Source organism: Lewinella sp. 4G2 (assembly GCF_001625015.1).
GTDB lineage: Bacteria > Bacteroidota > Bacteroidia > Chitinophagales > Saprospiraceae > Neolewinella.
Window position 1 is genome coordinate 1,845,488 of the sequence record NZ_LVWJ02000014.1, and the last position, 115,343, is coordinate 1,960,830.

The following is a 115,343-nucleotide window of genomic DNA, read 5'->3' on the forward strand; positions in this document are numbered from 1 at the left end:
ATTCGGCGGACATGGAAGTCTTGGCGGCAAAGATGAAAATGTGGCCGGCGTCGCTTACCTGAGACTGATCGTAAGCGGCGGCCCGCAAATCCTTTTTGATGGCGGGGTTGGAAACGACGAGGATGCGGTAAGGCTGCAGTCCGAAACTGGAGGCCGATAGCTGGACGGCCTGTTTAAGTTCGCTGATCTGCGCATCCGTAGCGGCACGGTTGGCGTCAAATTTCTTGGTAGCGTAACGGTACTGAAGGGCTTCGATAATGGTAGGCATAATTAGATTATTTGCTGGTACCGCCCTTCCCTTTGGCGGGAAGGGCGGTAAGTGGTGATTAATGTTTTACGTTGGTTGCCATCATGGATTAGTTGAGCTGCATGGGGATTTCCATTAATAGCAGTTTAGCGTCGGAAGCAGCCTTGATACTGAACTCATCGGTCTCCCATACGCCCAGGCCATCCCGGCGGTTCAGTTCCTTCCCGGCAATGGTAGCCTTCCCTTCGAGGAGGAAGGCGTAGACGCCGTTACCGTCCTTTTTGACGTCATAGGTGATGGTTTGTCCATCCTTGAGATTGCCAAGGTGGAACCAGGCATCCTGATTAACGGTCACGCCGGCATCGGTACCAACGGGCGCCACGATCTCCTTGAGCTGGCCATCCAGATCTTTACTGTCCAGTGTGATCTGGCTGTACTTCGGCTCGATGTTGCGGGTTTTGGGGTATACCCAGATTTGGAGGAAGTCCACGGCCTTATCCGCATTAGCGTTCATTTCGCTGTGGGCGACGCCAGTCCCGGCGCTCATCGCCTGGATGTCCCCTTCCTTGATGATGGTCTCGTTGCCCATACTGTCCTCGTGGCGGAGGTCGCCGGAGAGTGGGATGGAGATGATCTCCATGTTATCGTGAGGGTGTTTGCCAAAGCCGCGCCCGGCCGCTACGTGGTCGTCGTTCAGGACGCGGAGGGTACCGAAGCCCATGCGTTCGGGGTTGTAGTAATTCGCAAAGCTGAAGGTGTGGTGGGAAGTCAACCAACCGTGCTCGGCGGCTCCTCTTGAATTGGCGGGGTGAAATACTGTTTGCATAGTGTCGTAAATTTAGATGTACCTACATTAAATACTTTAGCTAGTCCTAAAGTTCAATGGCTAGTTCGTTTTTTGGGAGTGGTGCCTTAGGCTACGGGCAGGTCCTTTTTTTTCCATTTCACCGCAACCCGCGGCAGCGCCCAAACGCACGGTAAACAGGATATGGTGAAGAGCTGCGGTGCGTAGCCCTTTTGGCGGTATCTTTCCCGTGCTGTTTTGACTGATTAATTGCCCGACCATGCCCACGCTTGCGTACGCCACCACCACGCTCACCCGCCGTGAAGCTCTTGCCCTCGCCCGCGGGGAAATGCAGGGGGAGCTGACGACCGCCGCCCGCGCAAGAATTGCCCACGCCCGTTCAATTGTGGACGAAATGGCGGCCGGCGACCGGGCGGTGTACGGTATAAATACGGGATTCGGGCCGCTGTGTGACGTACAGATCAGCCCCGACGAAACGAATCTGCTGCAGCGGAATCTCCTGATTTCACACGCCGTCGGGGTAGGAGCCCACATCGCGCCGGAACTGGCCAAACTGATGATGATTTGTAAACTACAATCGCTCTGCCAGGGCCACAGCGGCGTGCGCCAGGAATTGATTGATCGCATTCGCTATTTTGTAGATCATAACCTGACGCCGGCCGTACCGGAGCAGGGGTCCGTGGGTGCCTCCGGCGATTTGGCCCCGCTTTCCCACCTGTTCTTGCCCCTGCTCGGGGAGGGAGATTTTTGGGACGGTGAAACGCTAAGTCCGGCTGGCGAGGTTTTGCGGCTGCACGGTCTGGAACCACTACAACTTCGCGCAAAAGAAGGCCTGGGTCTGATCAATGGCACCCAGTTCATCCTGGCCCACGCGCTGGCCGGATTGGATAAGATGGCTTATTTGCTCGACTTAGCGGATATGGCCGGCGCGATGAGTTTGGAAGGGTACCAAGGGAGCGCCGCTCCCTTTCGTCCGGAATTACACGCCGTGCGCCCCTTCGCCGGTTGCGTAAGGGTGGCCGAGCGCATCCGCTATTTTTTGAGCGGTTCGGAAAATATGCAGTCGCACGCCGCCTGTAGCCGGGTTCAGGATCCGTATTCCCTGCGTTGTATGCCCCAGGTGCACGGCGCGAGCCGTAACGCGTTTGCCCACCTCGAGCAACTGGCGGAAATTGAATTAAATTCGGTAACGGATAATCCCATCATCATCGGCCCCGGTGATGCCGTATCGGGCGGTAATTTCCACGGCCAACCGCTGGCCATGGCGCTGGATTACTGTACGCTCGCAGCGGCGGAATTAGGGAATATTGCTGATAGACGGTGTTACCTTTTATTGGAGGGCAAATTCGGGCTGCCACGCCTACTCACGGCGAGTGGTGGGTTGAATTCCGGGTATATGATTCCCCAGTATACAACCGCCGCCCTGGTATCCGAAAATAAATCTTTATGCTTCCCCGCCTCCGCTGATAGCATTCCGACTTCACTCGGGCAGGAGGACCACGTTTCCATGGGCAGTATTTCCGGGCGTAAGTTTAATCAGGTATTAAATAACCTCGAAAAAATACTGGCGATTGAATTGATGTACGCCGCTCAGGCAATGGAATTCCGGCGTCCCCTACGGTTTTCACCCATTGTGGAAGCAAATTTTGCCCTCGTCCGCCAACACGTGGCCCGACTCGAAGAGGACCGCCCGTTGAAACAGGATATTGATCGGATGGTGGAACTCGTACGTGATAGAAAATTTGAAGTGGCCGCGAAATAAAGGAATTAATATGATCAAGACCATGGTTGACTTTAAAACGCAAATTCAGGCGGGGATTCCCGACGAATTGCCCGCCAAGCGCGAACTGCCCAGCAGTAATCGCGCCCCCAAGCGCAAGCAAATTTTATCTTTAGCGGAGAAAGCCCTGGCGATTAAAAATGCACTGCGTTACTTCCCCGCCAAATGGCACGAGGAACTTGCGCGGGAGTTTGCCGAGGAATTAAATGAATATGGCCGAATTTATATGTACCGCTTTAAACCGGCGTACGCTATCCATGCTCGGCCCCTCGCGGAATATCCCGGGAATTCGCTTCAGGCGCGGTCCATCATGCTAATGATTCAAAATAATCTGGACCCGGCGGTAGCTCAGCACCCGGAGGAATTAATTACCTACGGTGGTAATGGCGCAGTCTTTCAAAATTGGGCGCAGTATTTAATTACCATGCAGTACCTCTCCGAAATGACGGACGAGCAAACCTTGCATCTATACTCTGGCCACCCCATGGGTTTATTCCCTTCTTCGCCGGATGCCCCCCGGGTGGTGGTGACCAACGGAATGATGATCCCCAATTATTCCAAGCCGGACGACTGGGAACGATTTAATGCTCTCGGCGTCACTCAGTACGGCCAAATGACGGCGGGTTCCTTCATGTATATTGGCCCGCAGGGGATTGTCCACGGCACCACGATTACCGTGATGAATGCCTTTCGAAAAATGCTTCCTGAGGGCGCAACGCCGGCGGGCAAGATCTTCCTCACGGCGGGCCTCGGCGGTATGTCGGGCGCTCAACCCAAGGCGGGTAACATCGTCGGTTGCGTCACCATCTGCGCGGAGGTCAATCCCGCCGCCGCCCGCAAGCGCCACGAGCAGGGCTGGGTAGATCACCTCACCGATAGCATTGACGAACTGGTGGCGCTGACGCAGGATGCCATGCAAAGGGGTAAGCCGATCTCCTTCGCCTACGTAGGCAACGTGATCGACGTGTGGGAACGGTTCGACGAAGAAGGCATCTTCATCCACGTAGGGTCGGACCAAACCTCCCTCCATAACCCCTGGGCCGGCGGTTACTACCCGGCCGGCCTCACCTACGAAGAGAGCAACAACCTGCTGGCGGAGGACCCGGACCGGTTCCGGGAGTTGGTCCAGGAAAGCCTACGCCGTCACGCTGCGGCTGTGAACCGCCACACCGAGAAGGGGACCTACTTCTTCGACTACGGCAACGCCTTCCTGCTGGAGGCCAGCCGTGCCGGAGCCGCCGTGATGGGAGACGGGGAAGCCCAATTCCGTTACCCCAGCTACGTGCAAGATATTCTCGGGCCAATGTGTTTCGATTACGGATTTGGCCCCTTCCGCTGGGTTTGCGCCTCCGGCAAAGCCGAAGACCTCCGCAAAACGGATGAAATTGCCCATCAAATCCTGGTCGAAATTCTAAAAACTGCACCCCCGGAAATCAGAGGCCAACTGCAGGATAACATCGACTGGATCGCCAACGCCGAACGCCAACAACTGGTAGTGGGTAGCCAGGCTCGTATCCTCTATGCGGATGCAGAAGGGCGTATCAAAATTGCTCAGGCCTTTAACCAAGCGGTAGCAAATGGTGAACTCGGCCCCATCATCCTCGGCCGCGACCACCACGACGTGAGTGGGACGGACAGCCCCTACCGCGAGACCTCCAATATCTACGACGGCAGCCGCTTTACGGCGGATATGGCCATCCATAACGTCATCGGCGATTCCTTCCGCGGAGCTACCTGGGTGAGCATCCACAACGGTGGCGGCGTCGGCTGGGGCGAAGTCATCAACGGCGGCTTCGGACTCCTGTTGGACGGCAGCAAAGCAGCCACTCGAAAACTGAAAAACATGCTCTTCTACGACGTCAACAACGGCATCGCTCGACGGAGCTGGGCTCGGAATGCAGAGGCGCGATTTGCCATCGAACGGGAAATGGAAAGAACACCGGGCTTGCGGGTGACGGTGGCGGAATTGGTGGAGGAGGATTTGTTGGAAGGGTTGATTTGATTAGCTCCGAGCAAGTTTCTTTGATTAATAGGACAGCACTTTTTCATCTCGGTGCTTTGATTTCGCAGGAGTAGGTGAGGTTGGGGAGGCCTGCGGCGCTGCGTAACTGCCCGTCCCGAAGGGCCGGCTTGCGTAGCGATGGCACACCGATAGGTGGCCCATTCTACAAATTTGGCCCATATTACTATCCGATGGTTGCTATAATTTCGCAGGAGTAGGGGAGGTTGGGGAGGCCTGCGGCGCTGCGTGACTGCCCGTCCCGAAGGGCCGGCCTGCGTAGCGATGGCACACCGTCAGGTGGCCCATTCTACAAATATGGCCTACTCGCTACTGTTAGATCGCTACTTTAATTTCGCAGGAGTAGGGGAGGTTGGGGAGGCCTGCGGCGCTGCGTGACTTCCCGTCCCGAAGGGCCGGCTTGCGTAGCGATGGCACACCGTCAGGTGGTCCATTCTACAAATTTGGCCATTCAGTCTTGTCAGCCCAATTCTAAATCAACCAGTACTTTATATCCCACCCATCCCAAACCATTCAACCAAACTCAACAAATGCAAACCCTCTTCACCAACATCCGCCAACTCCTACAAATCCGGCCACCGGGAACCACGCGGGTCGCCGGCGCGGACATGGCGGAGCTGCCCTTGCTGGAAAATGCCTGGGTACTCATCGAAGATGACCTCATTGCGGGCTTTGGGGAGATGGCCACCTGCCCCACCGGAGTCAGGTTTGAACTTGATTGTACCGGCCAACTGATGCTTCCTTCCTGGTGCGATTCCCATACCCACCTGGTGTACGCCGGGAACCGGGAGGGGGAGTGGTTGGACCGGCTCCAGGGGCTCAGCTACGCCGAGATCGCGGCCAAAGGTGGCGGGATCGTAAATTCCGCAGCCCTACTGGGTCAACTTTCGGAAGAGGACTTGTACGAGCAGAGCCGGGAAAGATTAATGACCGTCATCCGGCAGGGAACGGGGGCCATTGAAATAAAATCGGGCTACGGGCTGGATCTGGAGGGAGAATTGAAAATGCTGCGCGTCATCCGGCGGCTGCGGGAGGAATTCCAGTTTCCCGTGAGAGCCACCTTCCTGGGCGCCCACGCGCTGCCACCCCAATACAAAGAGGATAAAGCGGAATACGTACGGCAGGTCTGCGAAGAAATGCTCCCCCAAATTGCCAAAGAGGGACTGGCAGACTACGTCGACATCTTCTGCGAGAAGGGTTACTTCGACGTGGCCGATACCGAACGCCTCCTGACCGCCGGTGCAAAGTTTGGTTTGCGGGGGAAGATCCACGTCAATCAGTTCAACGCCATCGGTGGGGTAGGGGCCGGCGTCAAGCACGGTGCCCTGTCCGTTGACCACCTGGAAGAACTCGAGGAAGAGGATGTTACCGCCCTTAAAGGTTCCGACACGATGCCGGTGGCCTTGCCCGGTTGTTCCTTCTTCCTCGGCATTCCCTACACGCCCGGCCGCGAACTGATTGAGGCGGGTCTGCCACTGGCGGTGGCTTCGGACTTCAACCCCGGGTCCTGCCCGTCGGGGAATATGAACTTCGTCGTCGCCCTGGCCTGCAGTAAGATGAAGTTGACGCCAGCGGAGGCCATCAACGCCGCCACGATCAACGGAGCCTATGCGATGGGGCTGGCCGAAGAGGTAGGTTCCATCACCGTCGGCAAACGGGCCAATTTGATACTGACGAATCTTCTCGACTCCTACGTATCACTCGGTTACTACTTTGGCGGAGGGCTCATTGACCGGGTTTACGTGAACGGACAATACATTTAACCCCAATCACTCTTTATCATGAGCAATTACTACCAGCCGGCGGATGCTTCCTTATGGACGGGCCGGTCCGTCGATCCGCGGCTGGGGCCGCAGTACTGGTACCAATCCAGTAGCTTTTTGGATCTATCCGCAGCGGTGGAAGCACAGCCTGATCTGAAGGGGCAGACGGTTATCCTCGGTTACGCGGTAGAGGAAGGGGTACGGCGAAATCAGGGAAGAATCGGCGCTGCGGCGGGGCCGGATACCGCTCGCCCCTACCTGGGTCGATTGGCGGAGGGAACTTCCCCCAAACGCCGTTGGGATGCGGGTAACATCATCTGCCCCGACGGGAACCTGGAAGCCGCGCAAGAGGAACTGGCTCTCCGGGTAAGCCAGATCTGCCAGGCCGGGGGGAAGCCCATCGTTATCGGCGGTGGACACGACATTGCATACGGGCACTTTAGGGGATTGTACGACGCCCACAACGATCCCGGTAGAACCTTTGGCATCATCAATTTCGATGCCCACTTCGATCTCCGGTCGCCCACCAACGGAGCGACTTCGGGTACACCCTTTCGGCAGATACTGACGGAGATGGGGGGAAACGTCCGTTACCTGGCTGCCGGCATCCAGGCGGCCGCCAATACGCCGGAGCTGTTCCGGGTGGCCGAAAAGTATGCGGTTAACGTTTTGTCGGACGAAACCCTGTACGCTAACCCCGAACGGTCACTGCGGCAATTAGCCTTTTTTGCTGCCTCCGTCGACCACCTTTACCTTACGATTGATCTCGATACCTTCCCCGCCGGCGTGGCCCCGGGCGTGAGCGCGCCGAACCCTACGGGAGTTGATCCCCACTTTGTCCTGGGTGCCCTCGCTGAACTATTATCCATCGGTAATACGGTGGGTATGGATATTGCGGAGTTCAACCCCAGATACGATCGGGACGGGGTGACGGCCCGATTGGTCAGCCGGCTGGTGCACCGGGCGGATGAGTATTTGTGGTTGTAGGGAAGTCTTTAGCAATTAAGCCCTTCCCTCCGTTCCAGGTCATCCCTTTGTTCACCCCAATTGCTTGGCACCCGCGGCAGCGCCCGCATCCAAAAACGAAGCTGAATCGTTTACTCTAAAAGTCACTTTATGTCCCGCATCCTGGCCATCGATTACGGCTCCAAAAAGACTGGTATTGCCGTTTCGGACCCCCTGCGCCTGACCGCAAACGGGTTGGAAACCGTCCCGACCTGGCAGCTGCTTGACTGGCTGGATAAGTACCTGGCCGAGGAAGAAGTCGGGGACCTTGTAGTCGGCGAAAGCCTGCACAAAGACGGGACGCCGAACAAGATCAACGACGAGGTGATCGGGTTCGAGCGCAAATTCAGTAAGAAGTATCCCGATATCAAACTGCACCGGCAGGATGAATTTCGGACCTCCAAACGCGCCCTCGAAGCGATGATCGAAATGGGGGTGCCGAAGATGAAACGCCGCGAAAAACACCGCGTCGATAAACTGGCCGCCACCATCATTCTGCAGGATTTCATGGAGACCCTCGCCTAAGCTACATTTGCCCCACCTTAACCATTCCCCCAATGATTCTTCCGATTTACGCTTACGGCCAACCCGTGCTCAAAAAAGTAGCCAAACCCATCACGAAAGACTACCCCGGGCTCGAAAAACTGATCGCGGACATGTGGGAGACCATGGAAAATGCCAACGGCGTCGGCCTCGCCGCCCCCCAAATCGGGAAGAGCATCCGGCTATTTTTGATTGATGCCGGGCCGATGCACGACGAGGGCGAAGAACACCTCGGCAAACGCGGCGTATTCATCAACGCGGAAATCCTCGAAGAAGCCGGCGACGATTGCAGCTACGCCGAAGGCTGCCTCAGCATCCCCGACATCACCGGTGAAGTGGAGCGCGCCGAAGAGATCACCATTCGCTACTACGACGAAAATTTCGTGGAGCACACCGAGACTTTCGATGGCATGAACGCCCGCGTCATCCAACACGAATACGACCACATCGAGGGTATCTTATTCACCGAGTACCTCAAACCCCTCAAACGCCGGATGATCAACCGGAAGCTGGAGAAGATCAAGAAGGGGGAGGCGGATGCGAAGTACCGGATGAAGTTTATACGGACTTAATTACCCGACTACGCTACTAACTCACTTTCTCCCAAAATCCGCCGGAATCTCCCCCCACGCCTTCGTATTCCACTTGTAGATCGGGTTGGTGATGCTATTTTCCTTCAGCCAGGCTTCTCCCTTTTCGATGTATTCGTAGAGGCTTTCGGTCTTTTTTGATTTCTTCAACGTCGTCTTGCACTTCCCTTTTTTGACCCAGCCGATGGCAATTTGGGAGTCACTGTAGATGGGCAGGTCGCCTTTGTCCTGGGCTTTGAGAAACGCGAGGGCGTGGACTAGCGCGAGGAATTCGCCGATGTTATTCGTCCCGAGCGGGAAAGCGCGGTGGAAGAGTTGTTTTTTGCTGGCGGTCGTGACGCCCTGGTACTCCATTTTACCGGGGTTGCCGGAGCAGGCGGCGTCCACGGAAATGCTGTTAGCGAGGATGCCCGGGGTGGTGGGGGCGTTACTTTTGCGTTTGGAAGTTGGGCGCTGCCGCAGGTGCGATGTTTTGTTGTTGGCCGCCACGGCCGCCGTCATGTACCGGTGGAAGCCGCCGTCGTAAGCGGCCTCGGCCTGGGCGCGGGAGGGAAAACTTTTATACTTTGCACCTTTGTAGCCGTCCACTTGCCGTTTGGCTTCCGGCCAGGTCAGGTAGACGCCCGGAACGTGGCCGAGCCAGACGACGTAGAATTTCTTTTGCTTCGTTTTGGGCATGGGGTAAAGGTAGCCCCACCCACCAAATTGAGTGTTCATTACATCCTATCCCCAACCCATGTTGATCGATACCCATACCCACCTCTACAGCGACAAATTTGCGGGCGACCGCGCCGCGATGATGGAGCGCATTCCCGCCGTGGGGGTGGAGCTGTCCATTATGCCGGCCGTGGACTCCAGCAGCCACGCCGCCATGCTGCAATTGGAGGCTGACTACCCCGACCGTACCCTCGCCATGATGGGCCTCCACCCCGTCAGCGTAAAGGCGGATTACGAACAAGAGCTGGCCATAGTCCGGGAATATCTCGACCAGGACCGCAAGTGGGTAGCAATAGGCGAGATTGGGATGGATCTGCACTGGGACGTCACCTTCCGGGAGCAACAAGAAAAAGCTTTCCTCATTCAGTGCGAATGGGCCATTGAGATGGATCTTCCAATTTGTATCCACGCCAGGAAATCCATTGACGAACTACTGGCCCTGATCGAAAGGGTAGGGGATGACCGCCTCCGCGGCGTCTTCCACTGTTTTACCGGAGATTTCCGTCAGGCGGAGCGTGCCATCGAACTGGGGTTCTACCTGGGGATTGGTGGGGTTGCCACTTTTAAGAATGGTGGGCTAGGCCCGGTAATCGAACAAGTGGCACACGATCGGCTTTTGCTGGAGACGGATGCCCCTTACCTGGCGCCGGTACCTTACCGCGGAAAACGCAACGAAACTGCTTATTTGCCAAACGTGGCAGAAAAAGTGGCCAGCCTCTGGAAAACTTCCGTCGCTGAAGTGAGCCGACAAACGACCGAAAATGCGTGGCAACTCTTTGAACTTGACCGCTTTGCGCAGCCTGGCCTACCTTGGGTAGCAGGGATGGCGGCCAAAACCTAAATCTTAATCCGGGCGATCACCGATATAAATTTTGTTTTGTTGATCGTTTTTACAATTTTTGCGATTAGTTAACGGATAATAACGTTCGGCTAACTAATTCGATCGACCAACGCCAACGGGCAACCGCCGATCGATTGACATGACTGGACAGCTTGCAGAATGGTAGCTCATTCTCTCGTACGCAAGCTGCTACCTATTACAATAGGAGAGGTGCTCGAGTGGCTGAAGAGGTACGCCTGGAAAGCGTATAGGCGGGTAACCGTCTCGAGGGTTCGAATCCCTCTCTCTCCGCTCTGGAAAGGAAGGAATTGCCTGTTGTCGTCTCGTTGGTTCGAACTCTGAGCCTTAGCGATCACGACGAAGGAGTCATCCCTCTCTCTCCGCTCTGCGAGTATTCGTCCGAAAAGACTAGCTATTTTCCTAACGGATATTCCCTACATTACAAACCCATCTCCCCCTTCACGGGGAGGTCGATCAAGACTTCTTTACTTCACACAAATCTTTCGTCAACCAATTAAGGCTATGCGACACATTAACAAGATACTGGCCACCCTCGCGCTGGCGGTTATCTCCGCTGGAAACCTAGCGGCCCAGGATGAGGCAACTGCATCCGGATACCAAATCCTCAAGAAATATTTCATCGACGGTGACTGGCGCTTCATGGCCATCGTACTCGTCTGTTTGATCCTCGGCCTGGCCTTCTGTATCGAGCGTATCATCACGCTGAACCTGGCCTCCACCAACACCGACAAACTCCTCAGCCGCATCGGTGAGCGTTTGGAAGCCGGTGACGTTGCTGGCGCGCAGGAAGTAGCGAAGTCTACGGCCGGCCCCACGGCCAGCGTCCTTTACGAAGGGCTCCGCCACACGAAAGAAGGACCCGACGCAGTGGAGAAAGCCATTGTTTCCTACGGTTCCGTACAAATGGGCCTCCTCGAGCGTGGCCTCGTTTGGATCTCGCTCTTCATCGCCATTGCACCCATGCTTGGGTTCATGGGTACGGTAATCGGTATGATCCAGGCCTTTAACAAAATTGAAACAGTTGGTGACCTTTCCCCAGCGGTTGTTGCCGGTGGTATTAAGGTAGCCCTGCTGACGACCGTATTCGGTTTGGTAGTGGCCATTATCCTCCAGATCCTTTACAACTACATCGTCAACAAGATCGACGGTATCGTAAACCGGATGGAGGATGCGTCAATCGCTTTGGTTGATACCATGGCTACGACGAACAGCTTCCGCGCTTAATTCAGCTCTCCTTTTAATGGAGCCGGCTGCGGTAAAGAATATTTGACCGAGCCACCCACCCTAATTCTGATTGCCTGCATCTTTTGTCGGCAGCTTACCCCGAATGGGATTGTAAGTAAGGAATTTTCCGGTGGGTGGCCCCGTTCAACATCTCGCCGCTTCGGTTCATAATCCAATCTAGCATGTACGCATTTTTAAATAAATACGGTCAGGCGCTGGCTTTCGGGATTGGAGTGCTGGTCGTCCTCATCTTCATGGTGAACATCTTCACCACCGACGCTGCGGTTCTGACGTCCCTTACCGACGATTCGCTTACCGGAGACGCCAAACTGGCGCGCTACAACACGAGCGCATTTGATTTCGGTTTGTACGCCTCCATGGCGCTTACCGGCCTGGCGTTCATCGCCGCCATCATTTTCGGTGTCGGTCAGGTAGCTTCCAACCCTAAAGGATCTTTGAAGGGCATCATCGGTGCCGTTCTCCTCATCGTGATCTGCTTTGTTTGTTACTCCGTAGCCAACAACGATCTAACGGAAGAGTCCGCAGCCATCCAGAACTCCATCAATAAGTTCAACACCGACCAGGGTGCGGACTTTGACGGTGGCACCCTGAAATTCGTCAGTGGTTCCATCATCGCGGCGGTAGTCCTCGTTGGCCTCTCCATCCTTTCCCTGATTGTCTTTGGCATCCGGGGCATTTTCAAGTAATCCTCTAAATATCCCCCATCATGGCTAAGACCAAGACGAGAGACCGGATGAACAATGAGATCAATGCAGGATCCATGGCAGACATTGCCTTCCTGCTGCTCATCTTCTTCCTGGTGACTACCACCATCGCTGAGGATAAGGGTATCCTCGTAAAGTTGCCGCCATGGTCTGACGAAGAGCCGGACATTCAGCAACTGAAGGAGCGCAACGTATTTTCTGTGCTCGTGAACGCCCAGAATGACCTGCTCGTCCGGGATGAGCCCATGAAGCTCGGTCTCCTCCGGGAAGCCGCCAAAGAGTTCATCCGCAACCCGAGTAAGCTGGCCAACATGTCGGAGAGCCCCGACCGTGCCATCATCTCGCTGAAGAACGACCGGGGAACTGAGTACACGACCTACCTGGCCGTCTACAACGAGCTCAAGGGCGCTTACGATGAGCTGTGGGACGAAGAATCCCAGAAACGCTATGGTAAGCCTTACTCCGATGACATGCCTTTCGCCGAGCGCAAGGCCATTAAAACGGAGATCCCCATGGTACTCTCCGAAGCGGAGCCTACCAACTTCGGTGAGGAGCAATAGTGAAGAAAGAAACTAAGGGGGAGCACTAACGCCCCGCGTTTTTGCTCCCCTTTTTCTTCCCCTCTTCCCACCACTGCCGGCCCGATCGGCATCTTTGAACTACCCGATTAGTTCACCACAAAAAATACAAAGCCTCATGGCAAAGTTTTCCAAAAAACGCGGTAAGTCCAGCCCCGCGATCTCCACCGCCTCGCTGCCGGATATCATCTTCATGTTGCTCTTCTTCTTCATGATGGTAACCGTACTGCGTGACTCCAGCCTAAAGGTAAAGGTCAATACGCCCGACGCTACCCAGCTGACGAAGCTCGACGAGAAGTCCCTGGTAAACTACATCTACATTGGTCGCCCTACACCGCAGTACGCTGAGGTCTACGGTACCTCCCCCCGCATCCAGTTGGGCGACAAGATATCCACGGTGGATGATATCCCCCTGTTCTTGGAGCAACACAAAGTGAAACTGCCCGAGGCTAAGCGCCCGGCCATCACCTCTTCCCTCCGCGTGGACGGCGAAGTGACGATGGGTATCGTGCAGGACGTAAAAACGAAGCTGCGTAAGTCGAACCAGCTAAAGATTAACTACTCCGCTTCTAAGCGGGACGGTGCGATTAAGGAGTAATATCCACCGGACATATCCGGCCTTTGGCCGGGGTTGAATGCCACCATGACCTTTTGGGTTATGGTGGCGTTTTTCGTTTGGGGGGTTGATCACCCTTTCACATCCACTCCCAGGGTCGTCGGCCTTCGGCCTTGGGACCCTGGGTTATGGGGGACCCTTTCAGGGTCTTACGTCCTATTTCACCGGGTGCCCGGCGAGATGTTACCTTCGGGGCTATGACGGGGAAACACACCGGGCGGATCTTATTTTACCTCGAGACTAAGGGATACGGCTATCTGCGGCTGGAAGGGACGCTGGAGGAGTTTCACTTTCGGCGGAAGAACCTGCGCTTTACGGAGCCGCAAGCGGGAGAACTGGTTACGTTCTCCATCAAAGCCCTTAAAAGTGGTGTGTGCGCGGATGAGATCGAACGGGCGGGGTTGGCCTAACGGTTTCGAGCCAACCCCGCTTATTCGTTATCCTAGATCCTAGTGCTTCACCACGAACTTCCCCATAGCGTAAACCCGTCCCGCTCCCGCCAGCGTGGCGATGTAGAATCCGTCGGGTAGGTTGGCTGCGGACAATTCCGTAGTTGTACCCTGAAAGGGTCGGCGAGCTACTTCTGCCCCTACGGCATTCTGAATGATCACCTCGAGCCCGGAGGCAGTCGGCGCTTCGGTCAGCGTAATGCGCAGGCGATCCGCAGTGGGGTTCGGGTAGATTTCCAGGGCTGTCACTTCAGTTGCGAGATGGGCATCGGCGGAGACCATCAGGTCCAAAGGTGCCAGCCGCGTACGGGCGTACTCCGTGATGATGGGCTCGTTGAAGTCAAAAAAGATGCCCGCCCGGTTCTGGAAGCGGTCACCCCGTTGCAGCGACGTATCGTGATCAATGGTGAAAGAAACGACGCCCATACTGCCGGGTACGTTGGTGAAACTGTCCACCAGATTGATGTCGTCAAAGCGGAAGGTGAGGGCACGGCCGTTGTCCACCATGACGGTGTAATCGTGGCTGGCGGGACCAAACTCGATTGTTTCCAGGTCCAATTCCAGGGGGAGGGTGTCGCGAATGACGACCGTAAAGGCCGTGTCCGTACCGGTGTTCTGAAAGTGAAGCTCGTAGGTCAACCGGGTACCGGGCTGGACGTCATTATCCTCGCCGAGGCCGGTGGGGAAGACCAACTTCTCGTTAGGGTCGAAGCTACCCTGGTTGGTCCGGCAGTACGTGGCCCGCCCGAGTAGCTCGTTGTCGGAACTGATTTTGGTGGCGTTGCCCGTCATTACACCGCCGCAGGATTCAATGATGGCGGAAGGGAAGATGGCCCCCGTAGCACCAGCCGCCGCGCTCTGGCGGGCGATCACCTGCACGGTTTCTCCCGTCGCTGGGAAGGACAAGCGTAAGCTTTCCCCACCAGCTAGGCCGGGAACGATTTGTGAGTAGTCCTGAGAGAGCTGGCCGCTAACGTACACGTAATACTCCAGGTCCTCCGTCATGGCCTCCGTCCCTACGTTGAGGATGTCGAAGAATAGGGAATCGGTCTCACAGCCGGCGCCACGGACGTCGATCAGGGCGATGCCATCACCCGGGTTGCAGGCATTATCTGCGGTGATTTGTGCTTCAATGCAGTGGAGCTGGCCAAAATCTGATTCGCAGCTGACGATGAAGTCGATTCGAATCTGACCGTTGCCGAAGGCATTTATGTCGCTCAAATTGAAGGTCAGGGTGTCGCCTTCGCGAGTGAAGTCAGCCGTTGCGGTTACTTCTTCGAATAGCGGGTCGACGGTGACTTTTAGCTCGGTGTTTTGGGCGGACCTGCTACCTCGATTCGCGTAGTTTACGTAGGCACTATTTTCGAAACAACGGCGGAAACGGCTGCTGACAATCTCTACGTTTAAAGAAGCACAGTTCTGTACTTCTATCATAGGGGAAATAAGCATCGGAGGATCACCATCATCATCCGTACCGATCGCCCGAGTGCCACAGCCTACTAATGAGCTGTCCAATGGAGCGAATGTCGTTACGGCGTAATCGCCAGCAAGCACAAGGCCCTCCCACTTTCCAGCGGAGTCAGTTACGAAATAATACTCCCGCGGCCCGTTGCTGAGACGGACGTTTATTCCCGGGATACCCACCCCGCTTAGATTCGGTGAAGCGTTACAGGTGCCGTCGTCATTGAGGCGAACGAAGCCGCTGACGTTCGGAGCAAAGTCGCAGGTATCGGGAATGGTAACGTCCAGGAACATGGTTGTATCTCCACAGGTGGTGCTCACCTCCACGGAGTAAGTGCCCACGTTGGCCTCTAAAAGCTCTGCAAATGAACGTTCGTTAGCATTAACCCTAATTTCAGCTGGTCCGAAGAAGTTGAAGGTGATGTCCGGAGACGTCAGGGAGCTCTCAGGGTTGAAGACGAATACGGTGGCCTCTTCCAGTAAGCAGTCGTCGGGTCTGCGCTGCTCAAATACGAGATTGTCAAGGCGGCCATCCTCGATTATTCCAAAACCTTCCACCCAGCAAGCCTCTTCTTCTACGGGTTCCACGAAGTAAGTAGTTGTAGTGTCGAACACAAACTCCGTTATGGTCACAGGATCATTAAGGCCTTCCAGTAATTGGAAACGAATGCCAGGGACAAATTCAACGGGTAAGCGAAAGGTGTCGGTCAGGATGGTGCAGTCCAACAGGCGAACGGTATCGGGGAAGACGACCTCAGTAGGTAGAACCTGGTAAGATGCTGAGGCTACGCAGCCGTTAGCAAAGGATACCGTTACGCTATACTCCTGCTGGTATTCCACCCCAACTAAAAAGGGTAGGGTGCTACCATCACTCCAGAGGTAACCCAACACCGGCGAAGCGTCGTCGTGGACAGCCTGGAGGGTTACTGCGCCGGGGTCAGTACAAAAAGATCCTATCTGTTCAATGCCCAGGAAAGGGTCCGGGGCGCTTACGTTGAAGGTAATGAAGGTCTGGCACCCATCGGCAAAAACGGCGGTAAGGTCGTTAAAACCGGGCTCCACGTTATTGATGAGGAAGGTGTCATTAATGGTTTCCCCGATCACTACCCCGTTTAGTGTTAGCGTTGCCTGACCAAGGCCGCGGGTTATGATCTCCAGATCGGCACTTGGGTTGTCACACGAAGGGGAACGGGTTTCTTGAAATGTCAGGTCACATCCAATTCCCGTGACCCAGCCGATATCCGCCGCCGACGTTACGTCTTCCCCTTCGCCGAGCTGGATTTCTACAGCTACCGAACCGGGTAGTGGGTCGCTGTCAACCGTCGGGTCATCGCCCTGTTGGCTGAGCGTGAGCGATAGATTCTGATCTTGAGGTCCGAATTCAACGAGGTAATTGCCCGCCGCCAAATTAGGGTAGGTGTAGTTGCCGTCTTGGGTGAAGATGACGTACAGATTGCCTGTATTTATTTCCAATAGCCGCACATCGGTAGCTACCCCAGGCTCACCGACGTCGCGGATGCCATTTTCATTCTCGTCCAACCAGCTGATGCCGGAGATGGAGCCGCAACCTTCAGTACAGTTTTGGGCGGATAGGCTGGCGCTAAAAAGCGCGAGGAGTAATAGGGTAAAACGCACGTTTCTAGGGTTTAATTCCCAATAAAGGTACGCCGCCGTCGTCGGACGATTCACCAGGGAACAAGCGCAGCTTGTTTGCTGGCATCGTCCGACGACTTGATAGTTTACTGAAGGAAATTTCCCTTACCACGCACAGATGAAGTCGTCGGACGAAGCTGCTGATTTTCCCTTCGTAAAATCACCAGTGAATCGTCCGACGACTTAATAATTTACTGAAGGAAATTTCCCTTGCCACGCACAGATGAAGTCGTCGGACGAAGCTGCTGATTTTTCCTTCGTAAAATCACCAGTGAATCGTCCGACGACTTACTAGTTTACTGAAGGAAATTTCACTTGCCACGCACAGATAAAGTCGTCGGACGAAACTGCTGATTTTCCTTCGTAAAATCACCAGTGAATCGTCCGACGACTTACTAATTTACTGAAGGAAATTTCCCTTGCCACGCACAGATGAAGTCGTCGGACGAAACTGCTAATTTTCCTTCGTAAAATCACCAGTGAATCGTCCGACGACTTAATAGTCTACTGAAGGAAATTTCCCTTGCCACGCACAGATAAAGTCGTTGGACGAAACTGCTACTTTTCCTTCGTGAAATCACCAGTGAATCGTCCGACGACTTAGTAGTTTACTGAAGGAAATTTCCCTTGCTACGCACAGATAAAGTCGTCGGACGAACCTGCTAATTTTCCTTCGTAAAATCACCGGTGAATCGTCCGACGACTTAATAGTCTACTGAAGGAAATTTCCCTTGCCACGCACAGATAAAGTCGTCGGACGAAACTGCTACTTTTCCTTCGTGAAATCACCAGTGAATCGTCCGACGACTTAATAATTTACTGAAGGAATTTTCCCTTGCCACGCACAGATAAAGTCGTCGGACGAAACTGCTGATTTTCCTTCGTAAAATCACCAGTGAATCGTTCGACGACTTACTAGTTTACTGAAAGAAATTTCCCTTGCCACGCACAGATGAAGTCGTCGGACGAACCTGCTAATTTTCCTTCGTAAAATCACCAGTGAATCGTTCGACGACAAAGAGGAGCTTGGCGCTGCCGCAGGTGCCAGGGAATGGGCGAGTAAAAATTATGACTGCCAAGCAACAGAATATCGTAAAAACGAATGGGTGGCCAACATTTTGTGCTAAAACCTAAGTAGATTTGTAGCCGTTCCAACAAGCGCAGTGATGTCCTAATAATTGGCGTTGCCCTTCCACCGAATAGTTCGTTCCCTCCCCCTTATGGCTAAGTCCTCCGCCCCTACCACCTTTTCCTCTGCACCCGCGACAGCGCCCAAACCGGCGAAGCGGAAAAAGGCCAAGAAAAATGAGTTGCCGCACTCGGAGCGTTTCCTCACCGTGATCGGAGCGAAGGAGCATAATCTGAAGGACATCAACGTGGAATTGCCCCGCAACGAATTGGTCGTGATCACCGGCCTCTCCGGATCGGGAAAATCGAGCCTGGCCTTTGACACCATTTACGCGGAAGGGCAGCGGCGCTACATGGAGACGTTTTCGAGCTACGCCCGGCAATTCATGGGCACGATGGAGCGGCCCGACGTGGAGCAAATTACCGGCCTCAGTCCCGTGATCTCCATCGAGCAGAAGACGACCAACCGCAGCCCCCGCTCCACGGTGGGTACGGTGACCGAGATCTACGATTTCCTGCGCCTCCTCTACGCCCGGGCGGGAACGGCCTACTCCTACGTAACCGGCCTCCCGATGCTCCGGTACACCGAGGAGCAAATGAAGGACCAGATTGCGGAGACTTACGCCGGCAAAAAGATGATTGTGCTCGCCCCCCTCATCCGCGGGCGGAAGGGCCACTACCGCGAACTGTTCGAACAGGTGCGCAAACAGGGATACACCAAAGTACGGGTGGACGGTGAACTGCAGGACCTCAAAGAAGGGATGCAGGTGAGCCGCTACAAAGTGCACGACATCGAACTGGTGGTGGACCGCATTAAAATGAGCCCCGAACGGGCCGACCGCCTCAGCCAAAGCCTTCAGACCGCCCTCAAAATGGGGGACGGACTCGTCTTCATCCAGGACGTCGACAGCGGCGAAGTATCGACTTTCTCCAAGAATCTGATGGACCCGGAGAACAACATCAGTTACGAAGAGCCGAGCCCAAACACCTTCAGTTTCAACAGCCCCTACGGTTACTGTAAAACTTGCCGTGGACTGGGGAACCTGAACAGCCCGGACATCGACAAGATCATCCCGGATCGCAAGAAAAGCATCAATAAGGGCGGGCTGGTACCGCTGGGCGAGAACCGCGATAACACCACCTTCAAGCAGGTAAAAGCCATCGCCAAAAAGTACAAATTCAAGCTCTCGGAGCCGATCGAAAAGATCAATCCCGAAGGCCTGAACGTCCTGCTCTACGGCGCTAAGAAAAAGGCCGGCCGCCAGAAGAAAAGCCGCTACGACAAGATCGCGAACGACATGGTCTGGGACGTAGAAAAGAACGGCCTCATCGCCATGATTGCCCGTTGGTACGAAGAAACGACGAGCGAACGCATCCGCACCTGGGCCGAGGACTTCATGACCATCGATACCTGCCCCACCTGCGAAGGCGACCGACTTCGGCTGGAAGCCCGCAACTACAAGATCAAGGGCATGACCATCAGCGACCTCGCCCGCATGGACCTGGGCGAACTCGGTGTCTGGATGGAAACCGCCGAGGAAGGCATGGACGAGCGGACGCGGCTGATTGCGACGGACATCCTCAAGGAAATTCGCTTCCGCCTCCGCTTCCTGCTGCACGTGGGCCTAGGCTACCTCAGCCTGGACCGCCCCGGCCGGACGCTCTCCGGCGGCGAAGCCCAACGGATCCGCCTCGCCACCCAGATCGGTAGCCAGCTGACGGGTATCACCTACATTCTGGACGAGCCGAGTATCGGCCTCCACCAACGGGATAACCAACGCCTGATCCAGGCCCTGCGGGATTTGACGGACATCGGCAACACCGTCCTGGTCGTAGAACACGATAAGGATATCATGATGGCCAGTGACTACCTACTTGACCTCGGCCCCGGCGCCGGCGTGAAGGGCGGCAAAGTGGTGACGGCCGGCAAGCCGAAGGAGTTCCTCCTCAAGAAAAACGCGGGGAGCATCACGAGTGACTATCTCTCGGGCCGACGGGAGATCGCCATCCCGGAAAAGCGGCGCAAGGGCCACGCCAAGCAGTACCTGGAACTGAAGGGAGCAATGGGTAATAACCTGAAGAACGTCAGTATCAAGATCCCCCTCGGCACCTTCACCTGCGTGACGGGCGTGAGTGGCTCCGGGAAGTCGACGCTGATCAACGAGACGCTGTACCCCATTTTGCGACAGCATTTCTACAACTCCGTTAAACGGCCCATGCCCTACAAATCGGTAAAGGGTTTGGAGCATTTGGACAAGGTGATCGACATCGACCAATCGCCGATCGGGCGGACGCCACGGTCCAACCCGGCTACCTACACGGGGGTGTTTACGGATATCCGCGCCCTGTTTACCAAGCTCCCCGAATCGATGATCCGCGGCTACAAACCGGGTCGCTTCAGTTTTAATGTAAAGGGCGGCCGCTGCGAAACCTGCAAGGGCAGCGGGATGCGGACGATCGAGATGAACTTTCTTCCGGACGTCGAGGTAGAATGCGAAACCTGCCAGGGCAAGCGCTTCAACCGGGAGACGCTGGAGATCCTCTACAAAGGCAAGAGCATCAATGACGTGCTGAATATGTCCGTCGCCGAAGCCGCGGAGTTCTTCGAGGCCATCCCCAAGATCTACCGGCGGATGAAAACGCTGAAGGATGTAGGCCTCGGCTACATCACCCTCGGCCAGCGGGCGACGACGCTTTCCGGAGGGGAAGCCCAGCGGGTAAAGTTGGCGGAGGAACTCTCCAAACGCGCCACCGGCCAGACAGTCTACATCCTCGATGAGCCAACGACCGGTCTTCACTTTGAGGATATCCAGTACTTACTACGCGTCCTGCAGGGCCTGGTAGAAAAGGGTAATACCGTCATCGTCATCGAGCACTCGATGGACGTCATCAAAGTCGCCGACTACCTCATTGATATGGGGCCGGAAGGTGGCCGGGGTGGTGGCACCCTCGTTGCGAAGGGCACGCCGGAGCAGGTGGCGAAGGTGGCGGAGAGCCATACTGGGCGGTTTTTGGTGGAGGAGTTGGGGTGATCCTTATCAGTTATTAGATGCCCGCTATTGCGATCGGTCGTTCACGAAACACTAATACCGGATCGGGTGCTTGATCCACTGTTTGGTAGTTATATCCCCCGTGAACGCTCGTGGATAATGGTAATGCGTGCCCTAACAACAACCCCCACCCCAAACCCATCTAAATTTTTAACTTTGTCACCCCTCGTTCGTCGAGAATCCATCCCAACCGGTCGGTGGGGGAGTGGATTGGTCGAGGTGGGGCCCTTGGGCCGGGCGGCGCCTTTACCCCGGGCGTACCTTAGGGTCATCAACAAGGGTCGATAACTTACTGGTTAAGCGCGCGATCCGCGAAACGCTTTAAACACTATACAACATGAGACTTACCACGCTTTCTAAATTACTGATCACCTTTCTCGTCGTCGGTATCGTCGGGTTCCTGATCTGGAAATTCTCCCCGGAGGTCGCCATCGAAGAATCCCAACAACTTGACGGGATCAACGTGGATGACAGTGACGTAAACAACATTACGGACGCCGCCAAGCTGCCCCTCGCCGGGGAATCCCGCTCCAGCAAAGTAGGTAACCTGCCCCTCACCCGAATGGCCGCTTACGCCTGGAACGCTCAGTCCGGTATCATCGGCGCCAATGGTGGCCCCTTCACTACCCAGGGCTCCATGATGGAAGCCAACAATGTGAACCTGGAGATCATCCGCCAGGACTGGCTTTCGGAACTCCGGAACCTGCAGATGAAGTTCGTCCAGGAGTTTGACGCCGGTGAGGCTCACCCCGACCAGGGCGTTTTCGCCATCATGATGATGGGTGACGGCGCTCCCTACTACATCTCCTCCGTCCAGCAAGCCCTTAACGATAAGTACGGGCAGGACAAGTACCACGTACAGGTAGTCGGTGCCGTCGGCCTCAGCTACGGCGAGGACAAACTCATCGGCCCTCCCAAATGGAAGATGAACCCCAAAAGCATGAAGGGCGCCCTGATCTCCACCGTAATCGGTGACGGTGACTGGGTAACGACCGTTAACTACGCCTTCGCTAACGGCATCCCCGTCAACCCGGACCCCACCACCTACGACCCTGAAGCCGTCAACTTCTACGCTTCGGCGAACGACGACTACATCGAATCCGCCAAGGAACTCATCAAGTCAGTTAAGGAAGGCTGGACGATCCCCCTCAAGGAGATCAAGGATGGCCGTCTAACCGGCCGCACCGTCAACAAAACCATCGACGGATGTGCCACCTGGACGCCCGGTGACAAGATGGTCTTCGACGCCATCGACGGCTACACCGACATCGTTTCCACCAAGGAATTCAACAACCAGATGGCCACCACCGTCATCGCGGTCAAAGAATGGTGTGAGCGCAACCCCGAAACCGTGAGCAACATCCTCAAGGCTTCCTACACCAGCTCCAACCAGATGAAGCTCTTCAACGAGTGGCGCCGCCGCGCGGCCGAAGCCGTCACGTCCACCTACGAAATGGAGGATGCTGACTACTGGTACGGCATGTTCAAGGGCCAGCAGGGAGAGAAAAATGGCATCAGCTACAACATGGGTGGCTCGCGGGTCTTCAACCTCGCTGACGCCCGACAGTACTACGGTCTGGAGGACGGCGTAAATCGCTACAAGGCCGTGTACGACCAGGTATCCTACTACCTCAAGGAACTGAACCCCGCCGGCTTCAACCAGAACGTTAAGCGGATCATCCCCTACAACGAGGCGGTGAACCTGGACTACCTGAAGGCCGTCAAGGACATCGATGCGGGTGAGGCTTACGCTTCGGACTACTCCGAGACCACCAACAAGCCCCGGTCCGTACTCGCCGAGGGTGAGTTCAACATCAACTTCGCCTCCGGCCGCGCTACGCTGGCTCCCGGTGCCAAGGACCTGCTGGACAACATCTACAACATCCTCATCCAGGCGGAGGACGCCAAGCTCGAACTCGTCGGCCACACCGACCGGGACGGTGATGCGGACAGCAACTTCATCCTCAGCCAAGCGCGTGCCCAGGCGGTGAAGACCTACATGATCCAGCGGGGCATCCCCAGTAGCCGTTTCCGCAAGGTCATTGGTAAGGGAGAATCCGAGCCAATCGGTAACAACAAGGCCGAAAATCGCCGGGTAGTCATCACCCTGCTGAACTAAGGAGCCATCTCCCACGCCCACCGGTTACTGGATCACTCCGGTAGCCGGTGCGGTTTTTTGTCTACCCTCAGCGTCCTGCTAATTACTGCCACTCAAAGAGGGAGCGGTAATTAAGCGCCACCGTAGGAATGTGGTTGTCCGGGATACAATGCGCTTGCCCTATCCATTCGGACGAATCAACGCTGAACCTTAACAATAATCGAGATGCCCTCCCTCAATCCCAAATCCTGGTTCAAGCCCTTTGAACGGATCTCCAAGCAGCACACGGCCTTTATTTCGGCTGCGTGGGTGGTCCTGATCCTGGCAATTTGGTTCATCGGCACTTCTGGTTCCACCAAACTGTTCCCACCTCCTTCGTTGGTTTGGGCCGGTTTTGTGGACCTTTTCAACGAAGGGCTGGTCAGCCACATCGCTTCCAGCCTTTGGTTGTGCGCGCAGGCTACGGTGATCTCCGTAGTGCTCAGTCTCATTGTCGCTTATCTATCGCCGATCCCGGCCATCCGGCCGCTGGCGGTCATGCTTTCACGGATGCGGTACCTGCCCCTGACAGGTATCACGTTTTACCTGGCCATGGCTGTTAATGGTCCGCGGGAAATGCAGATTTTGGTCCTCGTAGTCTTCATGAGCCTGTACTTCATCACTTCGCTGCTGGGCGTCATCGCGGCCATTCCGCAGGAGGAACTGGACCACGCCCGTTCCCTCCAGTGTTCGCGCTGGGAGGTGCTCTGGGAGGTCGTCATCAAGGGACGGCTGGATTACGTCATCGAAGTTCTCCGCCAGAACCTGGCCATCACCTGGATGATGCTCGTTACGGTGGAGTCCATCCTCATTGCTACCGGTGGGTTGGGCGTCCTCATCAAGAATTCGGATCGTTTCGGGAATCACGGCCGGATAGTCGCGCTGCAGATCGTCATCCTCCTCGTCGGTCTGGGCATCGATGTTTTCCTGAACTTCCTCCGCAGGATGCTTTTCCGTTACTCTAAGATCTAGTGCTTTGGTGTTTTGGTCCTTTGGGCCAAAGCACCAAAGTACCAAAGCACTATCTATGCGCTACCAACACGCCGAAGCCATCCTCCAAGTCGACAACGTCGGCGTAGCCTACGGAGACAAGCAGATCATCCAGAACATCACGTTCAAGGAAATGGACGTCCTGCGGCCGGACAAGGTCCAGGGCCAGACGATCGCTTTCGTGGGCCGCTCGGGCCGGGGTAAGTCCACCCTCTTCCGTTCGCTGGCCGGGCTCGAAAGGCCGACTGAAGGCACCATCCTGATCTCCGACCTCGATGCGCAGGAAGGCGACACTCACCCGCCCCTCCGTGGCGTACGGGAGGGGGACGTCGGCTTCGTCAGCCAGAATTACGTGCTGTTCCGCCACAAGACCATTCAGCAGGCGATGGAGTTCGCCATGCGTAAGCGGGAGGACGTTACTGACGCTGAAAAGCAAACCATCATCGACCAGCACCTGAAGGATTGGGGGCTGGAGCAGGTCCGGGACCAGTATCCCAACGAACTGTCTGGTGGCCAGCGGCAACGGACGGCTATTCTGGAGCAAGTCTTGAGCTCCACGAATTACATCATTATGGATGAGCCCTTTTCGGGGCTGGACGTCGGAAATATTCAGAACGTCATCAACGCCTTCAAGCTCATCAACCTGAGCCACGAGTTGGCGACCATCATTTTCTGTACCCACGATATTGAGTTGGCCGTCGAGCTGGCGGATAGCCTTTACGTCATCGGTTACCCCACCAAGCCGGATGGGACGCTGGATAACGTCGGCACCCTCGTCAAACACTTCGATATGAAGGCCCGGGGCGTTGCCTGGTCGGATCACTTCAGCCGCGAGCACCAGTTGCTTGTCGAGGAAGTGAAGCAGGCCATTATGGAATCCTAACCGTACTCGAACATAGCTTACCCGAAGTGCCGTTATACCGTCACCGCAACCAACCCCACCTTTGTTAAAGATCGCGCAAATCACGGACCTCCACCTACTACCTCCGGGCGAGTGCCTCATGGGTTTGGACGTGGTCGCCCGATTTGAGCGAGTGATGGCCCACGCGGCTAAGTTTCAGCCGGACGTCTATTTTTTTACCGGTGATTTCTGTGCCGCCATGCCGGAAGAACGGGAGATTTTCTGGCTCGGTAATCGCCTCTTCGAGCTGGAGGTGCCCTACTTCGTCGTTCCGGGAAATCACGACGATCGTACGATGCTTCGCAATGCCTTTGAGTTGCCGGGAGACGGAGACGAACCAATTCTTCAGCGGGTTACCATCAAGGATCGGACCTTTTTGTTACTCGACACCCGCTACGCTAAGGTTGGAGACGCTCAGATCAACTGGCTACGCGAGCAGTTGAAAGATCTTGGCTCGGCAAACATCATCATGCACCACCCGCCGCTCAAAGTGGGCAAGCCGTTCATGGACGATAATTATTCCCTGGACGAGGCCCAGAAGGTCTTACAGGTGCTTCAAGAACACGATGCCCCGGTAGTGGTATACTGCGGCCACTACCATTCTTCGCGCACGATCATTGACGGTAACGTAACCGTCCATATCTGCCCGCCCACCAGCTTTTTTATTAAGCCGGATGCGGCCGTTTTCGAACAGGATGAACTGCCGCCCGCCTACCAGCAAATCGTGTACGTCGGGACCGGCAAACGCACCGTAACCCCTTTCTACCTATCCGAAAGCCCGTCGGTACCACCCCAATAGTCGATCGTTTTTGGCTCCCAATCGGTAAGCGAGGTAAAGCCCCACGAAGACCAATTGCGTATAAACTACCCCGTGTTTTCGGTACTTCCTGGCCGAAGTCGTCACCGTTGCGCCCAGCAAGTGAAAGCCGCCGCAATGCTGTTTCAAGCGACGGATCAGATCGTTGTCTTCCAATAACTCCATCCCTTCGTCGAACCCTCCAACGGACTTGAAATCAGCGCTGGCTACCAAAAGCGACTGGTCGCCAAAGCGAAAAGCTTGCAGGTCAAAACGGCTTAAGTACCCATATAACCGGAGGGGAGAATACCGTTTTTGATAATCAAACCGCAGCCGAAATGCCGCCGGTAGACCCAGATCTATCGCATCCCTCAGCTCGCTTTCCCAGTTTGGAGGAACGATGGTATCGGCGTGCAGGAACCAAAGAAAAGGTCCTTTTGCAATCATAGCTCCCGCATTCATTTGTCGGGCGCGGCCGCGGGTGCCAAGCAAAGTGGAGCAACCGTAGGACCGAGCGACGGCTAGGGTACTATCCTCACTTCCTCCGTCGACAACGATCACCTCCAGACCTCCCTCACCTTGAACGTCGCCCAAAGCTTCGAGGGTCGCTGGCAGGGTAGCCGCCTCGTTCAACGTAGGAATGATGACGGAACACCAGGGAGAAGAAGATTGGAATGAAGGAATAGCTTCCAATTTAATGGGTATTCCAGTTAGCTGAACCGGTAAACCGTCTTGGTTTCGTACATCAAATTTTTACCGAGATATGGGGTGCGGAAGTTGGCTTGATTGGGGGAGTTGGGGAAGTGCTGGGTTTCCAAACAGATGGCGCCATTCGTAGGAAAGGCCTGGCCGTCGCGCCCCGTAAACTGGCCCGCAGCGAAATTGGCCGTGAAGACCTGTAGCCCCGGCTCGGTAGTGAAACAGCTAAGCTGCCGGCCGGTCTCCGGGTCACGCAGATGAGCTACCTTCCGAAGGGTGCCATCATAATCATCAACTACAAAGTTGTGGTCGTACCCGTTTGTTCGTTGTACCTGCGGGTGCTCACCGTGGAGGTCCTTGTCGATGGGTTTTGCCACCCTAAAATCAAAAGGAGTACCGTCAACTGGCTGAATTTCTCCCGTAGGAATGCCTTCATCATCGATGGGCGTGTATTGGCTCGCCCAGAGCTGCATCTCCTGGCCCCGAACGGTAGGCGCCGCTCCGATATTGAAATAGGCGTGGTTCGTGAGATTAAGAATCGTGTCCTGGTCCGAGGTGGCGGAGTAATCAATCGTCAGTGCGTTATCGTCATCCCAGGTATAGGAACAGAGTACGGTGAGTCGACCGGGGAACCCCATGTGCCCATCCTCACTCACGTGCTTGAGCACCAAGGTAGTGCCGGCCATATCGGTGGTGCCCTCCACCATCCAGACTTGTTTGTCGAAGCCTTCCGGCCCGCCGTGCAATTGGTGAATTCCTTCGTTGGGGACGAGTTCGTAGGTATGCCCGTTCAGTGAAAACTGAGCTTTGGCGATCCGGTTACCGTACCTGCCGATGCAGGCTCCAAAGTAGGGGTGGTCACCGAGGTAACCTTCCAAGTTATCGTACCCGATTACCATTTCGGCACCGTCGATAACGATTGATGTGATCGTAGCTCCGTAGGTGCTGATCTTTACGGTGTTACCGTGGCGGTTGATCAGCGTGAAAAGGTCTGCGTTGCCCTGACCGGGGACGACGCCAAAGTCGTCTTTTTTAATTGAACTCATTAGCTGGGATAGAAAGCGAAAGGTGGTCCCATAACTTAAGCGAGTTCGCTAAAGTTCAACCGCCGTGGCAAAGCCTCCCTGCTCCACCAAAGATTGATATTCCGACCAAACGGCTTCCGTTAGTGCTGAGGTGACGGTCGCTAACTGAGTTTCAACTGCTTGTAGGTCGGCGTCGCTCCCTTGGCTGCGGTGTACGTCGATGGCGTAATTTCTTGCCCTTACGGTTGGGGTATCATCAACTTGCTCCAGCGGGGTAAGGAAGGCAACGTCCGCACCGCCCAGGGCCATGGACCGCGCTTGCTGCAAAAGCAGTTCCTGATTCTCTTCCCAGTCACCCGTCATGGTGGTGATGTCCGTATGCGCCCCGATCTGGGTAGCTACGGTGTCGGATACGCCGAACTCGGCCAGTACCTTTGGCCACAGCGCGCGCAGCGTTCGCAACTTGGCTACATCTCCGTGAAAGGAAGTGCCAACGGTTACCGCAAATTTCAGGTGTTGAGCCGCAATAGTCGGTGAGTAACCGTGATCCTGAATAGCCTTTAGGTAGGCGGCCCCTTTGGATAGCGCAAGGGCGATTTCGGCGTCCGCCACGTCCGTACCGTTATTGAAACCGGCGGCGTTCACCTGGAGGACGGCAAAGCCAGGCATCCACCGGTTCACGAAACTAAGGAGGCGCACGAGTGGCGGAAAAGGAGCGTCGGACCAATCCAGTAAAGGATCAAAGTCGATAGAACCTCTCACTTTGCTCAGGTCTATTCCTTCCGCCCGGAGGTAGGTGATGAGGTCCCGGAATAACTCCGCGGGGTCCTGACCGGGGTAGCGCAGACTACAGTGAAGTTCCGTAACCGTCGGGTCGATATTTTTCAAGATCCGCCGAATTGCGGCCGTATCCGGTTGCCGGTAAAGCCGGAAAAGTAAAGCTTCCGCTCCTCGCTCGATCTCCGCCTGGGCGTAGCGGTTCATTTCCCCGTAGGAACCTTCGTCGATGTAAGCACCAACGCGGTAGGGTAATTGCTGTGTGCCGGGGAGTGCCGAAAGGTCATCATCCAAATCGTAGATAGACTTCCCGGATAATTGATCCGACAAAGTCGTCGTCCAGGAATCAAAGTTTAAATCGGATAAGGACATACGCTGGGGCAGTTAAGTCAGTTCGGCCGTGGCGGGGGGAGGAGGGCCTTCCCAAAAGAAAGCATAAAAGATTCTTCCAGCCACGTTGCTGGCTGGGAGCCAGCCGTTGATGTTGGAAAGTTACGGTACCGCTACTCAATTTTCCGGATATCGATTCGCAAATGCGTGGGTAACAATTGTTAGGGATGCGATTTTTTGCCAAGGCACTTTTTAAGCTACGTCAAGAATGTGTTGATCACTTCATTTGAGTTGATAATGTCGGCGTAAAGCAGGAAGAAGCTCAGTAATATTTGTTTCCTTAACTTGAGGGTACGAAGCCTTTGCTTCTGGTTCTTTTGGGTCAGGACCCATGTTTATAGTGTCAGCGATTTCATGCAATACAGATTTCAATTAATTTTCCTCCTAATCGTGGGGTGGTGGGCGTTTGCACACGCTCAGCAACCAACGCTCACCTTCGTTAACTACAATACGGAGGATGGGCTGCGGAACAACTCCATCAACAGCCTGGCCAAAGACCAAACGGGTTATCTCTGGCTAGCCACCAGCCGGGGACTCTACCGTTTCGATGGTTACCGTTTCAAAGAGTTCCTGCACTCCAGTACCGACTCCACCTCATTGCCAGACAACTCCGTATCGGTTGTATTTGCCGACGATCAGGATCGGGTATGGGTCGGTACCCAGGAGGGCGGCGTAGCGCTCTACGACCGGTCACTAGACCAATTCACCAGCTTCAACAACGCCGACCGGCCCCGGAAACGGATCAGCCATAATCAGATCACCGGCATCGACCAATTGAGTGACGGCACCATCATCGTCACTACCGCGGCGGGGTACAATTTATTCGACGAGGGCACCCGTACGTTTCGGATGCGAGTGGAAGCCGGAGGGGTGGGTTTATTAGAGTTGTCCGGCCCCGCGTTGGCGGATACCCTGCGGTCAATCGTTGCCCGTTCCCATTTGCCCGCACCTGCGCGAGCGCCCAACTCGTCCCGTATTATATCGGGAGCAGCGCCCAAATCCGAGGAATCGACCTACGCCAGACTCGTCCGGTGGAGTGGTTACGTCTATTACGATAGCCGGCAGGCCTACGCCAGTTTTGAAAAGCATTTTACGCAGGAAGAAACCCGGCACCTCTGGCCCCTCATTCAACCGCATTTGGAACCGGAGGTAAAGAAGAATACGGGGCTGAACGGTTACGCGGACATCTCTGCCCTCCACGTTGACGACGAGGATAATATCTTTTTGGGTTACAAATGTGGTGGGATTGGCATCATCAAACCGGGGGCGAGTGAGCCGGAGATTCTCCGCCATAACATGCGGAGTACCACCCTGGAGTGCGAACAGGTGAACGGTCTGTACCGGGATGGGGATACCCTTTACGCCGGTTTATTACGCAATGGGTTGATTACGCTGGACCTCCCGACCGGCCGGGAAAGTAAACCCGCAATGAGTAGTGCGGCCGCGACATTCTACGGTGTGGCCGGCAGGGGAGAGGACCTCTACTTCGCAACGACCTCCGGGCTGATCATCTACCACAAAAAGACGGGATCGTACGAGCAACTACAACGAGCACACAACCACGACTGGACCATCATTGCCAGCGAATGCGCTGCCGTACTACCAGATGAAGAAGGCGTAATTTGGGTTGGGCACTACGCTTTTGGCCTGAGTAAAGCGACGCCCGCACAGGCGATCCGAAGTAATCCAGAACCAGGTGGAGAACCCCTTCCGGAAGGTATGCGCTCCGCCAGTACCTTCCTGCAGGATGCTCACGGTAACCTCTGGGTAGGTTACTTTGAAGGCGGCCTACGAAAGCTGGACGCCACCACTCTCGAAGAACGAGGGCTCTACCTGATCGACAACGCCAATGGTATCCGACGTTCTTCCATCTTCACCCTCCACGAAGGGCGGGATGGTACCCTGTGGGCGGGTGGGTACGATAGCGGCTTACTGCGGTACGATGTTGCGGAGGACACCTGGTCGGTCTATCCCAACAGCCGCGCCATCTTTGGGGGGAATGACATTCGGAGTATCGTAGAAGACGAGCGTGGAAGACTTTACGTCGCCGTCCACGGGGTAGGCGTGACGGAACTGAACCCACAAACGGGAGAGCACCGCAGCTTCCCAGCGGATCTCGGTGCCCGGTACACCCCGTACATTTTTGACCTGATGATTGACCGCCAGGATCGACTCTGGATGGCGGGCGTTGGCGGAGTATTTCGGCTGGACGCGGAGCGGGAATCCATCGTAGCTCTGATTAGGCCCAGTGAAACGGGCAGCCAATCTTTCTTCCACCGAGCGAACACCATTGCGCAGTCAGCGGATGGTAACATTTGGGTAGGCACTCAGGAAGGCCTTTTGAGTCTGAATGAAGCCGGTGAGCACCGAGCGGACCTATCCATCCCAGAACAGCTCCAGGCACACGCCGTTCTCAACCTCCAGTTTGAAGGGGCCGGGGGAACGGGCCGGCTCTGGATGGATCAGGAAGAACAGCTTTGCGCCTTCGACCCGACGACGGGCGCCTTCAGTTTGTACGAGCCACCGGCTCACTACCAGGCGACGCTCTATCGCAAAGGCGCCAGCGCACGCTTAGGCGACGGTGATCTGCTGTTTGGGTACAATAATGGACTGTTGCGATTCACCCCCACTAAATTGGCCGAACCGGGCATCCCCGCTACTCCGAGCATCACCAGTGCCGAATTATTCCAAACCGGGCAGCAGAAAGAATTCATTGCTTTAGCACCGGGAGAGACCCTGAGCTTACCCAACGATAATCAAGGTTTTTCCCTCAACCTGAGTACTTTTTATTACCCACAACCTTCGGCGGTAGAGTACGAAGTGCGGCTGCAGCCCCTTGGCGGAGAGTGGCAAAATCTGACGGGCGACGCGCCGGAATATTCCCTTTATCACCTTCCACCGGGGGAACATACGGTGGAATTCCGCGCCTCACTGGCCAGTAGAAAAGCCTACTCCGACGTTGCTACGCTGAACATCGAGGTGGCGGCGCCCTGGTACGCTAGTAACTGGGCTTACGCACTGTACGGCTTCGCTATTTTGCTGGCGCTGTATGGCTACCAACGCTTCATCAAAACGCGGGAGGCCCTGCGGCAATCCGTCACCATTGCCCGGCTGAAAACGGAGAACACTCAGGAAATGGCCACGTCGAAGGCGCGGTTTTTCGTGAACGTCAGCCACGAACTACGGACGCCACTGACGCTCATCAACGGCCCACTTACGGAACTGATGAAACCCACCGAACCAACGAGTGGGCAGCGGCAAAAACTCTACCGGCTGATGCACCGGAATACCCAACGCCTACAACGTTTGGTGGACCGGTTGCTTGACATCCAGAAGATCGAAAATGAATCGCCGGACCTCCGCTTTGAAGAGGGGGATATTGTGGCTTACCTCCGGTTGTTGGTGGAGTCCTTTCACCCACGCGCTCAATCCGCCGGGGTGGAACTTAGAGAAAGTCTGCCGGAGATGATCACCCGCGTTAACTACAGCCCGGAAGTAGTGGATCGCATTTGCACCAATCTGCTCTCCAATGCCATCAAGTTCACGCCTGAAGGGGGGACCGTACAATTTCGCGCATTGATCCTGGAGGGAGAAAGTGGCCGCGAACTCCTCATCAACGTGATCGACGATGGCCCCGGCATCCCGAAGGACGAGCAGCAGTACCTGTTTGAACGCTTCTACCGAGGAACTAACGGGCAAAAAATCGCCGGATCCGGTGTCGGCCTCTCCATCGTGAAGCAATACACGGAACAGATTGGTGGTGAAGTTTCCTGCCTGAGTGACGTGGGGCAGGGAGCCACCTTCAAGGTCCGGTTACCGCTTCACCCCGCCGTTGTCAAAGCCAACCCCACTATCGACGAGGAAACTTTAGGCCAGGTGACTATCGATAAAGTTGACGATCAACGACCCCACGTTTTGATCATTGACGACGACGCGGACGTACGCGAACTGCTCCGCTTCGGTTGCGAGACCACCTACCAGGTAAGTGAAGCAGCCGACGGCCTGGAAGCGCTGGAACGCGCCGAAGCCCTTCAACCCGATTTGATCTTGACCGACCTGATGATGCCCGGCCTAGACGGTATTGGGGTATGCAAAGCCATCAAAGAAAACCCGCGGACGAGCCACTTACCGGTGATCCTCCTCACGGCGCGGCACAGCGATTCCGCCCGGACCCTGGCTTTGGAGGCGGGGGCTAACGATTTTCTCACGAAACCCTTTGAGCTTGACCACGTCCTCAACAAGATTGAGAACACACTCCAGACCCTGGCCGCCGCCCGGCGAAAGTGGGTCGCCGAACCCGAAACGCTCCAACCGGAAGACTTCCCCGTCGTGGATACTGACGTTGTTTTCCTGCGGCAGTTGCGGGAATACGTAGAGGAGAATATGGACGCTCCCGAAATGAGTACTGATGCGCTCTTCCGCCACCTGGCCGTGAGCCGATCCGTTTGCTACACGAAGGTGAAGGCACTGACGGGGCTGCCCCTGCAGGCTTACATCAAGGAACTACGCATCGGCCGGGCCCGGCAGTTGCTGGAGATGACGGACATCCCCGTGGGGGAGGTTGCCTTCCGAACTGGATTTAAAACAACACAGCACTTTAGCCGGAGCTTTAAGGAAGTGGCGGGGAGTAGCCCCACTAAGTTTCGGGCCATGCACCGGCCGGAGTGATTTGAGGTGCTGTCCCTTTTCCAGTCTTCCTAAGCTAAGAACCTTGCGCCTTCAGTAAGCTGGACCCCGACATAGCGGCTGGTTGCTCTACGCGCATCAGTTCGAGGAGGGTGGGGGCAACGTCTCCCAATTTGCCGTTCTGGGCCAACTTAGCGTCCGCCCGGGGGCCTACGTAGATGACGGGTACAGGGTTGGTCGTATGTGCAGTCTGTACGGAGCCATCGGGGTTGCGCATCTCGTCGGAGTTGCCGTGGTCGGCGATGACGAGGACGTGGTAGCCCAGTTCTTCCGTGACGCGGAGGATGTCGCCCAGGCATTCATCCACCACTTCGGCGGATTTGACGGCGGCGGCGAAGTTGCCCGTGTGACCCACCATATCAGTGTTGGCGAAGTTGAGGCAGATGAAGTCTGGTTGATTTTCCCGGAGGTCCTGAACAATCGCGTCGCGGATGCCGTAGGCGCCCATTTCCGGCTTTTCGTCGTAGGTCTGGACGTCGCGGGGGGAATCGATGAGGATGCGGCGTTCGCCGGGGAACTCATCTTCCTGGCCGCCGCTGAAGAAGAAGGTGACGTGGGCGTACTTTTCTGTTTCCGCGATCCGAACCTGGGTTTTGCCCGCTTTACTGACGACTTCACCGATGGTTTCGTTGAGGTCGTCCGGCGTGAAGAGGACGTCCACGCCGGTGAATTTTTCGTCGTACTGCGTCAGGCAGACGTACCGGAGATTGGGGATGGGTACCATCGCTTGGTCCGGAAATGGCTCCTGCGTCAGCGCCCTCGTGATTTGGCGGGGGCGATCGGTGCGGAAGTTAAAGTTGATGACGACGTCGCCGGGTTCGATGGTCGCGACGGGGCTGCCGTCAGCGTTCGTCATGACGATCGGGTCCGCAAACTCATCCGTGTTGCCGGCGTCGTACCAGGCTTGCAGACTGTTGACAGCATCGCGCGAAGGCGTGCCGATACCTTGGACCATGAGATCGTAGGCCTTGCGGATGCGTTCCCAGCGAGTGTCGCGGTCCATGGCGTAGAAGCGGCCGATAACCGAGGCCAGTTGGGTGGGTTTACCAGCGAGGTGCTGATTCATCTGTTGCAAGTAACCCGTGCCGGAGGTCGGGGAAACGTCGCGGCCGTCCATGAAGGCATGAATGAAGATCTTTTCGTTGCCGGCTTCGGTCGCAATGTCAGTGAGCCGTAAGAGGTGCTTGATGTGGGAGTGGACACCACCGTCGCTCAGCAGGCCGATGAAGTGAACGTTCTTATCGTTGACGCGGGCGTAGGTCAGGGCGTCCTGTAGGACTTTGAGGTGCTGTAATTCCCCGTCGCGAATACTCTTATTGATGCGCGCGAAGCTCTGGTAGACGACCCGGCCGGCCCCGATGTTGAGGTGACCTACTTCGGAATTTCCCATCTGGCCTTCGGGCAGGCCGACTTCTTCCCCGTAGGTGATGAGCGTCGCGTGGGGGCAATCGCGGTAGATGCGGTCGTAAACGGGCGTGCTGGCCTGGGCGATGGCGTCGTCTTCCGGGCGGGCTCCGATGCCCCAACCGTCGAGGATGATGAGAAATGCTTTGTCGTTCGTCATGCGGGAATGCTTTGTGGCGCGAAGATAGTTGCGAGTGTCGAGTTGCAAGTGTCAAGTAGCGAGTGTCGAGTGCGCTACTCGCCACTTGCAACTCGCCACTTGCAACTCACCATTATCTTAGCGCCCCTCCTCTTACCCAACACCTCCAGCTATGCGCATCATTTCCGGAAAATACAAAGGCCGCCGCTTCAGCCCCCCCGCCGATAAATGGCCCACGCGGCCCACGACGGACTACGCCAAGGAAGGCCTGTTCAACGTGCTGAACAACTGGTTTTACTTTGAGGACCAGCGCTTTCTCGATCTGTTTGGCGGGACGGGTTCCCACGATTACGAGTTCCTCAGCCGTGGGTGCACGGACGTGACTTACGTAGATAAGCACGGCCCGGCCGTCAAATTTGTCGAGCGCACGATCGCAGCCCTGGGCGAGGAGGAGCACATCAAGATCTTCCGGATGGACGTATTTCAGTTCATCAAGCGGCCGGTGCGGCAGCCTTATACCTACATTTTTGCGGGGCCGCCGTACCCGTTGCCCAACATCCCGGAGATCCCCGATCTCGTTTTTGCGGCGGGCTTACTGGCGCCGGGCGGGCTCTTCGTCCTCGAAACCAACCCCCACCATGATTTTGCGGATGACCCGCGCTGCGTGGAGAAACGGAATTATGGGAAGACGATCTTTTGGTTTTTTGAGCACCCGAAGGGGGAGGAGGAGTAGGGCGCTGCTCCCGATATAATGCGGGACGAGTTGGGCGCTCGCGCGGGTGCGGGGTGATTGGGAGATGCTAGGTAAAAAGGACGCGAAAATCCATAATAGAAAGCCTCATCATGGAATATCACCTCGAAGGTTTATTTCGAAAACTCAATGTGGTAATAACACGAAAGCCCAGGGTCGTCGGTCCTGCGGACCTTGGGACCCTGGGCTTATGGGGACCCTTTCAGGGTCTGGCGTGTTAATTCGGGATTACTCGCGGAGCATGCGGCGGAGGATCTTGCCGACGTTGGATTTGGGGAGGTCTTCGCGGAATTCGATGGCCTTGGGCACCTTGTAGCCGGTGAGGTTCTCGCGGGCGTATTCGGTGACCTCCTTTTCCGTGAGGGACTTGTCCTTTTTGACGACGAAGAGCTTGACGACCTCGCCCGATTTTTCGCTGGGGATACCGACGGCGGCACACTCGAGGATCTTGGGGTGGCCGGCCATGACGTCTTCCACCTCGTTGGGGAAGACGTTGAAGCCGGAGACGAGGATCATGTCCTTTTTACGATCGACGATGCGGAAGAAGCCGTCTTCGCTCATCATGCCGATGTCGCCGGTCTTGAGCCAACCGTCCTGCATGACCTTGGCGGTTTCGTCCGGGCGGTTGTAGTAGCCCTTCATGACCTGGGGGCCTTTGACCTGGATCTCGCCCCGTTCCTCGGAGGTGGCGACGCGGTTTTCGTCCTCATTCCAGATGCGCATGTCGGTGCTGGACATGGGGAGGCCGATGGTGCCAATCCGTTGGTTTTCGTTGAGGGGGTTCATGTTGGTGCAGGGGCTGGCCTCCGTCAGGCCGTACCCTTCGCTGAGGGGGACGCCCGTCAGTTTCTGCCAGGCTTCGGCGACGGGGCGCTGCACAGCCATCCCGCCCCCAACGGCGAGTTGGAGGTGGCGGAAGTCCAGTTTCTGGAAGCCCGGGTTATTGAGCATACCGTTGAAAAGGGTATTAACCCCGGTGAGGCCGGCAATCTTGTTATCCTTGAAGGCCTTGACGAGTGAGGACATATCCCGCGGGTTGGTGATCAACACGTTGGCAATCCCGTGGGTGAAGAGCCCGAAACAATTGACGGAGAGCGCGAAGATGTGGTAGAGGGGCAGGGGGCAGAGCAGCCGGCCGTCCGTTGCCTCTTCCATTTTGGAGGCGAGCCAGGTTTTGGCCTGGAGGGCATTGGCAACGAGGTTCTTATTGGTGAGCATGGCGCCCTTAGAGACGCCGGTGGTGCCACCAGTGTACTGAAGGGCAACCGTATCGTCGGGATTGGCCTCAAATTGTGGAAGTTCGTGCTTCGTCCCTTCGTCGAGGGCAGTAGAGAACGTGACGGCGCCGGGTAGGTCGTACTTGGGCACCATGTTCTTCACGTTGCGTACGACGAAGTTGGTAATGCCACCTTTCAGGAAGCCGAGGAGCTCACCGATGCTCGTAGTGATGACGGTATTGATCTCCGTATCCTTAATGATCTGTTGCAGGTTAGCCGCAAAGTTTTCGGCAATGAGAATGCCCTTCACGCCGGCGTCGGTGAACTGGTGTTTCATCTCCCGGGGCGTGTAGAGTGGGTTCGTATTCACGATCACCAGGCCAGCTTTGAGGATGCCGTGTAGCGCGATGGGGTACTGCAACAGGTTGGGCATCATCAGCGCCACTTTATCCCCCGGCTGAAGGCCCCGGTAGTGGAGGTAGGCCCCGAAGGCGGTTGATTTCTTGTCCAGTTCCTTATAGGTCAGGTCCTTTCCCATGCAGTGGAAGGCTACCCGGTTGGCGTACTTTTTGGTAGAGGCCGCCAGAAGGTCTTTGAGGGCGGGGTAAGGGGAGGTGTCAATATTGGCGGGGATCCCGGCGGGGTACTGCGCTAACCAGGGGCGTTGATCGGACATGCATCGAAATTTAAGTTCGCGTAAATATATACCTGAACCAAAGTGCTTAGGCAGTTTGGCTTAGTTCTTTTCTCACCCTATCCCGTAGCAAAATGGGTGACGGAATGACCGCCGGGCAGGGTGACGTGGATGTTTTGACGTCTTTTATCGGTCTCCCACTTCAACTATCCGGAGTGCCGGGGTGTTTATTTTTAGTTAGCATACTGTTGCCAAATCCTTCTCGAGGAGGCTGTAGTATCTTTCCCCCGCGAACTTCACTTTCACCCGGCGCGACTTTGCAGACCGCCCGCTTATTTGACTCAAGCAACAAACCACCCAAGACACATGGAAAACGGAATTCTCACCGAAGGACAACAGAAAGACGCCGACCTGATCGAGAAGCTACTCGAGAAGATCGTCAAGAAAAAAGGTTTCGAAAACATTTGTGCCAACGCCGAAGGTTACGAAACCCCCGCCAAGATCCGCCGCGGTAAGGATACCGAAGAGTTTTTTATTCCGGACGTAACCGGTGAGGTGAACGGCCGCAAGTCCTACTTCGAGTTAGGCATGAAAACGGGCGACGAACGCCAATTGGTCACCAAATGGCGTCTCCTTTCCACCATCGCTCAACTCAAGCACGGCAAGCTTTACCTCGCCGTCCCGCGTGGCCACATGGCCTTCACCAACCGCATCCTGAATGACTACCCGATCAACGCGGAAGTGGTTAAGATCTGAGTCTAACCCGACTTACTTAAAAGCCCCAATCACAGTTAAGTGGTTGGGGCTTTTGTGCGTAAGGTTTTAGGTGTTTAACGGCGAAGTACTGCTATTGCGGGCAACGGTAGCCACTAGCCCTACTGCTTTAGTTTGATCAGGATGGCTCTGTCGTGGTCGGTGCCAAAACCGAGCGCCTTGACTTTGTCCTTGCCCTTGATGACGTCGATGCTCTCAATCTCGTCGGGCTGGATCTTCTTCCCTTCCGCGGCGTCAATCATTTTGCCGTCTACTACCCAGAGGATACCCTGCATTGATGGCTCTTCCGAACTGTTGGGCGTGGTTTTGATTGTGATGGCTGACCCATCACTTGGAGTGAACGTGGCACTTCCCGAACCGGCACCCTCTTCCTCCGGAAACATGAAGACATTCGTAGCGGAATTCTCCGTTGGAGCCGACAACTCCAACGTTTCGTAGCCCACGTAAGAGATGACCAGTTTCTGGTCGCCATCTGGGATGCGGATGGAGAAATTACCGTCAAAGTCTGTGATGCTCCCCACCTCAGTGTCTTTTACTACGATGACAGCCCCAATGAGCGGCTTCTTGGTGGTACCGTCGACTATCGTACCGGTGAGGACCCGTTCCGCCATTGGCGAGGCACCCGTAGTCGGGAGGGCCGTCAGTAACTCTTGCTTGGGCCCGGTAGAACCATAAGCAAGGGTAAGGCAAAGCGGGACGATGGCCAGCGCCGCGAGTAGGAAGGAGCGGCGGCGGGTGAAGCCGGTGAAGGGTGCGGCAGCGCTCTTCGGCGAGAATAAGCGCTGAATGCGCTGGGTAAAGGTTTGTTGGTCGGTTGCGGCCATGGTAAAGGGTTGTTTAGGAGATAAAGAAAATTGTGCTACGCGCAAGAGCGCCCGGGCGTAAACGGCCTTCCCCGTGTGGGGTGTGACGGCGTCGTCACAAGCGTACTCGCGTTCAAGATCGATTTGGCTGGATAACCAGTGGACCAGCGGATGGTAGAAGAATAACCTGACGGTCAGTTCCTGGACGGCATTCCAGACCGGGTCGTTCCGGCGAATGTGCATCAGCTCGTGCCGGAGGACGGCCAGTACTTCCTCTTCCGTGAGGTTATTCAGCAGGCCAACCGGGAAGAGGATCACGGGGCGAAAGATGCCAACCGTCAACACTTCCAGTACCCGGTTGCTAAGTTGCCAGCGGATTTCCGGGCTGACGCCCATTTTTGCTTTCAAATCCGTAAAGGCAAGCCGGGACGCTGGCAGGGGCAGTAAGCCTCCGCGCCTGGCCAGAATGGTCTGCCAGTAACGGTAAGCCCCGTGGCTCAGGTAGATCAATAAACCTGCCAGGTAAATGATCGATAAATATTCTTGCCAACCAGCCCGCAAATTCAGGCCGAGCTTTTCCAGATTGCTCGTCAAGGTTAGGGTGGCTTCCCTGCCTACGCTTTCCGTCAACAGGGCTGCTTCCGACCAGGCTTCCGCTGCGGACCACCACGCCGAAAGGAATACTACGCCGAAAACGAGGGGGAGACTCACGAGCGTAGCCACGTAAACCGAGTGGCGTCCCGCTGCCGTCTTGGACAGCCCTGAGAGCAGGTAGCCACTTCCAATCAAGAGGGTGAAGATCCAGATTGAGTGGAGCAGGCTGGTGGCCAGCCCCTCCAGGAGGGGGGAGGTGAGGAGTGCATTCATGGCTGATCTTTTTGCGAGGCGATCCAACGCTCCAGTTCGTTGAGCTCTTCCGCCGTTGGCTTGTCATTACCTAAGGCCCGGATGGCCAGCCGAATGGGAGAGCCTGCAAAGGCCGTGCGGGAAAGCTTCTCCACGAGCGCCGCTTCGGTAGTTGCCCGGTCGGTTACGGCGGAGTAACGATGTTGCTTTCCGTCCCGCTTACGCGAAACGAGACCCTTGCGGTGCATCCGTTGCAATTGGGTGAGGACGGTGGTGTAGCCTACTTCGCGTCCGGTACGCTTGCCCCAATCGTGGACTTCCTGTACGGTCGATTCAGGCCCCTCCCACAGGGCTTGGAGGAGGGCTAACTCGGCGTCGGAGGGTAAATAGTTATCAGCCATGTACAAAACTACGACTCGTGTAGTAGTTGTGCAAGTATTTTACGACACTTGTCGTAAATATTATGGGGCATACCTGATTTGGGGATAGTTGGGTAGCCTCCGTAATTTGCAGTGCCTAACTTTTATACCTAACCCTACACTGATGAAACAAGGCTATTGGCTTTTTCTTCTCCTCCTAATAAGCTATACTTCCTCTCTCACCGCCCAGGAAGTAGACCGCGAGCTCCTGATCAGCTTCGACCGGACCAAGCTCAATCTGGTACAAGTCCCTCACCGTATTACGGAGATCATTAGTTTGGGAGACGACTTTGCGCCGCTTGGCGTTGGGTACCGGGGGCTCGACTATACGCCTTACCTACTGTTTTTGCGAGAGGGGAGGAACTGGTCCTTCAACGACCTACTGAGCCGGACGATCCAGAACCAGCAAGCGCCGGAAGCCGTCTTGCGTATTACCGGTCTGACGGCCAATCAGCAGATCGGTTTTTCAGCCGTACGAATCAAAGTAGAGTTGGAAGCCGAGCTGCTTATCCCGCAGCCTGATGGTGATTACCTGGCGTACGGGCCGGTACGTCACGTACAAATGCAAACCGGTGGTGGAGTCATCCGTAAGGGTGCCCCCCGGGAAATTGCGGAACTATTGAAAGTAGTGGTGACGGAACTTTCCGCTATCGCTACGGCTGAAGAAGGGGGAACCCATCTGGCCAAAAGTGAACTTACCTCCGTACGGTCCACGTACCCCATTTCGGAAATACGAGCAAGTGACTTACCCAACGGTATCTTCCACACCTACATGGATTTCCGGGCCGGCGCGGTGGATACGACGCACGACATTCAAATGCGCCACCAAAAGACCATCTATACGGACGATCAGGAGCAGGGTTTTGGCAAACTCGATTTCGATCGTCCGGAAACCCTGGATAAATCCGAATTTCGGGGAATCTGGGGCGTGCAATACGAAGGCCAGACTGCGATCAATCTCATCGACGGGAACTTTTACAACCTTCGGCAAATGGAGGACGGTCGCTTTTACACGATGATCCCACCCAACTTCCTCACCTCGCGCTACGAGGGAAGCGGTAGCGTGGCTGCCATGAGCGGAGCGTTCGGGCTACTCGGTGGGCTAACGGCAGCCGCCTTCAATCAAATACGAGAAAAGAGTGAGATCACCTGGTTCGATTACGACCTGGCTTCTGGCCAACTCATTTCCGAGAATAGTGCAAGGGAGGCCGCCGGCGGAAAGTCCAGCCTTTACGTGGCCAGCTCTCACTTCAGTAAGACGAAGTTGAAATTGAACGTGGAAAGGGAGAACGGCGAAATGGTACCCATCAGCCCGGATGGCATGATTGAAGTAGGCGATTTACAATCTTTCCGCTTCCAGATTGGAGATGGGAAAATCATCACCGAAGCCGTACCGCCCGCCGAGGTAAATGAAACCGTCAGGTTTGCACGGATTCTCGTAAAAGGCAATGGTAGTTACCGCATCGATTGGTTAGGGGGCGAATCCGCCGAAGCGGAAGTGGATAAACTTCGGTAGCCCTCATTTTCTACCTCCCATCACTCCGCACCCGCGCCAGCGCCCAAATGAACTTCCGCTAAACCTACTGGATCAATCGCTCCATCTTCGCCCGGTTAAGCTGAGATGGGCGCTTAACGTCCCGCTCCGAAGTGCCGTCGGGCTTTACGATAGCGTAGAAGGGGTAGAAATTGCTGCGGAACGACTGCATGATCTTGCTGTGCGTGAGGCGATCCACGAAGACGTGGGTGCCGGGGATCTCCTTGCTCTTGACGATGGATTCCCACCGTGCCTGGGTGCCCTTCGACGAGGTGCAGAGGTAGACGAATTCGACGGGCAGGCCGGCCGTCTCCGCGTGGAGGGCCTTGCTGGCGGGGAATTCGCCGATGCAGGGCATGCACCAAACGGCCCAGAGGTCGAGGTAGAGCGCCTTGCCCGGGTGGGCGTCGCGGATGCTGGATAGGATTTGCTCGGCCGTTACGTCCGCCGAGGGCGCGTACATGGCCGCGCCGAAATCGTTCGGGATGGCACTACCGAGGCCGGCAACCGGCGTGGCCACGACGTGGTCATCCCCCGGGCTGGGAGGGTGCACAGTAGTGACGGGGCCTTCTTCGGCGGGGACGTCAGCAGCTTTAGGTGTACAGGCCGCGGTGGTGAGAAGAGCTAAAAGAAGGAAGGGGAGGAAGTACTGGTGACGCATGGGAATAAGTTGGTCGGTAAAGATAACGCGGGGCTAAAGAAGATGTGCGGCTACTTATTTGGTGAGCGCCTCCCGCAGTTTCTCCCGTGTCAGGCCGGAGGGGCGGCCAACGTTGAGGTTCATTTCCCCATCGGGTGAGATCAGTACGTAAGTGGGGTAACCCGTGCTGTTAAACAGACTCAGCAACTCGTCGTGGAGCTCCCGGTCCACCAGTAAATGGGTGCCGGCGAGTTTATACTTATCCGTGAGTTCCTTCCACTTACCCTCAGTCGTTTTGCCGTACTGGGCGCAGAGGTAGATGAACTCGACGGGTAGATCCGTCGCTGCTTCGTGCAAGTCGTGGCTGGAGGGGAATTCCCCGACGCAGGGCCCGCACCAGGTCGCCCACAGATCGAGGTAGAGGTACTTGCCGGGGAAGGCCGCGCGGAGGTTGGCAACGAGGGTGGCGGCGGACTGGTTGTTGTCCTGAAAGTAGCGTTTGGCGTTGTAATCGGTGGAGTCGATTAGGCGGGCGAAATCACCGAGGGTTTGGCTGGTGGCCTGAATATCCTTTGCGGATTCAAGTAGAGTGATTTTGGCCGCTAGCCGATCCCGCTCCGCAGCCATTTCTGCCGCTACCCACGGTGTCGTGACGGTCGGGAGGGTAGCGTCGATGTAGGCCTTGTGCTCGTACGGGTCGTTGCTGGAAGGGAAGATCTTAAAGAGGTCGGTATTTTTTACACCAAAGTCTTGCGCCACGGCAGCACGGGTTCTTGCGTTGGCCTCCAGCATAGTTTCCTCAGGCAGTGGCTTGCCATCCGGATCCTCCGGTCGTTTTGCGTGTCGGTAGTAAAGGCCTCTGTAAAAGGCCGTCCCTTCGTGGTTAATTACTTGCGGCACGAACGCCAGAACGCGCTTTTGCAGGTCCGCCGGGAGGGGTTCCTCCGAACTACGGTAGGCGGAAACGATGAAGTAGAGATGGGCCCCTTTGAAGGAATTCCGCCAGTATTCCGCCGCGAGCGGGTGCGCCTTTTTTAGGGCGGGTTCTTCGGTGTCGTACCGGTCCTGGTACAACGAATCAATTTTGCGGAGCTTTTCTTCCAGTGGTAAATCCTCATCGAACGCGGTAGTAATACCGTTACTGTTATAGTACTGGTATGGCCTCAATTCGATGCTATCATAAATGGCCAGGTAGCCGGCGCTCAGGTCGGCGCTTTCGCCGGAGAGTTTGGTAACCGTGAGCTTAGCGTCGTCCTCCTCCGTAGCGGCGATGTACGCCATCTCAACGTGCAAATCGCCGGAGAGCACGTAGCCTTCGAAGAACAACTCACCTATTTGCAGGTACAGATCGGCCAGTGGGTAACTGACCGGCAGCGGGTAGCTAAAGGTGCCATCCTCCGCTAAAGCAACCTCTTCGGAAATCTGGGTGCCGTTTGAGAAGGAGCTCGTGTACACGTCCAATTTGAGGTTCCCCAAGAGGCTATCCGGTAAGCCACTTATCCGTCCCGATAAAACGTGCGGAATATCGAGGGTCACTTCCTGGTAGGCGGGGAGGTACGGGGCGGGGTAGGTGGTTTGGGCGCTGCCGCAGGTGCCAAGCAATAGGACGAATAAGCCAAGTAAGGCGATACGCATAACGAAAGGTGTTCAGATTCAGTAATAGGGTAGCCTAAAGTTACAAAACCGGTGGGGCTACCGTTGAGTCTTAAGGCGGGAAGAATAGCCCGGTCACCCCCTTTCCCCCGCTCCTCCCCCAAAACCTCGCACCCGCGGGAGCGCCCAAATTCCTAACATCTCACAAGTGACAATGTGAACAATCAACCCGTCTAAAGCCCGCAACGTTAAGCTATCTTTGCACCCTAGATGAGCGAGCCTGGAGACCGACTACGGACTACAGACTACAGACTACAGACTACTACATGAGCGACGTAATCCACCACGAATGCGGCCTGGCCATGGTCCGGCTCCGCAAACCGTTAAGTTATTACCAGGAAAAATACGGGACGCCGATCCACGGCCTCAAGTGCCTCCAACTGCTCATGCGCAAGATGCGGAACCGCGGGCAGGACGGCGCCGGCATCGCCACCATCAAGCTCGACCACCCGCCCGGCAAGAAGTTCATTAGCCGCAAACGGAGTAACGACAAGAACTACCTCGACCACCTCTGGAAGGGCGTCTACCGCCGCTTCGACGAGCTGACGCCCGAGCAACTGCAGGACGGCGACTACCTCAAAAAGAACCTCCCCTACACCGGGGAACTGATGATGGGCCACCTCCGCTACGGGACGCACGGCAGCAACGACATTGAAACCTGCCACCCCTTCCTCCGCCAGAGTAACTGGAAGACCCGCTGCCTCATCGTCGCGGGCAACTTCAACCTGACGAACGTGGACGAACTCTTCCAGGAACTCGTCGAACTCGGCCAGTTCCCCAAGGAAAAATCCGATACCGTAACGGTACTCGAAAAGATCGGCCACTTCCTCGACGACGAGGTGCAGCGCATCCACCAGTGGCACAAGCCGGATGGCTACACCAACATCCAGATCAACGACATCATCGCCAAGGAACTCGACGTGCAACGCCTCCTTAAACGGGCCAGCAAGAAGTTCGATGGCGGTTACGTCATGGGCGGTATGATCGGCCACGGCGACGGCTTCGTGATGCGAGACCCCGCCGGCATCCGCCCCGCCTTTTACTTCGAAAACGAGGAATTCGTAGCGGTGGCCTCCGAACGGCCCGCCTTGCAGACGACCTTCAACGTGCCCTTCGAATCCATCAAGGAAGTCACTCCCGGCCACGCCCTCATCATTAAGAAGGACGGTAAGGTCACGATGGAGCGCTTCATCAAGCCCATCCCCCGCGCCGCCTGCTCCTTTGAGCGGATCTACTTCAGCCGCGGCACTGACCGCGACATTTACCTGGAGCGGAAAGACCTCGGCCGCCTCCTCGCCCGCCAAGTCGCCGAAGCGATTGATTACGACTTCAACAACACCGTCTTCAGCTACATCCCCAACACCGCCGAGACGGCCTACATGGGCATGATCGAAGGCCTCGAGCAGGAGCTCACCGACTGGAAAGAGAAGGAGATCGCCAAACGCCAGAAGAAGGGCAAGAACGGGTTCAACAAGATCCTAAATACGAAAGTCCGCAACGAAAAGATCGTCGTCAAGGACGGCAAGGCCCGCACTTTCATCGCCGATACCCAGAGCCGGGGCGATATGGTGAGCCACGTTTACGACGTCACCTACGGCATCGTAAAGGATAACGTCGATACCCTCGTGCTACTCGACGATTCCATCGTCCGCGGCACCACGATGCGGGATTCCATCATCAAGATCGTAAGCCGCCTCAAGCCGAAGCGCATCATCATTGTTTCTTCCGCGCCCCAGATCCGCTTCCCGGATTGTTACGGCATCGATATGTCCCGCATGGGCGAGTTCGTGGCCTTCCGCGCCATGGAGAACCTCCTCAAGGCGAAGGGCAAGAAGAAGTTGATGGACAAGGTCTACCGCAAGGCCCTCAAGGAATTGGAGAAGCCCAAGGAAAAGATGGTTAACGTCGTCAAAGAGCTCTACGACCAGTTCGACTACGCCGACGTCAGCGCCGAGATCGCCCGCATCATGACGCCCAAAGGCACCATCCCGCAGGTGGACGTGATCTACCAAACCATCCCCGACCTCCACAAAGCCTGCCCCAACAACAATGGTGACTGGTATTTCTCCGGCAACTACCCCACGCCGGGTGGCTTCAAGGTGGTGAACCGCGCGTTCGTGAATTATATGGAGGGGAGTGATGCGCGGGCTTACTGAGTAACGATTAACGATTAGTGAATAGTGATTAACGATTTGGCTGCCGCTGTTTCGTGCTGCCGCCGTTTCGTGCTGCCGCTGTTTCACGCTGCCGCTGTTTCGTGCTGCCGCTGTTTCGTGCTGGAGAGTGTTCAGTGAACTGTGTCTGGTGATCAATTAAAATGCTTGGTGTACCGTTCCCCGAACGTTTCGCATAGTTCGCGGTGGATACTCGACCAACCTAGCACGGACTTATTCCAGCTATCGCGTTTGCGATCCAAGGAGTGATAGAGTTGGATGAGCAGGGATCGGTCGTTCGGCCAGGCGCCCTTCGTTTTGACAACTCGCCGGATTTCACGGTTAAGGTTCTCGATCGCATTGGTCGTGTAGGTTAACTTCTTCAACGCCGGACTCAGCTTCATACACGTCATCAGCTCGTCCCAGTCCTTGCGCCAAAGTGCAACCACTAGATCATACTTACCCTGCCAGTAGTTACCGAAGTCCTCCAACCGGCGGCTTGCCTCGGCTTCGTTAACGGCATTGTAAACCTCTTTTAGTTGACGCAGGACCTGTTTAGAGTCCTTGTCATCCAGTAAACGGAAGGTATTGCGGATCTTATGGACGACACAGCGCTGGATTTGCGTCTGTGGCCATGTCTGTGCAATCACACTTTTGAGTCCCGCCAGGCCGTCGCTGCAAGTAATCAGTACGTCCTCCAGCCCGCGCTGTTTGAACGACTCTAGACAGCGCGCCCACTCAACGGCGCCCTCGGTGCCCTGACCAGGGATAAGACCGATTACCTCACGCTTGCCTTCCAAAGTAATCCCATATGCGACGTAAAGGGCCACTTTAGCTACCCCGTGTTCACGACGCACATCGATATGAATGGCATCGATAAATAGTACGACTAGGCAGGCTGGCAAGCGCCGCCTGTGCCAGTCTTCGACCGTCTGCCAGGTCGCATTGATGACGCTCGAGATACGAGCCGTGCTCATCTCAGCACCATAGAGCTTGCTCAGCGTTCGGGTAATATCTTCCAAAGAAGAACCGGAAGCGTAGAGTTCAATGATCTGCTCTTCGAAACCCAGGGCGAGTTGCCGACTACGTTTGCGCACCGTAACGGGCTCAAAGCGTCCGGCACGGTCGCGCGAGTAGTCGATGTCAACCGCACCGAGCGTGGTCTGCACCTCTTTAGTCAACTGTCCGTTGCGCTTGTTCGTCAAGCCTCGCTGTGCTTCGTCAGCCAGGTGGTCGTCCATCTCAGCGGCCAAGGCGGCTTCGATAAACTGAGCGATGAGGGGCTTAAGTAGCCCATCTTGCCCCGTAAGGGCTTGGCCTTTGATAAGTCCCTGGACAACTTGAGTGCGGTAGGCCTCGAAGTCAAACTCGGAGGCTTTGGTTTTTGATTTAGCTTGTGCCATAATCTGATATAACAAGTTTTGTCAGACACAGTTCCTAGAACACTCTCCGTGCTGCCGCCATTTCACGCTATCGTAACGAGCCATTCGTTACTCGTCAATCACTAATCGTTAATCGTTACTTAAAACAGTCGTTAATCGATTATTCCCCCACGCTCGCCGATCAAATTGCGGGCGCTGCCGCGGGTGCCATGATATTGGGAACATAAAAGATCAAGCTTATGTCTCCCCAGGAAATCAACCACCTCAGTAACGGCTTCTACCCCGAGTACCGACCCTTCGCACTAACGCTTACGCGGGACGAGGACAAGGCGATGGACCTCTTACAGGAAGCCATCTACCTCGTACTAAAGAACCACGAACGCTTTGTATCGGGCACCAATATTCAGGCCTGGATCAAAACGATTATCCGCAACGTCTTCATCACCGGCTACCGGAAGGGTAAGCGTCGGCAGGAGATCGTGACGGAAGAAGTACCCGTTTCCAACTGGAGCAACCGCACCATCGAGGACAACCCCGCACTGGCCGAACTCAGCGCCGAGGACATCATGAACCGGGTCGAAGCCCTGTCTCCCATCTACCGCCGCGCCTTCAAGCTCTACAACAACGGCCTGAAATACCAGGAGATCGCCAACATCACCGGCGTCCCGATCGGCACGGCCAAATCCCGCGTTTGGACCGCCCGCCAACAGTTGCGGGATGGCGTTCGGTAGAGAGCTAAAACGTACGACTAAAGATCCCGGAGGACCACGCAGTAGACGCGCAGCGCATCACCATGATAGGCCGGGATCATATTTGGCCGAAGGCCAAATCGATTCCGGACTTCTAGGTCGTGCAACCCCACCCGCATCCCCTCGTCCCTACCCGTACACTCACTTCAACAATGCCACACCTAGCTACACTTCTACCAACCTCCCTCTGCTTTGCCCTCTTCCTTTTCTCCCCCATACTCTCCGCCCAGGAGGGAAGTGGTTCCATTGAGGGAAAGGTCACCGACGCCGGCCAGGCGGTGGAGTTCACGAACATCCTCCTGCTGGCCGCCGCCGATAGTGCCGTCGTCAAACTGGAACTGACCGACGAAATGGGCACCTTCCGTTTCACCGACGTACCCGCGGCGGATTACCTCATCAAAACCAGCGGCATCGGCTACGGAGAAAAGATGCACCCGGTCTTCACCCTTGCGGACGGGCAGGAACTGCAATTGGCCGATTACGACCTGAAGGGTAGTGGAACTACCTTAGAAACAGTGGAGGTCACCGCCCGCAAACCCTTCCTCGAGCAAAAAGCAGGCATGCTCGTCGTGAATGTCGACCAGAGCATTACCGGACAGGGCGGCTCAGTGATTGATTTGCTGCGTAAGGTCCCGGGCGTTGTCGTGGCGGGTAATCGTATCCAAATGGCGGGCAAGTCCGGCCTAACGATCCTCATCGACGGGCGGCCGACGCGCTACATGGACATCCAGAGTTTGCTGCGGGATATGCCGGCGGACAACATCAAATCCATCGAGGTAATCAGCCAACCCGGCGCGCAGTACGATGCGGAGGGGAATGGTGGCGTCATCAACATCGTCCTCAAGAAAAATAGCCTGCTTGGTACGAACGGGCAGGTGTACGTCGGTGGCGGCTACGGCGAATTACCCAAGGCCAGAGCGGGCGCCTCCCTCAGCCACCGCGTCGGGAAGTGGAACCTCACCGGTGGGGCCACCTACAACCATAACACCTGGGTGGAAGGGCTGGACCTCATCCGCCGCTTCGACGCCCAAACATTTGACCAGACCAGCCGCACGGAGGCGACGCCCCACAGCTACTCCCTCCGCTCCGGGGTGGATTACGACATTACCGACCGGCAGCGCATCGGCGTCAACGCCCGCTACGCCTGGGGAGAAAGCGACCGCTTCGGCCGCAACCTCACCCGGGTACTGGACCCCTCCGACGGGAACGTCCTGCAAGAGTTCACGACCAATCGCGACGTCGAGCGTCCCTGGATGAGCCTCAATACGGACGTGTTTTACAAGTACCAATTGGACACCTCCGGCCAGGAAATCAACCTCGACCTCAGCTACAACCGCTTTACCCGCGACGGATTGGAAGAACTAAAAACGGTCGGCGACGGCGGCTTCCCCGATCGCATCAACCAAGAGCCAAGCGAAGCCGATATTCTCAGCGCACAGATCGACTACAAAAAGCCGCTGAATAAAGAATTCGTCCTGCGGGCCGGCGCCAAGGCCAGCCGTGCGGAATTGGACAACGAACTGCGTGCCCTCGTCGAAAGCGGAGAAGAAATGATCATCGACGCCGGATTGAGTAATCGATTCCTGTACGATGAAGACATCCGTGCCGTCTACTCAAGCATCACCTGGGAGAAGGGCGATTTTGGGGCCAACCTCGGTCTCCGTTACGAAGCGACCAGTATGGATGGGTTCAACGTGACGACGGACAGTTTCAACCGTAGGGATTTTAGCCAACTGTTCCCCAGCCTCAGTTTCAATGCACCCCTCACTGGGCCGCTCGGGGTTTCCCTGGCTTACAGCTACCGGATTGAACGACCAAGCTACTATGACCTGAACCCCTTCATTTCTTTCCTGGATCCACTGACCTTCCAGAAGGGAAACCCCTTCCTACAACCTGAATTGGTCCACTCCGGGCAATTCAGCCTGACCTACGAGAAGCAACCTTTTTTCAACCTGAGTTACGATTACACCAGCGACGTCATCGCCGACGTGACCGAACAGCTCACCATGGCCGAGGGGCAGTTTGAGGCGGGGACGGCCTTCCAGAATACCATCAACCTGGACCGGTACATTCGCTACGGGGGCAGCCTTTTCGCACCGCTTGACTTTATCGGCAAGGGGATTTCCGGCTACGCGGGGTTCATGTTGTACTACAACGACTACTCCTCTCAGTTCCTGGGTGACCAATTAGATCAGGACCAGTGGAGCCTAACGGGCTTCTTTCAGATCAACGCCAAACTTCCGTACGAATGGAAGGGCGAAGTCTCCGGCTGGTACCAGGGTAAGGGGATTGAAGGCATTATTCGTTCCAACCCGCTCTATGGTGTTTCCGCCGGCGTGGAACGCGACTTCTTTGATGACCGGATGAACCTCGTCCTCTCGGCCGACGGCATTGTCCAGGAGTTTTTCTCCGGCACCATCCGTTTCCAAGAGCAAAATCTGGACATTCTTTCGACTTGGGAAGCCCCCGTTTTCTCCGCCAAGTTGACCTATAAATTCGGCAACCGCTTCCTCAAAAAGGGAGAGCGTCGGAAGAGTGCTGCGCAGGAAGAGCGGGGTCGGTTGAATTAGGCTTCCGCCTTTTCGCTCCTGGTAAGTGGATATTCTTGCACCAAAGTCGCTACGGGGATTTGAAGAAATTTGTGTAGCTCTCGTACCATGGCAAGCGTAAGTTTTTTCTTGCCATTTAAGACTTCAGATACTCGACTTTTAGTTCCAATTATTCCTACTAAATCCTGCTGCTTCAGATTCTTGTCCGCCAATCGAATCTTAATCGCATCAATCGGGTGGGGTAACTCAATTTGATGGTGATCGTTTTCGTAAGCTTCAATCAGTAGCCCGAGAATTTGTGCTTCATCTCGTTCGGGCGTGCCAGCTTTTGCTTGGAAAATATTTCGTAAGCGACTAAGAGCTGCCTCGTAATCGGTTTTGTTATTAATCGGTCTTACTAATACTTTATCAGAGATCATCGATTATTATTTTGTCGTATTCTTTGTGCGTGCCGATAAACAGAACGAAGACGCTCGAGTATTCATAGTTGACTTCAACAATCAAACGAAATTGATTTCCTTTTATGTTGAATACAATACGTCTTCCGCCAGTAATGCTAGCAGTCGCGTAGGTTTCTTTTACATCAAAGGGGGATTCCCAGTCGGCATGTTTTACGGTATCGTGCCATACCTTCAATACGCTCTCAGTTTCTGGATACTGTTCCCAAAACGTTCTTAAAGTACTCTTAGAAAAAATTCGCATTTGCGTCAGTTGATTCACCTTCCCAGGTGGTCTCTGTAAAGGTAAGGGAAGTTCTCTAAACGAGAACTCTACTCACTAATCACCCCCCTAACACTCCCCACCTCCAACAAGCGCCGTTTCGCCTCCGCGTAGTCGATCCCAAGGGCATCGACGATCATTTTGGCGCCGCGATCCACGAGTTTGGCGTTGCTGAGTTGCATATCGACCATGCGGTTGTCTTTGACGCGGCCGAGGCGGATCATTGTGGCGGTCGTGATCATATTGAGGATCAGTTTTTGGGCGGTGCCGGACTTCATCCGGGTAGAGCCCGTTACAAACTCCGGGCCGACGACGGCTACGATGGGATGGTCCGCGTGTTCCGTGACCGGGGCGCCCGGGTTACAGGTGACACAAGCCGTAAGGATGTTTCGACGGCGAGCTTCGCGGAGGCCGCCAATTACGTAGGGAGTCGTTCCCGACGCGGCGATGCCAATCAGTACGTCCTTATCGTCAATGCTGTGCGCTTCGAGGTCGCGCCAGCCCTGACCTTCGGCGTCTTCGGCCGATTCTACGGGGTGGCGCAGGGCGTGGTCGCCGCCGGCAATCAAACCTACCACCATGCCCGGGGGGACGCCGAAAGTGGGTGGGCATTCACTGGCGTCCAGCACACCCAGGCGGCCACTGGTGCCGGCACCGATGTAGAAGATACGCCCGCCGGCTCGGAGGCGGGGGACGATCCCTTCCACTAATTCCGTAATGACGGGAATGCACAGCTCCACGGCCAAGGCAACCTTTTGGTCTTCCTGATTGATGCGGGTGAGGAGGTCTTCCGTCGTCCGGTTTTCCAGGTCCCGGTGGAGGCCCGGTTGTTCGGTAATCTTTTCCATTCCGCAAGGTAAACCGCGGCGGGACAAGTCAAGCTGGCTTTACTGGCGGACGATCCTCCGTGTAGCCGTTCCGTCCGGACCGGAAAGGCGGACGAAATAGACGCCGGGGGCAGCTCCCTCCCCATTCCACCGCACCTGCGGCAGCGCCCTGATCCCGCTGCGCTGGTAGATCCGTTTACCCGAAACATCGAAGATTTCCAGATCGCTTACGGAACCCGTCGGCCAGCCGGAAATGACGACCGGGCCTTTGCTGGGGTTTGGGCTGACGTTGAAATCAAAAGCCTGGAGATCAGGTGCGCGGGCGGAGACCAGCCCTTCGGAAGTCAGATTACTGACGAAGAATTCGAGACCGCCGCGTTCGTTACCTACAACGGCTTCCAGCAGGCCGTCGCCGTCGAAATCCCCTAAAGTTGGGTCACTGAAGCTGCCAAACTGTAAGTCACTGATGGCCTTCGTCAGGAGCGTAAATTCTTCATCCAGGGGAGTGCCGGGGGCGAACTCGTAGGCTTCCAGGGTGCCGGAACGATTGCCGGTGATAAGTAGCGTCTTATTGGGACTTTGAATGACGTGCGGGGTCGGGTGGCCGGAGCTTACGCCGGGCGCGTTCGTATTGATCTTGCCAAGTTGGAGGATGTTGGGCGCCTCCCGATCGCTGGCCACGAAGGCGGGCTCGGTGGCCGTGCCGGTATTTTTGAAAAAGCGAATGCGGCCATCGGCACCGCCGGCGATGATGTCGTTCAGACCATCCCGGTCCAGGTCCACTATGAAGGGTTTGGAGCGCTGGTTAGCATCCATTCCGAACCACTCAAACACGGGGCGGGCGAAAACGGCGGTAGCTCCGGGGCCGGCCGTATTCTCTAGGAACATGAACTTGCCGTTACGGACGCCGATCACAGCATCCTGATCGCCGTCTCCATCCAAATCGCCGAAACTGGGCGCAAAAGCCCAGGTACCATTGAAAAACTCACTTAGGCCGAGGTAGTCTTCATCAATCAGTTCGAATCGCAGGTCCTCATCTACCGTCACGTTACGAAAGAGGCGCAACCGGCTGTCAAAAAAGTTGGTGCCAGTGTATTCATCGTTGTTGCCTACCACCAGGTCTAGCCGCCCGTCACCATCGTAGTCGAAGGTGGTCACGTTTGCCATCGTACCCACGTCGATCGCCTGATCGATCAGGAATTGCGAGGTCTTAAACTCAAAATTAGGGCTGGCGTCGGAGCCGGTATTTTCGTACCACCAGGCGACTTCCACGTCTCCGGCATTGAGCGCATTGGTGGGTGCGCCGAGGATGTCATTGTCGCCATCGTCATCCACGTCCAGATGAAAAGCGGCGGGGAAGGAGGGGATTTGGGCCACTACGCCCCCGGTTTGCCATTCGGCGTCCTGGCTACCGATCCAGGCCTGGTCCTGGCTGCCTTCGTTAATGCCCAGCGTCAGTTGGGAGTAGGAAATATCGCCGAGCATGACATCCATCAAGCCGTCACCATTATAATCCAAATTGAGGACCGTAGAGCCGGAATGGCGGCTTACGCCCCCTCCCCGAAGGCCTTCCTGAAAGCATTCGCCGGGGCCGGAGGATAGATCGAGGCTGGTGGAAAGTCCGTTCTCAAAAAAGCCACCCCAGCAGCGGTCCTGGAGTTCGTACACCAGGGTATCGGCGCCGAGGCCGCGCTCCACGCCCACGTTTTTAAAGAAGTCGAGGTAGCCGCCAAGGACGTTGAAGGTGAGAATATCCAGGTCGCCGTCCGCGTCGGCGTCGACGATGGAGGGGTAGTCGATGGCGGAGACGAAGATGCTCAGGCGCTGGTTTTCGAATTCAAAATAGAGGGCGGGATCGGGGTCACCGAAATCTACCAGATCGAAGGCCAGCAGCCCGTCCGGTTGTCGGCGGCCGCGCAATACCTGAATGCCGGTGACGTCGGGAGCGAAGGTGAATAGGTCGGGGACACCGTCGAGGTTGTAGTCCCGCACGGCCATCCAGTCGCTGACCGTCGGGAAGTGCTCGAGTAGCTCGGGGGCGGGTTCGAATTTATTACCGGCTAGCCGGCGGACGGCGACGAACACTTGCCCGGCGCGGTCGTAAAGCAGCAGGTCTTCGAGCCCGTCATCATCCAGATCGGCAGCTTGAAACTGGGCGGCGTTAAGGCCACCGAGCCAGGCGAGGTCCATTACTTCTCCATTCTGCTCAACGATGGGGAAGACGCGCTCCAATTCAATGGCCTGGGCGCTGGCGCGGGTGCCAAGATCGAAGGGCAAGAAAACCGGACCGATCCAGGCGACGGACAACACCAGAAACAGGAGGAATGGAAACGAGCGGAGGATTAGCATTGGCAAAGCGGTGAACCCTTGATTGATGGCGGAGCGGTGTATCTTACCGCGGACCAAGATTACGCTATGCCCACCCCAAAGTTTACGCTCCCCGCCCTATTAGTTGGTCTGTTACTCGCCATTTGCCCCCTTTCCGCCCAGGACACCGACGCCAGCGAATGGCTCCACGAACTGTCGTTTGGTACGGAAGGCCTCTACTTCCCCGCCAATGCGGAGGGCGTAACCATCAACGGAGACGCCATCGAGCTACGGAGTTTGGCGGATGGTAAAAAGGTCACCATCATCAAGCCGGGTTTGCAATTGGTTCGCTCCGGGGAAGGCCTTGCGCTGTACCACCTGAGTGATGAGCTGGGGACGGACCCAAATCGTTTGCGGCGGATTCCCCTTTGGCTATCCATCCTGCCGCCGTTGGTGGCCATTGGGTTGGCGCTGATCTTTAAGGAGGTGATCATCAGCCTCTTCGCCGGGGTCTGGGTGGGGGCCTTCATCGCGGGCGGACTCAGGTTTGAGGGATTCCTCGGTATCATCAAGTCCTTACTCGAAGCCGTGGAAACCTACGTGATCCGAGCCCTGAACGACGGTGGGCACCTTTCCATCATCGTTTTCTCCTTGCTGATTGGTGGCATGGTCGCCATCATCTCCCGCAACGGGGGGATGGCCGGCGTAGTGAAGCGGCTGACGAAGTATGCGACGACGCCCAAAAGCGCGCAGTTCATCACCTGGGTACTGGGTGTGGGGATCTTTTTTGACGACTACGCCAATACCCTCATCGTGGGCAATACGATGCGGTCGGTGACGGATAAGTTCCGTATCAGCCGGGAGAAGTTGGCCTACGTGGTCGATTCTACGGCGGCGCCGGTAGCCTCGATTGCCTTCATTACCACTTGGATCGGAGCCGAACTCGGCTACATTGGGGATGGCATCAAGAATGTGGAGGCGCTGGCGGACCAGACGCCTTACGCCATCTTCATCGAGAGCCTTAAGTACAGTTTCTACCCGGTGCTGACGTTGGCCTTCATTTTGATGCTCATCCTCAACAAAAAGGACTACGGCCCCATGCTGAAGGCCGAACGCCGCGCCCGGGATACTGGCGCCGTAAAGGCAACTAATGCCGACAAGGCCGTCGTCGAAGAGCAAGAGGACCTGAGCCCGTTGGAGGGTGCACCGCTAAGAGCGCGCAACGCCATTATCCCCGTCGTGACGGTAATCATCATGACCATCCTCGGTCTGCTGACGACCGGTTTCGCCTCGGCCTACGGTGACCTGGCTACCCCTCCGGCTTCGGACGGTTGGGGAGCCATCTGGAACGCCATGGAAGGCGGCTTCTTCACCAAACTGGGAGAGATCGTCGGGGCGGCGGATTCCTACGTAGCGCTGTTGTGGGCTAGTATCTCTGGCGTTGTGGTCGCCATTATCCTGAGCGTTGGCCAACGGATCATGAACGTGGGGCAATCGATGGGGACGATGACCTCCGGCTTCAAAGCCATGTTCTCCGCGGTGATGATTCTGACCCTGGCGTGGGCCCTGGCCATCACGACGGAAGAGTTGCATACGGCTGATTTCCTGGTGGAACTGCTAGGGTCAAGCGTCAACCCTTACCTGTTGCCTCCGATCATTTTTGTCCTGGCCGCTCTGGTAAGTTTTTCTACCGGCTCAAGTTGGTCGACAATGGCTATTCTGTACCCCATTGCTATTCCCTTGACCTGGGCGGTGGCCAGCCAGTCGGGTTGGGACCTCGCTTCCTCCAATGGGTTGATTTACAACGTCATCTCCATCGTCCTGGCGGCGAGCGTGCTGGGCGACCACTGTTCACCGATCTCCGATACAACGATCCTCTCCAGCCTCGCTTCGGACTGTAACCACATCGACCACGTTCGTACCCAGATGCCCTACGCCCTGACGGTGGGGGCGGTCGCCATCACCTGCGGAACTTTGTCCTCAGCGCTGGGCGGCGGCTGGCTCGTCTGCGGCCTGTTGATGCTGGCGGGGTTGGGTGTGCTTTACGGGGTGGTGATGGGGTTGGGGGAGGTGGTGGAATGATTCTCGAATCTCGATACTCGATTAGCGAGGACTGATTGGCTGCCGCTAAAATCTGCTCACTGCGTTCGTGGGATATGTGATATTTGATAGGTGATATTTGAGGACTGATTTTGCTGCCGCATGGCTATGCTCACTTCGTTCGTAACGAATCCCCATTAAAATTTAGTCGGATTTATGGGGCTAGATATAAGTAGGATTTTAAATTTCGCAACTCGCAACTCGCAACTCGCAACTCGCAACTCGCAACTCGCAACTCGCAACTCGCAACTCGCAACTCGCAACTCGCAACTCGCAACTCGCAACTCGCAACTCGCAACTCGCAACTCGCAACTCGCAACTCGCAACTCGCAACTCGCAACTCAACCCCGGCACCCGCGGCAGCGCCCTCCGTCCACGTAAAGCGTAGATTGATCTAAAGCACCTTGGGGGGCGAGGCGGCCCGGCGTACATTTGTACACAACGAAAAATTGATATGTCTAAACTCGCAAACGCATTTGATACGATGGCACAGGATGACGAACGCTTCGCTAATGTCTTGATGAAAGCCCTGGAGGATAAGAACCTCGAAGGATTTGATTATTTGGAATTCAAGCAATCCGTCGCCAAGTTGCAGGAGATCGGGATGGATCACGATACGGCCCTCCGTTCCGCGTTCGCGACCGGGAGCACCGTTGGGCTGACGCTGGAAAAACTGGTCAAGACCGCCCGCTACTACACGGATGTGTTGCAGGATGAGAAGTCCAAGTTCATGAACTCAATGGAGAAACACCTGATGAGTAACGTGGAGGGTAAAGCCAAGCAGACTGGTGAACTGAAAAAGAAGATCGCCAACTACGAAGCGAAGATTGAGCAGCTGCGTGCGGAGGTAGAAAAGGCCAAAGCGAAGATTGCAGAATCCACCAATCTGATCAACACCGCCAAAGAAAAGGCCGCCACCAACCAGAAAGGATTTGACGATGCGCTGGAAGTCATCACCTCCGTCATCAAGCAGGACGTTGCGGATATCACGCGCGTTTTGGGGTAAAGGCAATTGTGTCCGCCAGCTTCAGCAACCGGCTGGTAGTTGGTGTCGTTCTCAAGTGGAAGGGCTACTATGGTAGTCTCTTTCACAATTAGTATTGTAAAAGTCTACCGCCTCCCTGATGGCAGAATTTCCCAACGAAGCGCTGAGTAAAAAATCTTTCTGGAAACGCCCGGAAGGTATCACCGGTCTGCTGTTCCTTATCGCCGTGCTGGCGGGAGGGGCATTTCTGGTGAGCAGTTTCTGGGGCCTGATCCTGCCCTTTATCACGACGACGATCGGCCTCGTGGTTTCCCTGGCCGTGCTGGCCAGCATCCTTTTTGCGGTGATTGACCCACGGACGCGCGCCCTCATTTCCTACATGTACAAGAGCGCCATGCGCTCCGTAACGGGCGTCTTCGTGAATATCGACCCCATTGGTATTCTGAAATCCTACGTGGAGGAACTGGAGGGCAACCTTCAGGAAATGCGCAAGCAGATCGGTAAGCTCCGTGGCCAGGTCCGCCACCTCTCCACCTTGATGGATACCAATAACTCGGAGATCCAGAAGCAATTGAAGCTGGCCCAATTGGCGCAAAAGACCAACAAGAAACAGCAGATGATCCTCTCCAGCCGGCGGGCGGCGCGGCTCAAGGAATCCAACGAAAAGTACCAGGTCCTCCTCACGAAAATGGAGGTCCTCAATCGCGTCCTCAACCGGATGCACGATAACTCCGAGATCCTGCTGGAAGACACCCGTGACCAGGTGGACCTCAAGATTCAGGAGCGCAAAGCCATCCGGGCTAGCCACGGGGCCATGTCCTCCGCCATGTCCGTCATTAATGGCAATCCCGACCAACGTGCCATGTTCGACGCCGCCCTGGAGCACATTGCCGATGATGTGGCCAACAAGGTGGGGGAGATGGAAAGAATGATGGAGCTCAGTTCCGACTTCATGTCCTCCGTAGACCTCCAAAATGGCGTCTTCGCCGATGAGGGCCTCCGCATGCTCGAAGAATGGGAGAAAAAGAGCGACCTCATGCTCGCCGGTGGCCACCTCGACGTGGAAACGCCGGCTGCCCTAAAACCGGGCACCACCCAAACCTCGGGCTCCTTGGACCTCGACTCCATCCCGCGGCGGGAGAAGGATGCGCAGCCGCGGTCGGGGAAGGCTGGGGGATATGATCAATTTTTTGAGTAGGAGGAGTATTGGAGCTGCGACCTCTGGTCGCGGTTATCTCTTTTATGAATAACTCGGTATTTTGTTTCGCAGGAGTCGGGGAGTAAGGGGAGGCCTGCGGCGCACGGGCTTCGGAGCCGTGACCTCTGGTCGCGGTATTTCAAGGGTTAATTAGGATTGTCATAAACCCGACCAGAGGTCGGGTCTCCATTGAAGCCGTAGGCTACAACCCCCCCAAAACCTTCAACCCCCGATTCCGAAATCCCGGGCTAGCCGTCCCCTCCTCCAATTCCACCTGGATCAACCCGCGGAGTTCGTCCTTCAATTCCGGGTAGAGCGCCGCAAAGGCCGCCAATGTCGACATGGAGAAAACGCGGATGGCGACGGGGACATCCCCATCCGCCAAAAACCGGAAGGATAGATCCAGGAGCACCCCCTGGTTTACTTCCGACACCTGCTCCACTGGCAATTCCGAAAAGTAACGGGTAACGGCCCGGGGCAGGGCGGGGTGGGTAGCCGTAGCCGCCAACTCCAATAGGTTAGCGTGGTAGGGGAGGAGCCAATTTGGGTGTTTGCGGCCGAGGTCCCCCAGCACCATGCAGGCGCGCTGCCTCACCTTTGCCATTTTGGGATCGGGGTCATTAATGACGTCCATTAGCAAGGGAGTACGAGTCTCGTCCGCTTCCAACCATTCCAGGATCACATCGGCGTTGGCCCGTGAGTGAATGATGGCAAGTTGTTGGCGCAAATCCATTGCTAAATGTAAGACGTGGCCCAAAAAAAGCCAAGCCTCCAAAAGTGGGAGCTTGGCTGAATCGTTTTGAGTGAGTTGGCCGGTGGCCGATATACTAGTGAGAGTCGAAACTCATATTATTCTGCTGGGAAGCTTCCACCAGCGCGGCGTATTCCTTCGTGCTCAGCCCGTCGTAACAATACTGGATGGGGTCCACCCGAACGCCGTTCTTACGTACTTCGTAGTGGAGGTGGTCGCCGGTAGAGGAACCCGTACTACCAACCGTTCCGATCTGGGCACCGCGGGCGATCTCCTGTCCGCGCTTCACCTCGATCTTATCCATGTGCCCGTAGAGGCTTTCGAAACCGAAGCCGTGGTCGATGATGACCGTGTTGCCAAAGTCACCCTTGCGGCCGGCCCAGACAACTTTGCCCTTACCAGTTGACTGGATGGGCGTGCCTTTTTTACAGTTGAAGTCGATCCCGTAGTGCATCTTCTGCACCTTGTGGATGGGGTGGAGGCGGTACCCAAAACCAGAGAGGTTTTCAATCTTCCGGCTGTAAAGGTCGCGGCGGATGGGCTTGATGCTGGGGATGGCGGCCAGCATCTCTTCCTTCTGTTGAGCCATCACCATGATGCTATCGAGACTGCGGGATTGCAGGTCAAGCTGGTGCTTAAAGCGGTCCATTTTCTCGCGCATACCGGCGATCTGCTCGCCGCTCATGGGGAGGGAGCGCAGGTCTTCGTAGGAATCGTGACCACCACGGCCACCCTGCCATACGTCTTCGTCAATCGGCTCCATGCCAAAAACCACCCGGTGGGCGGAAGCATCGCGCTGTTGGATGTTTTCCAGGACGGACGTGTACAGGTCCAATTCCCCTTCCAGCTCCGCCAATTGGCTGCGGAGGATCTCATTCTCCTGCCGGGCCATCTTTTCCGATGGGCTGGGGTAGAAGTGGTGGATCAATACGGTAAAACCTGCGGCGACGAGCAGCGCCCCACAAAGCATGGTTCCGTAACGAAGGAGGGTGTAACGCAGCGGTTCAACCATCCGGTCATACTGCAACGTCTGTTTATTAAAGACGAACTTTTCGCGTCTCATAAAGTGTCAATTAGATGAAAAAGAACGACTCGGCTAAGTGATGATGAAAGCGAAAGTGAAAGACTGGAAAACGCATTGAGTGGCCGAACCGCCGCAACTAAAGTGGCCCAATCGCCTGAGCCTTAGTAACGTGGCGTAAAAGTACGCAGGGAAAAAACGCTCCAGGTGAATTTGAGTTGAAAACTTATCCACATTGAGCCTTATTTGGTGATTAAGTGCAATTAGATGGCGGTAATCACTAATTTGATGGCGCTATTTTGTGGCAATAAATTGTGTTTATTTGGAAAATTTACATATGATTTGTTGCGCAATGGTGTTTGATTTGTTGCCTCATACATCAGAAACAAGAAATGACTGTCAAGTCTTCCTTACAGCCATCTTAAGACCTGTTTGAGACATTTTCATTACTGAAACATCCGAAAGCACTCACTGTAGCGCCGCTTAAAGCGTTCCCGCTGCAGCTTTTTCGAATCCCCAAAATCAACCGCCAGGCTGAGTTCAAAGGTGGGCCCCAGGCCACCCGTCACGTTCCGCAGGTCGGAGACGACCGCATCGTAACTGAAACCTACCCGCAGCACATCCTTACGGGCCGATATTGATAGGATCAGCGCATCCGCATTCTCAAAGGCGTGGCGGTACCATCCACCAATGGCTACCGGTCCGTAACCGAAATAGCTACCAATGTTGAGCTGCTGGAACCGGGCCTGGCTGGAGTACAAAAAATTGGGCGTGATGTACGCGGGCCGCTTAACGTTGCGCCCCTTGATCAGGTCGATCTGCGCACCACCGGTAAGGGTTAACCGCATTGGGCGGCCAGCGTAGAGTTGTTCGTTGAGTTGGAGTAGGTTTTCGTCGGGCCGGTTGAGGTGGTCAAAGCTAAAGCCTCCGTAAAAAGGACCGCCGTAGAGGATAACGCCGGCGCCAAAATCCGCAGCAATCCGCGATACGGCTTCCAATCGTTCCCGGCTTACCTCGTTCCCGGCGCCAGTGAGCGGATCAATGACGTCGCCAAAAACTAGTCGATTAAAATCCAGCGAGGTATTCAAGATGCCCGCCGAGAGCCCTAGCCGGGCCTGGAAATTATTCGAAAATTTGACGTTGTAGCTGTACACCAACGCTGCTTCGGTGTTCCGGTAGGCCCCTTCCAGTTGGCGGTCGCTCATTACCCGGAAGGCGAAGTTGGACGGCGTTTTATGGACGGGCTGCTCGTAGCTCATCGCCATCGTCGTGAAGGCACTGGGGAAGGCGGCGTGCTGCGCCCGGTAGTTGAGGGTGATGCGTGGCGCCGTACTAACGCCCGCCAGCGCGGGGTTCAACCGCACGGGGGAAGCGTAGAACTGGGAGAAAACCGGGTCCTGCGCGGAGAGGTCACCCACAGCAAAACTCAGAATCAACAGGAAGGTGGCCAGTAGCCGCATCGCGCTCAAGTTTTAGGAGAGGACGGCCAACTTACGAAACTCCCGGCCACGCAAACGTTAATTCCGCCAGCGTGCCGCCGCTTACCGTCACCGGTACGACAAGCCAGGCCCAAAGGTGTTCAACCAGCGTGGCCGCGAACAACGTTTTCCCTACTCCCCCGTATCGTATTTTTGTCCTTCACCCCCTCCCTATGCGCCACCTTTTTGCCCTGCTGCTCATCCTTGGTTTTACGACTTTGTCCGCTCAGCAGCGGTTGCAGCGTACGTTGCAGTGGGCGCCCGAGCCTCAGGTCGTCACCTGGGGCGGCGAACGCCAGGTCCAGTACGGCTTTCAGGCGGTGGAGACGGTGTCATCTGCGGTCCTGTTGAATACGGGCGCTGCCGCGGGTGCTATGGAATGGTCGCCCGTACCCACCTTCTTGGAAAGTTTCGTCGCCGAACCGGGAAGGGCCTACGCAGTGGAGGTGATCAACCTTGCGACGGAGAATGTGAAGGGGTCCGTCCCCGACGCTACCGTGTTCCCCACCGAATTTGCGTTCAGCGTCAGCGTATCCCGCCAACCCGAGGGCTATCTTGGCAAAATAGCCGTACCGGCCATCATCCGGACGGTCACCGGGCTCCAGCGCCTCACTTCTTTGGACGTCCGAATCATCGCATCCGGCGGCAGCGCCCAGAAAAGAATGGGTTTCGCAACGGCCTCTGCCCTCCGCGAAGGGCAGTGGTTTCGGATCGCCGTAGAAGAGGAAGGCGTCCATAAACTCAGCCGTTCCTTCCTCACCGAAACGCTCGGGGCTAACCTCGACGGCGTGGACCCCCGCAACATCGCTATCTACGGCCAACCCGTTTCCGGCAAACTACCCGAAACGACTAATATCGCCCCACCGGACGACCTCACCGAGATGGCCATTTCCATCGAAGGAGAAAGCGACGGAAGTTTCGACGGTGGTGACTTCATCCTCTTCCACGCCCTCGGGCCGGACGCGCGGACCTACGATACCGTATTAGATCGCTTCAGCTACGAGAAGAACATTTACAGTACCCGGAACTACTACTACCTCCGAGTCGGTGGTAGCCGCGGCAGGCGCGTCGGTAACCTGGCCAGCGCCAGCAACGGGACGCCGGCATCGAGCTACGACGCCCTGTACCACTTTGAGGAGGACGAAAACAATATTCTCCACGAACTGCCCGGCAACGCCCACGGCTCCGGCCAGACTTGGTACGGAGAATTTTTCAAAGTAGCCCGGGAAAAGAACTATAACAACCTCTTCTCCGTACCCGGCCTCGAACCAGGTTCCACGGCCCGGCTGACGGTGGAAATGGGATTACGGACGGAAGTCAACAGCCGCTTCTCCGCCGTTGTGGAGGGGCAACGGCTTCAGAGTTCCAGCGCTTCCCGCGTATTCATTGGGGAACAGGAGCAAAGCCCGGCGATCCGCCCGGCGCGTATTTCCTCCACGCTGACGCTGAACGATGAAAACGTTTCCGTCCTTATCGATTACCCCATCCCGGCCGGGGCGGGAACGAGTGAGGCCTACCTGGACTATATCTCCCTGCGCGCCCGCCGCCGCCTGGCCTTCGCGGGGTTGGACCAATTTGGATTTCGTAGTACCGAGACCCGGAATGCCGCCGCCACCCAGTTCAACCTGAATGACCTCCCGTCCGACGCCCGCGTCTGGCGCGTGGACGGAGCCGACGTGCGCGCGGCCACTCTCAATGGTAACTCCTTCACCGCCAGCAACGACAACCGGCTGAACGAATACGTGGCCTTCCGCGCCAATGCCGGATTACTGCAACCCGTCGGCGGCGAGGCGGTAGAAAACCAGGACCTGCACGGTGTGACCGGAGCGGATATGGTCATCATCACCCACCCCGAATTCCTGAGTCAGGCCGAAGAACTGGCGGATCACCGCCGCAGCTTCAACGGCCACCGGGTGGTTGTGGCCACTACGGCTCAGGTCTACAATGAATTCAGCAGTGGCCGGGACGATGCCGGAGCGCTCCGCAACTTCGCCCGCATGATTCACGAGCGGGATCCAAATTTCCGATACCTCCTCCTGTTTGGCGACGGAAGCTTTGACCACCGAAATATTTTGGGCTTGGGCACCAACTTCGTCCCCGCCTACGAGCACGATGGACTGCCAACGGAAGTGGCCAGCTTCCCCGCTGATGATTTCTACGGCATCTTCGGCCCGGCCACCAACGGCCAGCCCCTGGAGCCCGACCTGAACATCGCCGTTGGCCGCCTTCCCGTCAAGACGGGCGACGAAGCGCGGGAAATTGTGGCCAAGCTCATCCGCTACGACTCCGACCCCAGCATCTTCGGTGATTGGAGAACCCGGATGGCTTTTGTCGGTGACGATGAAGATGGTGGTCAGCACACCCGCGACGTCAACCGGGTAGCTACGGCCGTACAGGACCTCAAGCCCGACCTCAACTTCGACAAACTTTACTTCGATCTCTTTCCCCAGCAAAGCCTTTCCGCCGGGGATCGCTATCCGGACATTTCGGAGGGGCTCGACCGGGCCATCTTCCGCGGCGCCCTGGCGGTGACCTACCTCGGCCACGGTGGGCCCCGCGGCTGGGGTCAGGAGCGGGTACTGACGATTGAGCAAATCCGCAACTGGAACCGCCCGGCGGCGGCGGAGGACCCCATCCAACCGCCGGTTTTCGTGACGGCGACCTGCACGTTTTCTAATTACGACGATGCGTCCTTCGTCTCGGCCGGTGAGGAAGCCCTGCTTACGCCGAACGGCGGGGTATCCGCCCTGCTGACGACGACGCGGCCGGTTTTCGCTACCCGCAACTTTACCCTGACCAACAACACCATGCAGGCCATGCTGGAACGTGAGAACGGCAAGTGGCGGACGGTGGGGGACGTGATCCGGATTGCCAAGAACCAAATCTCCCGCCCGGTGAATTCCTCCGTGCTGGACCGCGATACGGAGAACGCCCGCAAGTTTACCCTGCTGGGTGACCCGGCGATGCGCATCGCCTTCCCCGAACACGCCGTCCGCACCACCTCAGTAGACGGACAGGCGGTGGACGGGGTACGCGTCGACACTGCCCGCGCCCTCCAACAAATGAAGATCAGCGGTGAGGTAACCGACTTGAATGGTAACCTCCTGGAAAACTTCAACGGGCAGGTCTTCCCCACCATTTACGATAAGCCCGTAGAGGTGCAGACACTCGGCCAGGGTTCCCCCGTCCTCGACATTGAAGTACAACGGAACATCGTTTTCCGCGGCCGGGCTACCGTAACGAACGGGAAGTTCAGTTTTGAATTTGTGGTGCCTCGCGACATCAACTACGCCTTTGGGGCGGGTAAGATCAGCTACTATGCTTCTGACCGGTCCCAATTCACGGATGCCGCCGGCTTCTACGATAAACTAATCATTGGTGGCACCGCCGAAGGCATTACCGGCAACGACGAAGGCCCCACGGTGGAGGTATTCCTGGAAGATGAAGACTTCGTCTCCGGCGGAACGGTGGATGAGGATCCCATCCTGCTCGTCAATCTGACGGATGATTTGGGGATCAACGTAACCGGCAACAGCATTGGCCACGACCTAGAAGCCGTCCTGGATGAAGACACTCGTAATGCCATTGTCCTTAATGATTACTACGAAGCGGACGCGGACGATTTCCGCAGCGGGAAGGTCCGCTACCCGCTTTTCGATCTCGAGTCCGGCTTGCATACAGTAACCGTGCGTGCTTGGGACGTAGCCAACAACAGCTCCCAGGCGAAAACGGAGTTCCTGGTAGCGACGGATGCGGCCGATGCCGTTACCCGCGTGCTGAATTATCCCAACCCCTTCACGGACCGAACTTGTTTCCAATTCGATCACACTTTAGTGGGCCAGGAGGTGGAGGCCATCGTCCAGATCTATACGGTCACGGGCAAACTCGTCAAGACGCTTCAGCAGGATTTTCCTTTCAGCGATGGTACCGTCCGCCGCGACGACTGCGTAGAGTGGGACGGACTTGATGATTTTGGTGACCAATTGGCGCGTGGTGTATACCTGTTCCAAGTCCGCCTTCGCGGCGATGGCGTCAACGTCGTGAATAGCGACCTGGAGAAATTGGTGATCCTAAAGTAAGTCCTCGCCGTCGTCGGACGATTCACCAGCACAAAGGCGCAGCCGTGTGGTGGCATCGTCCGACGACTTGGTTGTGATTCTCTAAAGTCGTCGGACGATTCACCAGCACAAAGGCGCGGCCGCGTGATGGCATCGTCCGACGACTTGGTAATCATTCTCTAAAGTCGTCGGACGAAGCTGAGGTGCTTGCTATCGCAATCACCTCAGTGAATCGTCCGACGACTTGCTTGTCATCGCAATCACCCCGTGAATCCTCCAACGAAGCAAATGGCCACATCTTTCAGAAATAAATGAAACTTTAGCCAACGCCAGCTATTCTATTGGCGACCACCCCGCTAGACAAACTATGGCCAGGAGCTTGGATGCCATAAAACAACCCATCGTAAAAGAACTGGCAGCTTTTGAAAGCCGCTTTCGGGATACCCTGCGCTCGCCGGTGGCGCTCATGGACCGCATCACCTACTACATTGTTAGGCGCAAGGGGAAGCAGGTCCGGCCCATGTTCGTCTTCTTAGCGGCCAAAGCTTGCGGGGAGATCAACGACAATTCCTACGTAGCGGCCTCCCTGATCGAGATTCTGCATACCGCCAGCCTGGTGCACGATGACGTCGTAGATGAATCCTACGAACGCCGCGGTTTCTTCAGCATCAATGCCCTCTGGAAGAATAAAATTGCCGTTCTCGTTGGCGATTATTTCTTGTCCAAAGGACTGCTGATTGCGCTACGACACAAACAGTACCGGATCCTGGAGATCACTTCTAACGCCGTCCAGGCCTTGAGTGAAGGGGAATTATTGCAAATCGAGAAAGCCCGCCGGCTGGACATTGACGAGGCCATCTACTTCGACGTCATTCGCCAAAAGACGGCCAGCCTCATTGCAGCTGCGTGTGAAGCCGGTGCTGCATCGGTGACGGACGACGAGCAAACCCTCCAACTCCTCCACGGCTTCGGCGAAAAAATTGGCATCGCCTTCCAGATCCGGGATGACCTCTTCGATTTCGGTACGGATAAGGTGGGGAAGCCACTGGGCATCGATATCAAGGAAAAGAAGATGACGCTGCCGCTCATCCATGCTTTAAATCAGGCATCCAAAAGCGACCGCCGCCGCATCATCCGCACCATCAAAAAGCATTCCGATAAGCCGGACCGGGTGGCGGAGGTGATCGCTTTCGTCCACGCCAGTCAGGGCATTCAGTACGCCGAAGCAGCGATGCATCGCTACCGCGATGAAGCCTTTGCGTTGTTGCACCAGTTACCGGAAAGCCCGGCCCGGAATGGACTGGAGGAACTCGTCAATTACGTAGTGGACCGGAAGTACTGAGTTAGGAGAACCGAAGCGGAGATTTCGGCTTCTGTTGAGGAAGTAATTAATCTCCTTTCTTCGTCAGTCTCCCCCCCATGCCCACTGTCTCCTTGCTCACCATCGTCAAAGGCCGCCGACAAAACCTTCACAACCAAATGCGCGGCATCAGGGCGCTGACGCAGGTGCCGGGTGAAGTGATTGTGGTACACATGAATGAACCGACCGATCCCGACCTACCGGATCCAGGTTGTAAACTGGTGGAAGTAACCATAAAGAGCAAAGGGGAGGACCAACTACCCATCGCACGCGCCCGTAACCACGCCGCTACGCTGGCCACCGGAGAAATCCTCGTATTCCTGGACGTAGACTGCATCCCTGCCCCTACTTATCCGGAGAATTTGGTCCCCGTAGTGGAATTCACCCGAGGCCTCGTGATGGGTAATCCACTATACCTACCGGTAGATAGTGGTCGTGACGATTGGGCGGCTGACGAACTGGCCGCCGCCGCGATGGTGCACCCCCGTCGGCCACCCATCCCGTCGGGTGGATACGTGCCTAGTGAAGAGTACCATTTGTTTTGGTCCCTCTGCTTCGGAATCTACAAAGAGACCTTCCTCGAAACGGGTGGCTTCGACGAAAACTACCGGGGTTACGGCGGTGAGGACACTGATTTTGCGTTCACCGCCCGAGCGGCGGGAATACGCTTCTTCCTGGCCGACGCACGGGTATACCACCAGCACCACGTAACCCATAGCCCTCCACTTAATCACGTTGAGGACTTGGTCGTCAACGCCAACGCCTTCCGGAAAAAGTGGGGGGGGTGGCCAATGGAAGGCTGGTTAAGAGCCTTCCAAGATGCCGGACTCATCAAGTGGACGGAGGATGAACTAAGCCTGTTGCGCTTGCCCACCGAAGGGGAGATCCAAAATAGCCGGAGCGTCGATCCGTTTGCCTGAGTACCGTTCTGCGAGTTGGTCGACGGCAACTTTAAACTTGGCCGTACGGCGTAAGCGGCGCCAGCGGCTGGGCTGAAGGTCATTCGCCCGGCGTAGCCATTTTCGCCAATCCTTCGGGTCCGTTTCCGATTCGACGATCCGGGTGAGGCCGTACTTCGCTAGCGCCTTCATTTTGTAGACTTGCTCTCCGTAGGGGCGTTCTTCCGGTAAGCTGAGGAAACGGCCGCTAGCCGCGCCGATCTCGCCCATTGTGTTAGTCCCCCCGCTGCCAATGATGATGTCCGCACCACGCAAGTAGGGAAAGGTGTCGGATAGGTAACCGACGATGGTCAGGTTTTCGACCTCCGAGGTTTTACGGTCCAACCTGCCGAGGAGATGGAAGTGGTGGTCCGCATTGTGGCGGGCGACCTGCTCCCAATAATCGATGTTTTGGTCCTTACCTCCGCTGCCATTGACGACGGCCACGTGACGTTGCCAACGGAGGCGGCGGGCTAGTTCAGGTTCAGGGGAGGGGTAAGCACGACCAAGCATTTGATCGTAACACGCCTCGCGGGTTTCTTTACGGCCGTCGTACCGGCTGAAGAGCCCGAGGTAAATGGTTTTGTCCTTCACCCAATCCGGTGTGTGGTCATCCTCCAGACAAGGAGGGAAGGGAGCCAGCAAAGTATCGGCGAGGCGAAAGGCTGCCGTGTGGGCGGGGTCCTTCCGGTAACCGTGCAACCGCACCAGGGCTACGTTGACGCCGCAGAGGCGGGCGAAAAGGGCAACCTCACACGAGAGATCGACGATGAATAATTTAGGATCGTTCTCCGCCATCCAATTGGCCATGGTGGCCATACGATTGGTGACGGAACGCATGCCAACCGGCGCGTAGTGAAATACTTCTCCAGTCAGCAGGTCCTGATTGGGATCACGCCCTTCCTCCACGTCGGGTGGGAGGGTGTGGACGGTCCCACCTTTCCAACCCGCAAAGTATTTCGGGGCCGAGGTGAAAACGTGGATAGGGCTGTCATCCGGCCAGGCTGCAGCGATCTGCCTACACCGCGTTGCGTGCCCGCTCCCGTGGTGGTGGACGTAGAAACCAATGGGCGCCAACTGGGGTGCGCTGGGGAGATTAAGCGACATAAACGGCGGAACTGGACGCCGTAGCCCGGGCGCTGGTTTTAGAGAGTTTAACGTACAGGTTTTCGTATTCCTCGATCATCTTTTCAATGGGGAAGTGGTCCGTCGAGCGCAACCGGCAATCTTCCCGGCGGAGGGCAGCGGCCTGGGGGATGGCCTGCGCCATAGCTACGTAGTCCCGCATGGGGACGATTACGCCGCAGTCGTCGCAAATGATTTCGCGGGCGGCACCACTGTCAAACGAGACAATTGGGGTTCCGCAGGCCAGCATTTCAGTGAGGACGAGGCCGAAGGGTTCTTCCCAAGTGGAAGTGAAGAGCCCTACTTCGGATTCGCCGATCAATTCGCAGAGGCCGTTGTGGTCGAGGTGGCCGACTACTTCAACGTCAGGGCCCAGCCGGGGAGCAATCTTTTGGTCGAAGTAAGCTTGGTCGTAGATAGAGCCCGCCATCTTGAGGTGGTAACCGGCAAGACGAGCAGCTTCGATGGCATATTCCGGTCCTTTTTCCGGGCAGAACCGACCAATCCAAACGGCCGTTTTCGGCTTTGGCGATTCGGAGAACGACCAGGCTCTGGCATTCACCCCGTTGTAAATCACTTCGTAGCGGTTGACGAAATCCTTCCACCCCCGGCCAAGGCTCTCACTAACGGCAACAAAGTGGTTGCCGAGGTAGGATTTAGCCAGGATGGCGCCACTCTGCAGGGAAGGGAAGGGCGGCGTGTGCAGTGCCGTCACCATCGGGCAGGGGAGGGTGTGAGCCATGGCCAGCGGAATAAAGTGCAGGCTGTTGTTGTGCACCACATCGTATCCACCTTCGCTGACCATGCGCATGATGTCCATGTAAGCGTGCATCTTGTCAACGAACCGGTTGTTGAAGTCCGCTTCCCCTTCAAAAAGGTCGTTCCCTAAGCCCATGCGGATGACGGATAGTTGGGGTTGCTTCACCTTAAACTCGGGGTCCGAATCAGCGAGGGCGTACAACGTGACGTCGTGGCCCCTCGCCATGAGCCGTTTCGTGAGGATGTGGGTATGCATCTCCAATCCACCGTGGAAGGGCTCAACGATGGGGAATTTGAGATGCGCAATAATGGCAATTTTCATGCTGGTTGGTTAGCTTACTGTACACATCAGGGCACGGCAAAAGCCGGATCTCCTGTTTAAATTGATAGCACCCCCTCAAAGTCCAAATTCGCGCATTCGGTTTTTCTAACAATTAATTTCCACGCTAAGAATAAGCTTGTTTAGACGGCCTTTAATTTTCACTCTTAGCGAACACGCTACCATTCAGGAAAGTGGGAAGGCGGAACCGTGAAGGGGATAAACCACCGAATTAATAACACCTTAGTTCTCTATAATCGGTAGTTCAGTCCTGCCTTAAAGGAGTCAATTTGGATCAATTGTTGACCAAACTACCGTACAAGTTGGCGTAGCGTTGCACCATTGTTTTTAGGGAAAACTCTTCCGCTCTGGCCCGGCACGCGGTTGGGGGGAGCTTGGCCACTTCACTCAGCACCCGCGCCAGCGCCTCCGTATCTGCCTGGTCGACGAGGCGCCCACAGCTTGCGTCGATGATCTCCGGAATGGCGCCGTTCCGAAACGCCGCGACCGGGGTGCCGCAGGCCAGCATCTCGATGCAAACGAGGCCAAAGGGCTCCTCCCACTGCGGGGTGACGAGGCCCACGGATGCCGCGGCGACCAAACTGGCCAACTCCGACTGGGTACGGCGACCGAGGTACTGAATCTGATTATTGAGCAAAGGCGCGACCTCCCGATCGAAGTAATCCTGATCGTCGATGGTGCCGACAATTTGTAGAGAGAATCCGGCTGCCCGGGCAGCCATGGCGGCGAAGTGAGTCCCCTTATCGGGCAGGATACGACCGTACCAGATGGCGGTCTTTTCCGTAGCCTGAGTCTCGGTTGGCGAAGATGGAGCTGCAACCGCAGTGGAAAATCGTTCCAAATCGACCCCGTTGTGAATGACCGTGGATACCCCGCCGTACACCTCCCACACCCGCGCAATGTGGTGGCTGATACTTACGTAGCGGTGGTTCTTCACCCGGCAGGTCATCCCCGCCGTAGCTTGGTGGGACCGGTAGGGTGGGGTGTGGCGCGTCGTGACCATCGGCACGGAGAGAAAGCGCGCCATGAGAGGCGGGAAGAAGTGGATGGTGTTATTCTGAATGAGGTCGTACCCTCCCTCCTTGAGCCGGCGAATGACCGTTCGGTAAGCCTTGAGCGACTCCCAGAAAGAAGGATTCTCGTCAAGGGAAAAAGGAACAATGGGGAAGGACGAATCCGAATCTGGATGGGCAAACAGCGTCACCTCGTGGCCCAATTCCCGCAACCCGATGGCCAGTTGGTGGGTATGCGCCTCCAGCCCCCCGGCGTAGGGTTCAGCGATGGGAAACCGCAAAGGGGCAAGCATGGCAATCCGCAGTGGTTCCAAAATTGGTTGGTTAATGCCGAGGTGTAACGCTCTAAAATCGAGCGTCTAAAATCTAAAATTTGACCTTAGACAGCCATTAATTTATAAGTCAATTCCTTCAGGAGTTCATTCTCTCCCTTCCCGCCGAGGTTGGAGTGGACGCCTTTGGATTTGAGGTCGTACTCCCGCAGCAGCGCAAAGATGGCGGGCATTTTCGCGTGGGGGTAGTTGCGGGCGACGGTCACGTACTCATCGAAAAAGTAGGGGTTCACCTTTACCTGTTTGGCCAGGTCCTGGCGGGAAGTCCGTTTGGCCAGCCCTTCGATGACCTGGAACACCTTGCTGAAGTAATTGTAGAGGCTGCCCGTCACCATCGGCAGGGGTCCGGCCTTGGGGTTTGCCTTGAAGTAGTTGACGATCCGCGCCACTTTTACTTTATCCCGCAAACCGATGGCCCGCTGGAGTTCGAAGGCGTTATAGTCCTTACTCACCCCGACCTGGTCTTCGACAATGGCCGTAGTGATGGTGGTGCCGGGCGCGAGGTTGATGGTCAGCTTATCGATCTCGTTGGTGATCTTGCTGAGGGAAGTGCCGAGAAATTCTGCCAGGAGTTGCGCGGCCTGTTGCTCGATGCTGTACTTCTTTCCCTTCAGGTAGTTGTTGATCCAGGCGGGGATCTTATTATCGTAAAGTGGCTTGGCTTCAAAGACCACGCCGTTCGCCTTGATGTTCTTGAACAACTTCGTGTTCGCGTTCAGCTTTTTGTGCTTGTGGCTGATCACCAGCAGGGTAGTGGGGGAGGGCTTGCTGGCGTACACCTCCAACTGTTTGAGGGAGCGCATATCCTGGGCTTCCCGCAGCAAAACGAGTTGGCGTTCGGCCATCATCGGGTAGCGGCTGGCGGCGTCGACGATCTGCAGGTATTCGGTGTCCTTCCCGTAGGCGATGGTCTCGTTGAAGGCCCGCTCGTGGTCCTGCAACGCGTGTTTTTGGATCTCGGCTTCCAGCTGGTCGATGAAGTAGGTCTCTTCCCCGTGGAGCAGGTAAATGGGGGCAAATTCCTTGTCCTTGATCGACTTTTTTAGGGAGGTGAAGTCCATGGGGCGAAGGTACGTAGGGGCGGTGGGTCGGTTGCTATTCTCGAGGGTGTTATGGAGTTGTGAATTTCGCTTCGCGGTTTCGGTGCTTTGATACTTTAGCTTCGCTGCTACTTCGTGGTAGTGCTTTGGGCTGCCGCACGGGCATCACGCCGGCAACCAAAGCACCAACATACCAAAGCACCAAAGCACCGTATTACCTTTGCACCATGTCCCGACCAATCTCATCCCTTTCCCTCCTGATCTTGGCTTTCACCCTTCTCGCTACTTCCGCCTGCACCGATCCGAAACCCGGCACCCGCGGCAGCGCCCAGGAAACGGATGGCCAGGGGCGAATTGACGGCGTGGAATATACCGACGCTTTCGCCGCCTACCCCGGGCAGGATACGATGGCGTACCGACCCTTCTACCTCCACCCCATCCCTGAAGACGACGTGCTAAACGACAGCGTAACCCCCTTCGGCGCCTACGGTCAACTCCTTCCCCCGATGATGTCGGATGCGCGCGTGCAGTTGCTGACGACCAACCTCTGGGCCGTGGAATACTACATCAACGAGGAGGGGACGCCCCGTCAGAATATCTACGGTACCGGGCAGTGGATGCAGTTCTTCCCCGACGGCCATTTCATCGCCGGGCACTGGGACCGCCAAACCCACGCCGGCGCGTATTACGTGGACCTCAGCGGCAAGTACCCCATGGTAACCTTCGACTCAAACGTTGACCGAATGGACACCGTCTGGGAAATGCAACGCATCTCCGATGACCGGGAAAATATGGCCTGGCGGCGCGCCATCGAAAAAGGCTTCGGGCCGAAGAGCCGCTCGATCGTCCTCCGCCTGAATAAGCTGTACGACCGGCCTACGCGGGAGCAGTACCGGAACGTGTTTGCGGCGCTGGAGAGGGTAGTGGATTAGTTTTTAGTCGGGTAGTCGGGTAGTACGGTAGTCGGGTAGTACCGCACTACCATACTACCCGACTACCGTACTACCCGACTACCCCAGTGCTTTCAGCACGATCTCACACCCCTTCCGAATCTCCTCCTCCGTAATCACCAGCGGCGGGGCAATTCGTAAACTGCGTTCGTTCCAGAGGAACCAATCGGTGATCATTCCTGCTTCCAGGCACTTCGCGATGGTGGCGCGGATCTCGTCAAAATCGGTGAGTTCCACGGCCATCCAAAGACCGGCGGAGCGGACTTCTTTGATCTTGGGGTGGACGAGTAATTCGTGAAAGAGGGCTTCTTTTTGGTGAACGTTACCGATGATTTCGGGATGCTCCAGCAAGTAAGTCAGGGTGGCCAAACCGGCGGCGCAACTTACCGGGTGGCCTCCGAAAGTCGTGATGTGGCCGAGGACGGGTTCGCGCGTCAGCAGATCCATCACCTCCTTACGGGCTACGAAGGCGCCGAGGGGCATGCCGCCACCGAAGCCCTTGGCCAGCAACAATATATCCGGAATGACGCCGTACTGTTCAAAGGCCCAGAGCGTGCCCGTGCGGCCCATGCCGGCCTGGATCTCGTCGAGAATCAGCAAGGCGCCCACCTCGGTGCAGCGGTTGCGCACGGCCTGGATCCATTCCTTCCGCGGCTTGCGAATGCCCCATTCCGCCTGGACGGTTTCGATGATGACGGCGGCCGTCCGCTCGGTGATGCGGTGCAGGCAGTAATCGCAGTTGAAATCCAGGTGGGCCACGTCGGGCAGGAGGGGTTGGAAGGCCTCGGTAAAATCGTGGGGATACTGCAAGCTCGCCGCCCCCTGGGTGCTCCCGTGGTAGCTGCGGATGGCCGAAATGATCTCCCGCCGGCCGGTGGCGCGTTTGGCCAGCTTCATCGCCCCTTCGCAGGCCTCGGCGCCGGAATTGACGAAGTAGACGTTGTCCAATCCCTCCGGTAAATTATCCGCCAGCAAGCGCGCGTACTGTGCCTGGGGGGCCAGGACGAACTCGCCGTACACCAGCGTGTGCATGTACTTCCCGGCCTGTTCCCGCACGGCTTCCACGACGGTGGGGTGGTTGTGGCCGAGCACGGAAACGCCGATCCCAGCGATCAGATCGAGGTATTCTTTGCCGTCCGTATCCACCAAGTAACAGCCGTGGCCGCTGGCAATCTCGAGGCCCATCGGGGCGGGCGAGGTTTGGGCTACGTGGCTGAGGAAGTTGGCTCGTTGAGACATCGGATGAGGTTTTAGGCGCTTACGCGGGTGCGAAGGTACGGTGGGAAGGAGCGGGGCGGGAGCGGCAAAGACCGGCCTCAGAATGCTTCACCGAGACCCAGGTAAATACCGGTCCCCGAACTAACCCCAAAGCCGTAGCCAAAATCGATCCGCAGGTTGATGTTTTCCTTGGGGATGACGGCCGCGCGGATGCCCGTCCCAACGTTGTACCGCAATTCGTCGAAGGCCAGCTTACTGCTGCTGGAAGCCACTTCGCCAGCCCCGCCGAAGAAGACGAAGCCAATGCTCTTCCAGGTTTGCCAGCGGTATTCCAGTTGGGCGTAGGCCGCCAGGTTATCCCGGAACCTAAACTCCTGGAACCCGCGTAGGAGGTCGGGCCCACCGAGCGAACTCAGTTCCTGGATGGGTGCCCCGGGCGTGGAGTGCCGTAGGTAAAACTGCCCCCCGACGACGCCCTTCGGGTTGACACGGTGGTAGGTTCGCAAATCTAGCTTACTGAGGCGGAAGGTGTTGGAGCCACCCAGCACTTCGCCGTAGAAGCCCTGGGTGAATTCCGCTAGTATTCCCCGCGTAGCGTTCACGACGTTGTCCCGATCATCGTAGGAAGCCGCGAACTCAAGGCCGACGCTTTTGCTGCCGAGGGTATCCTGCAGGCTGGCCCCCGCTTCCAGGAGTTCCGTATCCTCAATCAGTTCGTTGTTGTAGTAGGTATTGTACCGAAACCCGCCGCCGACGAAGAGGTGAGGGATGGCCTGCCGCAACAGTAAAGGTTCGATCAGCAGGCGCTGGTAGGTGATTTCAATGCCGTCCTCATCCCGCGTTCCGTTGCCCACCCCGAAGTAGGTTTGGGGGAAATCCGAGTAGCCGATGTTGCCGCGGAGGAGCCACTTTTCTTCGGGGAAAAAGATCGTCGGGCTGGCACTAAAGAACACCTGGTTCTTGAGCGTATAGCTGATCCCGATGGGTATGTTAGAGGTCCGCGTTTCCGCCCCGGCCCCCTTCGGTTTAAAGAGGAGACTGGCCCCGAAGCCAAACCCAAAGCTGGTGTTCGGCTCGAAGAAGACGATGGGTGCCATCACAATCTTGGGTTGGAACTCAGTCGTATCCGTCTTGGCCTTGCCGAGGTTGAATTCCATCAGGTCCGCCACCTTTTCGATAAGACCCTGGGCGGGTAGGCTGAGGGAAAGGGAGGTACAGAGTAATAGGGTGAATAGGGTGCGCATGCGCGGTAAACGCCTGGCTGATTGGTTTGTGCTTGGAGGTTGATGATTTTCACCCCAAAATCCCCGTCCCGAAGGGCCGGCCTGGGTAGTGGTGGCACACCGTTAGGTGGCCTGCTCTACAATTATTTCACCGCGGCTTAGACTCTTGGCCTCGAAGACAAACGAAAAGTAATTCAGATATAATGCGTCAAAACAGCGGTAGCGAAGCATCTGATCCAAAACCTGTTAAATGCTTCTTGCGCTGCTATTGAGTTCTTGCTTAAGTGTTGGTGTTGATACCATCCCGCCCCCACCGCCTACACCTGGGTTAGTCGAGCTTATAGGTATACGAGAGCAGTCTCCTCTATTTCCTGGTTGTTCGGATATAGCGAACTTCAGTAAACGTAAATCCTGTTCCGACTCTTTGCTGATGCAATACGTATACTGTAATGCGGACTATCCTCCCCAGGCGGTTGCCGCAAAGGTGGAAGGGATTGCGGTCATTTCGTTCAAAGTTGAAGTGGATGGTCGAATCAATGATCCCAAACTTTTACGTGACCCAGGGTATGGACTCGGCAAGGCAGCTTTAGCTCCCTTCCAGAAAATGATCAACGATGATCTCAGGTGGGAACCGGCCAGAACGTATTACGGAGGGGAGAAACCCGTTAAGGTTCAATTCAATTTTCCCGTCAGGTTTAGCCTCTCGCCCACGCCGCTGGAGGATGGACGGCCGGCAGTGAGGCCGCCGGCTGAAAGGATTTACTTAATTGCGGATGAAATGCCCATATTCCCCGGGTGCGACAAATTCCCCGCAAGCGAGCGAAAGCAATGCTCAGATCAAGCGCTTATCAAGTTTATTTTAGGAGAACTGATAATACCAGAAGTAATTAGGCAAAATTGTTTTTCCGGGTCAACTGTCGTCAGCTTCGTGGTCAATAAGGTTGGTCACATAGAGCAGGCAGAAATTCTTCGGGGGCCGATTGCTGGGCTCGGCAATGAAGTCATTCGCGCAATTGGATTGATGAATAAGCGCCAAATGGTGTGGGCACCAGGGAGGAACGGAGGTAAGGCAGTAAACGTCAGACTGACCTTTCCGCTTCACATAAATCTCAAATAACAGCAATCAATTATTCAGTCTAGTTCCTTGGCGTCTTTAAACCGTAATGAGACCAATCGCAAACAAGACCCCACCCGTTCTACCAGAAACCACCACCTCAGATGCGAGAAATCTTCATGGCCATCGTTGAGTTCCTATTCGGAGAGGCCATCGAAAATTTCCTGGCACGCATCTTCGGCCCCTCCTTCAAGAAACTGGCCCGCGCCGATAAATTCTGGACCATCCTGACCATCATCCTGCTTTTGGTGGGCACGGCTTTCCTTCTAATGACTGCCTATACCTGGCTCACCACCTAATCCCCGCCCCAAAGGGCAGGCCTGCGTAGCGGTGGCACACCGTCAGGTGGCCCACTCTACAAAACGTCAGGTGGCCCCCTCTACCCTACAAAACAACCGGTGGCCTGACTCTACGAACCCATAATCCATCTCCGTACCTTCCCCTGTAGGTCCAAAGGACCCCAGACTACGTACTGCAGACTATAGACTACAGACCAAAGACTAATAATGCCCTTACGTCCCCTCCTCACCCTCTGCGCCATCCTCAGCCTGGCGGCAGCCTGCACCCCGGACATCGCACCCGCGGCAGCGCCCGCAAATGATACGCTTGACGCCCCCACAAAGAACCAACCCAACATCCTCCTCATTGTAGCGGACGACCTCGGTTGGGCCGATTTGAATTGCTACGGTTCCCACCTCATCGAATCACCGAATCTGGATAAATTGGCGCGCAACGGCATACAATTCATGCAAGGTTATGCGGCGGCGCCGGTGTGTTCTCCGTCGCGGGCGAGCATTCAGACGGGGATTCATCCGGCACGGATTGGGATGACGGAACACCTCCACGGGTATTACGATAATGGGAAGACGGCGCTCATCCCACCGCGCATCCCGCAGGGCTTGGCGCTCGATTACACGACCCTCGGCGAACTGGCCGCCAGCGCCGGCTACCGCACCGCCCACGTCGGGAAATGGCACCTGGGGAATGACGAATATGCGCCGGATAAGCAGGGCTACGAAATCACCTACGCGGGCGGGCGCTACGGATTACCCCGTTCTTTTTACCACCCCTTCTTCGACGGCGAACCCTTCCCCGACCTCCTCGCGAATACCGAACCCGGCGACTACCTGACGGATGCCCTCGGCGACAAAACCCTGGAACTACTGGAGGAATGGGGCGAAGAACCCTGGCTCATCTCCCTCAATTTCTATGCGCCCCACGTACCCATTCAGGGCCGGCAGGACTGGGTAGATTACTACCAAATGGTGATCGACAGCAGCCACTGGCGGCCCTTCCCGACGATCGAATACGCCGCGATGGTGAGTACCCTCGACGAGAATGTCGGCCGCATCACCAGCTACCTGGAAGCCGAGGGGCGGCTGAAGAACACCCTAATTGTTTTCGTGTCGGATAATGGTGGGCTCCACGTACGCGAAGTGCCCGGCTACGACCAACACACGCCGCCAACGGATAACGGCATCCTCCGCGCCGGCAAGGGCTACGTCTACGAAGGGGGGATTCGGGTGCCCTTTCTCCTGCACTATCCCGCCTTGGCTACCGGGCAGGCCGCCAGTCTCACACCCGTGGTGACGAATGACATCTTCCCAACGGTGGCCGCCGCCATTGGCCGGGAACGGGACTACAACGGAAAAGACGGCCTGAACCTCCTCCCGCTCCTCTCCGGCAAGGACCTGCCCCGCCGCAATCTCTACTGGCACTTCCCCCACTACAGCCCCCAGGGGGGGACGCCGGCCGCAGCGGTGCGCAGTGGCGACTATAAACTGTACTACGACTACGAAGCCGCGGTGGATACTTACTACAACGTCGCCGCCCTGCCCGGCGAAAACCGCATGCTGGCCGGCCCGCCCGAAGGTGGCGACCTGCTGGAAGCACTACAGGAATGGAAACGGGAAGTAGGTGCCGTCGACGCCACCCGCCGCTGAGCAAGTAGCGATTGCGTAGTTTTACGCCAACCAGCTATGAAAGCGGGTAGCGGTGAACTACCCGACTACAAGACTACCCGACTACAAGACTACCCGACTAAACGACTACCATGTCTGTTCACAAAAAAATTGAAGCCAAGCGCGTCACCGTTTCCACCCTGCAGCAAATGAAGGCCGCCGGAGAAAAGATCGCCATGCTCACCGCCTACGATTTCTCCATGGCCCGCATCCTCGACGAAGGTGGGGCGGACGTCCTGCTCGTTGGCGACAGCGCCAGCAACGTGATGGCCGGCCACGAAACCACGCTGCCGATCACATTGGACCAGATGATCTACCACGCCAGCAGCGTTGTACGCGCCGTCAAGCGGGCCCTCGTGGTCGTGGACCTACCCTTCGGTACCTACCAGGGCGACAGTAAAATGGCCCTTAAGTCAGCCATTCGCATCATGAAAGAATCGGGCGGTCACGCCGTAAAACTTGAAGGGGGATCGGAGGTGCAAGACTCAATCAAGCGCATCCTTTCGGCCGGTATTCCGGTCATGGGCCACCTGGGTTTGACGCCGCAGTCGATCTATAAATTCGGCACCTACACCGTCCGGGCCAAGCAGGAAGCCGAAGCTCGTCGTTTAATTAAGGACGCCAAGTTGCTCGAAGAGTTGGGCTGCTTTGGGCTCGTCCTGGAAAAGATCCCCGCCGCCCTGGCCGGCAAGGTGACCGAGGTGCTGCAGACTCCCACGATCGGTATTGGTGGGGGAGTGGACTGTGATGGGCAGGTGCTCGTCACCCACGATCTGCTGGGCATCACCAAAGATTTTCACCCCCGCTTCCTCCGTCGCTACGCCGAGTTGTTCGACGTCATCAAAGGAGCCACGGAGGCCTACGTGAACGACGTGAAGGCGCGGGATTTCCCGAATGATAAGGAGCAGTACTAGGGTGGGTTAGTCGGACTGATCTTTCCCGTTAGTCGTTTGTTTTTGGTGTTTAGATAAAGGTTAATTGTGCGTTGGTGCGTTGGTGCTTTGGAGAATCCTAAAGTACCAAAGCACTAAAGCACCAACAAAAAGATGTGATCAAAAAAATTCTTTTAGGCCTGGTCCTCCTCGTCCTCGCCATCGGCGCTTACGCCTACTATACGGTGATGGTAGCCCCGGTCGTTCCGGAAAACGGTGGTGAGCAAATCGTCGTCACGGTCCCTACCGGTTCCAGCTACGAGCAGGTGATGGATACGCTGGCCGCCAACGGCATCCGCCCCAATCGCTTGTTCTTCGACCCAATTGCCGAGCGCATGGCTTTCAAGCGCGAGGATATGCGCGCGGGCAGATACCGTCTGCAGCCGGGCCTTAGCACCGTCGATCTGATCCGCGAACTCCGCACGGCCAAACGGCAGACGGCGGACGTCGTCCTCAACGTCGAGCGGGAATTTCCCAACGTGGCCGCGAAGGCCGCCCGCTTCCTGGAGCCGGACAGTTTGGCTTTCGTCACGCTCATGCAGGACGAAGACTACTTGAAGAGTATTGGCTACACCAAAGAGACGCTCCAAACTCTCTTCCTCCCCAATACCTACGAACTCTACTGGAATTCCACTCCGCAGGAATTCATGGAGCGGATGATCAAGGAACACGACCGGTTCTGGACGCCCGACCGCACCGCCAAAGCGAAGGTGCAGGGCCTCACGCCGGCCGAAGCGTACACGCTGGCCAGCATCGTCCAGAGCGAATCACTGGCCAAATCGGAGCAACCGCGAATTGCCGGCCTCTACCTCAACCGGCTAAAACGGGGCATCGCTTTACAGTCCGACCCCACGGCCGTTTTCGCCAATCGGGTCTTCGGCATCAAGCGGGTACTGTTCAAGCACATCGAACTGGACCACCCCTACAATACCTACGTCTATCCCGGTTTGCCGCCCGGCCCGATCGCGATGCCCACCCTCAGCGCCATCGAGGCCGTACTGAACCCGGAGGACCACGATTACATCTATATGTGCGCCGTCGGCGATAACTCCGGTTTGCACAATTTTGCCAAGAACGCTGCCGGCCACGCCCGGAATAAGGCCATTTACGTGGCCAATTTGAAGCGCCGCGGCTTGCGATGATTAACCCACCTAGCCCATGACCACCGAACTGAATTTACGCCTGCTGCCCTCCGACAATGAGTTGTACCGGGACATCATTAAGCCCGGGCAGTACATCCGTACCCTGCACCCCTACGGCTACGTTTACCGTTTGCCCGAGGGGGCCGAGGTGCATACCGTCCGCCACCAGGCCCACCTGTTGAGCCACGCGGAGCGGGAGCAATTCACCGAAAAGATCACCATCGAAAATGAGGGGGTGGACGATAAGATCACCGCCGCCTTTACCGCGGGGTTGCTCCTCGGCCGTTACCAGCCCGGTTTCTGGAAGTCGGAAGAGCAACTGCACCCTCTGGCCGCGGCGGGTAGCCTCATCACTTTCAGCCACGATTCTTCTGCCCTTGCCAGTGCCTACCTGCGCGAACGCACCCTCGTCGATACGCAGATGGAAATCATGGCCCTCGTTGATGCCCCCGCCAATATCAAGCGGCCCCAGTATTTGGCGGCCTGGGCGGAAAAGTCCGGTAAAAAGTACGGCTACGACGTGCAGGTCCTCGACAAAGCCGCCTGCGAAGCCGAAGGTTTGGGCGCCCTCCTCGCCGTCAATAGGGGCAGCGAAGATCCCGCGCGCTTCATCATCATGCAGTACAAATACCAGGAAACAGGCGCTGCCGCAGGTGCCGGGGAAGGGACCGAGCAGGACCAAACTCCACTGCGAAAGATCGCCATCATAGGTAAGGGCATCACCTTCGATACCGGTGGTGTCTCCATCAAAGGGAGCCAGAACCTCCACCTGATGAAGTCCGACATGGGAGGCGCCGCCGCCGTGTTCGGGACGATGGAGGCCATTGCCAAACTAAAGGTAAAAGCCCACGTAATTGGTATCGTCCCGGCTACGGACAACAGCGTCGATGCCCTCAGCATCAAGCCCAGCGATGTGATCACGGGCCACTCCGGTAAGACCATTGAGATCATCGATACCGACGCTGAAGGCCGCCTTGTGATGAGCGACGGCCTGAGCTACGCCAACAAGTATTTCCAGCCGGATTACCTGCTGGATATCGCTACCCTCACCGGTAGCGCCGTCCGCACCTTTGGTTACGAGTGCGGCGCCCTCATGAGTAAGAACCAGGCGATGAGCGACGCCCTCCTCGCCGCCGGCACGGCTTCCGGAGAAAAGTTGTGGCCCCTCCCCACCTGGGATGCCTACCGCGCCGGTCTCGATAGCGACGTCGCGGACATCAAAAACTACTCCGGCCGGCCCATCAACGGCGCCATTGATGCCTTCAAGTTCCTTGAGTTCTTCACGGATGAGCACCCCGCCTTCGCCCACCTCGATATTGCGGGGGTAGCCCTCAAACAAGGCCCGTTCGCGAAGGACCGGCAGGCGACCGGCTTCGGGATGCGCCTACTGGTGGAGTGGTTGGAGGGGTTGTAGGGAGCTACCTTACTGACGGTAATATTTATATCAACTACTAGATTCTCCAGGTTCTCAGAGCGGCCGACGCAGGAGGTTCTCTGAGCGGCCGGGTTGGACCGACTTATAGCCGGACGCTTGCGGGAGCTCAACCCTTGCTGAGCGCGGCTTGACCACGCCACAAGGACCTAATGGGAGGTAGCAATTTAATCAACTACTAACATCAATAGGTCCTTGTGGCGTCGGACGCAGGAGGTCCCGCAAGCGTCCGGTCGATGCTGCGGTCAAAGCCGGACGCTTACGACAATTTCATACTTGGTGCGCGCGCCTGGACTACGGCACAAGGACTTGGATGGTGGCTAAGATTCATAAATTGTCGGTACAATCAGGTCCTTGTGGCGTCCGACGCAGGAGGTCCCGCAAGCGTCCGGCCGATGCTGCGGTCAAAGCCAGGCCGCATCCCGTAGTGTCCGGTAAACGGCAAGCTGATTTTCTCCCCACCTTCTTAACGCTACCCTCACGTTTCGTAGCCCATCGGTGTCGTATCTTCCCCGTCCTAAATCAAGAACGAAACTGAGGCTTATGCGCTTTTTATTCCTATTTCTTTGCACCTGCGTCAGCGCCCAAATGGTGGCGCAGGAATTTGGTATGGTCTTCGAGGAGAAGCCCTTCGAAGAACTGCTCGCCCAGGCCAAGGCCGAAGACAAAGTGATCTTTATCGATGCCTATACGACCTGGTGTGGCCCCTGCAAAATGATGTCCTCCAAGGTATTTCCCGACATGGAGGTGGGCAAGGTCTACAACGACCGGTTTATTAACGCCAAGATCGACATGGAGAAGGGAGAAGGCCCCGGGATCGCCCAGCGCTACAACGTGATGGCTTACCCGACTTACCTCTTTATTGACGGCGACGGCAACATCGTCCACAAAGCCCTGGGCTACATCCCCGCCCCCAAGTTCCTCGCGCTGGCCGACGTGGCGGTGAGTGATAAGAATCTCGGTACCCTCAACAAACGCTACGACGACGGCGAACGCGACGCTGCCTTCATCGAAAGTTACCTCGGTACCCTGACGGACGTGTACGAAAAGCAACGCGCCGGTGAAGTCATTGAAGACTACCTCGCCAGCAAGGAAGACTGGACGGACGAAGGCACCGTCGGGCTCATCATCGCCAACCCCGGAAAGGTGGGTGGTGACCGGATGCACTTCCTGCTGACCCACCCCGAAGAGGCCATGGCTTCCGCCGGTTCCGGCTCCTACATGATGGGCCTGCAGCAGGTCTTGCTCGGCCAGTACATGCAGGATGCGGGTAAGCGCGCGCTGCCCGAAACGAAGGACATTATTCCTTTCTACACGAAGTACGCCGCGCCACTGAAGGACCGCCTCGCCGCGCATTACACCATGTTTCAGGCCAGCCAAATGAACGACATGGAGACCTACCTGCCGGCCGCCAAGTACTACTTGAAGGCCTACCCCAGCAACGACTTCGGTGAATTGAATACCGCCGCCTGGGACTTCTTCGAGAACGCTACCGACCCCGCTGATCTGGAACTCGCGCTCGGTTGGGCCAAGCAATCCGTAGAACTGCGCGCTACCTACCCTAACCTGGATACACTAGCCTGGCTCTACAAGAAAACCGGAGACGACGCGATGGCCGCAAAGACCGCCGCCCGCGCCATCGAAATGGCCAAGGAAACGGACCAGGATTACAGCTCAACGGAAGAACTGCTGAACGACTAATATTCTCGCTAGCTGAAGCCCGGTTGCTCCGTTGAGGTACGCTACGTACCTCCCCGGCGCAACCGGGCTTTGCTGTTTAAGGAACTGGATATGCGAAATAGACTTCTCTTCTTTTTCCTGCTGTTTGCCGGGGCAATATCCGCCCAAACCTCGCCGCGTGAGGTGATCGATGGCGTCTGGGAATCCATGCGCAAGGCGGATACTACGGGCCTGCGCGACCACTTTCACCCGGAAGCAGATATCTACTCCGTGACCACCCTGCCTACGGGTAAAACGATCGTCCAGGAAGGCAGCATCGACGCTTGGTTTCAGGGTATAGCCGCGGCGAAAGCCGGTGCCTGGGATGAACGCACCGCCTACACGGAAACACGGACGGACGGCTTCCTGGCCAGCGCCTGGGTGCCCTACGTATTTTACTACGACGGGAAGTTGCACCATTGCGGAACGAACGCCTTCCAACTCGTAAAGGATAGCGCAACGGACCGCTGGCGCATCCTCCACATCACGGACACCCGGCGGGACGCGGAGGGCGACTGTCAGGAATTGAGCGCCTCCCCAGACCCTAAAGCGGACATTGAAACGTTGGCCACCAATTGGCACCGGGCCGCATCCACAACCGATTCCACCGTATTCTTCGGTTCCATCGCCGACGACGGATTTTACCTCGGTACCGACAAAGGAGAGCACTGGACGAAGGCCGAATTCCTGAGCTTCGCTGCACCCTATTTTGCCCGGGGCAAAGCCTGGTCCTTCACCGCCAGCGAACGCCACGTCTTCTACGACGAAGACCGGCAGATCGCCTGGTGGGACGAAGTCCTCGACACCTGGATGGGGCCCTGCCGGGGTACGGCCGTCGTTGAACGCGATGGTAACAGCGACTGGAAGATCAAGCATTATACCCTGAGTATGCTGGTGCCGAATGAGCGGGTCAAAGAAGTGATTGAGGCAATTGAGAAGTAGCGTTCAAGATTAACTTTTGTATTTCCTGTTTTTCTAATCGTAGGAATATTCAATTCTATCACTTTTATGTGTTTCTGTTTTTGCGTGCTTTTGTGTTCCCGCTGTTACGATTGACGCTAGTGTAGTTCTCTAATCCTAAACCCATATTTTGTCGCGCTTGCCCCTCATGTCATGTACATAAAACTCCTCCAACAACTAATCGCCACGCCCTCCCTTTCGCGCCAGGAATCAACTACTGCGGATATCCTGGAGCAATTTTTGCGGGAACGGGGCCTCGCGCCAAACCGCCACCTGAATAACGTTTGGTTGAAGGCCCGCAACTGGGTGGAAGGTCGTCCGGTAATCCTGCTGAACAGCCACCACGATACCGTCAAAGCGGCGGCCGGGTACACCCGCGACCCGCACGCTCCGGATATTGAAGACGGCAAATTGTACGGTTTGGGGAGCAACGACGCCGGGGGCGCCCTCGTCAGTTTGGTCGCCACCTTTGTTGAATTAGAGAACGATGCTTCGCTGGGGTGCAACCTCATCCTTGCGGCCACCGCGGAAGAAGAGATCAGCGGGCCGAACGGGATTGCGGCCGTCCTGCCCCTCCTCGGTAAGGTGGATGCCGCGATTGTGGGGGAACCCACCTTACTAGATTTCGCGGTAGCCGAACGCGGCCTCGTCGTCCTCGACGGTCTCGCTACCGGCGAAAGCGGCCACGCCGCCCGCAAGGAAGGGACGAACGCCCTCTACCTGGCCCTCGATGCCATCCAGGCGATTCGCGGCCACGTTTTTACCCGCCCCAGTAGTTTGCTGGACCCGACCCACGCTACTGTGACCGTCCTCAACAGCGGCACCCAACACAACGTAGTACCGGACCGGGCCGCTTTCCTGGTGGATCTCCGCGTCAACGAGCAGTACACCAATGAGGAAGCGGTGGAGGAATTGCAAGTCATTTGTCCTACGGCTACCCTGACGCCCCGCAGCCTCCGCCTACAATCGAGCCGAATTTCCGCCGACCACGCCCTTGTGCGAGCGGGGCGGGTGGTGCGGCCGGAGTCGGTGCTCTACGGAAGCCCTACGCTGAGTGACCAGGCCTTGATGCCATTCCCGACGCTCAAGTTGGGGCCGGGAGATAGCGCTCGCTCCCACACGGCGGATGAATTCATTTACGTGCGGGAAATTGAGGAGGCTATTGCCCTGTACCCGAAGCTGTTACGGGAAGCTTACCCCGCCTAAAAAACTTTTTTCGGACCATCAGGCAGCGCATTAAAGGTCGCCACCGTTTTAAGGGCAGTTTTGATGATGAAAGATTTAACAGCCTCGTTTTATACTCACTAGTTTTATCAACGGCTGTTTCGAAGAAGAGGAAGAAGGGCTGCGGTCCTTGCTTCCTCTTTGTTTTTCGGGGAAGTTCAAGTCAGGACCGTCCTCACACGAAGTACTCCACCGCCAATTCGTATCCCTTCAGGCCGAACCCGATAATGATACCCTCCGCCACCGAGCTGATGTAGGAGTGGTGGCGAAAGGCCTCCCGCTTGTGGACGTTACTGATGTGGACCTCCACCACCGGCGTTTTGATGGCACTGATCGCATCCGCCAAGGCGACTGAAGTATGGGTGTAGGCACCGGCATTGAGGATGATGCCGTCGTAATCAAACCCTACCTCGTGCAGCTTATCGATCAACTCCCCCTCATGATTGGATTGGAAGTAAGACAGGTCTACGTCCGCATCGACGAATTTCCCCTTTAGGTGGATCATGAAGTCGTCGAAAGTGTCCTCACCGTAGATCTCCGGTTCGCGCTTGCCGAGGAGGTTGAGGTTGGGGCCGTTGATGATTAGGATGGAAAGGGGCATTTATTAGTCTTTAGTCTGTAGTCTATAGTCTGCAGTTTATAGTCTGCAGTCTTTCGTCTGTAGTCTATAGTCCTTCGGACTTGGGAGGGGGAGTAGCTAAGTCTTTCGGGGTGAAATTACCGTTCTTGTGGCGGATTGCCGCATCGTCAAGGCTTCCCGGGCAACGGGCTTGGGATCGGGGCTATCCAATTACGGGTTTACCCATCTTTAAATGACCAACCAATTCTTTCGTAACGCGCTGTTCCAGGTGTCCCTTAACCTACTGGTGAAGGGGATTTACCTCTTTGGCGTAGAGCGTGTCGTCCAGAACACGTTACCGGAAGGGGATTACGGTTTGTACTTCAGCCTTCTCGGGTTGGGGATGCTGTTGCAGGTCATCGCGGATTTTGGGCTCCAGTTGTACAACAGTCGGGAACTGAGTGGGGACCGTGACCGACTTGCCGCCTACTTTCCTTACTTCATCGGGCTGAAGATTATTTTGGGGTCAGTCTTTTTTCTGGCCCTTTTGGTGGTGGGGAACTGGATCGGGTATACGCGGACGGAAATTCAGTTACTCGTCCTGGCAGGAACGGTTCAATTCTTTAACTCGCTGGTGCTTTACCTCCGGTCCAATCTCTCTGGTTTAGGCCGGTACGCGCTGGACGGGTGGTTCAGCGTGCTGGATAAGACCCTGCTGATCATCACGGTCGGTGGCCTATTGCTCTTCGCCCCGGAGCACTTGACGATCTTCCGTTTCGCGAGCTTACAACTGCTGGCGTGGGGGCTTACGGCGGCCGGTTTGCTCTACGTGGTTTGGGACCGTCTCCCCCAGAAGTTACCCCGCTTTGAACGTGGCCGGATGGCGGAATTACTGAGGGGTGGGGCACCGTTCGCCCTGGCGGTCTTCCTCACCGTAGCCTATTCCCGGATCGATGCCGTCATGATTGAGCGCCTGTTGCCGGACGGAGACGTGCAGTCCAACCACTACGCCGCCGCCTACCGTTTGCTGGATGCGATGAATATGGTCGGGTGGTTACTGGCGGGGCTCCTCATCCCCATGTACGCGCGGATGCGGGCGGCGGGGGAGGATATCCGTCCGCTACTCAAGTTCAGTGCTCGGTTACTTGTGGCCGGTTCGGTATGTGCGGCCGTTCCGCTGGCCCTGTACGCTCAGCCGGTTGTGGATCTGCTGTACGTTTTCGCTAACGAAAGTACGGGCTTGATCCTTTCCGCACTGGCCGTCACTTTCGTGGCTCAGTGCCTGAACTACGCCTACGGTTCCCTACTCAGCGCAGCGGGCTTCATTGGGCGGATGAACTACGTTTACGTCTTCGGCATCGTCCTCAATATCGGCGGAAATTGGTTGCTATTGCCGGCCTACGGGGCGGTGGGGGCGGCCGTGATGACGCTGGTCACCCAGTCCTTCATTGCGTTAACGCAGTTGTTTTTAGCCCACCGTTGGCTCGGTATTTCGCTGAGGGTTATTGGTTGGGGCCCGGTCCTCGTTTTTATCCTATTGCTGGGCACCTGCGGCAGCGCCCTCGTCTGGCGAGGTGTGCCGTGGCTGCTTGCGTTCAGTTTGCTGCTTTTCGGTGGCCTGCTGCTGGCACTCGGTTTCGGGTTGATTGACCTGAATAAATTACGCGCCCTCCCCGCGGAACGCAAGGGAAATGAAGAGTAGCGAAGCCGGTTTTGGCGCTGCCGCGGGTGCAATGTTAAGGGGCAAGTAGCAAGTAGGCAACGGCAGTAAAATGGACGGACCAAAAACCCGGATGGAACCGTGACAAATAAGGCGCAACCAAAGCTGGTTTGGGCGGTTTCGTACCCTATGCACGTACAGCAACATTTTGGAAAAAAGGGCGTCCTCCTCGTCAATTTGGGGACGCCGGACGCACCCACCCCCAGAGCAGTAAATCGCTACCTCGGCGAGTTTCTGACCGACCCCCGGGTGATTGATAACCTGCCCGGCCCGGCCCAACAAGTGCTGGTGCGCGGCATCATTGCCCCCATCCGTTCCGGTATCGTGAACCCCTTCAAACCCGGTGGCTCCACCAAACTGTACCAGGAACTCTGGACGGAAAACGGCAGCCCCCTGAAGTACTACGGCGAAGTACTCGTGGAGCACGTGGCCAAGGAGCTGGGCGACGAGTACGAAGTTCGCCTCGCCATGCGCTACCAGAACCCGAGTATCGACTCCGCCCTCCAGGAATTGCTGGCCGCCGGCGTGAGCTCCGTAACGGTCTTCCCCCTCTTCCCCCAGTACGCGAGCGCAACGACAGGCAGCGTCCACCAGGAAGTGATGCGGCTCTTGAGCAAGGAGCAGACGATCCCCAACGTCAACCTCGTCAATAGCTACTACGAGCACCCGGCCCTCATCAAAGTATTCGCCGACAACGCCCGCGACATGGGTGGTTTGGACGACTACGACCACATCATCTTCAGCTACCACGGCCTGCCGCAACGGCAACTGAAAAAAGCGGATGCCTCCGATTGCTACTGCTACGCGGACGGTACCTCGAGTTGTTGCCACTCCATCCAGCAGGTGAACCAGTTTTGCTACAGCGCCCAGTGTTTCGCGACGACCCGCGCGATTGCGGCGGAACTAGGTTTGAGTGAGGACCGGTACACTACCTCTTTCCAGTCCCGCCTCGGTTTTGATGACTGGGCCAAGCCTTATACCATCGATATTCTGGAGGAGTTGGCGAAGGAGAAGGGCGCCAAACGCCTCCTCTGTTTCAGCCCGGCCTTCGTAAGTGATTGCCTGGAGACGACGATCGAAATTGGTTTGGAGTACCAAGAAGAGTTTGAAGAGTGGGGTGGGGAGAAGATTGATTTGGTGCCGAGTTTGAATGATGACCCGCGGTGGATCAAGGCGGTGGTGGAGATGGTGCGGGCGGAGAGTTGATGGGTGTGCTGCGCACGGTTTTCGACAAGAGGATAAGGAGGGAAAGGGAGTTGGGTGCGTTGGATCGTTTTCGACAAGGGGATAAAGAGGAAAAGGAGTAAAGGAGGCCATATGCTCCGCACCGGTTCAATGTCGCGCATTTACCGACATATGGACGGCTAAAGGCTTCTTATTGGCATTCGAGCTTACCTTATCTGCCCATTACTGGTAACCATCGACTACTCTGAAGATGTTGTCTTTGAGCTTTTGAGAATTGAAGTTGACCAAGAGACCATGTTTGATTCCTGATAGTCTCAAATAGGTACGGAGCTGCGTCCAAGCTATTGGAGGAATAACTTCAACGGATTTCAGTTCGATTATCACCCTGTCATCGACCACCATATCGGCGTAGAATGCGGATATGTCATTTACGTAGTCATCAGTAATTCGGTACTGCCTCTGGCATTCTACCTTAAGTCCATGCTTTCGCAATCTACCGGCTAAGGATGCTTCGTACACTTTCTCATAGATGCCAGGGCCATAGGCAAAATATGCCTGGTACATTTCGTGTACGATTAGCGACATCAAATCTTGGGTGGAAAGATCCACTGAGTAACTAATAGGTTTCATTGTTTCTGCTGTTGCAAACAAAAGTATGGATAATTCACTAATAAGACAAATTGTTTCGTACGGTTTACTAGTGCACTCCTTATTGAATCAATGACCGCAACTTCTTGTTCCCCCTTTCCTCCTTTACCATCTTGTCGAAAACAAACCACAAGAGTCAACCTCTTTGACTTCTTTGCCTCCTTTTTCTTCTTGTCGAAAACAACACAAACACAAAACCCCGAAACAAAATTCAAGGTTACCTTAAGCAATGCCAGTAACCGACCCCACCCAAGCCATCCTCCAACGCTACGCCGATAGCCCACGCGTCGCCGAAATCGTGGGCCACGTAGCGGAGAACCCCACCGCCCGCCTCCAACTCAAGGGGCTCGCCGGGGCCCTGGAATCCTTCCTCATCGCCGGATGCTACCGGAAGGCAGGAGGACATACGCTGGTGGTGGCTACGGACAAGGAAGAGGCCGCCTACATCCAGAATACCATCAGTGCGCTGCTGCCCAAGAAGCAGATCCGGTTGCTTCCGGATAGCTTTCGCCGGCCCCTGTACTTTGAGGTGCTGGACCATACCAACGTCCTGCTGCGTACGGAGACGATCAATTACCTCACGCACTCTAAATCGAAGGGGGAGATCATCGTCACTTACCCAGAAGCATTATTCGAACAGGTCGTTGCCCCGGCGGAGTTAACGAGTGCAAGGATCGAATTAAATAAGGGGGAAGACCTCGACGTCGATACCATTATTGAATTATTGGTGGAATACGGTTTTAGCCGCCAGGAATTCGTCTACGAACCCGGGCAGTTTTCCATTCGCGGCGGCATCGTGGATATTTTCAGCTACGGCAATGAATATCCCTACCGGATCGAACTCTTCGACGAAGAGATCGAAAGCATCCGCACCTTTGACCCCCTGGAGCAATTAAGTAAGGATAACGTGGAGTACGTCAGTATCGTCCCCAATATTAATACCAAGTTCGGGCGGGACCAGAAGACCTCCATTTTTGAGGTATTACCGGAAAATACAACGATCTGGATGCGGGACTTTCAGCTTTTGATCGATAAGCTGAACGAAGCCTTCGAAAAAGCTAACGCCTTCGCCCAAAACCTGACGGTGGTGGATGACCTCGAATTAAAACAGTTGTTCAACGACCGCGCCTTCATTCGGCCGGGGGAAGTGTTACAGGACGTATCCGGAAAACCCATCGTGTTCTTTACGGACTATAAGCAGACGATGAAGATCTGTAAGACGATCGACTGCCGGGCTAAGCCTCAACCCAGCTTTAATAAGAATATGGATCTATTGATCCGCAACCTACTGGAAAATACGTCCGGCGGACTTAAGAATTACATTTTTGCGGGTAACCCCAAACAGATTGAACGTTTTTATTCCATATTCAAAGATCTGGAAGCCAGCGTCCGGTTTGAACCCATCAATACGGCCATTCACGCGGGATTCATTGACCCGGAAATGCAGGCCGCCTTTTACACCGATCACCAGATCTTCGAGCGCTACCACCGCTACCGCCTGAAGAAGGGTTTCACCAAGGACCGTGCCCTCAACCTGCGGATGCTCCGCGATCTGAGCCCCGGCGACTTGGTGGTTCACCTTGATCACGGCGTCGGCCGCTTCTCCGGCCTCGAAAAATTGGAAGTGGCTGGCCGTACCCAGGAGTCCGTCCGCCTGATCTACAAAAATAACGACGTGCTCTACGTGAGCATCAACTCCCTCCACAAACTCTCCAAGTTTACCGGCAAGGAGGGTGCTCTGCCGCGCCTCGACAAGATCGGTGGCGATGCATGGAGGAACATGAAGGCGCGGACCAAGAAGAAGATGAAGGACATGGCCGGTGAGCTCATCAAGCTCTACGCCAAGCGCAAGGCCAGCCCCGGCCACGCCTTCCCGCCCGACGGCCACCTCCAGAATGAGATGGAAGCCAACTTCATGTACGAGGACACGCCCGACCAGCTCAAGGCCACCAACGCGACCAAGGAGGATATGATGAAGGACCACCCCATGGACCGCCTCATCTGTGGTGACGTAGGTTTCGGCAAGACCGAGATTGCCCTCCGCGCGGCGTTTAAAGCCGCCGAAAATGGCAAGCAAGTCGCCGTGCTCGTGCCCACGACCATCCTGGCGCTGCAGCATTACCGGACTTTTAAGGAGCGGCTGGAAGAATTTGGCATTGTGGTGGATTACGTCAACCGCTTCCGTACGGCCAAAGAGAAAACCCAGATCTACAAGGACCTCAAGGAGGGAAAGATCGATATCGTGATCGGTACCCACGCCATCCTCAGCAAGCGGGTGGGGTTCAAGGATCTTGGTTTGTTGGTCATCGACGAAGAACAGAAATTCGGCGTCAAGGCGAAGGAGAAACTGCGGGCCATGCAGGTCAACGTAGATACGCTTACGTTGACGGCGACGCCCATCCCCCGTACCCTGCAGTTCAGCCTGATGAACGCGCGGGATATGTCCGTGCTGCGTACCGCTCCGTTGAACCGCCAGCCTATTCATACGGAGGTGCGACAATTTAACGAGGAGGTGATCAAGGAGGCCATTGAATCCGAGGTATTTCGGGGTGGCCAGGCCTTTTTCGTCCATAACCGCGTGAAGTCGCTGAATGATATGGCGGTGATGTTGCGGAAGCTCTGCCCGGAGGTACAATTCGCCGTCGCCCACGGGCAGATGGACCCAAAGAATCTAGAGAAAACACTGATTGAATTTATTGATCGGAAATTCGAAGTGCTCATTTGTACCAATATCATCGAAACGGGGCTGGATATCTCCAACGCCAATACGATCATCATCAATAATTCCCATCAATTTGGCCTGTCCGATCTGCACCAGCTGCGGGGCAGGGTAGGGCGATCGAATAAAAAGGCTTATTGCTATTTAATCGCCCCGCCTCTCTCAGTCCTTACGCCGGAAGCCCGCAAACGCCTCCGTACACTGGAGGAGCACAGCGACCTGGGTTCTGGGTTCGATATCGCCATGAAGGATCTTGACATCCGCGGTGCCGGTAATCTCTTAGGTGGAGAGCAGTCCGGATTTATTGCTGATATCGGGTACGAAACCTATCAGCGTATTTTGGAGGAGGCCGTCCGGGAGTTGAAACAGGGTGAATTCCGCGACGTATTCGCCGAGCAAGTACACGATGTCTCCAATTTTGTGACCGACGTGACGATTGAGACGGACGTTGAAATGCACATTCCGACGCTATACGTGGAGAGCACTCAGGAAAGATTGCGGCTGTATCAGGAGCTGGACAATCTCAGTACCGAAGAAGAACTGGAAGTCTTCGCCGCTGGTTTGGTTGATCGCTTCGGAAAAATCCCTGAGGAAGTCGAAGAGTTATTCGATGGACTCCGTCTTCGCTGGCTCTGCCGCGAATTGGGTTTCGAGCGCCTCGTATTGAAAAATAATAAGCTGATCTGTATGTTCGTAGAGGACGCCCAGAGCCTGTACTACGAATCGCCCACTTTCGGCGCCCTTAGTGAAATCATTGCTAAAGATGGTGTTCTGCGCGGTTTAAAGTTAAAGCAATCGCCCCGCCGTTTATCATTAATTAAAGAAAATGTGAAGTCATTGGATATAGCACAAAAGGTGCTTAACGGCCTCGTAGATAAATTGCGCATGGTGCTGGCGGACGAGAAGTCAGAAGCTCTGGCATAATTAAAATTATGAACGGGTAGATCACTGCAAATTGATTTTATTCAATAATTTGCCTTGAATGACGGGTCGTAAGTCTTCCGCTACCTTTCTGAGCGCGGCAGCCGTCAATTCTTCAAATTCCGGTAATTCCACCAGGGGCCAGATTCCCGTTTGTTCCCCAACAATTCTTACCGTTTCCGGGCTGTCACCACCAGAATAAATCAGGCCGGCGATCTCAATATCCATCGCCTGCAGGTATTTTATGCTCAATAAGGTGTGATTAATACTCCCCAGGTAATGGCGGGAAACTAAAATCACCGGTACGTTTATTTGCTTGATCAAATCCGCCACCGTTTCCCGGTCGTTGATCGGAACGAGAATGCCCCCCGCTCCTTCAATAATCAGCGGGGCGCTGCCGCGGGTGCAGGGTGGAAGGGTAAAATCGCTAAGTTGGATATCTATACCGTCAAGGCGCGCCGCGTAGTGCGGGCTGGCCGGGGTTTTCAGCCGGTGCCGTTCGGGAAGGTAGCGGTCGGCGGGGAGCCCGGTCCAGGCTTTTACCCGGTCCGTATCCCCAAAGTCCAGATCTCCAGCCTGAATGGGTTTCCAGTAATCCGCATCCAACACCAGCTGGAGGAAGGCGGACGTTACCGTTTTACCCGCGTCGGTGTGGATACCGGTTACGAAGTAGGTATTCTCCATTGAAGTGAGTTTCATCCGTAATGTCGGATAGGTCTTTAGGTAATAGGTTGGTCTTCGCTGCTTGGTCCTTTTGTCGGCACCTGCGGCAGCGCCCTTATGCTTCCGTAGAAAAATTATCCCGGATGGTATCAAGGATGCGCGTCAACTCTTCGTGGTCTCCGGCGGTGAGGCCCGACCAGGTAGTGATGCGGAGATCTTTTACGATGGGGTTGAGGACTTCGTGGGTTTCCGCCCCGTAATCGGTAAGGGAGATCTGGTAGCGCCGGCGATCGTTGGGGAAGCGGGCCCGCTCGACAAATCCCTTCTTCGCCAACTTATCGACGATGCGGCTGACGGTGGGGGCATCCTTGAACGTACCGTTCGCCAGGTCGGTCTGGCTGGAGGAGCCGCTGGTGTGGAGGTGATCGATGAGCACCCACTGCTCGGGCGTGAGATCGAAGCCGGCACCACGGAAAGCGCGTTGGTACATGGCTTTCATGAGTCGTGTCGTTCGGTCAAGTAGGGTACCGACGTTATCGTAAGCAAGGGGCTGAGGCACGGGGAAGCGGGTTACTTTGCTCCGTGAAGGTAATAGTCGTACAGCAATTGTTCGGGCAACCAGTGGCTACCGGTGTACGGGATGACCTTGACGGACGGTAACGGGCCATAGACCGCCTCCAGTCGGTCGTGGTGCAAAAGAGGGTCGCTATCGCCGGCAAATACCGTCGCGGTCATGCTGCGGACTTCTAACGCACGTTGTAAACCCTTGGGGTCAGGCGGAAACAGGAGTACGCTACGCAGGCTCCCCGCCAAGCGCCGGCGGAAGGTGCCATCCTTGAGGTTGTAGGACAGGTATTCGGCGGAATATTTATTGATCACTCCCCGCTTCCGTAGCCAATTACTGAGCTTCAGAATTCCCTGCGGACGCTCGGAAAGCTTGGCGAGGGGCTTGATGAGAAAGTGGGGTAGGGTATCGATCCAGTTGGTATACCGCCCGCCCGCGCCATCGGGAGCAACAAGGGCGAAATCCTTGATGTTTGGGTGTTCCAAAAATGGCAGGACGTTACTCAGTATCCGCCCCCCCAGGCTGTGCCCCAGCAAAAAGATTTCGCGATCGTGGTAGTCCGAAAGTAGCGCGTTGAAGTAGGCCGCGATTTGCCGTGGCCGGTAGCGCTGCTGTACCCATTCGGATTTCCCATGGAAGGGCAGATCAGGCGCGAACGTGGTGAATTGATTCCCCAGCGCCAGCGCCAGACGCTCCATCCGCCGCCCGTTGCGGCCGAAGCCGTGGAGGGAGATCATGATGCGCCGCCCGGTCCCGTACTGGCGCACGTGTAGCCGGTCGCTAGTGATGGGAACGTCGAGGGCTTCGCGTCCGGTTTGAGTAAGAAAGAATTGAGGCAGGGGGTAATTGGTTGGGGAAAATACAAACGCCTTAAACGGAGAGAGGTTGGAGTTTCCGCGTCGGGATATGGATTCAGTTCATACCGTGGTGAAGGCCCAGTTCTTCTCAGGCCCATTTACCCCGCTCGGTGGGATCCTCCTGAATGAGGCCCACTTCTTCAAGAAAAGTAGAACGAGGAATGTTTCGGCCACCCAAACTGGTCAGGTGGGCGGTTTCCTGCTGACAGTCAATCAAACGAAAACCCTGGGCTTGTAGGTCACGGACCAGCGTAATGAAACCAAATTTACTGGCGTTGGGCCGCAGGTGGAACATACTTTCCCCAAAGAATACCTTACCGATGGCCAAGCCGTAAAGCCCGCCGACGAGTTCGTCGCCTTCGTAGACTTCCACGCTGTGGGCGTACCCCGCCTCGTGAAGGGTTACGAAGCCATCCACCAATTCATCGGAGATCCAGGAGCCAAACTGTCCTTCCCGGTAAACGGCGCGGCAGTGCTGCATGACGTCCCGAAACCGGGTATCGTAGCGGACGGTGTACTTCTGCTGGTTAAAGTAGGGCCGCATGCTTTTACTGACCCGTAATTTATCCGGGAAAAGAACGAATCGTGGGTCCGGGTTCCACCACAGAATGGGCTCTCCCTCGCTGAACCAGGGGAAGTAGCCGAGTTGATAGGCCGTCAGTAACCGCTCGGGGCTCAGGTCACCTCCAAAGCAGGCCGGCCCGTCGCCAGCAGTGGCCTGCGGGTCGGGAAAGAGTTCCGGATGGTCAGGGTGGAGGCGGAAGAGCACAGCGTTGGGCGAAGGTGAGGGTTGGTGAAATAAAAAGGGCGTAGTTGAGTGTGGAAGCCACTACCCAACTACGCCCTTAGCTATTTGGCATACTGCTATCTGCCTTCGATCACGGCGGACAGGCCACGATCCACGAGGGCTTCTCGCTTCGGGCGCAGTTCAGCCATGGCGGCGGATTTGACGGTGGCCTTGCCGTTGAGGTGAATCATCAGCGCGAGTTGCTCACTCTGCACGGAGGTGTGGCCGAGGATCTCCTCAAAGGTCTTCATGACCCACTCGAAGGTGTTGTGATCATCGTTGTAAACGACAAGGTCGGCGGGTTTGCCGGTGCTTACGTCTACGTCTTCTTCTAAGAGTACGTCGGTGTCCGTGGAGCTAGCGTATAACATGCTACTAATTAAAGGTTTAGTCGTAAATGGAAACGACTATAGCTTAGCCAATGTTTCCTTTACGGCCGCAAAGTTAGGCAAATCTCCGGCTGACTCCAAGACCTCGGCGTAGCGAATGATGCCTTCCTTATCGACGACGAAAGCAGAACGTTTGGAGACGCCTTCCATCCCGAAGACAAAGGTGTCGTACAGGGATCCGTACTGGCGGCTGACCTCCTTGTTGAAGTCGCTCAACAAGGGGAAATTGAGGTTCTCAGATTCTTTGAACTTGGCCAGCGTGAAGGGGCTATCGACGCTGATGGCGACGACGTCGGTGTCCATACCGTTAAAGTCCGCCAACGCGTCGCGCATGGTGCACAGTTCTTCGGTACAAACGCCCGTAAAGGCCAGGGGGAAGAAGAGAACGATGACGTTGCGGCCAGCGTAATCCGCGAGGGACACTTCTTTGGTGTCGGATGCGTGGAGGGTAAAGAGGGGGGCTTTGTCGCCTACTTTAAGTTGCATAGTATTGTTTTTGCGTGGGTAGTTTGGTTGGAAGGAGTGAGGCCTGGCATTGTTCAACAACACGGCCACCGGCCAAAATTAAACCGTTAACGACGATAAATATGGTACTAACGGAAGCCCATCCGCCAAACTACCGGTGATTTGCATCCAAAGGATGCTCAGAAAGTTTTATACTTGCACAAATTATCGATTAGCAATGCGTACAGTCTTTAGCCTACTCTTCCTCCTCCTGGCCTTCGTTCTGGGCTTCTTCCTCTACAAAAGCATTGAGGAGCCCATCAACTTCGACGCTCAGCGGAACTTGCGCAAGGATGCCGTCACTGCGAAACTGGAAATGATCCGTAGTGCTCAGGAACTCTACCGCGAATCCACGGGTGAGTTTGCCCCGACTTTCGACACCCTCAAGCAAGTACTGCGCGAAGGCGATTTGCTATCCATCAAAGTACTGGGTGATGCGGATGCCACCGACGGCTCCGAGGTCACGTACGACACGACTTACATCCCTTTACGCGACACCTTCCCCGGTCTTGGTATCAAACTAGAAGACCTTGAAGTCGTGCCCTACACCGATGGACAAGTCAAGTTCGACATCGAAGCCAAGAACATTGCTTACCAGTCTACCAACGTTCCCGTTGTGCAGGTGGGTGTGCGCCAGTCCACCTTCATGGGTAAGTACGCCGATGAGCGCTACAAGCGCTACGACCAGAACTACGAGCCCAACTCGGCCATCTACTTCGGCGACCTTACGAAGCCAACCCTCGCAGGTTCTTGGAACTAGACAATTACAACTTACAATCCGCTGCCTTCCGCCCGGAAGACGCGCAGCGCTACGAACTGTCCATCCTTACGGGGGTGGACAGTTTTGCGTATACCATCAGGGATCGGCAACACAATCGGCTCCTGGCGTATTCGGGTACCCAACTCTCCAGTGAACATCAAGGTGACCTGCCGGCCGCCGTACAAGGCTTTGTCGACAACAGCCCTCAGCTATCTACCAAGGGTTACGGCAACGTCATCCTGGGCTGGTCCACGCCGAGGGTGACCCTCGTCCCCCGCGAGCTCTACCTGGCTGATGACCAGCGTACCTACCTGGAGCAGCTCACCCTGCTGGGCCTGGAGGATGCCGTACTGGAGGAGTGGTACAACGATCTTGATGCCCATCTCCTCTTTGCCGTCAATAAAGACCGTCTGGAAGCCGTGAGCCGGAGCGTTAGCACCTTACACAGCCGGCACCTGGCCGGAGGCTTGCTCTCCGCTTGGCGCACCCGTAGTTTGCGGCGGGGGGAAGCCGCCGTTTCGGTAAACATCCGCGGGCGGCAACTCTTCGTGGCGGCACACCGGGCCGGATCACTACAGTTCTTCAACACCTTTGAGGTGACCAGCCGGGAAGATGCACTGTACTACGTCCTGCTGGCCTACGAGCACTGCGGGATGCTCCCCGATCGCCACCCGCTATATGTGTCCGGAGAAATCAGTGAAAGAGGGGAGATCTATCAATTGCTCTACACTTACGTGCGGGACATTCACTTCTCCGCACTGGCGATGCCACCAGTTCCCGCGGCAGAGTTGGTCGACCTTCCCCAACACGTTTACTTCGACCTTTTGTGCCTGAGCTGAGGGGAATGAGCGGCACGGGGTGTTAAAATCTTTTGGTAAGCTGCTATCCTTAATGCGTTGACTTAAAGGATGGCTGTAAGATGTCTATAGCCATGTCTTGCCTGCAATCCGTTCACAATTATTCCCTTTTCCAATTCTACTGAAGTGATTTTAAAGGGAGGTCAGCTCCGTTATTTAACGGGATCTTCACAATTAGGCCCTTTCGGCCATCGTTTTGCGGCCGTTGTGCTTGTGACCGCGGGTGAGCGGGAACGTCCAAATAGCGTACTTTGGTAGTCACGTTAGTCTACCAACCCCGGTTTCAACCGCACCTTGAAAAAGCGTCAGTTCTTCAGGGTGTATTAATCCGAACCACTATGAAACTCTTACTCTTTTTCATCTCAGGTCTTTTCTTCGCCGGTACGCCGGCCGTAGATCAGACGCCGGTTTCCCTGGAAAGTGTCTGCAAAGCAGTCGGTTCGGCGGATGTCCGGGGCCTCATGGCTGCCATGGGTAGCGAGGTTGAACTCAGCATTCTCGACGAAGAGGACATGTACAGTAAGGCAGATGCCGGAGCGGCATTAGAAGCTTTTTACAAGAAATTTTCGAAGACGAACTTTGGTAAGGTCCACCAGGGCGCCTCCAAATCTGACGACGCGGAGTACTGTATCGGTACCCTTTCTACCGATAAGGGTAGCTACCGGGTTTACGTCTACGTTGCCAAACAGGGTGGGTCCGTGGTCCTCCAGGAATTACGGTTCGACCCTAGCTAAAGGGACCATAATTACCTCTTTTCAGCAGTCGCCATCCGGACAAACCGGGTGGCGATTGTTGTATAAAGCCCAGTGTTTCCGGGGTTTATCCGCGTTTTCAACAAAGATTTTTCCAAATTTTTTAGGTAGTCCGTGTAGTAACATTACCTTTACTCTCACCAGATTGACCCCTCAGGGGCTCGCTGTAGGTTCAGAATGACGAGCCGAATTCCAAACTTGCTCATTTTTCGGCTGCTGCCGCGGCGGATAAATGAGACTCGAATTCGGTCATCCTTTCCTGACACGTAAGCGCTCCGTTGGCTGGCTTTTATGATCAAATAGGTGTAACGCATTTGGCCGCCCTGCAACCGGGGTAGTCTTGGATAGCTCTTTAGCCTTCCGTCCATGCACCGATGTTAACAGCGCTGCTGTACAGCATCGAATTTACCTGCATGAATGAAAGCGCACTATTCAGTCGTTCCCCAATACTTTGGTCCCCCACTTATCTCCGACATGCGGCTGGTCTCCCAGTGACCACGAAGGCCGTATGCACTGGAACTTACTGAATACACACCGGTAGCCACGCCTTATCGCTTTCGCTTTCACTTCCTCAGGCTACCCCTTTTCTACATTGTTGGTTACTTCTTTCGATTTGGTACCCGTCCCCGCGCCGCATTCAGCCTGCGTGGTAGGGCCCTTCCCGCAATTTCAGCGTGTCGAACTCGAACGAGGTGGTGCTGTCTGGCCACGTTTACATCGTGTGTTTAGCTCACATATTCTTTTCACCACCCTTTTTAAGGGTCTTAGCCCTGATGCCCCAAAGGCATTGCGGCCGGGAGAACCGGACGAGAATTTGAGCGACTGAACGAAGATGACGTTGATGGGCGAACCGCTGAAGCCGGGAGAGACGCGATTATATATCTCTTTCATCCCATTTACTCAATTCGTCAACTTACCATACGTGAAAAATTATTTATTGCTCCTGGCGCTCCTAGTCGCCAGCTGGGGGCTTAGTGCCCAAATGTCTTCGCTTCAGGAAGTCAAGACCCCCACGGGCATCTTTTCTACCAGTTCTCAAAAGTCGGTCGCCAGCCAGGCAGTAGCCAAAGAGCTCGCCTCGTTTGCCGGAATGGAAACCGACCCCGAGACCTACGCTCAGTTGGTAGACTCCGCACCCGAAGACTGGACGCTGGACATCCCCGCAAATGGGGTAACTCCCGCAGGGCTGCAACTGAAGCTACGGCGCAATAACATTATTCGCGATGGTGCCCGGGTCCGCCTGGCCTCCACTGGCGCCTTCGCTACCGATATCCACCTTGGTTACCACTACATCGGCGAAGTAGTCGGCCAGCCTGACAGCCGAGTGGCCTTCAGTTTGCTCGACAATGAAATGATGGGTACCATCGATATGGCAGACGGCAAACGCCTCTCCATCGGTAAAGTCGAAAACATCACTAAATCAGCCGGCCAGCCCGATGCCTACATCATATTCCCCGACGACCAACTGGCCGAACGCCAGGAGCTTGACTGTGCTACGGATGATAACGGGGGAACCTACAGCGATCAGGACCTCGCCTACGTGACCGAAAAAAGTACTTCCGTCGGTTGTGTGGATATGTACATGGAGGTCGATTACGACATCGTCCAGAACAAGGGCGGCGTTTCCGCCGGTTCCCAGTACGTAACGGCCATCTTCAACCAGGTAGCCATTCTTTACGATGACATCAACGTGGATCTCTACATCAGCGAGATGTTTGCCTGGGATAGCCCCAGCCCCTACGGCGGTGCTTCCAGTCTGGATTATCTCCGTGGCTTCCAGGCCTACCGCAACTCCTTCAACGGAGACCTGGCCCACCTCGTCGCCTACGGTGCGAGTGGCGGGGTAGCCGTGCTAAATGGTCTATGCCATTTCAATCCGGATAACAAAATGAGTTTTGCCTCCGTGCACTCCAACTACGCTAACGTACCTACTTACTCCTGGTCCGTGATGGTAATGGCCCACGAAATTGGCCACCAGTTGGGTTCTCAGCACACCCACGCCTGTGTTTGGAACGGTAACGGAACGGCCATCGACGGTTGTGCCGGTGGCACGGAGGGTAGTTGCCCCAACCCCGGTTACCCCCAAGGCGGTGGAACGATCATGTCCTACTGTCACTTACGCCCCGGTATCGGTATTAACTTCAACCGCGGCTTTGGGCCTCAGCCTTCCTCCGTCATTCAGGGCCGGGTATCCGCTTCTCAGGGTTGTCTGAACAATGACTGTGACAACCGCGGTGGCGATGGCAACGGCGGCGGTGGAGACGGTGACGGAGGTAACGGCGGCGGCGACGGAAGTGGCGGCGGCGACGGCGGTGACCCCAACTGCCCCGGCGGTCGCAACGTAGAATTCCGCCTCACGCTGGATGACTTCGGTATGGAAACTACCTGGGCCATCCGAACCGAAAATGGCCTCGTCGTTACGACCGGTGGCCCCTACGAGAAAAAAGCAAAAGGCCAGACGATCGTCCGCCGGAATATCTGTTTGCCCGACGGTTGCTACCTGCTCGAGGTAATGGACGACCACGGCGACGGCATCTGCTGCGAGTACGGTAACGGAAGTTACCAGCTCACTAGCTCGGACGGTACTCTACTTGCAGGTGGCGACGGTACTTTCGAATTCAGTTCCATCCGCGATTTCTGTGTCGACGGCGCAGGAGGCAACGGCGGCGATGGAGACGGCGACGGCGACGACAACGACGTTGATTGCCCCGCGTTCGACTTCAACGTTTACCCACCCATCAGCTACGGTACCAACCAGGATGACGGTACGGTTGAAGTGCAGGATTCTGGTTCTACCATTTACCTGGAAAACAACGCTTGGAAAGCCATTGATTACGACTACAACATCACGGCGAATACCTGGGTATCCTTCTACTTCAAATCTACCAAGCAGGGTGAAGTCCACGGCTTCGGTTTTGATAACAACCAGGTCATCAGTTCCAGCTACAGCTTCCGCCTCTATGGCACCCAGGCTTGGGGCATCAGCAACTTCAATAACTACGACGGCTCCGGCGAATGGGCGTATTACGAAGTTCCTGTCGGCCAGTTCTACACCGGTCTGACGAACTACATCTTCTTCATCGCCGACCAGGATATTGGTAGCCAGGATGGCAACAGCTACTTCCGCAGCTTCACCCTCACTGAAGGGCAGCCGTGTAACAACGCGCGTAGCCTGCAGGAAAATGGCGGTCTGCCCGAGTTTGAAGGCACGGGCTTGCAGCTCGCTCCCAACCCGGCCGATACTGAGATTCGCGTCACCGTCCCCGGTGCTAGCGAAACCGTAAACTACCAAGTGCTCGACATCAACGGGCGTGAACTGCTCAAGGGTAATATCAACCCCGGTGGTGAGCGCGTATCCGTTTCCAGTCTTCCTTCCGGAGCCTACCTCCTGCGTACGGGAGATGGTCAGGTGAAGCGGTTTACCGTCACGCGCTAGAGAATTTTGCGGGCGGCGAGGACGGTTTTCCTGCTTCGCCGCCCCCCCGAGATATACTTAGTCTATGGACTTAACAACTCGTCTTATCTCACGTATGCTTTGTTTTTTTATACAGCTGAAGTGTCCCCTAGGGCATTTTTGAAATCCAATTTTTGAACAGGGGCGGCAGTCGAGATCCAGGATCTCCTGCCGCCTTTCTTTTTCCAGCCCCTCCTGTCCGGGCAGGTAGGGGTACATCCCCAATGCAGGAACGGTGTTCCCCCATACGCTTACAATCGGTTTTTTGAAGGCAGCCGCGACGTGCATCAAGCCCGTATCGTGCGTCAGTACCACCCGGGCCTGCCGGACCAAGTCTGCGGAGCCCGCCAGATTAAAAGCGCCGCAAGCGTTGCTTACATGATCCAGTCCAGCTGACAACCGCGCTCCAATTTCTCTTTCCGCCGGGCCGCCCAGTAGCACGATCGCTTCGTCGTGGTCTTCACAGAACTCCCGCATTTGCGCTTCCGTCAGGCGTTTGGTGGCGTGGGCCGCTCCGATGACGAATGCTACGTAGCGGTTGGGAATCCCCACCTCCTTTAGATCAACCCGGTCTTTCTCGGGGATGAAATAATCAAGCCCCTTCCCGTCGTCCACGACGCCAAAGGGCGCCGCTGCGGCCAGATAGCGCTGCACAATGTGGACGTCCGGCATCCGGTCGATCTTGAACCGCGTCAGTAAAAACTTCTCGTAGTTCAGCTTGTCAAATGTCTTCGTGCGCGGCCGCGGGTGCGGTGCAAAGGGTTGGGCGAGCCGGGCCTTCAGCTCCAGGGTCCGCAAATTACCGTGGAGGTCGATACAACCGTCGTACCCCGCCTCGGCCAACTGTTTAGCTACTTCGGATAGATCCTTCCTAATGCTTATAACCCGGTCAACGTGAGGATTAGCCTCCAGTATACTGGCAAAGGGTGCTTTCGTCAAAAAGTGTACCTCCGCCCCGGTCTGTTCCTTCACGCAACGGATGACCGGCGTCGTCAGGACGATGTCCCCGATGGAGGAAAAACGGACAATCAGGATCTTTTTAAACTGGCGCAAAGGAGGGAGGCTGTAGTGGCTATCGAATCAGCGGAAGCCGAAATATACGCGCCCGCGCCTTCCCCCGGGCCTCCGTGGAGATGTAGAGTGAGCCATCCTTAGCAAAAGCCAAGCCCTCTGGCTGCGGGAAAAATTCCTTGGGAAGTCTCGCTACGTTCAGCAGCCGCCCTTCGGGTGATAGTACCATCAGGACTTTCCCGTGGGAGGATACCAGGTAAAGATTACCCGTCCCCGGCTGAATGGCCAATGCAGATGGGGCCAGGTCGTACTTCTCCTCCTCGCTGAAAAACTCTAGTAGATACTGCCGTAGCGGGCAGGCCTCCATCTGGTTCAGGAACTGATTCACCTGCTTGCGGCGAATGCTGTAAACGGGGTCTTCAATGAGCGACTTGCTCTCGAGATCGAAAGCAAAAATGTACCGCCCGTCCTTGTCATTCCCGTCGTCCTTGGCGTCGCGTTTGCAGGCCAGCAATAGTCGGTTCCTTGCCGCGTCGTAGGCTAAGCCTTCAACGTCGTTCTCTTCGTTCAGGCGGGTATTGTACTTCTCTACGTGTTGGTCGGGCTGACCGGCGCGGGTGATCTGGTAAAGAGTGCCCGTGTTTTTGGACACCCAAATATCTTCTCCCACCGCTTCCACGCCTTCGTAATCTCCGTCTTTCCAGAAGTTGATGCCCCAGAGTACCTGCCCCGCCGCGTTGATGCGGTAGACTTTCCCTTCCTCATCCTGCACGGCCAGCAATTCATCGTCCCGATCGTGCGCCATGGAAAGCCCGCTGATCTCTTCCAACTCGGCGGGCAAGGAACTGATCAGGGTAGGTTGGTCCAGATTAAACGGAATTCCATCCGCCTGAGCGCAGGCCAAACCGGGGAGGCAACAACAGAACAATCCTACCAGTAAACGAAGCATGAAGAAGATTTGACAAGGCGCAGGGGAGCGCAAAATTGCTGAAAAATAAAACGACGTAGGGCGGACCAATATTTTCCCACAAATTGTGGCCAGTGAGCTACTTTTGCCACCGATTATGGAGGAAGTTTACATCAACGGTAATCGGTTGCTTTTGCATCCCCAGAAGGCCATTTATTGGCCGGCCGAAAAAGCCCTACTACTGAGCGATCTCCACCTGGGGAAAGGTGCCCACTTCCGTAAAGCGGGCATTCCCGTCCCTCCAGCAGTTGCGGACGTCAACTTCCGCCGCCTGGATATGCTCATCGAAGATTGCCGGCCCGAGCGCGTCCTCTTTCTGGGGGATCTCTTTCACAGCGACCACAACCACGTCTGGGGGATGTTCTGCGACTACCTCTGCGAGCACGATGGCATCAGCTTTGAACTCGTCCCTGGCAACCACGATATCCTACCGGAGAGTGCTTACGCGGAGAGTTGTATGAAGATGTTGCCGGAAATCTACGTCCTCGGTAACCTCTGCCTGAGCCACCACCCACTGGAGGAAGAGCAAATCCCGGCGGATACCTACAACATCTACGGGCACATCCACCCCTGCGTGCGGCTCATCGATGTAGCGGGCAACGGGATGAAGCTACCCGCCTTCTTCTTTGGCCCGACAGCTGGTATCCTCCCCGCGTTTGGGGAGTTCACCGGCTGCGCCGAGGTTAAGGCCCGGGCGGGCGACCGGGTATTCGTGCTGGCGGAAGGATCCGTAATTGGTTTCTAGCACCAGCTCTCCTGTCCTTCCTATTCAGTCTTTACAGTCCGTCCAGTACCCGGTCACGGCGTTGCCCGAAGCTCATAGCTTCCATCAGCGTCGTGGACATTACGTCCTCCAGGTTGCCGTAGTGCTCGTGGTAATCTTCGCGGCTGGCCTGGATGACGGCTTTGGCCTCTTCGGCGCCGTAGATATCGGTGATTTCGCACTTCGGTTCTTCGCCCGGCAGTTGCTTGTAGGTCAGGAAGTAGTGCTGTAGGCGATCGAGGATGGACTTGGGAAGGTCCTTTACGTCGCGCCAGGTATCGTACACCTCGTCGTTCTCGAGTACGGCGATGATCTTATCGTCCGCCTCACCACCATCGAGCATGCGGAAACCGCCGATGGGACGCGCTTTCACGATGATGTTACCGTGGGTCACTTCCCGTTCGGTGAGTACGCAAATGTCCAGCGGGTCACCGTCGCCAACGATGTTTTTACGGCCAGTTTGCTCCATACAGTACTCCGCCACGTGGTCCATGCAGTAAGTCTGCGGTACGAATCCGTAAAGGGCAGGCACGATGTTGGAGAATTTCTGGGGCCGGTCAATTTTGAGGTAGCCAGACTTCTTGTCGATCTCGTACTTCACCGTATCGCTCGGGATTACTTCAATGAATGAAGTCAGGATTTCCGGTGCGCGGGAGCCAATTTCGATGCCGTGCCAGGGGTGGCTGGCGTAACGAAGACCAATTAATTTCCAGAGTTTATCGTAAGCTTCGGGGCCCATTTCAGAAGGGTTTTTGGGTTTGGGCCGCAAAGGTACGGCCCCCACCGTGGCTGGTCAACGTTTCCGGCAGAACGTTCTTTTGGGCGCTGACGCAGGTGGATAGTTTAGTCGGACATCGTAAGCGTTCACTAAGGGTGATGCCTACGCTAATTAGGACGTAGCTTTTTCAATTTGGATACCCGCAGCGGAGAAAGTAAGATGGACGGCTACGCCCACCTCCAAAAGCGGAGCCGCCGCCGGCCAATCAACCGTGAACACATCGCTCCCTAAACGTACGGTCAGGCGCATTCCGGAGGGACCAGTACTGAGCTCACTGACGTAGCCGATCAGTTGCCCTTCCCGCTTAAAGTAAGCCTCCGGGCTACCCGAGAAGACCACCTTCCCTTCGTGCAGGACGAGAATGCGGTCCGCCAACTTCCGTAACTCATCTTCGTCGTGGCTGATCAGGATAGTAGGGCAGGAGCGGTGCTTCCGTAACCGGAGAAGTTGATGGTGGAGATGACTACGAAGTTGGCCGTCCAGGGCGGATAGTGGTTCGTCCAGTAGTAGTAGTCTGGGTTGCTGGGCCAACGCTCGGGCCAACGCCACCCGCTGCTGCTGCCCACCGGAAAGCTGGCCTGGGAGCTGGTCGCTAAGCCCCAGCAATTGAAAAGATTCCAGTAATTCATCTTGGTAAGGGTCGTCGGCGATAGGGCTGGCGTAGCGCAAATTCTCCGCTACCGTCAGGTTGGGGAACAGGGCGTAATCCTGAAATACGAAACCGATCCCCCGTGCGGCGGGCGGGGTGAGTGTCCGCCCAGCGTACCAGGTCTCGTCACCGAAATCGATGCGGCCGCCGTCGGGCTCCAGCAAACCGGCAATCATCCGCAGCGTGGAGGTCTTTCCTACGCCCGAGGGTCCGTAGATCCCCAGCGTTTCTTCCGCACCGACCTCGAATTGTACGGCAAGGTCCATCGGGCCCGCACCACCGGATAATCGTTTGTGCAAATCAACCCGAATCATGGGACGAGGCGGCGCAACGTCCGCGGTTTGATGGCGTAGACGAACAATAGGATGCTAAAGCAGATCGCAAAGAGCACCAGGGAATAAAGGTGAGCGCCGGCGTAATTCAACGACTCTACCTCGTCGTAGATCGCGATGGAGGCCACCCGCGTCTCACCCGGGATGTTGCCGCCAATCATCAGGACCACCCCAAATTCTCCAATCGTATGCGCAAAAGAGAGCACTACGGCCGCCAGTAGGGCCGGACGAATGTTAGGCAGCTCAATCCGCCGCAGGGTTTCCCATCTGCTCTTTCCCATCAGGTAGCTGGCGTCCAGTATGGATTGGGGTAATCCCTCCAGGCCCGCCTGCAACGGATGCACCATGAAGGGTAGGCTGTAGACCATCGAAGCAATGACGAGACCCGGAAAAGAGAAGGCCAGGCGAAGGCCGAATACCTCATTCAGCCAGCCTCCCAATCCACTCGTAGGGCTGAACGCCAGCAGGAAGTAGAATCCGAGGACGGTAGGGGGCAACACCAGTGGCATCCCCACCAAACTCTGCACCAGCGGCAGCGCCCAACTCTTCGAACGCGCTAACCACCACGCGAGCGGAAGGGCTACGAAAAACAGCAGTACCGTCGTGACGGTAGCTAGTTTTAGGGTAAGAATGATCGGGGCAAAGTCCATGCAGCCCGCAAGATAGGTTGCCCCACTACATCACGGGGTAGCCGCCCGGGGCCGTGGATTGACGAAAAAGTAAAACACCAGCCCACCAAGCCCGTAGGCAATGTAGTCGTAAGGATCCGCCGTAAACGCGTCGGACCAGCGGGGGAAGAAGAACTCAAAAATGACTGCCAAGAATACCGTACTGATCACCGTTTCGAGCACCGTTAAACGGCCCCGATCAAATAAGTAGCGGCGCTCTACGGTGAGTAGACCCAGCATGACGGGGATACTAAGGAAGGGATCCAGGTAAGCGTGGAAGAAGGGTACGTCGATGCCTAGTCCTTTCTGTAGCAATTGGTGGACCAAGAAGAGACCAACGCAAACCCAAAATACCGGTCGGAAAGCTTTCAACATCACGCGGCGGCAATGAAGGCCATGAGGAAACCGACCAGGATGAGCGGAGAGAGGGCCAGCAGAATTAGAATGCCAAACAAGCGGACGCCAATTTTGGCGGCGCCCACCCACAAAGGGTCTTCCTCGTTGATGGTCGCGAGGTTGTTCCACCACTCGTAGGTTTCCTTGACCTTGCCGGCCATGGCGTCGGCGGGTTTATTTTTTTCCGTCGGCGTGCTCTCTGGTTCCCGTTCAGTATTCTCCTGCATCAGCTGGATTTATTTGGTGAAGAACCTCCGCACGAGGCTGGTGCCGTCGGCCAACTGAACCCGTAGGATCTGCATACCGGGGGTAAGTGAAGTGGGCACTTGCAGCTCGCCGGTTGCCGACGTGACGCCGTGGCCCGTCTCCCGGCCGGTTTGGTCGTACAGTACGAATGCATACTCCCGCTGAGGAAGACCGGATAGGCGCAAACGACTACCCAGCGCAACGGGGTTAGGAGATAGACGAACTTCCGGTAAGTCCACCACGTCACCAAGGCCAACCACTTGCAAGTCCAGTAACGGGATGAAGAAATCCAGCGTTGCGTTGAGTGCGGGGAGCAAGCAACCGCCGTGCGTGAGGTTGCCACCATCACGCAAATCCACGCTGGTAGATCCGTTGGCCGTCATGACGGAGTCGGCCAGTACTGCGTTGCGGAAGGGCACCTGCTCATCCGCCGTGCAGTAGTACATCAGGGTGGGGGCTTCCGGAGCCCAGTCGTAAGTGTCGTTATCCAGCAAGGCCTGGTAAGTGGGGGAAGTAGGGTCGGCCGTCATCAGTTGGGTGGCGATCGAATCCTGGAGGAGATCGGCGAGGCTGGCGTTGTTCTCCGCGATCTGCTCTTCCAGCCGCGTATTGAAGGCACCGAGGTCAATCAGCCCACGTGCGAAGGAATCCACATTGCCAACGTATTCATCGGCGAAGATCTCGTTGAAGTCATCGAAGAGGTCGTACACGTAATCGTAGGAAATGTAGGTGTACACGATGTAGCCCGGCAGGGTGGCCTGTCCTTCGGCGAAGAGCGTCTCGCGCATCACGTCCGAGATGGAGTATGGGCCAGAAAGGTGGGTAGCGGCCGTCACCTTCAGGCTATCGGGGCCGGGGTTCGTCTGTACGTCGCGGTGCAAGGCTTGGGTAGCGTGGCCACCCTGGCTGTAGCCAGTGATGAAGAACTGGTCGCTGTAGTCGATCTCCTCCTCGTCGAGCCACTGCTTGGCGGCCGCTACGAGATCCCGACCGGCGCTGGCCTCGGAATCCGCGTGTACGTAGGGGTGAACGGGAGCGTCATTGTCGCCCAGACCCAGGTAATCTGGCGCTACGGTGATCATACCCACTCCCGCCATGACCTGGGGAATGAAGCGTTCGGTGATGCCCTCTCGGCTGGGGACGAGCTCCCGGCCCGCTACCGTGCCGTGGTTGTACACTGCCAGAGCAAATAAGCGGCCTCGATCAGCCGGCACACACAGCAAACCACTGGCTACCGTAGGCTGCCCGAATACATCCGTCGTATTGTAGGTGATCTTATAATTCTCTACGCTGTAGGGAATATTGCGACCAGCCGTAAAGGACAGCGCAAGTCGGCTGGTACCCGTCTGGGGTTCTACGGTAACGTAGGTTTGGGCCGACAGCGAAAGGCTAAATAGAGTAAGGCAAAGAATGTAGATTGACTTCATACCGGTGAAAGTACGAAGGAGGCCCATTGGTTTACTTTCCCATTCTTAAAGCAGTAAATAAAGGGGGCGCTGCGACCTATTCGAGGCAAAGGATCTCAATCGGGTTCGTCTGGATCTTATTACTCAGGTTACCCGCCCGGTCGCGGATCTGTACGGAGTAGGAAAAAGTATCCGTCGGGAAACGTGGGTCCCGCTCACACAAAACGCCGTTGACGATACAGCAAATTCCGGCGCTGTTGGTGACGGTGACGAAGATGTCTCCACTAATCCCGTTGCCCGTGCCCTCCCGCGAAATGGCCGGGATCTTGAAGGGCGTCTGAATGGGTAAACGGCTATCCTGCAAGAAGATGTCAATGCTGTCGTCGGCAAGGCCACCGAGATCACCGTCGCCATCGGTGAAACTGAAGTGGATCTCCAAAGAATCCGTTGGCCCCGAATCCAACCGGGCCTGCTTAATCCTCACTTTGTTAACTCCCTCAAAGGTGATGACCGGCTCGATGGGGTACTCCGGCGGGTTGACGCAGGCCGCCACGAAAAGAAGGGGAAGGAGCAGAAGGAGATAATTACGCATAGGGCTGGAGAAATAAGCGGGGCAAGCGCTGCGACTTTTTTTGCCCCCGGGCGTTATGACGGGCGTGCCGTACCACGACGAAAATACGGGAAACCAGGAGCTCCGGCAATCCTTACTGGCGAGGATTCGAGCCGTGAACCGGGAAACCTTTTCCGAACTGGCCCTGGATGTTTTTCGCTACCAGGCACGGTACAACTCTACTTACGCTCGCTACCTCGATTTGTTGCGCCGCGACGCCGCCTCCGTCACTGTGGCGACCGATATTCCCCATTTACCCATCTCCTTATTTAAGACCCACGACTTGCGGGCCGGGGCGGATTGGCAGCCCACCCGCACCTTTACGAGTAGTGGGACGACCGGCGCGGCCACGAGCCACCACCCCCTCCGCGCAGAAGCCTGGTACCGCCAAAACGCCCGCCGGGCCTTCGAACTGCAATACGGTTCTTTGCGAAATCGGGCTGTCCTGGCGCTCCTGCCGGCCTACCTGGAGCGGACTGGATCGAGCCTGGTATTTATGGCGGACGACTTTATCCGGGAATCCGGACGGGAAGAGTCCGGCTTTTTTCTAGATGATCTGGCTGGCCTTTCCGCGCGGCTCCAGTCGCTAAAGAACGACACGCTACCTCCGCTGCTGATCGGCGTAAGCTTTGCCCTTCTGGATTTAGCGGAACAATTTTCGCAAGATCTGGGCCACACCATTATCATGGAAACGGGTGGGATGAAAGGCCGCCGCAAAGAGTTGACCCGTGCAGAACTCCACGGTACGCTGGGGGAAGCTTTCGCTGCAGCCCACATCCACAGCGAGTACGGGATGACGGAACTCCTCAGCCAGGCCTACGCGCCGCGGGCGGGCATCTTTTACCCGGCCCCCACCATGTCCGTTACTACGCGGGACGTGACCGATCCCTTTACCACCCTGGCCCCCGGCCGGGCCGGTGCCATCAACATTACGGACTTGGCCAACCTGGATACCATCTCCTTCATCGCCACGGACGACCTGGGTAGGGTGGGGGAGGACGGCACCTTTGAAGTCCTGGGCCGATTGGACGCGAGCGACGTGCGGGGTTGCAACCTACTCGTACTGTAAGGAATCTTAAAGGGCAATCCAACGGTGGTGCGCAGGGTTAATTAGTCAAACCCACACACCCGTACTCATGGCTGCCCTGATTCCCAAGAAGTATACCCTGGCCCTTTTCTTCTCCGCCATTGTCGGCACCTTCCTAATTGGTAGTTGGCACGTCCGCTCGTTGGAGCGGCAACTGGAGACGGTGACCAGCCAAACTGAAGCTACCCACGCGGCTACGATCGAACTGTTGGAGCTTCAATTAGTGCAGTTGCACCGCGCTACCGACCGGCAGCTATTGGATGATTCCAAAGCGTTGTGGCGACCGATGCTTACCATCTTCCAACGTGCGAAAGAAGTAAGGCAAACCTTCGACGAGGCTGTAGCCGGAGATTACGATATGGGCATCCGCTGTGCCTTTGGGCCCCGCTTCACGCGCGAGGAAGTCTACCACTGGGCGGCGGACCGGGAGATGGAAGGCTTCGTTACGGATCTTACTAATCATCTACGTGATTACGGAAAGGATTACGACTTGCACCCCGATGATATTGAGTTCCGGATATCCAGGTACAACAAGGAATTGCAACAATTCCAAGATTGGGACTGGGATGAGCTCGAAGAATTACCACGTGATCTGGCCGTAGATTTGGTGACGATTGACTTACTCACGCTGCAGTTCAATCTTTTAGAGGACTTAGCCTCGATGCACGCGGGTAGAACGATTATCTGTGATGCCTTCTTCCCCGTCGTCAGCGCCAACGCTTGCTCCTACGCACGGGGAGACACGCTGCGCGCCAAGGTAGCCGTGGGCAGCTACTCGACAAATTTGAACCCCAATAACGTGGACCTCCGCGTGAACGGCCAGCGCCTGCACTTTAATGAGGACGGGACGGCGGACTATATCTCGATCGTCCGCCAACCGGGGCAGCAGACCTTGAACACTTCCGTTAAGGTGACGAATCCGCTGACGGGTATAGTACAGGCGGGAGAAGGCCAGTTTACCTACGAGGTGCGGTAGGCTGCGTCAGCTACCCAACAATTGGTGGCTCGTGCTGGCCACTTACGTTCCAGCTGTAGTCCAAACCTTACCTTTGGGGCTATGCGTAGAATTTTATCCACCACCTTTCTTGCCCTCTTCCTTTGCACCTGCGGCAGCGCCCAGATCACTGGAAAGTGGTACGCCATCCTGGATGCAATGGGTACTAAATTGCCACTTGCGCTGGACCTGCAGGACGAAGGCGGCGAATTGGCGGGTACCCTGAAAAGCCCCAGTCAATCGCCCACGGCTTTCCCCTTTTCGTCGGTTTCTTTTGACGGCCAACGCTTTCAATTTGCGCTTGCGGACATGGGCGCGGATTTCTCCGGCGTATTGAATGGCAAAGAAATTCAGGGCGTCTTCAACCAGGCTCAGGTCGATTTTCCGATCAAGTTCACCCGCTACCGGCCGGACGGATTTCCCATCAGCGATGGCCCGGTCACTCTGGTGAAGCGCAGCCAGGAGCCGACTGATTTTCCCTACCAACGCGAAGCCATCACCTTCCCCGGAGGCGCCGACGGCGTGACGATCTCCGGCGAGCTGACGATGCCCACTAAGGGTAAACCACGCGCCGCCATCATTCTCGTTTCCGGCTCGGGCCCGCA

General features: G+C 56.2%; 95 protein-coding genes and 1 tRNA gene (2 of these 96 running past the window's edge). 52 read left to right on the forward strand and 44 right to left on the reverse strand.

Annotated elements, in window-relative coordinates; translation table 11 throughout:
- On the reverse strand, positions 1 to 268 hold the beginning of the coding sequence (locus A3850_RS08195) for an NAD(P)H-dependent oxidoreductase (protein WP_068215476.1). The gene continues 359 nt to the left of window position 1, outside the view; 268 of the gene's 627 nt are visible here — the first part of the coding sequence; it begins with the start codon at positions 266 to 268; its stop codon lies off the left edge, out of view.
- A gap of 88 nt (positions 269 to 356) precedes the next feature.
- The gene (locus A3850_RS08200) at positions 357 to 1,073 is read right to left on the reverse strand and encodes a pirin family protein (RefSeq protein ID WP_068215479.1); all 717 of its coding nucleotides are present in this window, start codon (positions 1,071 to 1,073) and stop codon (positions 357 to 359) included.
- A gap of 238 nt (positions 1,074 to 1,311) precedes the next feature.
- On the opposite strand from A3850_RS08200, the gene hutH reads away from it, so the two are divergent.
- The 6 genes from hutH to def all read left to right on the forward strand — a co-directional run bounded on the left by hutH (position 1,312) and on the right by def (position 8,735).
- Entirely contained in the window at positions 1,312 to 2,814 is a 1,503-nt protein-coding gene (gene hutH, locus A3850_RS08205) for a histidine ammonia-lyase (RefSeq protein ID WP_068215481.1), read from the forward strand.
- 10 nt (positions 2,815 to 2,824) lie between these two features.
- On the forward strand, positions 2,825 to 4,834 hold the full coding sequence (locus A3850_RS08210; RefSeq protein ID WP_068215483.1) for a urocanate hydratase: 2,010 nt from the start codon (positions 2,825 to 2,827) through the stop codon (positions 4,832 to 4,834).
- A gap of 548 nt (positions 4,835 to 5,382) precedes the next feature.
- The gene (gene hutI, locus A3850_RS08215) at positions 5,383 to 6,615 is read left to right on the forward strand and encodes an imidazolonepropionase (RefSeq protein ID WP_068215485.1); all 1,233 of its coding nucleotides are present in this window, start codon (positions 5,383 to 5,385) and stop codon (positions 6,613 to 6,615) included.
- Between the two features lie 18 nt (positions 6,616 to 6,633).
- On the forward strand, positions 6,634 to 7,602 hold the full coding sequence (gene hutG, locus A3850_RS08220; RefSeq protein WP_068215487.1) for a formimidoylglutamase: 969 nt from the start codon (positions 6,634 to 6,636) through the stop codon (positions 7,600 to 7,602).
- A 129-nt stretch (positions 7,603 to 7,731) separates the two neighbouring features.
- Positions 7,732 to 8,145: a Holliday junction resolvase RuvX gene (gene ruvX / locus A3850_RS08225; RefSeq protein ID WP_068215490.1), complete on the forward strand. Its 414-nt coding sequence runs from the start codon at positions 7,732 to 7,734 to the stop codon at positions 8,143 to 8,145.
- A 32-nt stretch (positions 8,146 to 8,177) separates the two neighbouring features.
- The gene (gene def / locus A3850_RS08230; protein ID WP_068215491.1) at positions 8,178 to 8,735 is read left to right on the forward strand and encodes a peptide deformylase; all 558 of its coding nucleotides are present in this window, start codon (positions 8,178 to 8,180) and stop codon (positions 8,733 to 8,735) included.
- Positions 8,736 to 8,756: 21 nt separating this feature from the next.
- On the opposite strand, the gene A3850_RS08235 is transcribed toward def, so the two are convergent.
- On the reverse strand, positions 8,757 to 9,431 hold the full coding sequence (locus A3850_RS08235; protein ID WP_068215492.1) for a viroplasmin family protein: 675 nt from the start codon (positions 9,429 to 9,431) through the stop codon (positions 8,757 to 8,759).
- A 58-nt stretch (positions 9,432 to 9,489) separates the two neighbouring features.
- Between A3850_RS08235 and A3850_RS08240 the strand changes: the two genes are divergently transcribed.
- The 7 genes from A3850_RS08240 to A3850_RS08270 all read left to right on the forward strand — a co-directional run bounded on the left by A3850_RS08240 (position 9,490) and on the right by A3850_RS08270 (position 13,885).
- A complete protein-coding gene (locus A3850_RS08240) occupies positions 9,490 to 10,311 on the forward strand; it encodes a TatD family hydrolase (protein WP_068215494.1) in 822 nt (273 codons plus the stop codon).
- Positions 10,312 to 10,515: 204 nt separating this feature from the next.
- Positions 10,516 to 10,602, forward strand: a tRNA-Ser gene (locus A3850_RS08245).
- A gap of 231 nt (positions 10,603 to 10,833) precedes the next feature.
- Complete coding sequence (locus tag A3850_RS08250) at positions 10,834 to 11,556, forward strand: MotA/TolQ/ExbB proton channel family protein (protein ID WP_068215496.1); 723 nt, start codon at positions 10,834 to 10,836, stop codon at positions 11,554 to 11,556.
- A gap of 182 nt (positions 11,557 to 11,738) precedes the next feature.
- On the forward strand, positions 11,739 to 12,263 hold the full coding sequence (locus A3850_RS08255) for a hypothetical protein (RefSeq protein WP_068215498.1): 525 nt from the start codon (positions 11,739 to 11,741) through the stop codon (positions 12,261 to 12,263).
- Positions 12,264 to 12,283: 20 nt separating this feature from the next.
- On the forward strand, positions 12,284 to 12,841 hold the full coding sequence (locus A3850_RS08260) for a biopolymer transporter ExbD (RefSeq protein ID WP_068215500.1): 558 nt from the start codon (positions 12,284 to 12,286) through the stop codon (positions 12,839 to 12,841).
- Between the two features lie 136 nt (positions 12,842 to 12,977).
- Complete coding sequence (locus A3850_RS08265) at positions 12,978 to 13,457, forward strand: biopolymer transporter ExbD (RefSeq protein WP_068215502.1); 480 nt, start codon at positions 12,978 to 12,980, stop codon at positions 13,455 to 13,457.
- Between the two features lie 215 nt (positions 13,458 to 13,672).
- Positions 13,673 to 13,885, forward strand: a complete 213-nt coding sequence (locus A3850_RS08270; protein WP_068215503.1) for a hypothetical protein — start codon at positions 13,673 to 13,675, stop codon at positions 13,883 to 13,885.
- A gap of 39 nt (positions 13,886 to 13,924) precedes the next feature.
- Here the strand turns inward: A3850_RS08270 and A3850_RS08275 are convergent, their stop codons facing one another.
- Positions 13,925 to 17,020, reverse strand: coding sequence for an SdrD B-like domain-containing protein (locus tag A3850_RS08275; RefSeq protein WP_068215505.1), 3,096 nt, complete (start codon positions 17,018 to 17,020; stop codon positions 13,925 to 13,927).
- 1,238 nt (positions 17,021 to 18,258) lie between these two features.
- On the opposite strand from A3850_RS08275, the gene uvrA reads away from it, so the two are divergent.
- The 5 genes from uvrA (at position 18,259) to A3850_RS08300 (ending at position 26,043) form a co-directional block, all read left to right on the forward strand.
- Positions 18,259 to 21,198, forward strand: a complete 2,940-nt coding sequence (uvrA, locus tag A3850_RS08280; protein WP_082921701.1) for an excinuclease ABC subunit UvrA — start codon at positions 18,259 to 18,261, stop codon at positions 21,196 to 21,198.
- Between the two features lie 355 nt (positions 21,199 to 21,553).
- On the forward strand, positions 21,554 to 23,335 hold the full coding sequence (locus A3850_RS08285; protein WP_068215510.1) for an OmpA family protein: 1,782 nt from the start codon (positions 21,554 to 21,556) through the stop codon (positions 23,333 to 23,335).
- A 204-nt stretch (positions 23,336 to 23,539) separates the two neighbouring features.
- A complete protein-coding gene (locus A3850_RS08290; RefSeq protein WP_068215511.1) occupies positions 23,540 to 24,325 on the forward strand; it encodes an ABC transporter permease in 786 nt (261 codons plus the stop codon).
- Positions 24,326 to 24,380: 55 nt separating this feature from the next.
- Entirely contained in the window at positions 24,381 to 25,226 is an 846-nt protein-coding gene (locus tag A3850_RS08295; RefSeq protein ID WP_157500987.1) for an ATP-binding cassette domain-containing protein, read from the forward strand.
- Between the two features lie 61 nt (positions 25,227 to 25,287).
- The gene (locus tag A3850_RS08300) at positions 25,288 to 26,043 is read left to right on the forward strand and encodes a metallophosphoesterase (RefSeq protein WP_068215516.1); all 756 of its coding nucleotides are present in this window, start codon (positions 25,288 to 25,290) and stop codon (positions 26,041 to 26,043) included.
- Here the strand turns inward: A3850_RS08300 and A3850_RS08305 are convergent.
- From A3850_RS08305 to A3850_RS08315, 3 genes are read right to left on the reverse strand one after another with little or no spacing between them, the layout of a single operon-like run.
- On the reverse strand, positions 26,011 to 26,733 hold the full coding sequence (locus A3850_RS08305; protein WP_197494017.1) for a TIGR04283 family arsenosugar biosynthesis glycosyltransferase: 723 nt from the start codon (positions 26,731 to 26,733) through the stop codon (positions 26,011 to 26,013). The two genes, A3850_RS08300 and A3850_RS08305, sit on opposite strands and share 33 nt — an antisense overlap.
- Before the next feature lie 17 nt (positions 26,734 to 26,750).
- On the reverse strand, positions 26,751 to 27,785 hold the full coding sequence (locus A3850_RS08310) for an aldose epimerase family protein (protein WP_068215518.1): 1,035 nt from the start codon (positions 27,783 to 27,785) through the stop codon (positions 26,751 to 26,753).
- Positions 27,786 to 27,833: 48 nt separating this feature from the next.
- Positions 27,834 to 28,913: a methylmalonyl-CoA mutase family protein gene (locus A3850_RS08315; protein WP_068215520.1), complete on the reverse strand. Its 1,080-nt coding sequence runs from the start codon at positions 28,911 to 28,913 to the stop codon at positions 27,834 to 27,836.
- A 372-nt stretch (positions 28,914 to 29,285) separates the two neighbouring features.
- Here A3850_RS08315 and A3850_RS08320 point away from each other — a divergent pair, with 372 nt between their 5' ends.
- Positions 29,286 to 33,599, forward strand: coding sequence for a response regulator (locus A3850_RS08320; protein WP_082921704.1), 4,314 nt, complete (start codon positions 29,286 to 29,288; stop codon positions 33,597 to 33,599).
- Positions 33,600 to 33,633: 34 nt separating this feature from the next.
- Here A3850_RS08320 and gpmI read toward each other — a convergent pair whose 3' ends face one another.
- Positions 33,634 to 35,181 carry a 2,3-bisphosphoglycerate-independent phosphoglycerate mutase gene (gene gpmI, locus A3850_RS08325; RefSeq protein WP_068215526.1) on the reverse strand — a complete coding sequence of 516 codons (1,548 nt, stop codon included), beginning with the start codon at positions 35,179 to 35,181 and terminating at the stop codon, positions 33,634 to 33,636.
- A gap of 151 nt (positions 35,182 to 35,332) precedes the next feature.
- Here gpmI and A3850_RS08330 point away from each other — a divergent pair, with 151 nt between their 5' ends.
- Entirely contained in the window at positions 35,333 to 35,893 is a 561-nt protein-coding gene (locus tag A3850_RS08330; protein ID WP_068215529.1) for an RsmD family RNA methyltransferase, read from the forward strand.
- 246 nt (positions 35,894 to 36,139) lie between these two features.
- Here A3850_RS08330 and A3850_RS08335 read toward each other — a convergent pair whose 3' ends face one another.
- Positions 36,140 to 37,804, reverse strand: a complete 1,665-nt coding sequence (locus tag A3850_RS08335; protein WP_068215531.1) for an AMP-binding protein — start codon at positions 37,802 to 37,804, stop codon at positions 36,140 to 36,142.
- A gap of 324 nt (positions 37,805 to 38,128) precedes the next feature.
- Between A3850_RS08335 and A3850_RS08340 the strand changes: the two genes are divergently transcribed.
- Entirely contained in the window at positions 38,129 to 38,518 is a 390-nt protein-coding gene (locus tag A3850_RS08340) for a hypothetical protein (protein WP_068215533.1), read from the forward strand.
- Positions 38,519 to 38,637: 119 nt separating this feature from the next.
- Here A3850_RS08340 and A3850_RS08345 read toward each other — a convergent pair whose 3' ends face one another.
- Positions 38,638 to 40,206: a M56 family metallopeptidase gene (locus tag A3850_RS08345; protein ID WP_068215535.1), complete on the reverse strand. Its 1,569-nt coding sequence runs from the start codon at positions 40,204 to 40,206 to the stop codon at positions 38,638 to 38,640.
- Positions 40,203 to 40,586, reverse strand: coding sequence for a BlaI/MecI/CopY family transcriptional regulator (locus A3850_RS08350; protein ID WP_068215541.1), 384 nt, complete (start codon positions 40,584 to 40,586; stop codon positions 40,203 to 40,205). The genes A3850_RS08345 and A3850_RS08350 overlap by 4 nt, the downstream gene beginning before the upstream one ends.
- 142 nt (positions 40,587 to 40,728) lie before the next feature.
- Between A3850_RS08350 and A3850_RS08355 the strand changes: the two genes are divergently transcribed.
- On the forward strand, positions 40,729 to 42,120 hold the full coding sequence (locus tag A3850_RS08355) for a hypothetical protein (RefSeq protein ID WP_068215542.1): 1,392 nt from the start codon (positions 40,729 to 40,731) through the stop codon (positions 42,118 to 42,120).
- Positions 42,121 to 42,184: 64 nt separating this feature from the next.
- Here the strand turns inward: A3850_RS08355 and A3850_RS08360 are convergent, their stop codons facing one another.
- Both A3850_RS08360 and A3850_RS08365 read right to left on the reverse strand, forming a co-directional pair.
- Positions 42,185 to 42,799 carry a hypothetical protein gene (locus A3850_RS08360; RefSeq protein ID WP_068215544.1) on the reverse strand — a complete coding sequence of 205 codons (615 nt, stop codon included), beginning with the start codon at positions 42,797 to 42,799 and terminating at the stop codon, positions 42,185 to 42,187.
- Positions 42,800 to 42,853: 54 nt separating this feature from the next.
- Positions 42,854 to 44,413, reverse strand: a complete 1,560-nt coding sequence (locus A3850_RS08365; protein WP_068215545.1) for a TlpA disulfide reductase family protein — start codon at positions 44,411 to 44,413, stop codon at positions 42,854 to 42,856.
- A gap of 284 nt (positions 44,414 to 44,697) precedes the next feature.
- On the opposite strand from A3850_RS08365, the gene A3850_RS08370 reads away from it, so the two are divergent.
- Positions 44,698 to 46,587: an amidophosphoribosyltransferase gene (locus tag A3850_RS08370; RefSeq protein WP_068215547.1), complete on the forward strand. Its 1,890-nt coding sequence runs from the start codon at positions 44,698 to 44,700 to the stop codon at positions 46,585 to 46,587.
- Between the two features lie 152 nt (positions 46,588 to 46,739).
- Here A3850_RS08370 and A3850_RS08375 read toward each other — a convergent pair whose 3' ends face one another.
- Positions 46,740 to 47,987: an IS256 family transposase gene (locus A3850_RS08375; RefSeq protein ID WP_068215548.1), complete on the reverse strand. Its 1,248-nt coding sequence runs from the start codon at positions 47,985 to 47,987 to the stop codon at positions 46,740 to 46,742.
- Between the two features lie 218 nt (positions 47,988 to 48,205).
- On the opposite strand from A3850_RS08375, the gene A3850_RS08380 reads away from it, so the two are divergent.
- Both A3850_RS08380 and A3850_RS08385 read left to right on the forward strand, forming a co-directional pair.
- Positions 48,206 to 48,697, forward strand: a complete 492-nt coding sequence (locus A3850_RS08380; RefSeq protein WP_068215550.1) for an RNA polymerase sigma factor — start codon at positions 48,206 to 48,208, stop codon at positions 48,695 to 48,697.
- 170 nt (positions 48,698 to 48,867) lie between these two features.
- The gene (locus A3850_RS08385; RefSeq protein WP_082921705.1) at positions 48,868 to 51,285 is read left to right on the forward strand and encodes an outer membrane beta-barrel protein; all 2,418 of its coding nucleotides are present in this window, start codon (positions 48,868 to 48,870) and stop codon (positions 51,283 to 51,285) included.
- On the opposite strand, the gene A3850_RS08390 is transcribed toward A3850_RS08385, so the two are convergent.
- The 4 genes from A3850_RS08390 to A3850_RS08405 form a co-directional block, all read right to left on the reverse strand.
- Complete coding sequence (locus A3850_RS08390) at positions 51,282 to 51,683, reverse strand: type II toxin-antitoxin system HigA family antitoxin (protein ID WP_068215553.1); 402 nt, start codon at positions 51,681 to 51,683, stop codon at positions 51,282 to 51,284. The genes A3850_RS08385 and A3850_RS08390 overlap by 4 nt on opposite strands.
- The gene (locus A3850_RS20570; RefSeq protein ID WP_068219573.1) at positions 51,673 to 51,966 is read right to left on the reverse strand and encodes a type II toxin-antitoxin system HigB family toxin; all 294 of its coding nucleotides are present in this window, start codon (positions 51,964 to 51,966) and stop codon (positions 51,673 to 51,675) included. The genes A3850_RS08390 and A3850_RS20570 overlap by 11 nt, the downstream gene beginning before the upstream one ends.
- 68 nt (positions 51,967 to 52,034) lie before the next feature.
- Positions 52,035 to 52,832: an N-acetylmuramic acid 6-phosphate etherase gene (murQ, locus tag A3850_RS08400; RefSeq protein ID WP_068215555.1), complete on the reverse strand. Its 798-nt coding sequence runs from the start codon at positions 52,830 to 52,832 to the stop codon at positions 52,035 to 52,037.
- A 39-nt stretch (positions 52,833 to 52,871) separates the two neighbouring features.
- Positions 52,872 to 55,160, reverse strand: coding sequence for a T9SS type A sorting domain-containing protein (locus A3850_RS08405; RefSeq protein WP_157500989.1), 2,289 nt, complete (start codon positions 55,158 to 55,160; stop codon positions 52,872 to 52,874).
- 66 nt (positions 55,161 to 55,226) lie between these two features.
- Between A3850_RS08405 and A3850_RS08410 the strand changes: the two genes are divergently transcribed.
- The 3 genes from A3850_RS08410 (at position 55,227) to A3850_RS08420 (ending at position 59,401) form a co-directional block, all read left to right on the forward strand.
- The gene (locus A3850_RS08410) at positions 55,227 to 57,200 is read left to right on the forward strand and encodes a Na+/H+ antiporter NhaC family protein (protein WP_068215560.1); all 1,974 of its coding nucleotides are present in this window, start codon (positions 55,227 to 55,229) and stop codon (positions 57,198 to 57,200) included.
- 472 nt (positions 57,201 to 57,672) lie between these two features.
- Positions 57,673 to 58,224, forward strand: coding sequence for a hypothetical protein (locus A3850_RS08415; protein ID WP_082921706.1), 552 nt, complete (start codon positions 57,673 to 57,675; stop codon positions 58,222 to 58,224).
- 118 nt (positions 58,225 to 58,342) lie between these two features.
- Positions 58,343 to 59,401, forward strand: a complete 1,059-nt coding sequence (locus tag A3850_RS08420) for a PspA/IM30 family protein (RefSeq protein ID WP_068215561.1) — start codon at positions 58,343 to 58,345, stop codon at positions 59,399 to 59,401.
- A gap of 202 nt (positions 59,402 to 59,603) precedes the next feature.
- On the opposite strand, the gene A3850_RS08425 is transcribed toward A3850_RS08420, so the two are convergent.
- The 3 genes from A3850_RS08425 to A3850_RS08435 all read right to left on the reverse strand — a co-directional run bounded on the left by A3850_RS08425 (position 59,604) and on the right by A3850_RS08435 (position 62,633).
- Positions 59,604 to 60,134 (reverse strand): hypothetical protein, encoded by a 531-nt coding sequence (locus A3850_RS08425; RefSeq protein ID WP_068215562.1) that lies wholly within the window; start codon positions 60,132 to 60,134, stop codon positions 59,604 to 59,606.
- A 94-nt stretch (positions 60,135 to 60,228) separates the two neighbouring features.
- On the reverse strand, positions 60,229 to 61,215 hold the full coding sequence (locus A3850_RS08430) for a M23 family metallopeptidase (RefSeq protein WP_068215566.1): 987 nt from the start codon (positions 61,213 to 61,215) through the stop codon (positions 60,229 to 60,231).
- Positions 61,216 to 61,619: 404 nt separating this feature from the next.
- Entirely contained in the window at positions 61,620 to 62,633 is a 1,014-nt protein-coding gene (locus tag A3850_RS08435; RefSeq protein WP_068215568.1) for a PorP/SprF family type IX secretion system membrane protein, read from the reverse strand.
- Positions 62,634 to 62,824: 191 nt separating this feature from the next.
- Here A3850_RS08435 and porU point away from each other — a divergent pair, with 191 nt between their 5' ends.
- The 3 genes from porU to A3850_RS08450 all read left to right on the forward strand — a co-directional run bounded on the left by porU (position 62,825) and on the right by A3850_RS08450 (position 68,989).
- On the forward strand, positions 62,825 to 66,730 hold the full coding sequence (gene porU / locus A3850_RS08440; RefSeq protein ID WP_068215570.1) for a type IX secretion system sortase PorU: 3,906 nt from the start codon (positions 62,825 to 62,827) through the stop codon (positions 66,728 to 66,730).
- Between the two features lie 346 nt (positions 66,731 to 67,076).
- Positions 67,077 to 68,051, forward strand: a complete 975-nt coding sequence (locus A3850_RS08445) for a polyprenyl synthetase family protein (protein WP_068215572.1) — start codon at positions 67,077 to 67,079, stop codon at positions 68,049 to 68,051.
- A gap of 77 nt (positions 68,052 to 68,128) precedes the next feature.
- Positions 68,129 to 68,989, forward strand: a complete 861-nt coding sequence (locus tag A3850_RS08450; RefSeq protein WP_068215574.1) for a glycosyltransferase family 2 protein — start codon at positions 68,129 to 68,131, stop codon at positions 68,987 to 68,989.
- On the opposite strand, the gene A3850_RS08455 is transcribed toward A3850_RS08450, so the two are convergent.
- The 4 genes from A3850_RS08455 to holA all read right to left on the reverse strand — a co-directional run bounded on the left by A3850_RS08455 (position 68,921) and on the right by holA (position 73,637).
- Entirely contained in the window at positions 68,921 to 70,114 is a 1,194-nt protein-coding gene (locus A3850_RS08455) for a hypothetical protein (RefSeq protein ID WP_157500991.1), read from the reverse strand. The genes A3850_RS08450 and A3850_RS08455 overlap by 69 nt on opposite strands.
- Positions 70,104 to 71,213: a glycosyltransferase gene (locus A3850_RS08460; RefSeq protein WP_068215580.1), complete on the reverse strand. Its 1,110-nt coding sequence runs from the start codon at positions 71,211 to 71,213 to the stop codon at positions 70,104 to 70,106. The genes A3850_RS08455 and A3850_RS08460 overlap by 11 nt, the downstream gene beginning before the upstream one ends.
- A gap of 292 nt (positions 71,214 to 71,505) precedes the next feature.
- The gene (locus tag A3850_RS08465) at positions 71,506 to 72,537 is read right to left on the reverse strand and encodes a glycosyltransferase (protein WP_076639934.1); all 1,032 of its coding nucleotides are present in this window, start codon (positions 72,535 to 72,537) and stop codon (positions 71,506 to 71,508) included.
- A gap of 86 nt (positions 72,538 to 72,623) precedes the next feature.
- Positions 72,624 to 73,637 (reverse strand): DNA polymerase III subunit delta, encoded by a 1,014-nt coding sequence (gene holA, locus A3850_RS08470; RefSeq protein WP_068215582.1) that lies wholly within the window; start codon positions 73,635 to 73,637, stop codon positions 72,624 to 72,626.
- A gap of 206 nt (positions 73,638 to 73,843) precedes the next feature.
- Between holA and A3850_RS08475 the strand changes: the two genes are divergently transcribed.
- Positions 73,844 to 74,548, forward strand: a complete 705-nt coding sequence (locus A3850_RS08475; RefSeq protein WP_068215584.1) for a hypothetical protein — start codon at positions 73,844 to 73,846, stop codon at positions 74,546 to 74,548.
- A 78-nt stretch (positions 74,549 to 74,626) separates the two neighbouring features.
- Here the strand turns inward: A3850_RS08475 and A3850_RS08480 are convergent, their stop codons facing one another.
- Entirely contained in the window at positions 74,627 to 75,805 is a 1,179-nt protein-coding gene (locus A3850_RS08480) for an aspartate aminotransferase family protein (protein WP_068215586.1), read from the reverse strand.
- Between the two features lie 77 nt (positions 75,806 to 75,882).
- On the reverse strand, positions 75,883 to 77,028 hold the full coding sequence (locus A3850_RS08485) for a BamA/TamA family outer membrane protein (protein ID WP_068215588.1): 1,146 nt from the start codon (positions 77,026 to 77,028) through the stop codon (positions 75,883 to 75,885).
- A 409-nt stretch (positions 77,029 to 77,437) separates the two neighbouring features.
- Between A3850_RS08485 and A3850_RS08490 the strand changes: the two genes are divergently transcribed.
- The 9 genes from A3850_RS08490 (at position 77,438) to A3850_RS08530 (ending at position 87,473) form a co-directional block, all read left to right on the forward strand.
- On the forward strand, positions 77,438 to 78,124 hold the full coding sequence (locus A3850_RS08490; RefSeq protein WP_068215589.1) for an energy transducer TonB: 687 nt from the start codon (positions 77,438 to 77,440) through the stop codon (positions 78,122 to 78,124).
- A 101-nt stretch (positions 78,125 to 78,225) separates the two neighbouring features.
- Complete coding sequence (locus tag A3850_RS08495; RefSeq protein WP_157500993.1) at positions 78,226 to 78,420, forward strand: hypothetical protein; 195 nt, start codon at positions 78,226 to 78,228, stop codon at positions 78,418 to 78,420.
- A gap of 207 nt (positions 78,421 to 78,627) precedes the next feature.
- Complete coding sequence (locus A3850_RS08500; protein ID WP_068215592.1) at positions 78,628 to 80,064, forward strand: sulfatase; 1,437 nt, start codon at positions 78,628 to 78,630, stop codon at positions 80,062 to 80,064.
- A 110-nt stretch (positions 80,065 to 80,174) separates the two neighbouring features.
- A complete protein-coding gene (panB, locus tag A3850_RS08505) occupies positions 80,175 to 80,996 on the forward strand; it encodes a 3-methyl-2-oxobutanoate hydroxymethyltransferase (RefSeq protein ID WP_068215593.1) in 822 nt (273 codons plus the stop codon).
- Positions 80,997 to 81,130: 134 nt separating this feature from the next.
- Positions 81,131 to 82,156 carry an endolytic transglycosylase MltG gene (gene mltG, locus A3850_RS08510; protein WP_068215594.1) on the forward strand — a complete coding sequence of 342 codons (1,026 nt, stop codon included), beginning with the start codon at positions 81,131 to 81,133 and terminating at the stop codon, positions 82,154 to 82,156.
- Positions 82,157 to 82,172: 16 nt separating this feature from the next.
- Positions 82,173 to 83,570, forward strand: coding sequence for a M17 family metallopeptidase (locus A3850_RS08515; protein ID WP_068215599.1), 1,398 nt, complete (start codon positions 82,173 to 82,175; stop codon positions 83,568 to 83,570).
- 561 nt (positions 83,571 to 84,131) lie between these two features.
- Positions 84,132 to 85,289 carry a thioredoxin domain-containing protein gene (locus tag A3850_RS08520; protein WP_076639936.1) on the forward strand — a complete coding sequence of 386 codons (1,158 nt, stop codon included), beginning with the start codon at positions 84,132 to 84,134 and terminating at the stop codon, positions 85,287 to 85,289.
- A 90-nt stretch (positions 85,290 to 85,379) separates the two neighbouring features.
- Positions 85,380 to 86,249 (forward strand): nuclear transport factor 2 family protein, encoded by an 870-nt coding sequence (locus A3850_RS19915; protein ID WP_157500995.1) that lies wholly within the window; start codon positions 85,380 to 85,382, stop codon positions 86,247 to 86,249.
- Between the two features lie 171 nt (positions 86,250 to 86,420).
- On the forward strand, positions 86,421 to 87,473 hold the full coding sequence (locus tag A3850_RS08530) for a M20/M25/M40 family metallo-hydrolase (protein ID WP_068215600.1): 1,053 nt from the start codon (positions 86,421 to 86,423) through the stop codon (positions 87,471 to 87,473).
- 193 nt (positions 87,474 to 87,666) lie between these two features.
- Here the strand turns inward: A3850_RS08530 and aroQ are convergent, their stop codons facing one another.
- Positions 87,667 to 88,092 carry a type II 3-dehydroquinate dehydratase gene (aroQ, locus tag A3850_RS08535; protein WP_068215601.1) on the reverse strand — a complete coding sequence of 142 codons (426 nt, stop codon included), beginning with the start codon at positions 88,090 to 88,092 and terminating at the stop codon, positions 87,667 to 87,669.
- A gap of 211 nt (positions 88,093 to 88,303) precedes the next feature.
- Between aroQ and A3850_RS08540 the strand changes: the two genes are divergently transcribed.
- Positions 88,304 to 89,752, forward strand: coding sequence for an oligosaccharide flippase family protein (locus A3850_RS08540; protein ID WP_068215603.1), 1,449 nt, complete (start codon positions 88,304 to 88,306; stop codon positions 89,750 to 89,752).
- Between the two features lie 147 nt (positions 89,753 to 89,899).
- Complete coding sequence (gene hemH, locus A3850_RS08545; protein WP_068215605.1) at positions 89,900 to 90,976, forward strand: ferrochelatase; 1,077 nt, start codon at positions 89,900 to 89,902, stop codon at positions 90,974 to 90,976.
- A gap of 201 nt (positions 90,977 to 91,177) precedes the next feature.
- On the opposite strand, the gene A3850_RS20575 is transcribed toward hemH, so the two are convergent.
- Positions 91,178 to 91,585 (reverse strand): GxxExxY protein, encoded by a 408-nt coding sequence (locus tag A3850_RS20575; protein WP_068215606.1) that lies wholly within the window; start codon positions 91,583 to 91,585, stop codon positions 91,178 to 91,180.
- 247 nt (positions 91,586 to 91,832) lie between these two features.
- Here A3850_RS20575 and mfd point away from each other — a divergent pair, with 247 nt between their 5' ends.
- Positions 91,833 to 95,246 (forward strand): transcription-repair coupling factor, encoded by a 3,414-nt coding sequence (gene mfd, locus A3850_RS08560; protein ID WP_068215612.1) that lies wholly within the window; start codon positions 91,833 to 91,835, stop codon positions 95,244 to 95,246.
- 21 nt (positions 95,247 to 95,267) lie between these two features.
- Here mfd and bioD read toward each other — a convergent pair whose 3' ends face one another.
- The 6 genes from bioD to A3850_RS08590 form a co-directional block, all read right to left on the reverse strand.
- Positions 95,268 to 95,927 (reverse strand): dethiobiotin synthase, encoded by a 660-nt coding sequence (bioD, locus tag A3850_RS08565; protein WP_068219586.1) that lies wholly within the window; start codon positions 95,925 to 95,927, stop codon positions 95,268 to 95,270.
- A gap of 94 nt (positions 95,928 to 96,021) precedes the next feature.
- On the reverse strand, positions 96,022 to 96,465 hold the full coding sequence (locus A3850_RS08570) for a MarR family winged helix-turn-helix transcriptional regulator (protein ID WP_082921708.1): 444 nt from the start codon (positions 96,463 to 96,465) through the stop codon (positions 96,022 to 96,024).
- 11 nt (positions 96,466 to 96,476) lie between these two features.
- Positions 96,477 to 97,238 carry an alpha/beta fold hydrolase gene (locus A3850_RS08575; protein ID WP_068215614.1) on the reverse strand — a complete coding sequence of 254 codons (762 nt, stop codon included), beginning with the start codon at positions 97,236 to 97,238 and terminating at the stop codon, positions 96,477 to 96,479.
- A gap of 178 nt (positions 97,239 to 97,416) precedes the next feature.
- Positions 97,417 to 98,097: a leucyl/phenylalanyl-tRNA--protein transferase gene (gene aat, locus A3850_RS08580; RefSeq protein ID WP_068215616.1), complete on the reverse strand. Its 681-nt coding sequence runs from the start codon at positions 98,095 to 98,097 to the stop codon at positions 97,417 to 97,419.
- Positions 98,098 to 98,192: 95 nt separating this feature from the next.
- Positions 98,193 to 98,486, reverse strand: a complete 294-nt coding sequence (locus tag A3850_RS08585; protein WP_068215618.1) for an ATP-dependent Clp protease adaptor ClpS — start codon at positions 98,484 to 98,486, stop codon at positions 98,193 to 98,195.
- Between the two features lie 36 nt (positions 98,487 to 98,522).
- Positions 98,523 to 98,990 carry a redoxin domain-containing protein gene (locus A3850_RS08590; RefSeq protein WP_068219591.1) on the reverse strand — a complete coding sequence of 156 codons (468 nt, stop codon included), beginning with the start codon at positions 98,988 to 98,990 and terminating at the stop codon, positions 98,523 to 98,525.
- Positions 98,991 to 99,186: 196 nt separating this feature from the next.
- Between A3850_RS08590 and A3850_RS08595 the strand changes: the two genes are divergently transcribed.
- The 4 genes from A3850_RS08595 to A3850_RS08610 all read left to right on the forward strand — a co-directional run bounded on the left by A3850_RS08595 (position 99,187) and on the right by A3850_RS08610 (position 104,813).
- On the forward strand, positions 99,187 to 99,768 hold the full coding sequence (locus A3850_RS08595; RefSeq protein ID WP_068215620.1) for a hypothetical protein: 582 nt from the start codon (positions 99,187 to 99,189) through the stop codon (positions 99,766 to 99,768).
- On the forward strand, positions 99,759 to 100,607 hold the full coding sequence (locus tag A3850_RS08600) for a DUF3822 family protein (RefSeq protein WP_068215622.1): 849 nt from the start codon (positions 99,759 to 99,761) through the stop codon (positions 100,605 to 100,607). The genes A3850_RS08595 and A3850_RS08600 overlap by 10 nt, the downstream gene beginning before the upstream one ends.
- 356 nt (positions 100,608 to 100,963) lie before the next feature.
- The gene (locus A3850_RS08605; RefSeq protein WP_068215623.1) at positions 100,964 to 101,359 is read left to right on the forward strand and encodes a DUF4783 domain-containing protein; all 396 of its coding nucleotides are present in this window, start codon (positions 100,964 to 100,966) and stop codon (positions 101,357 to 101,359) included.
- A 940-nt stretch (positions 101,360 to 102,299) separates the two neighbouring features.
- Positions 102,300 to 104,813, forward strand: a complete 2,514-nt coding sequence (locus A3850_RS08610; RefSeq protein WP_197494020.1) for a zinc-dependent metalloprotease — start codon at positions 102,300 to 102,302, stop codon at positions 104,811 to 104,813.
- Positions 104,814 to 104,870: 57 nt separating this feature from the next.
- On the opposite strand, the gene A3850_RS08615 is transcribed toward A3850_RS08610, so the two are convergent.
- Entirely contained in the window at positions 104,871 to 105,884 is a 1,014-nt protein-coding gene (locus tag A3850_RS08615) for a glycosyltransferase family 9 protein (RefSeq protein WP_068215627.1), read from the reverse strand.
- Between the two features lie 19 nt (positions 105,885 to 105,903).
- Entirely contained in the window at positions 105,904 to 106,791 is an 888-nt protein-coding gene (locus tag A3850_RS08620) for an SdiA-regulated domain-containing protein (protein WP_082921710.1), read from the reverse strand.
- Positions 106,792 to 106,906: 115 nt separating this feature from the next.
- Here A3850_RS08620 and pdeM point away from each other — a divergent pair, with 115 nt between their 5' ends.
- Positions 106,907 to 107,554 (forward strand): ligase-associated DNA damage response endonuclease PdeM, encoded by a 648-nt coding sequence (gene pdeM, locus A3850_RS08625; RefSeq protein WP_068215635.1) that lies wholly within the window; start codon positions 106,907 to 106,909, stop codon positions 107,552 to 107,554.
- A 31-nt stretch (positions 107,555 to 107,585) separates the two neighbouring features.
- Here pdeM and A3850_RS08630 read toward each other — a convergent pair whose 3' ends face one another.
- From A3850_RS08630 to A3850_RS08660, 7 genes are all read right to left on the reverse strand, one after another.
- Positions 107,586 to 108,311: an inorganic pyrophosphatase gene (locus tag A3850_RS08630; RefSeq protein ID WP_068215637.1), complete on the reverse strand. Its 726-nt coding sequence runs from the start codon at positions 108,309 to 108,311 to the stop codon at positions 107,586 to 107,588.
- 150 nt (positions 108,312 to 108,461) lie between these two features.
- Positions 108,462 to 109,298 (reverse strand): sulfate/molybdate ABC transporter ATP-binding protein, encoded by an 837-nt coding sequence (locus A3850_RS08635; protein WP_197494021.1) that lies wholly within the window; start codon positions 109,296 to 109,298, stop codon positions 108,462 to 108,464.
- Between the two features lie 11 nt (positions 109,299 to 109,309).
- A complete protein-coding gene (gene modB, locus A3850_RS08640) occupies positions 109,310 to 109,981 on the reverse strand; it encodes a molybdate ABC transporter permease subunit (RefSeq protein WP_068215641.1) in 672 nt (223 codons plus the stop codon).
- Positions 109,982 to 110,011: 30 nt separating this feature from the next.
- Positions 110,012 to 110,374 carry a hypothetical protein gene (locus A3850_RS08645; RefSeq protein ID WP_068215643.1) on the reverse strand — a complete coding sequence of 121 codons (363 nt, stop codon included), beginning with the start codon at positions 110,372 to 110,374 and terminating at the stop codon, positions 110,012 to 110,014.
- Positions 110,374 to 110,622 (reverse strand): hypothetical protein, encoded by a 249-nt coding sequence (locus tag A3850_RS08650; protein WP_068215645.1) that lies wholly within the window; start codon positions 110,620 to 110,622, stop codon positions 110,374 to 110,376. Before A3850_RS08650 ends, A3850_RS08645 begins: the two co-directional genes overlap by 1 nt.
- 9 nt (positions 110,623 to 110,631) lie before the next feature.
- Positions 110,632 to 112,068, reverse strand: a complete 1,437-nt coding sequence (locus tag A3850_RS08655; RefSeq protein WP_068215647.1) for a S9 family peptidase — start codon at positions 112,066 to 112,068, stop codon at positions 110,632 to 110,634.
- A gap of 76 nt (positions 112,069 to 112,144) precedes the next feature.
- Positions 112,145 to 112,639: a hypothetical protein gene (locus A3850_RS08660; RefSeq protein ID WP_068215649.1), complete on the reverse strand. Its 495-nt coding sequence runs from the start codon at positions 112,637 to 112,639 to the stop codon at positions 112,145 to 112,147.
- Positions 112,640 to 112,694: 55 nt separating this feature from the next.
- Between A3850_RS08660 and A3850_RS08665 the strand changes: the two genes are divergently transcribed.
- The 3 genes from A3850_RS08665 to A3850_RS08675 all read left to right on the forward strand — a co-directional run.
- Positions 112,695 to 113,726 (forward strand): acyl transferase, encoded by a 1,032-nt coding sequence (locus tag A3850_RS08665; protein ID WP_231915300.1) that lies wholly within the window; start codon positions 112,695 to 112,697, stop codon positions 113,724 to 113,726.
- 67 nt (positions 113,727 to 113,793) lie between these two features.
- Positions 113,794 to 114,720: a hypothetical protein gene (locus A3850_RS08670; protein WP_068215651.1), complete on the forward strand. Its 927-nt coding sequence runs from the start codon at positions 113,794 to 113,796 to the stop codon at positions 114,718 to 114,720.
- Positions 114,721 to 114,801: 81 nt separating this feature from the next.
- Positions 114,802 to 115,343: the start of a S9 family peptidase gene (locus tag A3850_RS08675; protein WP_068215653.1), read on the forward strand. Its footprint extends 889 nt past the window's final position; only the first 542 of its 1,431 coding nucleotides appear in the window; its start codon is at positions 114,802 to 114,804; its stop codon lies beyond the right edge, outside the window.

What these genes read in the sequence shown, in the direction of transcription:
- A3850_RS08480 (WP_068215586.1), bottom strand. Translation starts at nt 75,805, where the DNA reads ATGTCTCAACGAGCCAACTTCCTCAGCCACGTAGCCCAAACCTCGCCC.
- A3850_RS08435 (WP_068215568.1), bottom strand. Translation starts at nt 62,633, where the DNA reads ATGCGGCTACTGGCCACCTTCCTGTTGATTCTGAGTTTTGCTGTGGGT.
- A3850_RS08270 (WP_068215503.1), top strand. Translation starts at nt 13,673, where the DNA reads ATGACGGGGAAACACACCGGGCGGATCTTATTTTACCTCGAGACTAAG.
- A3850_RS08330 (WP_068215529.1), top strand. Translation starts at nt 35,333, where the DNA reads ATGCGCATCATTTCCGGAAAATACAAAGGCCGCCGCTTCAGCCCCCCC.
- panB (WP_068215593.1), top strand. Translation starts at nt 80,175, where the DNA reads ATGTCTGTTCACAAAAAAATTGAAGCCAAGCGCGTCACCGTTTCCACC.
- A3850_RS08405 (WP_157500989.1), bottom strand. Translation starts at nt 55,160, where the DNA reads ATGCTAATCCTCCGCTCGTTTCCATTCCTCCTGTTTCTGGTGTTGTCC.
- A3850_RS08365 (WP_068215545.1), bottom strand. Translation starts at nt 44,413, where the DNA reads ATGCGTATCGCCTTACTTGGCTTATTCGTCCTATTGCTTGGCACCTGC.
- A3850_RS08540 (WP_068215603.1), top strand. Translation starts at nt 88,304, where the DNA reads ATGACCAACCAATTCTTTCGTAACGCGCTGTTCCAGGTGTCCCTTAAC.
- A3850_RS08265 (WP_068215502.1), top strand. Translation starts at nt 12,978, where the DNA reads ATGGCAAAGTTTTCCAAAAAACGCGGTAAGTCCAGCCCCGCGATCTCC.
- A3850_RS08260 (WP_068215500.1), top strand. Translation starts at nt 12,284, where the DNA reads ATGGCTAAGACCAAGACGAGAGACCGGATGAACAATGAGATCAATGCA.
- A3850_RS08240 (WP_068215494.1), top strand. Translation starts at nt 9,490, where the DNA reads ATGTTGATCGATACCCATACCCACCTCTACAGCGACAAATTTGCGGGC.
- A3850_RS08585 (WP_068215618.1), bottom strand. Translation starts at nt 98,486, where the DNA reads ATGTTATACGCTAGCTCCACGGACACCGACGTACTCTTAGAAGAAGAC.
- A3850_RS08620 (WP_082921710.1), bottom strand. Translation starts at nt 106,791, where the DNA reads ATGCTTCGTTTACTGGTAGGATTGTTCTGTTGTTGCCTCCCCGGTTTG.
- A3850_RS08530 (WP_068215600.1), top strand. Translation starts at nt 86,421, where the DNA reads ATGTACATAAAACTCCTCCAACAACTAATCGCCACGCCCTCCCTTTCG.
- A3850_RS08455 (WP_157500991.1), bottom strand. Translation starts at nt 70,114, where the DNA reads ATGTCGCTTAATCTCCCCAGCGCACCCCAGTTGGCGCCCATTGGTTTC.
- A3850_RS08315 (WP_068215520.1), bottom strand. Translation starts at nt 28,913, where the DNA reads ATGTCCTTATCCGATTTAAACTTTGATTCCTGGACGACGACTTTGTCG.
- A3850_RS08385 (WP_082921705.1), top strand. Translation starts at nt 48,868, where the DNA reads ATGCCACACCTAGCTACACTTCTACCAACCTCCCTCTGCTTTGCCCTC.
- A3850_RS08420 (WP_068215561.1), top strand. Translation starts at nt 58,343, where the DNA reads ATGGCAGAATTTCCCAACGAAGCGCTGAGTAAAAAATCTTTCTGGAAA.
- A3850_RS08285 (WP_068215510.1), top strand. Translation starts at nt 21,554, where the DNA reads ATGAGACTTACCACGCTTTCTAAATTACTGATCACCTTTCTCGTCGTC.
- uvrA (WP_082921701.1), top strand. Translation starts at nt 18,259, where the DNA reads ATGGCTAAGTCCTCCGCCCCTACCACCTTTTCCTCTGCACCCGCGACA.
- A3850_RS08490 (WP_068215589.1), top strand. Translation starts at nt 77,438, where the DNA reads ATGCAATACGTATACTGTAATGCGGACTATCCTCCCCAGGCGGTTGCC.
- A3850_RS08495 (WP_157500993.1), top strand. Translation starts at nt 78,226, where the DNA reads ATGCGAGAAATCTTCATGGCCATCGTTGAGTTCCTATTCGGAGAGGCC.
- hemH (WP_068215605.1), top strand. Translation starts at nt 89,900, where the DNA reads ATGCACGTACAGCAACATTTTGGAAAAAAGGGCGTCCTCCTCGTCAAT.
- holA (WP_068215582.1), bottom strand. Translation starts at nt 73,637, where the DNA reads ATGGACTTCACCTCCCTAAAAAAGTCGATCAAGGACAAGGAATTTGCC.
- A3850_RS08425 (WP_068215562.1), bottom strand. Translation starts at nt 60,134, where the DNA reads ATGGATTTGCGCCAACAACTTGCCATCATTCACTCACGGGCCAACGCC.
- gpmI (WP_068215526.1), bottom strand. Translation starts at nt 35,181, where the DNA reads ATGACGAACGACAAAGCATTTCTCATCATCCTCGACGGTTGGGGCATC.
- murQ (WP_068215555.1), bottom strand. Translation starts at nt 52,832, where the DNA reads ATGGAAAAGATTACCGAACAACCGGGCCTCCACCGGGACCTGGAAAAC.
- A3850_RS08660 (WP_068215649.1), bottom strand. Translation starts at nt 112,639, where the DNA reads ATGCGTAATTATCTCCTTCTGCTCCTTCCCCTTCTTTTCGTGGCGGCC.
- mfd (WP_068215612.1), top strand. Translation starts at nt 91,833, where the DNA reads ATGCCAGTAACCGACCCCACCCAAGCCATCCTCCAACGCTACGCCGAT.
- A3850_RS08200 (WP_068215479.1), bottom strand. Translation starts at nt 1,073, where the DNA reads ATGCAAACAGTATTTCACCCCGCCAATTCAAGAGGAGCCGCCGAGCAC.
- A3850_RS08595 (WP_068215620.1), top strand. Translation starts at nt 99,187, where the DNA reads ATGCGTACAGTCTTTAGCCTACTCTTCCTCCTCCTGGCCTTCGTTCTG.
- modB (WP_068215641.1), bottom strand. Translation starts at nt 109,981, where the DNA reads ATGGACTTTGCCCCGATCATTCTTACCCTAAAACTAGCTACCGTCACG.
- A3850_RS08335 (WP_068215531.1), bottom strand. Translation starts at nt 37,804, where the DNA reads ATGTCCGATCAACGCCCCTGGTTAGCGCAGTACCCCGCCGGGATCCCC.
- A3850_RS08340 (WP_068215533.1), top strand. Translation starts at nt 38,129, where the DNA reads ATGGAAAACGGAATTCTCACCGAAGGACAACAGAAAGACGCCGACCTG.
- A3850_RS08590 (WP_068219591.1), bottom strand. Translation starts at nt 98,990, where the DNA reads ATGCAACTTAAAGTAGGCGACAAAGCCCCCCTCTTTACCCTCCACGCA.
- A3850_RS08380 (WP_068215550.1), top strand. Translation starts at nt 48,206, where the DNA reads ATGTCTCCCCAGGAAATCAACCACCTCAGTAACGGCTTCTACCCCGAG.
- A3850_RS08410 (WP_068215560.1), top strand. Translation starts at nt 55,227, where the DNA reads ATGCCCACCCCAAAGTTTACGCTCCCCGCCCTATTAGTTGGTCTGTTA.
- A3850_RS08375 (WP_068215548.1), bottom strand. Translation starts at nt 47,987, where the DNA reads ATGGCACAAGCTAAATCAAAAACCAAAGCCTCCGAGTTTGACTTCGAG.
- A3850_RS08415 (WP_082921706.1), top strand. Translation starts at nt 57,673, where the DNA reads ATGTCTAAACTCGCAAACGCATTTGATACGATGGCACAGGATGACGAA.
- A3850_RS08475 (WP_068215584.1), top strand. Translation starts at nt 73,844, where the DNA reads ATGTCCCGACCAATCTCATCCCTTTCCCTCCTGATCTTGGCTTTCACC.
- A3850_RS08670 (WP_068215651.1), top strand. Translation starts at nt 113,794, where the DNA reads ATGGCTGCCCTGATTCCCAAGAAGTATACCCTGGCCCTTTTCTTCTCC.
- A3850_RS08430 (WP_068215566.1), bottom strand. Translation starts at nt 61,215, where the DNA reads ATGAGACGCGAAAAGTTCGTCTTTAATAAACAGACGTTGCAGTATGAC.
- A3850_RS08360 (WP_068215544.1), bottom strand. Translation starts at nt 42,799, where the DNA reads ATGCGTCACCAGTACTTCCTCCCCTTCCTTCTTTTAGCTCTTCTCACC.
- ruvX (WP_068215490.1), top strand. Translation starts at nt 7,732, where the DNA reads ATGTCCCGCATCCTGGCCATCGATTACGGCTCCAAAAAGACTGGTATT.
- A3850_RS08345 (WP_068215535.1), bottom strand. Translation starts at nt 40,206, where the DNA reads ATGAATGCACTCCTCACCTCCCCCCTCCTGGAGGGGCTGGCCACCAGC.
- A3850_RS08515 (WP_068215599.1), top strand. Translation starts at nt 82,173, where the DNA reads ATGACCACCGAACTGAATTTACGCCTGCTGCCCTCCGACAATGAGTTG.
- porU (WP_068215570.1), top strand. Translation starts at nt 62,825, where the DNA reads ATGCGCCACCTTTTTGCCCTGCTGCTCATCCTTGGTTTTACGACTTTG.
- bioD (WP_068219586.1), bottom strand. Translation starts at nt 95,927, where the DNA reads ATGGAGAATACCTACTTCGTAACCGGTATCCACACCGACGCGGGTAAA.
- A3850_RS08235 (WP_068215492.1), bottom strand. Translation starts at nt 9,431, where the DNA reads ATGCCCAAAACGAAGCAAAAGAAATTCTACGTCGTCTGGCTCGGCCAC.
- A3850_RS08605 (WP_068215623.1), top strand. Translation starts at nt 100,964, where the DNA reads ATGAAACTCTTACTCTTTTTCATCTCAGGTCTTTTCTTCGCCGGTACG.
- A3850_RS08450 (WP_068215574.1), top strand. Translation starts at nt 68,129, where the DNA reads ATGCCCACTGTCTCCTTGCTCACCATCGTCAAAGGCCGCCGACAAAAC.
- A3850_RS08645 (WP_068215643.1), bottom strand. Translation starts at nt 110,374, where the DNA reads ATGTTGAAAGCTTTCCGACCGGTATTTTGGGTTTGCGTTGGTCTCTTC.
- A3850_RS08390 (WP_068215553.1), bottom strand. Translation starts at nt 51,683, where the DNA reads ATGATCTCTGATAAAGTATTAGTAAGACCGATTAATAACAAAACCGAT.
- A3850_RS08355 (WP_068215542.1), top strand. Translation starts at nt 40,729, where the DNA reads ATGAAACAAGGCTATTGGCTTTTTCTTCTCCTCCTAATAAGCTATACT.
- A3850_RS08650 (WP_068215645.1), bottom strand. Translation starts at nt 110,622, where the DNA reads ATGCAGGAGAATACTGAACGGGAACCAGAGAGCACGCCGACGGAAAAA.
- A3850_RS08295 (WP_157500987.1), top strand. Translation starts at nt 24,381, where the DNA reads ATGCGCTACCAACACGCCGAAGCCATCCTCCAAGTCGACAACGTCGGC.
- A3850_RS08665 (WP_231915300.1), top strand. Translation starts at nt 112,695, where the DNA reads ATGACGGGCGTGCCGTACCACGACGAAAATACGGGAAACCAGGAGCTC.
- A3850_RS20575 (WP_068215606.1), bottom strand. Translation starts at nt 91,585, where the DNA reads ATGAAACCTATTAGTTACTCAGTGGATCTTTCCACCCAAGATTTGATG.
- A3850_RS08445 (WP_068215572.1), top strand. Translation starts at nt 67,077, where the DNA reads ATGGCCAGGAGCTTGGATGCCATAAAACAACCCATCGTAAAAGAACTG.
- A3850_RS08485 (WP_068215588.1), bottom strand. Translation starts at nt 77,028, where the DNA reads ATGCGCACCCTATTCACCCTATTACTCTGTACCTCCCTTTCCCTCAGC.
- hutH (WP_068215481.1), top strand. Translation starts at nt 1,312, where the DNA reads ATGCCCACGCTTGCGTACGCCACCACCACGCTCACCCGCCGTGAAGCT.
- A3850_RS08630 (WP_068215637.1), bottom strand. Translation starts at nt 108,311, where the DNA reads ATGGGCCCCGAAGCTTACGATAAACTCTGGAAATTAATTGGTCTTCGT.
- A3850_RS08500 (WP_068215592.1), top strand. Translation starts at nt 78,628, where the DNA reads ATGCCCTTACGTCCCCTCCTCACCCTCTGCGCCATCCTCAGCCTGGCG.
- A3850_RS19915 (WP_157500995.1), top strand. Translation starts at nt 85,380, where the DNA reads ATGCGAAATAGACTTCTCTTCTTTTTCCTGCTGTTTGCCGGGGCAATA.
- A3850_RS08310 (WP_068215518.1), bottom strand. Translation starts at nt 27,785, where the DNA reads ATGAGTTCAATTAAAAAAGACGACTTTGGCGTCGTCCCCGGTCAGGGC.
- A3850_RS08290 (WP_068215511.1), top strand. Translation starts at nt 23,540, where the DNA reads ATGCCCTCCCTCAATCCCAAATCCTGGTTCAAGCCCTTTGAACGGATC.
- A3850_RS08255 (WP_068215498.1), top strand. Translation starts at nt 11,739, where the DNA reads ATGTACGCATTTTTAAATAAATACGGTCAGGCGCTGGCTTTCGGGATT.
- A3850_RS08350 (WP_068215541.1), bottom strand. Translation starts at nt 40,586, where the DNA reads ATGGCTGATAACTATTTACCCTCCGACGCCGAGTTAGCCCTCCTCCAA.
- A3850_RS08370 (WP_068215547.1), top strand. Translation starts at nt 44,698, where the DNA reads ATGAGCGACGTAATCCACCACGAATGCGGCCTGGCCATGGTCCGGCTC.
- A3850_RS20570 (WP_068219573.1), bottom strand. Translation starts at nt 51,966, where the DNA reads ATGCGAATTTTTTCTAAGAGTACTTTAAGAACGTTTTGGGAACAGTAT.
- pdeM (WP_068215635.1), top strand. Translation starts at nt 106,907, where the DNA reads ATGGAGGAAGTTTACATCAACGGTAATCGGTTGCTTTTGCATCCCCAG.
- A3850_RS08320 (WP_082921704.1), top strand. Translation starts at nt 29,286, where the DNA reads ATGCAATACAGATTTCAATTAATTTTCCTCCTAATCGTGGGGTGGTGG.
- A3850_RS08655 (WP_068215647.1), bottom strand. Translation starts at nt 112,068, where the DNA reads ATGAAGTCAATCTACATTCTTTGCCTTACTCTATTTAGCCTTTCGCTG.
- hutI (WP_068215485.1), top strand. Translation starts at nt 5,383, where the DNA reads ATGCAAACCCTCTTCACCAACATCCGCCAACTCCTACAAATCCGGCCA.
- hutG (WP_068215487.1), top strand. Translation starts at nt 6,634, where the DNA reads ATGAGCAATTACTACCAGCCGGCGGATGCTTCCTTATGGACGGGCCGG.
- def (WP_068215491.1), top strand. Translation starts at nt 8,178, where the DNA reads ATGATTCTTCCGATTTACGCTTACGGCCAACCCGTGCTCAAAAAAGTA.
- A3850_RS08250 (WP_068215496.1), top strand. Translation starts at nt 10,834, where the DNA reads ATGCGACACATTAACAAGATACTGGCCACCCTCGCGCTGGCGGTTATC.
- A3850_RS08465 (WP_076639934.1), bottom strand. Translation starts at nt 72,537, where the DNA reads ATGCTTGCCCCTTTGCGGTTTCCCATCGCTGAACCCTACGCCGGGGGG.
- A3850_RS08210 (WP_068215483.1), top strand. Translation starts at nt 2,825, where the DNA reads ATGATCAAGACCATGGTTGACTTTAAAACGCAAATTCAGGCGGGGATT.
- A3850_RS08520 (WP_076639936.1), top strand. Translation starts at nt 84,132, where the DNA reads ATGCGCTTTTTATTCCTATTTCTTTGCACCTGCGTCAGCGCCCAAATG.
- A3850_RS08460 (WP_068215580.1), bottom strand. Translation starts at nt 71,213, where the DNA reads ATGAAAATTGCCATTATTGCGCATCTCAAATTCCCCATCGTTGAGCCC.
- aroQ (WP_068215601.1), bottom strand. Translation starts at nt 88,092, where the DNA reads ATGCCCCTTTCCATCCTAATCATCAACGGCCCCAACCTCAACCTCCTC.